Annotated in this window: 91 protein-coding genes and 1 riboswitch (1 of these 92 only partly in view); of the genes, 52 read left to right on the top strand and 39 right to left on the bottom strand. The window is 64.0% G+C overall.

What is annotated here, in order from left to right; all coding sequences use genetic code 11:
- The first annotated feature begins 211 nt into the window (after window positions 1-211).
- Window positions 212-1,252 (top strand): nitronate monooxygenase, encoded by a 1,041-nt coding sequence (locus BGP00_RS03945; protein ID WP_292922243.1) that lies wholly within the window; start codon window positions 212-214, stop codon window positions 1,250-1,252.
- Between the two features lie 9 nt (window positions 1,253-1,261).
- Here BGP00_RS03945 and BGP00_RS03940 read toward each other — a convergent pair whose 3' ends face one another.
- From BGP00_RS03940 to BGP00_RS03910, 7 genes are read right to left on the bottom strand one after another with little or no spacing between them, the layout of a single operon-like run.
- Window positions 1,262-2,296, bottom strand: a complete 1,035-nt coding sequence (locus BGP00_RS03940) for a diguanylate cyclase (RefSeq protein ID WP_168601328.1) — start codon at window positions 2,294-2,296, stop codon at window positions 1,262-1,264.
- Window positions 2,293-3,318 (bottom strand): chemotaxis response regulator protein-glutamate methylesterase, encoded by a 1,026-nt coding sequence (locus tag BGP00_RS03935; protein ID WP_292922246.1) that lies wholly within the window; start codon window positions 3,316-3,318, stop codon window positions 2,293-2,295. The genes BGP00_RS03940 and BGP00_RS03935 overlap by 4 nt, the downstream gene beginning before the upstream one ends.
- The gene (locus BGP00_RS03930; protein WP_292922248.1) at window positions 3,315-5,582 is read right to left on the bottom strand and encodes a hybrid sensor histidine kinase/response regulator; all 2,268 of its coding nucleotides are present in this window, start codon (window positions 5,580-5,582) and stop codon (window positions 3,315-3,317) included. The genes BGP00_RS03935 and BGP00_RS03930 overlap by 4 nt, the downstream gene beginning before the upstream one ends.
- A complete protein-coding gene (locus BGP00_RS03925) occupies window positions 5,579-6,235 on the bottom strand; it encodes a chemotaxis protein CheW (RefSeq protein ID WP_292922250.1) in 657 nt (218 codons plus the stop codon). The genes BGP00_RS03930 and BGP00_RS03925 overlap by 4 nt, the downstream gene beginning before the upstream one ends.
- Window positions 6,235-7,503, bottom strand: a complete 1,269-nt coding sequence (locus BGP00_RS03920; protein ID WP_168601332.1) for a protein-glutamate O-methyltransferase CheR — start codon at window positions 7,501-7,503, stop codon at window positions 6,235-6,237. Before BGP00_RS03920 ends, BGP00_RS03925 begins: the two co-directional genes overlap by 1 nt.
- Window positions 7,500-7,928, bottom strand: a complete 429-nt coding sequence (locus BGP00_RS03915) for a chemotaxis protein CheW (RefSeq protein WP_292922252.1) — start codon at window positions 7,926-7,928, stop codon at window positions 7,500-7,502. The genes BGP00_RS03920 and BGP00_RS03915 overlap by 4 nt, the downstream gene beginning before the upstream one ends.
- A 32-nt stretch (window positions 7,929-7,960) precedes the next feature.
- Entirely contained in the window at window positions 7,961-9,541 is a 1,581-nt protein-coding gene (locus tag BGP00_RS03910) for a methyl-accepting chemotaxis protein (protein WP_292922254.1), read from the bottom strand.
- Between the two features lie 263 nt (window positions 9,542-9,804).
- On the opposite strand from BGP00_RS03910, the gene BGP00_RS03905 reads away from it, so the two are divergent.
- The 5 genes from BGP00_RS03905 (at window position 9,805) to BGP00_RS03885 (ending at window position 15,287) form a co-directional block, all read left to right on the top strand.
- Window positions 9,805-11,712 carry an EAL domain-containing protein gene (locus BGP00_RS03905; RefSeq protein ID WP_292922256.1) on the top strand — a complete coding sequence of 636 codons (1,908 nt, stop codon included), beginning with the start codon at window positions 9,805-9,807 and terminating at the stop codon, window positions 11,710-11,712.
- Between the two features lie 194 nt (window positions 11,713-11,906).
- Window positions 11,907-12,617: a CoA transferase subunit A gene (locus tag BGP00_RS03900; protein WP_292922258.1), complete on the top strand. Its 711-nt coding sequence runs from the start codon at window positions 11,907-11,909 to the stop codon at window positions 12,615-12,617.
- Window positions 12,617-13,261, top strand: a complete 645-nt coding sequence (locus BGP00_RS03895; protein ID WP_292922260.1) for a 3-oxoacid CoA-transferase subunit B — start codon at window positions 12,617-12,619, stop codon at window positions 13,259-13,261. The genes BGP00_RS03900 and BGP00_RS03895 overlap by 1 nt, the downstream gene beginning before the upstream one ends.
- The gene (gene pcaF / locus BGP00_RS03890; protein ID WP_292922262.1) at window positions 13,258-14,460 is read left to right on the top strand and encodes a 3-oxoadipyl-CoA thiolase; all 1,203 of its coding nucleotides are present in this window, start codon (window positions 13,258-13,260) and stop codon (window positions 14,458-14,460) included. Before BGP00_RS03895 ends, pcaF begins: the two co-directional genes overlap by 4 nt.
- A gap of 56 nt (window positions 14,461-14,516) precedes the next feature.
- The gene (locus tag BGP00_RS03885; protein ID WP_292922264.1) at window positions 14,517-15,287 is read left to right on the top strand and encodes an IclR family transcriptional regulator C-terminal domain-containing protein; all 771 of its coding nucleotides are present in this window, start codon (window positions 14,517-14,519) and stop codon (window positions 15,285-15,287) included.
- 55 nt (window positions 15,288-15,342) lie between these two features.
- On the opposite strand, the gene BGP00_RS03880 is transcribed toward BGP00_RS03885, so the two are convergent.
- The 3 genes from BGP00_RS03880 to BGP00_RS03870 form a co-directional block, all read right to left on the bottom strand.
- A complete protein-coding gene (locus BGP00_RS03880) occupies window positions 15,343-16,386 on the bottom strand; it encodes a ParB/RepB/Spo0J family partition protein (RefSeq protein WP_168601340.1) in 1,044 nt (347 codons plus the stop codon).
- A 44-nt stretch (window positions 16,387-16,430) separates the two neighbouring features.
- The gene (locus BGP00_RS03875; RefSeq protein WP_168601341.1) at window positions 16,431-17,633 is read right to left on the bottom strand and encodes an AAA family ATPase; all 1,203 of its coding nucleotides are present in this window, start codon (window positions 17,631-17,633) and stop codon (window positions 16,431-16,433) included.
- A gap of 195 nt (window positions 17,634-17,828) precedes the next feature.
- A complete protein-coding gene (locus tag BGP00_RS03870; RefSeq protein WP_310014739.1) occupies window positions 17,829-18,914 on the bottom strand; it encodes a replication initiation protein in 1,086 nt (361 codons plus the stop codon).
- A gap of 518 nt (window positions 18,915-19,432) precedes the next feature.
- Between BGP00_RS03870 and BGP00_RS03865 the strand changes: the two genes are divergently transcribed.
- Window positions 19,433-19,672 (top strand): hypothetical protein, encoded by a 240-nt coding sequence (locus BGP00_RS03865; protein ID WP_292922267.1) that lies wholly within the window; start codon window positions 19,433-19,435, stop codon window positions 19,670-19,672.
- A 12-nt stretch (window positions 19,673-19,684) separates the two neighbouring features.
- Window positions 19,685-19,960 carry an HU family DNA-binding protein gene (locus BGP00_RS03860; RefSeq protein ID WP_168601342.1) on the top strand — a complete coding sequence of 92 codons (276 nt, stop codon included), beginning with the start codon at window positions 19,685-19,687 and terminating at the stop codon, window positions 19,958-19,960.
- 705 nt (window positions 19,961-20,665) lie between these two features.
- Here BGP00_RS03860 and BGP00_RS03855 read toward each other — a convergent pair.
- From BGP00_RS03855 to BGP00_RS03840, 4 genes are all read right to left on the bottom strand, one after another.
- Window positions 20,666-21,715 carry a LacI family DNA-binding transcriptional regulator gene (locus BGP00_RS03855; RefSeq protein ID WP_292922270.1) on the bottom strand — a complete coding sequence of 350 codons (1,050 nt, stop codon included), beginning with the start codon at window positions 21,713-21,715 and terminating at the stop codon, window positions 20,666-20,668.
- A gap of 58 nt (window positions 21,716-21,773) precedes the next feature.
- Window positions 21,774-22,400 (bottom strand): LysE family translocator, encoded by a 627-nt coding sequence (locus BGP00_RS03850; RefSeq protein ID WP_168601344.1) that lies wholly within the window; start codon window positions 22,398-22,400, stop codon window positions 21,774-21,776.
- A 121-nt stretch (window positions 22,401-22,521) separates the two neighbouring features.
- Window positions 22,522-22,977: a DUF3237 domain-containing protein gene (locus tag BGP00_RS03845; RefSeq protein WP_292922273.1), complete on the bottom strand. Its 456-nt coding sequence runs from the start codon at window positions 22,975-22,977 to the stop codon at window positions 22,522-22,524.
- Window positions 22,961-24,268: a flavin-dependent oxidoreductase gene (locus BGP00_RS03840; protein WP_168601346.1), complete on the bottom strand. Its 1,308-nt coding sequence runs from the start codon at window positions 24,266-24,268 to the stop codon at window positions 22,961-22,963. Before BGP00_RS03840 ends, BGP00_RS03845 begins: the two co-directional genes overlap by 17 nt.
- A 186-nt stretch (window positions 24,269-24,454) precedes the next feature.
- Here BGP00_RS03840 and BGP00_RS03835 point away from each other — a divergent pair, with 186 nt between their 5' ends.
- Both BGP00_RS03835 and BGP00_RS03830 read left to right on the top strand, forming a co-directional pair.
- Window positions 24,455-26,896: a TonB-dependent receptor gene (locus BGP00_RS03835; RefSeq protein WP_292922275.1), complete on the top strand. Its 2,442-nt coding sequence runs from the start codon at window positions 24,455-24,457 to the stop codon at window positions 26,894-26,896.
- Between the two features lie 20 nt (window positions 26,897-26,916).
- Window positions 26,917-27,810, top strand: a complete 894-nt coding sequence (locus tag BGP00_RS03830) for a tyrosine-protein phosphatase (RefSeq protein WP_292922277.1) — start codon at window positions 26,917-26,919, stop codon at window positions 27,808-27,810.
- Window positions 27,811-27,812: 2 nt separating this feature from the next.
- Here the strand turns inward: BGP00_RS03830 and BGP00_RS03825 are convergent, their stop codons facing one another.
- From BGP00_RS03825 to BGP00_RS03815, 3 genes are all read right to left on the bottom strand, one after another.
- Entirely contained in the window at window positions 27,813-29,048 is a 1,236-nt protein-coding gene (locus tag BGP00_RS03825) for a PepSY-associated TM helix domain-containing protein (RefSeq protein ID WP_292922279.1), read from the bottom strand.
- Between the two features lie 3 nt (window positions 29,049-29,051).
- Window positions 29,052-31,175: a TonB-dependent siderophore receptor gene (locus BGP00_RS03820; protein WP_292922281.1), complete on the bottom strand. Its 2,124-nt coding sequence runs from the start codon at window positions 31,173-31,175 to the stop codon at window positions 29,052-29,054.
- A 144-nt stretch (window positions 31,176-31,319) separates the two neighbouring features.
- Window positions 31,320-32,369 (bottom strand): LacI family DNA-binding transcriptional regulator, encoded by a 1,050-nt coding sequence (locus BGP00_RS03815; protein ID WP_292925709.1) that lies wholly within the window; start codon window positions 32,367-32,369, stop codon window positions 31,320-31,322.
- Between the two features lie 466 nt (window positions 32,370-32,835).
- Here BGP00_RS03815 and BGP00_RS03810 point away from each other — a divergent pair, with 466 nt between their 5' ends.
- From BGP00_RS03810 to BGP00_RS03800, 3 genes are all read left to right on the top strand, one after another.
- Window positions 32,836-35,028, top strand: coding sequence for a TonB-dependent receptor (locus BGP00_RS03810; protein WP_292922285.1), 2,193 nt, complete (start codon window positions 32,836-32,838; stop codon window positions 35,026-35,028).
- A 113-nt stretch (window positions 35,029-35,141) separates the two neighbouring features.
- Window positions 35,142-37,355: a glycoside hydrolase family 3 C-terminal domain-containing protein gene (locus tag BGP00_RS03805; protein WP_292922287.1), complete on the top strand. Its 2,214-nt coding sequence runs from the start codon at window positions 35,142-35,144 to the stop codon at window positions 37,353-37,355.
- 4 nt (window positions 37,356-37,359) lie between these two features.
- Window positions 37,360-38,853 carry a carboxylesterase family protein gene (locus BGP00_RS03800; RefSeq protein WP_292925708.1) on the top strand — a complete coding sequence of 498 codons (1,494 nt, stop codon included), beginning with the start codon at window positions 37,360-37,362 and terminating at the stop codon, window positions 38,851-38,853.
- A gap of 40 nt (window positions 38,854-38,893) precedes the next feature.
- On the opposite strand, the gene BGP00_RS03795 is transcribed toward BGP00_RS03800, so the two are convergent.
- Window positions 38,894-39,847: a sugar phosphate isomerase/epimerase gene (locus BGP00_RS03795; protein WP_292922291.1), complete on the bottom strand. Its 954-nt coding sequence runs from the start codon at window positions 39,845-39,847 to the stop codon at window positions 38,894-38,896.
- Between the two features lie 97 nt (window positions 39,848-39,944).
- A complete protein-coding gene (locus tag BGP00_RS03790) occupies window positions 39,945-40,907 on the bottom strand; it encodes a DMT family transporter (protein ID WP_292922293.1) in 963 nt (320 codons plus the stop codon).
- A gap of 117 nt (window positions 40,908-41,024) precedes the next feature.
- Here BGP00_RS03790 and BGP00_RS03785 point away from each other — a divergent pair, with 117 nt between their 5' ends.
- Window positions 41,025-41,498 (top strand): Lrp/AsnC family transcriptional regulator, encoded by a 474-nt coding sequence (locus BGP00_RS03785; protein ID WP_292922295.1) that lies wholly within the window; start codon window positions 41,025-41,027, stop codon window positions 41,496-41,498.
- A gap of 37 nt (window positions 41,499-41,535) precedes the next feature.
- On the opposite strand, the gene BGP00_RS03780 is transcribed toward BGP00_RS03785, so the two are convergent.
- Entirely contained in the window at window positions 41,536-43,155 is a 1,620-nt protein-coding gene (locus BGP00_RS03780; protein WP_292922297.1) for a GMC family oxidoreductase N-terminal domain-containing protein, read from the bottom strand.
- 164 nt (window positions 43,156-43,319) lie between these two features.
- Between BGP00_RS03780 and BGP00_RS03775 the strand changes: the two genes are divergently transcribed.
- Together BGP00_RS03775 and BGP00_RS03770 are read left to right on the top strand one after the other, a co-directional pair.
- Complete coding sequence (locus tag BGP00_RS03775; protein WP_292922299.1) at window positions 43,320-43,700, top strand: DUF6379 domain-containing protein; 381 nt, start codon at window positions 43,320-43,322, stop codon at window positions 43,698-43,700.
- Window positions 43,701-43,719: 19 nt separating this feature from the next.
- Window positions 43,720-44,730 carry a sugar phosphate isomerase/epimerase gene (locus tag BGP00_RS03770; protein WP_292922301.1) on the top strand — a complete coding sequence of 337 codons (1,011 nt, stop codon included), beginning with the start codon at window positions 43,720-43,722 and terminating at the stop codon, window positions 44,728-44,730.
- Between the two features lie 61 nt (window positions 44,731-44,791).
- Here BGP00_RS03770 and BGP00_RS03765 read toward each other — a convergent pair whose 3' ends face one another.
- From BGP00_RS03765 to BGP00_RS03740, 6 genes are all read right to left on the bottom strand, one after another.
- Window positions 44,792-45,445: a TetR/AcrR family transcriptional regulator gene (locus BGP00_RS03765; RefSeq protein ID WP_292922303.1), complete on the bottom strand. Its 654-nt coding sequence runs from the start codon at window positions 45,443-45,445 to the stop codon at window positions 44,792-44,794.
- 54 nt (window positions 45,446-45,499) lie between these two features.
- A complete protein-coding gene (locus BGP00_RS03760; RefSeq protein WP_292922305.1) occupies window positions 45,500-46,714 on the bottom strand; it encodes an MFS transporter in 1,215 nt (404 codons plus the stop codon).
- Between the two features lie 67 nt (window positions 46,715-46,781).
- On the bottom strand, window positions 46,782-47,156 hold the full coding sequence (locus BGP00_RS03755) for a DUF6379 domain-containing protein (RefSeq protein WP_168601361.1): 375 nt from the start codon (window positions 47,154-47,156) through the stop codon (window positions 46,782-46,784).
- Between the two features lie 15 nt (window positions 47,157-47,171).
- Window positions 47,172-48,194, bottom strand: a complete 1,023-nt coding sequence (locus tag BGP00_RS03750; protein WP_168601362.1) for a TIM barrel protein — start codon at window positions 48,192-48,194, stop codon at window positions 47,172-47,174.
- Window positions 48,195-48,391: 197 nt separating this feature from the next.
- Window positions 48,392-49,702, bottom strand: coding sequence for an MFS transporter (locus BGP00_RS03745; protein WP_292922309.1), 1,311 nt, complete (start codon window positions 49,700-49,702; stop codon window positions 48,392-48,394).
- A gap of 33 nt (window positions 49,703-49,735) precedes the next feature.
- Window positions 49,736-50,500, bottom strand: coding sequence for a TIM barrel protein (locus tag BGP00_RS03740; protein WP_292922311.1), 765 nt, complete (start codon window positions 50,498-50,500; stop codon window positions 49,736-49,738).
- 279 nt (window positions 50,501-50,779) lie between these two features.
- Here BGP00_RS03740 and BGP00_RS03735 point away from each other — a divergent pair, with 279 nt between their 5' ends.
- From BGP00_RS03735 to BGP00_RS03710, 6 genes are all read left to right on the top strand, one after another.
- Window positions 50,780-53,086, top strand: coding sequence for a TonB-dependent receptor (locus BGP00_RS03735; protein WP_292922313.1), 2,307 nt, complete (start codon window positions 50,780-50,782; stop codon window positions 53,084-53,086).
- 88 nt (window positions 53,087-53,174) lie between these two features.
- A complete protein-coding gene (locus BGP00_RS03730) occupies window positions 53,175-53,711 on the top strand; it encodes a gluconate 2-dehydrogenase subunit 3 family protein (protein ID WP_292922315.1) in 537 nt (178 codons plus the stop codon).
- A gap of 13 nt (window positions 53,712-53,724) precedes the next feature.
- Window positions 53,725-55,395: a GMC family oxidoreductase gene (locus BGP00_RS03725; protein WP_292922317.1), complete on the top strand. Its 1,671-nt coding sequence runs from the start codon at window positions 53,725-53,727 to the stop codon at window positions 55,393-55,395.
- Window position 55,396: 1 nt separating this feature from the next.
- A complete protein-coding gene (locus tag BGP00_RS03720; RefSeq protein WP_292922319.1) occupies window positions 55,397-56,785 on the top strand; it encodes an MFS transporter in 1,389 nt (462 codons plus the stop codon).
- An 18-nt stretch (window positions 56,786-56,803) separates the two neighbouring features.
- On the top strand, window positions 56,804-57,583 hold the full coding sequence (locus BGP00_RS03715; protein ID WP_292922321.1) for a TIM barrel protein: 780 nt from the start codon (window positions 56,804-56,806) through the stop codon (window positions 57,581-57,583).
- Between the two features lie 186 nt (window positions 57,584-57,769).
- Window positions 57,770-59,149: a malonyl-CoA decarboxylase gene (locus BGP00_RS03710; protein WP_292922323.1), complete on the top strand. Its 1,380-nt coding sequence runs from the start codon at window positions 57,770-57,772 to the stop codon at window positions 59,147-59,149.
- Between the two features lie 3 nt (window positions 59,150-59,152).
- Here BGP00_RS03710 and BGP00_RS03705 read toward each other — a convergent pair whose 3' ends face one another.
- Window positions 59,153-60,670, bottom strand: a complete 1,518-nt coding sequence (locus BGP00_RS03705) for a malonyl-CoA synthase (RefSeq protein WP_292922325.1) — start codon at window positions 60,668-60,670, stop codon at window positions 59,153-59,155.
- A gap of 139 nt (window positions 60,671-60,809) precedes the next feature.
- Between BGP00_RS03705 and BGP00_RS03700 the strand changes: the two genes are divergently transcribed.
- Genes BGP00_RS03700 through madM form a run of 3 tightly spaced genes read left to right on the top strand, consistent with a single transcriptional unit; the run spans window position 60,810 to window position 62,610 of the window.
- Window positions 60,810-61,466 (top strand): GntR family transcriptional regulator, encoded by a 657-nt coding sequence (locus BGP00_RS03700; RefSeq protein ID WP_168601370.1) that lies wholly within the window; start codon window positions 60,810-60,812, stop codon window positions 61,464-61,466.
- A 24-nt stretch (window positions 61,467-61,490) separates the two neighbouring features.
- Window positions 61,491-61,856: a malonate transporter subunit MadL gene (gene madL, locus BGP00_RS03695; protein ID WP_292922328.1), complete on the top strand. Its 366-nt coding sequence runs from the start codon at window positions 61,491-61,493 to the stop codon at window positions 61,854-61,856.
- Window positions 61,849-62,610 (top strand): malonate transporter subunit MadM, encoded by a 762-nt coding sequence (gene madM, locus BGP00_RS03690; protein ID WP_292922330.1) that lies wholly within the window; start codon window positions 61,849-61,851, stop codon window positions 62,608-62,610. The genes madL and madM overlap by 8 nt, the downstream gene beginning before the upstream one ends.
- Here madM and BGP00_RS03685 read toward each other — a convergent pair.
- Both BGP00_RS03685 and BGP00_RS03680 read right to left on the bottom strand, forming a co-directional pair.
- Window positions 62,594-63,757, bottom strand: coding sequence for an MFS transporter (locus BGP00_RS03685; RefSeq protein ID WP_292922332.1), 1,164 nt, complete (start codon window positions 63,755-63,757; stop codon window positions 62,594-62,596). The two genes, madM and BGP00_RS03685, sit on opposite strands and share 17 nt — an antisense overlap.
- 81 nt (window positions 63,758-63,838) lie before the next feature.
- Window positions 63,839-64,432: a TetR/AcrR family transcriptional regulator gene (locus BGP00_RS03680; RefSeq protein WP_168601374.1), complete on the bottom strand. Its 594-nt coding sequence runs from the start codon at window positions 64,430-64,432 to the stop codon at window positions 63,839-63,841.
- 99 nt (window positions 64,433-64,531) lie between these two features.
- Here BGP00_RS03680 and BGP00_RS03675 point away from each other — a divergent pair, with 99 nt between their 5' ends.
- The 12 genes from BGP00_RS03675 to BGP00_RS03620 all read left to right on the top strand — a co-directional run bounded on the left by BGP00_RS03675 (window position 64,532) and on the right by BGP00_RS03620 (window position 76,788).
- Entirely contained in the window at window positions 64,532-65,965 is a 1,434-nt protein-coding gene (locus BGP00_RS03675) for an efflux transporter outer membrane subunit (RefSeq protein ID WP_168601375.1), read from the top strand.
- A 14-nt stretch (window positions 65,966-65,979) separates the two neighbouring features.
- Complete coding sequence (locus BGP00_RS03670; protein WP_246869850.1) at window positions 65,980-67,155, top strand: efflux RND transporter periplasmic adaptor subunit; 1,176 nt, start codon at window positions 65,980-65,982, stop codon at window positions 67,153-67,155.
- Complete coding sequence (locus tag BGP00_RS03665) at window positions 67,152-68,684, top strand: DHA2 family efflux MFS transporter permease subunit (protein ID WP_292921989.1); 1,533 nt, start codon at window positions 67,152-67,154, stop codon at window positions 68,682-68,684. Before BGP00_RS03670 ends, BGP00_RS03665 begins: the two co-directional genes overlap by 4 nt.
- Window positions 68,685-68,759: 75 nt before the next feature.
- Window positions 68,760-68,950: riboswitch (cobalamin riboswitch) on the top strand.
- 171 nt (window positions 68,951-69,121) lie between these two features.
- Entirely contained in the window at window positions 69,122-69,529 is a 408-nt protein-coding gene (locus tag BGP00_RS03660; protein ID WP_292921988.1) for a DUF1636 domain-containing protein, read from the top strand.
- Window positions 69,526-70,557 carry a nicotinate-nucleotide--dimethylbenzimidazole phosphoribosyltransferase gene (cobT, locus tag BGP00_RS03655; RefSeq protein WP_292921987.1) on the top strand — a complete coding sequence of 344 codons (1,032 nt, stop codon included), beginning with the start codon at window positions 69,526-69,528 and terminating at the stop codon, window positions 70,555-70,557. Before BGP00_RS03660 ends, cobT begins: the two co-directional genes overlap by 4 nt.
- A gap of 17 nt (window positions 70,558-70,574) precedes the next feature.
- Complete coding sequence (locus BGP00_RS03650; RefSeq protein ID WP_292921986.1) at window positions 70,575-71,108, top strand: histidine phosphatase family protein; 534 nt, start codon at window positions 70,575-70,577, stop codon at window positions 71,106-71,108.
- On the top strand, window positions 71,105-71,806 hold the full coding sequence (locus BGP00_RS03645) for an adenosylcobinamide-GDP ribazoletransferase (RefSeq protein WP_292921985.1): 702 nt from the start codon (window positions 71,105-71,107) through the stop codon (window positions 71,804-71,806). Before BGP00_RS03650 ends, BGP00_RS03645 begins: the two co-directional genes overlap by 4 nt.
- On the top strand, window positions 71,803-72,756 hold the full coding sequence (locus BGP00_RS03640; protein ID WP_292921984.1) for an aminotransferase class I/II-fold pyridoxal phosphate-dependent enzyme: 954 nt from the start codon (window positions 71,803-71,805) through the stop codon (window positions 72,754-72,756). The genes BGP00_RS03645 and BGP00_RS03640 overlap by 4 nt, the downstream gene beginning before the upstream one ends.
- The gene (gene cbiB / locus BGP00_RS03635) at window positions 72,749-73,660 is read left to right on the top strand and encodes an adenosylcobinamide-phosphate synthase CbiB (protein ID WP_292921983.1); all 912 of its coding nucleotides are present in this window, start codon (window positions 72,749-72,751) and stop codon (window positions 73,658-73,660) included. Before BGP00_RS03640 ends, cbiB begins: the two co-directional genes overlap by 8 nt.
- Entirely contained in the window at window positions 73,648-75,099 is a 1,452-nt protein-coding gene (locus BGP00_RS03630) for a cobyric acid synthase (protein WP_292921982.1), read from the top strand. Before cbiB ends, BGP00_RS03630 begins: the two co-directional genes overlap by 13 nt.
- A gap of 5 nt (window positions 75,100-75,104) precedes the next feature.
- Window positions 75,105-75,605: a bifunctional adenosylcobinamide kinase/adenosylcobinamide-phosphate guanylyltransferase gene (gene cobU, locus BGP00_RS03625; protein WP_292921994.1), complete on the top strand. Its 501-nt coding sequence runs from the start codon at window positions 75,105-75,107 to the stop codon at window positions 75,603-75,605.
- Between the two features lie 40 nt (window positions 75,606-75,645).
- Window positions 75,646-76,788: a CehA/McbA family metallohydrolase gene (locus BGP00_RS03620; protein ID WP_292921981.1), complete on the top strand. Its 1,143-nt coding sequence runs from the start codon at window positions 75,646-75,648 to the stop codon at window positions 76,786-76,788.
- Between the two features lie 44 nt (window positions 76,789-76,832).
- Here the strand turns inward: BGP00_RS03620 and BGP00_RS03615 are convergent, their stop codons facing one another.
- From BGP00_RS03615 to BGP00_RS03600, 4 genes are all read right to left on the bottom strand, one after another.
- Entirely contained in the window at window positions 76,833-79,310 is a 2,478-nt protein-coding gene (locus tag BGP00_RS03615; protein ID WP_292921980.1) for a glycosyl hydrolase 115 family protein, read from the bottom strand.
- A 15-nt stretch (window positions 79,311-79,325) separates the two neighbouring features.
- Window positions 79,326-80,447, bottom strand: coding sequence for a heparan-alpha-glucosaminide N-acetyltransferase domain-containing protein (locus BGP00_RS03610; RefSeq protein ID WP_292921979.1), 1,122 nt, complete (start codon window positions 80,445-80,447; stop codon window positions 79,326-79,328).
- Window positions 80,444-82,744 carry an alpha-N-acetylglucosaminidase gene (locus BGP00_RS03605; protein WP_292921978.1) on the bottom strand — a complete coding sequence of 767 codons (2,301 nt, stop codon included), beginning with the start codon at window positions 82,742-82,744 and terminating at the stop codon, window positions 80,444-80,446. The genes BGP00_RS03610 and BGP00_RS03605 overlap by 4 nt, the downstream gene beginning before the upstream one ends.
- Window positions 82,745-82,856: 112 nt before the next feature.
- The gene (locus tag BGP00_RS03600) at window positions 82,857-85,562 is read right to left on the bottom strand and encodes a TonB-dependent receptor (RefSeq protein ID WP_292921977.1); all 2,706 of its coding nucleotides are present in this window, start codon (window positions 85,560-85,562) and stop codon (window positions 82,857-82,859) included.
- A gap of 501 nt (window positions 85,563-86,063) precedes the next feature.
- On the opposite strand from BGP00_RS03600, the gene BGP00_RS03595 reads away from it, so the two are divergent.
- The 7 genes from BGP00_RS03595 to BGP00_RS03565 all read left to right on the top strand — a co-directional run bounded on the left by BGP00_RS03595 (window position 86,064) and on the right by BGP00_RS03565 (window position 96,719).
- Window positions 86,064-87,089: an SIS domain-containing protein gene (locus tag BGP00_RS03595; RefSeq protein ID WP_292921976.1), complete on the top strand. Its 1,026-nt coding sequence runs from the start codon at window positions 86,064-86,066 to the stop codon at window positions 87,087-87,089.
- The gene (gene nagA / locus BGP00_RS03590) at window positions 87,086-88,225 is read left to right on the top strand and encodes an N-acetylglucosamine-6-phosphate deacetylase (RefSeq protein WP_292921975.1); all 1,140 of its coding nucleotides are present in this window, start codon (window positions 87,086-87,088) and stop codon (window positions 88,223-88,225) included. The genes BGP00_RS03595 and nagA overlap by 4 nt, the downstream gene beginning before the upstream one ends.
- Before the next feature lie 4 nt (window positions 88,226-88,229).
- On the top strand, window positions 88,230-90,740 hold the full coding sequence (gene ptsP / locus BGP00_RS03585; RefSeq protein ID WP_292921974.1) for a phosphoenolpyruvate--protein phosphotransferase: 2,511 nt from the start codon (window positions 88,230-88,232) through the stop codon (window positions 90,738-90,740).
- Window positions 90,740-92,446 carry an N-acetylglucosamine-specific PTS transporter subunit IIBC gene (nagE, locus tag BGP00_RS03580; RefSeq protein WP_292921973.1) on the top strand — a complete coding sequence of 569 codons (1,707 nt, stop codon included), beginning with the start codon at window positions 90,740-90,742 and terminating at the stop codon, window positions 92,444-92,446. The genes ptsP and nagE overlap by 1 nt, the downstream gene beginning before the upstream one ends.
- A 126-nt stretch (window positions 92,447-92,572) precedes the next feature.
- Entirely contained in the window at window positions 92,573-93,331 is a 759-nt protein-coding gene (locus BGP00_RS03575; RefSeq protein ID WP_290009535.1) for a GntR family transcriptional regulator, read from the top strand.
- Between the two features lie 187 nt (window positions 93,332-93,518).
- Window positions 93,519-95,708: a TonB-dependent hemoglobin/transferrin/lactoferrin family receptor gene (locus BGP00_RS03570; RefSeq protein ID WP_292921972.1), complete on the top strand. Its 2,190-nt coding sequence runs from the start codon at window positions 93,519-93,521 to the stop codon at window positions 95,706-95,708.
- A gap of 24 nt (window positions 95,709-95,732) precedes the next feature.
- Window positions 95,733-96,719, top strand: a complete 987-nt coding sequence (locus BGP00_RS03565; protein WP_292921971.1) for a DUF6607 family protein — start codon at window positions 95,733-95,735, stop codon at window positions 96,717-96,719.
- A gap of 42 nt (window positions 96,720-96,761) precedes the next feature.
- Here BGP00_RS03565 and BGP00_RS03560 read toward each other — a convergent pair whose 3' ends face one another.
- The 4 genes from BGP00_RS03560 to BGP00_RS03545 all read right to left on the bottom strand — a co-directional run bounded on the left by BGP00_RS03560 (window position 96,762) and on the right by BGP00_RS03545 (window position 103,727).
- A complete protein-coding gene (locus BGP00_RS03560; protein ID WP_292921970.1) occupies window positions 96,762-98,168 on the bottom strand; it encodes an efflux transporter outer membrane subunit in 1,407 nt (468 codons plus the stop codon).
- An 11-nt stretch (window positions 98,169-98,179) separates the two neighbouring features.
- A complete protein-coding gene (locus tag BGP00_RS03555; RefSeq protein ID WP_292921969.1) occupies window positions 98,180-101,359 on the bottom strand; it encodes a multidrug efflux RND transporter permease subunit in 3,180 nt (1,059 codons plus the stop codon).
- A 19-nt stretch (window positions 101,360-101,378) separates the two neighbouring features.
- Entirely contained in the window at window positions 101,379-102,662 is a 1,284-nt protein-coding gene (locus BGP00_RS03550) for an efflux RND transporter periplasmic adaptor subunit (RefSeq protein ID WP_292921968.1), read from the bottom strand.
- Window positions 102,663-103,100: 438 nt separating this feature from the next.
- Window positions 103,101-103,727 carry a TetR/AcrR family transcriptional regulator gene (locus BGP00_RS03545; RefSeq protein WP_168601397.1) on the bottom strand — a complete coding sequence of 209 codons (627 nt, stop codon included), beginning with the start codon at window positions 103,725-103,727 and terminating at the stop codon, window positions 103,101-103,103.
- 160 nt (window positions 103,728-103,887) lie between these two features.
- On the opposite strand from BGP00_RS03545, the gene rutB reads away from it, so the two are divergent.
- The 4 genes from rutB to rutA are packed head-to-tail and all read left to right on the top strand — an operon-like array spanning window position 103,888 to window position 106,892.
- On the top strand, window positions 103,888-104,628 hold the full coding sequence (gene rutB, locus BGP00_RS03540; RefSeq protein ID WP_292921967.1) for a pyrimidine utilization protein B: 741 nt from the start codon (window positions 103,888-103,890) through the stop codon (window positions 104,626-104,628).
- Window positions 104,628-105,011: a pyrimidine utilization protein C gene (gene rutC / locus BGP00_RS03535; protein ID WP_292921993.1), complete on the top strand. Its 384-nt coding sequence runs from the start codon at window positions 104,628-104,630 to the stop codon at window positions 105,009-105,011. Before rutB ends, rutC begins: the two co-directional genes overlap by 1 nt.
- Window positions 105,011-105,817 carry a pyrimidine utilization protein D gene (gene rutD, locus BGP00_RS03530; RefSeq protein WP_292921966.1) on the top strand — a complete coding sequence of 269 codons (807 nt, stop codon included), beginning with the start codon at window positions 105,011-105,013 and terminating at the stop codon, window positions 105,815-105,817. Before rutC ends, rutD begins: the two co-directional genes overlap by 1 nt.
- 4 nt (window positions 105,818-105,821) lie before the next feature.
- Window positions 105,822-106,892 carry a pyrimidine utilization protein A gene (rutA, locus tag BGP00_RS03525; protein WP_292921965.1) on the top strand — a complete coding sequence of 357 codons (1,071 nt, stop codon included), beginning with the start codon at window positions 105,822-105,824 and terminating at the stop codon, window positions 106,890-106,892.
- Here the strand turns inward: rutA and BGP00_RS03520 are convergent.
- On the bottom strand, window positions 106,883-107,839 hold the full coding sequence (locus BGP00_RS03520; protein ID WP_292921964.1) for a FecR domain-containing protein: 957 nt from the start codon (window positions 107,837-107,839) through the stop codon (window positions 106,883-106,885). The two genes, rutA and BGP00_RS03520, sit on opposite strands and share 10 nt — an antisense overlap.
- A 25-nt stretch (window positions 107,840-107,864) precedes the next feature.
- A complete protein-coding gene (locus BGP00_RS03515; protein ID WP_292921963.1) occupies window positions 107,865-108,473 on the bottom strand; it encodes a sigma-70 family RNA polymerase sigma factor in 609 nt (202 codons plus the stop codon).
- Between the two features lie 189 nt (window positions 108,474-108,662).
- On the opposite strand from BGP00_RS03515, the gene BGP00_RS03510 reads away from it, so the two are divergent.
- The 4 genes from BGP00_RS03510 to BGP00_RS03495 all read left to right on the top strand — a co-directional run.
- A complete protein-coding gene (locus tag BGP00_RS03510) occupies window positions 108,663-112,022 on the top strand; it encodes a TonB-dependent receptor (RefSeq protein WP_292921962.1) in 3,360 nt (1,119 codons plus the stop codon).
- Between the two features lie 76 nt (window positions 112,023-112,098).
- Window positions 112,099-113,565 (top strand): amidohydrolase, encoded by a 1,467-nt coding sequence (locus BGP00_RS03505; protein ID WP_292921961.1) that lies wholly within the window; start codon window positions 112,099-112,101, stop codon window positions 113,563-113,565.
- Window position 113,566: 1 nt separating this feature from the next.
- Window positions 113,567-114,820 (top strand): amidohydrolase family protein, encoded by a 1,254-nt coding sequence (locus tag BGP00_RS03500; protein ID WP_292921960.1) that lies wholly within the window; start codon window positions 113,567-113,569, stop codon window positions 114,818-114,820.
- A gap of 70 nt (window positions 114,821-114,890) precedes the next feature.
- Window positions 114,891-115,343: the 5' portion of an amidohydrolase family protein gene (locus BGP00_RS03495; protein ID WP_292921959.1), read on the top strand. Its footprint extends 1,326 nt past the window's final position; 453 of the gene's 1,779 nt are visible here — the first part of the coding sequence; the start codon lies at window positions 114,891-114,893; the stop codon falls past the right edge of the window.

Genomic DNA, 115,343 nt, shown 5'->3' with positions numbered 1-115,343 from the left:
CAAAGCATGGGAAGTCAATCGAGGAAACGCCATATCAACTCCGAAAAATTTCAGTATTTCGTATGATGGCGGGTAACCCAGACCCATAATTTACATTAACGAGGATTGCTAAAGCCGGTCGATTAATCAAAATATGATTTTATTTGTTATTTCTATTTATCCCTCTCAACGGCCCCTTTACCCCCGCCGCCCACGGGGTCATAATCACGCCATGGACCTGCTCACCCGCCTTGGCCTTTCGATCCCGCTTGTTCAGGCGCCCATGGCGGGCGTTTCCACGCCGGACATGGCCGCGGCGGTGTGCAATGCCGGGGCGCTGGGCTCGATTGGCGTGGGGGCCACCGATGCAGCGGGCGCACGCGCGATGATCCATGCCTTGCGGGCGCAGACCGGGGCGGCGTTCAACGTCAACCTCTTTGTCCATGAGACGCCCAAGCCCGATCCGGCGCGTGAAGCGGAATGGCTCGACACGCTGGCCCCGCTGTTTGCCAAATTTGACGCGCCGGTGCCGCAGCGTTTGCGCATCATCTATCGCAGCTTTGCCGACGATCCCGATATGCTCGCCATGCTGCTGGCCGAGCGGCCCCCGGTGGTCAGCTTTCATTTCGGCCTGCCCGCGCCCAATGTGCTGAGGGCGCTGCGCGAGGCGGGATGTCTGCTGATGGCCAGCGCGACCAATCCTGCCGAGGCGGCGATCATCGAACGCGCCGGGATCGATGTCATCATCGCGCAGGGGATCGAAGCGGGCGGCCATCGCGGCATGTTCGATCCCGATGCGCCCGATGATGGGCTGGGCACTTTTGCCCTCACCCGGCTGCTGGTGCGGCAAACCCGCCTGCCGGTGATCGCGGCGGGGGGCATCATGGATGGCGCGGGGGTGCGCGCCGCGCTCGATCTGGGGGCGGCAGCGGCGCAATTGGGCACAGCCTTCATCGCCTGCCCCGAATCCAGCGCGGATGCCGCCTATCGCGCCGCATTGATGAGCGATGCGGCCCATCACACGCGCTTTACCTCGGCCATTTCGGGGCGCCCGGCGCGTTGTCTGGCCAACCGCTTTTCAACGCTGGATTGCAATGCGCGTCCGGCCGCCTACCCCATCGCCTATGATGCGGGCAAGGCGCTGAATGCGGCGGCCAGGCAGAAGGGCGAGTATGGGTTTGGCGCGCAATGGGCGGGGCAAGGCGCGCCGCTGGCCCGCGCCATGCCGGCGGGCGAATTGGTCGAGGCGATCCGCAGAGAAATGGCGACCTAAGAGTAACGCCTAGCTCTGGCCGCGATCAATCACCGCCCGGTTGCGGCCGGAGCGTTTGGCCTCGTAGAGCGCCTTGTCCGCCGCCTCCATCAGGGCGAGGCGACGGTCCTCGCGGTCGGGCTGGCAGCCTGCGCCGCCTACGCTGATCGTCACCCGGCCCGACACCGGCGAGGAGGAATGGGCCAGATCGAGCGCCTCGACCGCCTCCACCGCGCGCTGGGCCAGCATGGTCAGATGACCCAGCGGCGTGGCGGGCAGCACGACGACAAATTCCTCGCCGCCCAGCCGGACCACGAGATCCTTGGGCCGCCGAAACGCGGCCTGCACCGCCTGCGCCACCTTGCGCAGCACTTCATCCCCGGCCAGATGGCCATAGGTGTCGTTGAATTGCTTGAAATGGTCGATGTCGATGATGAGCAGCGACAAAGGCTGGCGATCACGCGCGGCCTGGCGCCATTCGGTCTCGAAATATTCGTCGAAATAGCGCCGGTTGCTCAGCCCCGTCAGCCCGTCGACATTGGTTAACCTTTGCAGCGCGAAATTGGCCTGCATCAGCTCCTGCTGGCTCTTGCGCAGCGCGCGATAGGCCTCATCGCGCTGAATCTGCGAGAGATAGGCCGCCGAATGATAGCGGATGCGCGCGATCAGCTCGATCCGGTCGGGCAATTTGACCAGATAGTCATTGGCCCCCGCGCGAAAGGCATCACTCTTGACGCTGGCTTCTTCCTTGGTGGACAACACGATGATCGGGGTGTTGCGCGTATGCGGATCGGCGCGATACTGGCGCACCAGATCCAGCCCGTTGACCGAGGGCATCACCAGATCCTGCAGGATCACCGTGGGCTGAACCGCGCGGGCAATCGCCAGAGCATCGAGCGGGTTCGAACAATAGTGAAACTCGATCCCCACCTCATCCAGCAGCGCGCGGCGCACCGCCTCGCCCACCATGATCTGGTCATCGACCAGCAAAACCATGATCGACTGGCTGGGCAACGGCGGTTCGGTTTCGTCGATATCGGGATCGACCGAGACCTGGGGGTTCATTCTGACAATCCTTTCGTCGAAAGCCGCAGGCCGGGAAGCTCGGTCAACCGACGCGCAATCTGTTCGAGGGGGAGCACTTCGCGCGCCGCGTCAAGCTGGAGCGCGGCCTTTGGCATACCATACACCGCGCTGGAAGCCTTATCCTGCGCAATGGTTAAATGACCTTTGTCGCGCAATTCCTTCAATCCACGTGCCCCGTCGGCCCCCATGCCGGTGAGCAACAGGCCGGTGAGCGCGCCCGGCCAGAACTGACCCGCGCTGCGAAAGAAAACATCGATGGAGGGGCGATAGGTGTGATCGGAAGGCTCGCTGGAATAACCAAGTCTTTCCGGTGACTTGAACACCAGATGATCGTCTGTTCCGGCCACCAGCACCTCGCCGGGGCGCACCCGGTCGCCCTCCTGCGCCAGACGCACCGAGAGCGCGGATTGATCGTTCAGCCATTGCGCCAGCCCCTGGGCGAAACGGGCATCGACATGCTGGACAATGACGATCCCGGCGGGAAATCCGGCAGGCAGTTCCTTGAGGATCGCCGCCAATGCCGCAGGGCCGCCCGCCGAGGCGCCAATGGCGATCAACTGGCTGGTGGCGCCGCGTTCGATGCCTTTGGGAGCGGGCGCGCTGCTGCCCGCCTCGATCAAGCGGCCCACCGCGTCGATCTTGGTCAGCAGCGGATGTTTGCCCGCCATCGGCGCGCCATGCAGCAGGGGCGTATCGACCGCATCGAGCGCGCCCTTGCCCATCGCGGCAAAGACCTGCGCGGCATTGCTTTCAATATCCGATGTCACCACCAGTATGGCGCAGGGCGCCTCGGCCATGATGCGGCGTGTGGCCTCCACCCCGTTCATGCGCGGCATCACCAGATCCATCAGGATAATGTCGGGCCGGTCGCGCAGCGCCATCTCCACCGCCTCGACGCCATCGGCGGCGGTCCATGCCACCTGATGCTGGGGTGCCTGCGCCAAAACCCGGCGCAGCGCCTCCACCGCCAGCGGTAAGTCATTGACGATACCAATTCTCATGCCGCGCTCTCCCCGATCAGGTCTATCACGGCATCAATCAGGGCGTCATTCTGGAAACTACCTTTGGTGAGGTAATAATCTGCCCCCACTTCCAGCCCGCGCCGGCGGTCCTCCTCGCGGTCCTTATAGGACAGGATCATCACCGGCATGGCCTTGAGCGCGGGATCATGGCGGATGCGGCGCACCAGTTCGATGCCGTCCATGCGCGGCATGTCAATATCGCTGACCACCAGATCGAAGCCGCCATGGCGCAGCGCGTTCCAGCCATCCATGCCGTCAACCGCGACTTCGACATCATAACCGTGATGATCGAGCAATTTACGCTGCAATTCGCGCACGGTGAAGGAATCGTCCACCACCAGCACCCGCTTGCGCCTCGCCCCGGTCTCAACCCCGATTTCGCGCCCGACCGGGGCCAGGCGGTCCGTCGCCGCCAGCTTTTCCAGCGAGCGCAGCATATCCTCGACATCGACAATCAGCAGCGGCGCGCCATCCTCGGTCAGCGAGGCGGCGCTGATATCCTTGATCTTGCCCAGACGCGGATCGAGCGGTTGCACCACCAGCTCGCGCCCGCCGGTAAAGCCATCGACCACCAGCGCGAACATATGGTCGCCCGCCCCCAGCAGGACCACGCAAAGCTCCTCGGGCGCGCCATCGGGCGGGGCGCAGCCCAGCACCTGATGCGCGCCCACCAGCCCCACCGCATTGCCCTCGATCAGGATATGCTGGCGCCCCTCGACCGTGCGGACCTGATCGGCGGGCACTTTCATCGCGCCCGCAATATGGGCAAAGGGAAAGGCATAAGGCTCGCCGCCGATATCGACCAGCAAGGCGCGCACCACCGAGAGTGTCAGCGGCAATTCCAGCCGGAACCGCGTGCCCTCGCCATGGCGCGAGATGATCCGCACCCGCCCGCGCACCTGGCGGATCATGTCCTGAACGATGTCGAGCCCCACGCCGCGCCCCGAAATCTCGGTAACGTCGCTTTTCATCGTAAAGCCGGGCAGGAACAGGAATTCGAGCAATTCGGCTTCGCTCAACCGCGCCGCCGTATCGGGCGCGGCCAATCCGCGCGCGATGATCGTGCGGCGGATGGCGGACAGGTCGATGCCGCGGCCATCGTCGGAAACGATGATCCGCAAGGCGCCCGCCTGATGGCTGGCCTCGACGCGAATGAACCCTTCGGCAGGCTTGCCCGCCGCGCGGCGCTCCTCGGGGCTTTCCATGCCATGGTCCAGCGCATTGCGCAGCAAATGGCCCAGCGGCGCGTCCAGCTTTTCCAGAATGTCGCGGTCAACCTGCGTGCGCTCGCCCAGAATTTCAAAGCGGACCTGTTTGCCCAATTCGCGCGCAATATCGCGCACCATGCGGGGAAAGCCCCCCATCCCATCGGCAAAGGGCCGCATCCGCACCATAAGCGCCTGATTATACAGACGATGGGCCAGATTGGTCGTGCGGTGGTTCGAGGCTTCGAGTTCGTCGAGCCCGCCCGCCAGTTGCCGCCGACAATCAAACAGCCGCCGCCGCGCTTCTTCCAGCGCCGAAGCTGTCCGCTCATCCAGCAGATCGGCAGGCAGCGCCGCCTGCAAGGCGTCGATGGCCGCCGCCGCCTGATGATGCATCCGCTTGAGCCGCAAAAGCGATTGTTCGAGCGGGGCCAGACGCCGGGTTTCGACCAGCGATTCCCCGGCCATGTCGAGCAGGCGGTTGAGATTTTCCGCGCTGACCCGCAGGGCGCGGTCCCCCTCGCCCGGCTTTTCGGGCAGGAGCCTTTCAGACGCGGGCGCAGGCTGTATTTCGGACGGAATTTCAGGCACGGCGGCCACAATCACCGGCGGTGGCGCAGGTTCCGGCTCGCTCGCCACGGGCGCGGCGGTCAGTGCGGCGGCAAAGCGCTCTGCATCGGCCTGCCAGATATCCTCGTCGAAATTCTCGCCCTCCCCCTGCCCGGCCAGCGCCGAGAGCAGGTCCACGCCGCTGAGCAGCAGGTCGATCTGGGCCGGAGCCAGACGCAGCTGCCCCCCCTGCGCCAGAACGAAAATATCCTCCATCGCATGGGCCACCGTCACCGCCGGATGAACACCCACAATCCGCGCCGCGCCCTTCAGCGAATGGGCCGCCCGCATGCAGCATTCCAGCATGTCGCCCTGAGCCGGGTCCTTTTCCAGCGCCAGCAGGGCGTCGGTCAGGGCCTTGGTCTGCTCCTCGGCCTCGATCCGGAACAGATCGCGCAGCGAGAGCGATGAAGGATCCACATGCTTCATGCCAGAAAGCGCTCCATCGCGGCAAAGACCAGATCCTCATCCAGCCGCCCCACCTGCATCCCCTGCCAACCCAGCAGGCCGCGCGTATAGGCCGAGGCGGAGCGGGCCAGCGTGATCGGCACGGGGCGCAACCGGCGCGTGTCATGGTTGCGCAGATGCTGCACCTCATCAACGGGAAAGGCCAGACGGCGACCCTCATGGCGCACCACCACCAGCCGCCCATGGCCGCCCACAGCCATCGGCCCGATCAGCAACTGCGCAATGGAAACGCAGATCACCAGTTCGCCGCGCACATTGACCAGCCCCAGCAGGCCCGGATGCCCTCGATGCGGCAGCGTATGGACAGGGCGCAGGCGCAGGATCTCGTCCAGCACCAGCGTGGGCAGGGCGAACCATTCCGCGCCCAGCCGAAAAACCATCAGGGATTCCCCGGCGCCATGGCGGGCTTCCTCATCCGCCTTTGCCACCGGCGAGGCATCGTGATCCACCGGCAGATCGCGGTCGAGCAGCATCGCCGCCGCCTGCGAAAAGCGGGGGCAGTTCCGGCAATGGGAATGGCGCGGCAATTCGGGGCAGGACTTATCCCCCTGAATCCCTATCTTTTTCCAGCAGGCGTCAATATCGGGCCGGGCGGCGGAAGAAGGCTGCTCCATCAGTTCCTCCGTCCATCCTGACGGCGCATGCGCTCATCGATCAATCTGGCCCCGGCATGGTCGCCCTCGCGGCGCAGCAGGAGCGCAAGATGGCCCAGCGCCTCGACATTGCCCGGATCGAGATAGAGCACCTTGCGGTAGTAATGGGCCGCCGCCTTGCCCTGTCCCGCCGCATCGCTGATCAGGCCCAGCAGCAGCAAGGCATCGGGCGAGGCACCATTCGCGCGGATATGGGCCTGCGCGCCGCGCTCGGCTTCCTCAACCCGGCCATCGTCGGCCATCCGGCGCAGCGCGGCCAGATCGAGCGTTTCGGCGGGGCGATGTGTGCTTTGGCTCCGCGTGAGTTCGGGGCGCGGGGCGCGGACCTTTTCGATCACGTGCAAAGGCACTGGCCGTTTGGTCGCAGCGGGACGCAATGACGCTCGCGTGGGCGTCGCCACGGTCGCCGCGATGGGCGCGCAGACGGGCTCAACCTCAGGCGCTCGGCGAAAGGCAAAGGACATCGCCATGCCCGCCGATACAAAACCCTCCGCGCGCATCAACCCCGCCTCGGAATGGCCGACAAACAGGGTGCCATCGGGGGCAAGCAACCGGCGGAGCACGGCAATCGCCTGCTTTTGGCGAGGGATATCAAAATAAATCAGCATGTTGCGACAGAAGATAACATCAAATCCGCCCGCCTGCGCCATAAAGCCGGGGGCAAAGATATTGCCCTGGCTGAAGCGGACCGGGGCGCGGACCTCCTCGCGCAGGGTCCAGCCATGGGGGGCCGCATCGAAATAGCGGTCGCGGAAGGCGAGTTCGTGGCCGCGGAAGGAATTGCGGCCATAGCATCCGGCGCGCGCCGTATCGATGGCATGTTGGCTGATATCGACCGCTTCAATGCTGAAACGGTGCGGCTCGATCCCGCTCTCCATCAGCGCCATCGCCATCGTATAGGCTTCCTCGCCGGTCGAGCAGGGCAGGCTGAGCAGGCGCGCGCAGCGCTGGGGATCGGCGCGCAGGCGGGGGCCAAGAACATCGCGCTCCATCGCGCGAAAAGCCTGAGGATTGCGGAAAAACCACGTCTCAGGAACGACCACCGCCTCGACCAGTTGCTGCACCTCGGCGGAGGAGGCCTGCAACAGCCCCCAATAGGCATCGCCGTCGCGCAGGCCTGTTTCGCGGCGGCGCGCATCGACCGCGCGCTCAATCGCGCCCGGCCCGATGGAGGCCGCACTCAGACCCATCACCCGTTCGAGCAGATCGGCAAAGCGGGTGTCGGTCATGGATGGGCCTCAATGCGCAAGGTTCCATCCAGCATCGCCGGCGGCAACAGATCGGGCAGATCGACCCGCTGGATCAGCCCGTCAGGCCCTTTGGCAAAGGGGGCGAAATCCTCCGGTTCCAGCCGCAGCATAGCGGTGGCATGTTCCGCGATCATGCCGAGCAGCGCGTCAGGCACCCCCGGATGGCGCACGATGATGATCCGCGTGGACAACCGCCGCCGCGCCGGACGGCCAAGATCGAGCAGGCACAGGTCGATCACCGGCACAAATTGTCCTCGATATTCAAAACTCTGATCCGTGGGCAGGTCGGCCGTGTCCGGCCCCTGACGGATCGTGCGCAAGGGCGCCAGCGGCACGATCTCGACAATCCGCTCGGCCGCCAGCGCATAACTGCCTTCACCAATGCGGAAATGAAGAAAAAGCATGAGCGGCAAATCCTGTCGTTACGCGCCCCTCGTCATGCCGCCGTCAGCTTGAAACGGGCGATGCTGCCGTGCAGATTGGTCGAGACATGGTTGAGTTCTTCGATGGCCGAGGTCGACTGGCGCAGGGATTCCACGGTCTGCTGGGTCGCTTCGCTCAGTTGCACCAGCGCCTCGCTGATCTGTTCGGCGCCTGTGGCCTGGGTCTGCATCCCTTCGTTCACGCTTTCAAAACGCGGGGCCAAAGCCTGAACCTGCATGATGATTTCGGAGAATTTGTCGCCGATCGCATGAACATCATGCTGACCCCGGCGCACTTCCTCGGAGAATTTGTCCATGCCCATCACGCTGGCCGAAACGGCCGACTGGATATCCTTCACCATCTGTTCGATGTCATAGGTGGCCACGGCCGTCTGATCGGCCAGACGGCGGATTTCCGAGGAGACGACGGCAAAGCCGCGCCCATATTCACCCGCCTTTTCCGCCTCGATCGCGGCATTGAGAGAGAGCAGGTTGGTCTGATCGGCCACCTTGGTGATGGTGGTCACCACCTGATTGATATCGCCCGCTTTTTCGTTCAGCACCGCCAGCTTGGCATTGATCGAATTGGCCGCTTCCATCACCTGCGCCATCGTGTCTTCCATCTCGGCCAGCCCGCTGCGCCCGCCCGAGGCCAGCGCGGCGGCGGCCTCGGAAACGGCGGCCACATCGGTCATGGTGCGCACCAGTTCCTTGGACGTGACGGCAATCTCGCGCGAGGTGGCGCCGATCTGGGTGGTGGTGGCAGCGACTTCGGCGGCGGTGGCCTGCTGCTGTTTCGATGTGGCGGCGATTTCGGTCATCGAGGTGCTGACGCGGATGCCCGAACGCTGCACCTGTCCGACCAGCTCCATCACCTCATCAGCCATGCGGTTGAAGCCGTCGCTCAGATCGCCCAGTTCATCGTCGCGCATGATCGGCATACGCTGGGTAAAATCGCCCTGACGCATCGTGTCCATCAGGCCGGTCAGACGCTTGAGCGGGGGAATGATCGCCGAAAGCAGCAGGTAACCGGCCAACAGGGCCACAGTCAGCGCGATCAGGAAGCCGACCGTCATCGAATTCTGCAAGGACACGATCTGTCCGCCGATCTCGCCGATCCGTTCCACCGCGCGCTTCTGGTTGCCCTGCACCAGCGCGCCGGTATCGTCATAGGCGGCCTTATAGCGAGAGAGCAGGACATCGGCCTGACCCTTGCCGGAATAAGCGTCCTGCTCGGCGCTGCGATAGGCGGCATAGTCGCGCTTGAAGTGGGCAAAAGCCTCGCGGTCGGTTTCCGTAAAAATCGTCGGCTCATAGGCCGCGATCATCGGTTCGACCGACGATGGCGGGCTGCCCGCACGGTTGGCGCCCTTGCTTTGGCCGACAGCCTCGCGCGCCTTGAGGAAATCGGCCACCAGCGCATCCTTGAGCAGAGCGCTCTGGTAAAGCCCGGCCACAGCATCATTGTTCAGCGCAACGGCATGCTCCTCGGTCATCGCCAGACGCGAATGGGCATAGAGGCCAACCAGCAGGATCGTTGTCAAAATCCCCGCAAAACCGGCCAATATCAGGGTGCGAATATTAAACTTGACCATGATCACCCTCTCGAAGCGCAAGCGCGGACCCGGCGCCTGATGCAAATGACTGACTTCGGATGCCTGCCTTCATCTTGCGGCCCGGAAATCTTCCGGGTTTTGTCCCCGGCTAGCCCTATTGGCTAAAACCCCATTTTGGCTAAGATTGTCTTAATGCGGCGCCTGTTGCGTCGAATCCATGGCCTGCGGGAAGGGAATGATTAATCCTAATGACGATATGTTCCCTAGTCCGATGATGAAGAACCGTTGCGAGGGGGGCCCGAGTGATCGATCTCAGGGTTACGACGCTGGAACACATTGCCCGCGGCGACTCGCTCGACCGGGTGATGGACCATTTATGCCGGGCCTTTGAGGCCAATTTTCCCGAAGTCATCTGCTCGGTGCTGATGGTGGACCGGGGCGGTATGCTGCATCCGCTGGCCGCACCCAGCCTGCCTGATGGCTACAGCGCATCGCTCGACAATGTGGCCATCGGGCCCAATGTCGGCTCCTGCGGAACGGCCGCCTATATCCGCGCCCCGGTCGAGGTGCGCGATATTGCCGGCGATCCGCGCTGGGCCAATTTCCGCGATGCCGCGCTGCCGCTGGGGCTGCGGGCATGCTGGTCCTCGCCCATTCTTGATCCTTCCGGCCTGGTGCTGGCCACTTTCGCGCTCTATTTCCACCAAAGCCGGGGGCCGACCGAGCGCGAACGGCAATTGGTCGAAATCTGCATCCATCTTTGCGAACTGGCCATGGCGCGCCATCTGCGCGTGACCGAGCGCGAGCGCAGCGCCAATATGGATGCGCTGACCAACCTGCCCAATCGCCGCAGTTTCGAACAGACGCTGGAACATATCGATTGCGATACGCCCGGTTCCTGGGCGCTGATGCTGGTTGATCTGGACAATCTGAAGACCACCAATGACACGTTCGGCCATGAGGCGGGCGACCGGTTGCTGCAGGAAACGGCGGGGCGACTGGCCAAACTGGCCACGCCTGACCGGGCCTTTCGCATTGGCGGCGATGAATTTGCCATTTTGATCGTCGCGCCCGAGCGGCTTGAGGCTCTGGAGGCTTTTGCCCGCCATGTGCTGACGCATCTGGGCGGAACAATCGATTTCGCCACCTTCTCGATCCTGCCCGAGGCCACGATCGGCTTTGCCGCGCTCAGCGCTCTGGACCGCAGCGCGGACGACACAAGGCGCAATGCCGATCATGCGCTCTATCATGCAAAATCGGTCCATCGCGGCAGTTTTCGCCGCTATTCGCCCGAAATGAGCGATCCGGTGGCCGCCCGTCTCTCCTCGATCTCGGCGGTGCAGGCAGCGATGGCCGAAGGCCGCCTGCGCGCGTGGTATCAGCCCATTGTGCGGCTGGGCGACCGCCGCATCGTCGGGCTGGAGGCCCTTTGCCGGATGGTCACGCCCGAAGGCGCGATCATTCCCGCCAGCGCCTTTGCCGAAGCCACTCTTGCCCCGGGCATCGCCAGCCAATTGACCCGCGTGATGCTGGAAATGGTGGCGGCCGACCTGCGCCTGTGGCGTGACAGCGGCATTCCGCCCATTTCCATGGCGGTCAATGTCACGGCAACCGATCTGCGCGGGGCGCGGCTTTTACCCGTCATCACGCAGGCCTTTGCCGGGGATCGCGATCTGATCGGCCAACTGGTGCTCGAGGTCAATGAAAGCGTCTATTTCGACCGCCACGACCGCCATATGGCCACCGCCATCGACGCGCTGCGCGAACAGGGCATCCGCATCGCGCTGGACGATTTCGGCACCGGCTATGCCTCGCTCACCCATTTGCTCGATTTCCCCTTTGACAGTCTCAAGATCGACAAATCCTTCATCGACCGGCTGACCGTCGACGATCTGAGCAGCACGATCATCGCCGCCTTGCTGGCCATTGCCGACAAACGGGGCGCGACCGTCACCGCCGAGGGGATCGAACATGCCCAGCAGGCCGCAAGATTAAGCGAGATGGGCTGTCCGTTTGGGCAAGGCTATCTCTTTGCCCCCGCCTCCGACCGTTCGGAAACAGCGCGCCTGTTGATCTGCCATGCCGCCAGCGGCCCCGTCAGCGCGCCCATGCCAATGATCGAGGTTCATCGCGGCCAGCCACCTTCCCCCGCCGGTTCTTTTCCCGCCGTCGAGGGCAAAGCGCAAAATAGCGCGGGAACGGCCCGCTAAGGCTTCCTGAAGCCTCCGGGGGTAGGCCCCAGCCCACCCCTCCTTTTGCCTCTCTGCACCTTCCTGGGCGCTTCAGGGAGGCTTTTTGCGCGGCCCGCGATCTTTGGCGGGGTTTGACCGCACGCCTCGAATCGATTATGAAACGATTATTGTTCTATATGTCCGATTATCGTTCAAATTAGAGAGGTAGCAAGGTGTCCGGAAAGATATTCCCCACCCTGGCGGCGGCTTTGGAGGGCCTGCTGTTTGACGGGATGACAATCATGTCGGGGGGCTTTGGCCTCTCGGGCAATCCAGAGAGCCTGATCCCGCAGATCCGCGCCAGCGGCGTGCGCAATCTGACGGTGATTTCGAACAATGCCGGGGCCGATGGCTTTGGTCTGTGGATGCTGCTGGAAAGCCGCCAGATCCGCAAAATGATCTCCTCCTATGTGGGCGAGAACAAATTGTTCGAGCAGCAATACCTGAGCGGCGAGCTGGAACTGGAACTGACGCCGCAGGGCACGCTGGCCGAGCGCATCCGCGCAGGGGGCGCAGGCATCCCCGCCTTCTACACCAAGACTGGAGTCGGCACCGTGGTGGCCGAAGGCAAGCCGACCGAATTCTTCGAGGGCGAGGAATATGTACGCGAGACATGGCTGCGCGCCGATCTATCGATCATCAAGGCATGGCGGGCCGATCCGGCGGGCAATCTGATGTTCAACAAGACCGCGCGCAATTTCAACCCGAACATGGCCACCGCCGGGCGCGTCACTGTGGTCGAGGTCGAGGAGATCGTGCCGGAGGGAACCTTCGATCCCGATTGCATCCATACGCCGGGGATTTTCGTCGATCGCATCGTGCTGTCCACCATCAATGAAAAGCGCATCGAAAAACTGACCACCCGCAAGAAGGAGGCCGAGTAATGGTCTGGACCCGCGATGAAATGGCCGCCCGCGCGGCAAAGGAACTGCGCGACGGCTATTATGTGAACCTTGGCATCGGCATCCCGACGCTGGTGGCCAATTATGTGCCCGAGGGCATTACGGTCACGCTGCAATCGGAAAACGGGATGCTGGGCATCGGCCCCTTCCCCTATGAGGGCGAGGCGGACCCCGACCTCATCAATGCCGGCAAGCAGACCGTGACGGCGCTGCCTACCAGCAGCTTTTTTTCGAGCGCCGACAGTTTCGCGATGATCCGGGGCGGGCATATCGACATGGCCGTGCTGGGCGCGATGGAGGTGGCCGCCAATGGCGATCTGGCCAACTGGACGATTCCGGGCAAGATGGTGAAGGGCATGGGCGGGGCGATGGACCTTGTCGCCGGCGTCAAGCGCATCGTGGTCGTGATGGATCACTGCGCGAAGAACGGTAGTCCCAAGATCCTGCCGCAATGCACCCTGCCGCTGACGGGCCGGGGCGTGGTGGATCTCATCATCACCGATCTGGCCGTGATTGCGGTGGACAAGAAAGCGGGCGGGCTGACGCTGGTCGAATGCGCGCCGGGGGTTTCTGTGGATGATGTGGTGGCCAAGACGGGCGCGCCCTTGAAGGTAAGCGTATCATGAATCAGGCTTTTATCTGTGACGCGATCCGCACGCCCATTGGGCGGCTGAACGGTTCGCTTTCGACCATCCGCGCCGACGATCTTGCCGCGATCCCGCTGCGCGCACTTATGCTGCGCAACATGGGCGTGGATTGGGGCGCGGTGGATGACATCATCCTGGGCTGCGCCAATCAGGCAGGCGAGGACAATCGCAATCTGGCGCGCATGGCCGGGTTGCTCTCGGGTCTGCCCAAGGAAGTGCCGGGCACGACGGTCAACCGCCTGTGCGGATCGGGGTTGAATGCGGTCGGTCTAGCCGCACAGGCGATCCGCAGCGGCGACGCTGACCTTATCATTGCGGGCGGCGCGGAAAGCATGACCCGCGCGCCCTATGTATTGGGCAAGGCGGGCAGCGCCTTTGGCCGCGATCAGAAGATCGAGGACACGACGCTTGGCTGGCGCTTCATCAATCCGGCAATGAAGGCGACATGGGGCGTCGATACGATGCCGCAGACGGCAGAGAATGTCGCCGCCGAATGGGGCGTCAGCCGCGAGGATCAGGATGCCTTTGCCTTGCTCAGCCAGCAGAAATGCGCAGCGGCGCAGGCCAATGGGCGTCTGGCGGCGGAGATCGTACCGGTGGAAATACCGCAGAAAAAGGGCGAACCCCTTGTTTTTGCTCAGGATGAACACCCCCGCGCGACCACTCTGGAGGCTTTGGCCCGATTGAAACCCGTGGTGCGCGCTGATGGCACCATCACGGCGGGCAACGCCAGCGGGTTAAACGATGGCGCCGCAGCGATGATTATCGCCAGCGAACAGGCCGCGCAAAAGCATGGCCTGACCCCACGCGCGCGGGTGGTGGCGATGGCCAGCGCGGGCGTTGCGCCCCGCGTGATGGGCATCGGCCCGGTCGAAGCGGCGCGGCGTCTGTTCACGCGCACCGGGCTGAGCATGGCGGATATGGATATTATCGAATTAAATGAAGCCTTTGCTGCACAAGGCATTGCCACCTTGCGCGATCTGGGCGTCGATATGGGCGATCCGCGCGTCAATCCCAATGGCGGAGCGATTGCTTTGGGCCATCCTCTGGGCATGTCGGGCGCGCGCATCACGATGAGCGCGGTCGAGGAATTGCAGCGCAGCGGCGGGCGCTATGCCCTCGCCTTTATGTGCGTGGGCGTGGGCCAAGGCATTGCCGCGATTGTCGAGCGCGTCTGAACCTCGACAGGTTGGGCGGGGGCTGTCATAGGCCCCTGCCTAAAGGAGAGACGCGCATGAGCCAGTCAGACCCCGATTTCATGCAATCTCTGGCCCGCGGCCTGATGGTCATGGAGGCCTTTGTCGAACTCGGCCCGGATCAGTCCATCGCCAGCCTTGCCCGCTATACCGGCCTGCCGCGCGGAGTGGTCGCGCGTTGCCTGCATACGCTGGTGATGACGGGCTATGTAGCTCAGGATGAACGATCTTTTTCCGTGCGGCCCAAGGTTCTGGGGCTGGCGCGGGCCTATCTGTCGGATCGCTCGCTCTCGGCCATCGCCCAGCCTTTGCTCGAAAATCTGCGCGATAGGCTGGGGGAATCCTGTTCTCTTGGGGTGCTGGACGGGGCCGATGTGCTTTATGTCGCGCGCGCCTCGCGCAGCCGGATCATGGCGATCGGCCTGCATGTCGGCAGCCGCCTTCCCGCGTGGTGCACCTCCATGGGCCGTATTTTGCTCTCCAGCCTGCCGCCGGAGCAGCGCGAGACTCTACTCCCCCCTGCCCCCCTGCCCGCGCGCACGCCCCATACAGTGGGCTCGCTGGAGGATCTGCGGGCGCTGCTCGACGGAATTGCCCGCGATGGGGTGGCCATTGTCGATCAGGAGCTTGAGGTCGGGCTGCGTTCAGTTGCAGTGCCGGTGCGCAATGCCAAGGGTCAGGTGATCGCGGCGCTCAATGTCGGCGTCAATGCGATGGAGCACAGCGTCGAGCATTTGCGTTCGAACATCGCCCCTGCCCTGATGGAAACGGCGCGGATGGTGGGGCTGGCCAGCGCGTCGGGGCTGTAATTTCGAGATTTTCCCCGGAATGGCCTGCCCCTTGGCCATTCCGGGGTTCTATCGCTCAGTCTTCCCAATAACGGTCGAGCAGATCGCGCAGCGCGGTTTCCACCTCTTCCTTGCTGCCCCCATCCTTGGGAAACAGCGTCAGGCTGATGCTCTTGCGATCCTTGCCCTCGATACGCAGCAAGGGCACGCCGGCCCCATTTCGCAAGACAATCTGGTCCGATCCTGACCTCTTGGGGGCTTTGACCAGCGCGGTTTTCTTGCGCGCCTCGGCCTCTCTGTTGGCCACAACCCCAAAAGCGCGGATGATATCCGGCACGGTCGCGGGCAAATCTTCTTCGCCCATCCGGCGCCCTTCCCGAATCCGGCGCGCCTCGGCCAGCACTGCCGCGCGGCAGTCATCTTCCTTGAGCAGCGGCTTGATCGAGCCAATATGCGAGATTTTAAGCTCAAACGGATCGGCAAACGAGCCCAGAATGTCGCTGGGCAGGCGCGCCAGATCGAGATAGCGGCTCAGCCAGGCTTCGGACTGGTTCAAACGCTTGGCCATGTCCTTCTGGCGGCCATTATAATATAGGCCCAGCGCCTGAAGATAATCACGCGCGCGCTCGATATCGCTCAGATCCTCACGCGCACGGTTTTCCAGATCCGAAACGCGGAAAGCCTGCTCGTCGGTCAGATCGCGGATTTCCACCAGATAGCGGATTTCCGGGTGATTGTTGGCGCGCAGCCATTTGACGCACCAATGCCGCCGCGCACCGCAAATGACCTCGTAATCGTAATTCGGGTCATTATGGACGCGGCGCACAATGGCGGGCACTTCCTGCTTGCCCTGCGCCAGAATGCTTTCGATCAGATCCGAACAGCGCGTTTCATTAAGCGCGGCATAATCACGGTTATGGCGGATCCAGATGCGGCAGCGATCAGGATCGACCAGCTCCTGCGGATTGTTGACCACCGAGCCCGAGGCCAGTTCGGCAAGCCGGTTGTTGCGCCCCGAAAGCACCCCCACACCAAGGCGCGAGGGACGGCTGTTTCCATCAGCAGCCGGTTCGACAACCGAGACCAGATCGGCCATGAAGCTCTTGTTTTTCGAGCTCATTTACTCATTCCCTTCACAAATTGCAGGGCTGCAATTTTGGCGCATCACGCCAATCCTTCCTTGCGCAGACGGGCCAGATGGCTGGGCCATGTGCGGCGAATATCCACCTCGATTTCCCCGCAAACCCCATCCAGATAGGTCAGGCAGCGGTCGCGCACCTGCTTGCTGGTCATGGGACCCGAGAGTTCATAAACCGTCATCAGACGCGCCGTGGCATTGTCGATTTCGGCCGAGTCTTTGAGCGGCGTGCGGATCATCGCATTGCCGTAAAGCTGGCGCATCAGTTCGAGCAAACCGCGCTGCATTGACTTGTTTTCATCCACCTTGGACGCAACGAAGCGCAGGAAAGCCAGCTGCGGCGCCAGATCATACTGCTGAAGATCCTGGATCGTTTCATCCAGCATCGCCAGAAATGCCGCGGTCGAGGAAAAGTCCATGACCGTGGGCGGCACCGGCACCACCAGTGCATTGGCCGCGCGGAGCACCGAAAGCGATATCGCACCCAGCGCCGGCGGCGGATCGAGGATCACCACGTCATAGAGATCCTGAACCGACTGAATGCCCTGCGACAGACGGTTGAGCAGAGCCCCCTGCCCGCGCGCCATACGCGCCGCCAGTTCATATTCGGACTGGAACAGACGCAGGTTGGCCGGGATCAGATCGAGCCCATCGAAATGGGTCTTGCGGATCGCATATTCCAGCGTCGCGCGCTCGCCCTCGCGCAGGAAGGGATAGAGCGTATCCTCTTCGCCCAGATCGAGGTCGGGAACATAGCCGAACAGCGTGGTGGCTGACGCCTGGCTGTCGCAGTCGATCAGCAGCACCCGGTAGCCGTGAATCGCCAGATATTGCGCCAGATGGACCGAGAGCGTCGATTTGCCCACGCCGCCCTTGAAATTCTGGACCGCCAGAATCGAACAAGGATCCTCAGGCGCGCGCCAAGGGCGGGTGCCGAAAGTGCCGCGCATGTCGTTGAGCTGGGCCAGTGTATAGCCCAAACGGCGGTTGTTTTCCCCGCGCGGGGGTGCTTCAAGGCGGCCATCGCTCTCCGCCTCGCGAATCGCAGCCGTGGTGCGTCCGACCAGTTCGGCCGCCTTGCCGATCGGAAAGGACGGCTCACGCCTTTCCTCGGCCCGCATATCGCGCGCGGAAGAGCGTAGTTTTTCCAGAACTGAGGAAGAGCGATCAGCCAATGCGGCAACATCGAGCGCTTCTTCCATGCGAACTTCGTCTAGCGCGGAAGCCATGTGTGCTCCTTTCGAAAGTTAAATGGCACCTGCCCGATTTTCACTTTTTCGTCAAGCATCCTGCATAATTCGCAAAGGCGGAAATCTGCGGCTTGTGAAGTGAAAGTGGCGAGGTCCATCCTGACCTCTTGGGGGCGGTTTTGACGCCTTTATGCGCAAATTGCAGGGCTGCAATTGCCCCTTGTCGTGGAGTGCTTAGGGGCGCCCTCGTCGCGCAAGGAAAGCCTCGCAAAATCCGCGCCACGATTTTTCCAGCTTGGCACCGCGCAGCGAGCCGAGGCGATCGCCCATCTGCTGCCGATAGGCATCAGCAATCAGATCCATGTCCCAGCCGCCGCCATAGCGGAGCGCGACATCCCGAAAGGCACCCTCGGCCGTGCCGTAACGCAGCGAACCTTCGGGAAATTTTTCCCAAGGCGTCGCCGGTGCGGCGATAGTCCGCTTGGTCCGGACGGGCGCAGCGACCGGGGCAGCAATTCGCTCAACCTCACCCTCGCGGCGCGCCTTGCGCCCTGCGGAATGGCGCTCCAGTTCATCGACGGTCTGGATCTGGGCCGGGGCGTCCTTGGGGACGAAACGGAACTCGATCTCGGCTACTGCCCTGCCCCGGCGGATCTCTTTCCATTCCAGATTGTAATGGGCCAGTTGGTCGATCTCGGATTGCGCCACGGTCAGCACCTTGCGCCGCAGCTGGGCAAAATCGCCATATTTATCAGGGTCGATGCCCAGCGCCGCACGCAGACCAAGAATATCCACGCGCCAGATCGGCTGACGCCTGTGGAGGCGCAAGGCCCCTTCCTCATAGAGCTTGAGCGCATAGGCTGAACGAAACCCCAGCACGGCCTGACGGTTCATCACCGAATAGGTCTGCGATTCCTGAATGAGGCGACGCGCATCCGGGGTAAAGCGCCACTCGATCCAGCCGGTCTCCTTGTCACCCTCCTCGACCTCTTCCCAAGAGGATTCGATCAGGCTGAAGCGTTTGGTCGCCTTGCGCCCGCGCCAGGACGTATCATCCTCGGCAAACAGGGTGCGGTGCAATTCCTCAAGCATATCAACGATACGCTCGTTGCCCTTGTGGCCGCGCCGGATATCGGCCTTGCGCAATTTATGCGACGTGTCGCGCCACGCATCGCCCCCCGCCGTCAGGATCATCAGCGCCAGCAGACGAGAGGCGGTCAGGCTGAGCGACTGTCCCTTGACGAAGCGGACCTCGACCAGCTTGCCCGGCTTGGCAAATTCATCGCCGCCCTTGCGCGCCAGCGTGGCGGCCACGCGCATGGCGCGCGCGGTCACGGCCGCGCCATTGTCCTCGACGCCATAATCGCCTGCAATGTCCAGTTGCATTTCCTCAGCCATGAATCGGCGCCCTTGTTTTGCCGATTGATGCCTGACCTGACCAGCGGGGTCAAGTCAGGTCAGTTTAGCCCCCAAAAGGACAGGATAGAGTTTCATGGCCGCAAAAGGCGGTGACAATCGGCTTGTCCGATTCGTTTTCGAGAGCAAAGAATGGCGCAAAGGCAACCGAAAATGTATGCTTGCCTCGCAAAAATCACCAATTCCGATCCGCACCCCCAAGAAGACAGGATACCCCATCAGGACAGCCAAGATCCCCCAGGAAGACAGGTTTCCGCCCCCACCAGGACAGGACAACGCCCCCAAGCGGTCAGGAATGACCTGATAAACCATTGAAAAACCTTCGTGAAATCAGACTGAATCAAGAATCTTTAGAATCTGGAATCACCACGCCACCGCAAAAGCGGCGTCGTGCATCTATAAATTTATTTCTTTTCAGATAGATGGCAGCATCCAAGCAAAAAATTGCAGCCCTGCAATTTCGTGCCAAATATCCAGCAGACCCATCAACACACAACCGGCATTTCTGGAGTTTGATCACCTCCCACACCCAGCAATGGCTCAAAATCCCATCAAATGAGCGCAAAACTGTGGATGTATCGCTCAAACAGCCCCAAAAACCCCAAATCTCCGATAGATCCCGACCGCAACACGCATTAGCAGGGGCCATCCATTTCACTTGAAGGACTAAAACCATGAACAATAGCGATCTCGCCGACAAGCTGGCTGCCTCGCAGGGCATCACCAAAGCTGACGCGCGCAAGTATGTGGATGCCGTTTTTGCCGCCATCGCCGATGCTGCCGCAGAAGGCGAAGAAGTTTCGCTCAACGGCTTTGGCAAGTTCAAGGTCAAGGAAAGCGCCGCACGCGAAGGCCGCAATCCGGCCACCGGCGACACGATCCAGATCGCCGCTTCCAAGAAGCTGGGCTTCACCGCTGCCAAGGCGGTCAAGGACAAGCTGAACGGCTAAGCCTGAAAGAGGGCAGGGGGGCATGGCTCCCCTGCCGCTCGACTGTTCCAAAGAAGCTAGGTTTACGGCCAGACTGATCGGATCGCGCACCAACCGCGCCGGCAGGACCGATCGAACTCCCAAAAAGACTGCATTTTCGCCGAGCCGCCAAAACGGCAGCAAATTTCATTGCCGTTCGAAGCGAACAGGCAAAACGTCAATCCAAACGCTCAGCAACTAAGATACAGGCGGAGGAAGGCGGCACTTTCGCTGTGCAGCACCACATTCTCCCAAGCTGAAAGACGAGCCTGCCGGTTTCACCGGCATGAGCAAAATCTCGGGATCGAGTTGAACAAGGAACTGGAGCGACACGGACCCTCATTTCAGCGATGATCCGCAAGTTCAGGAAAGGCTGGTGCCAAATCCGATGGCACGCCGCTCTGCGCCATATTTGCAAAGATGCGTGACCGCTCCCGCCTATCCTGACCTACAGGGGGCTAAATCGCCGCGAGCCGCTCAAAGACATCAACCTCACACAGCCCTACCCGCTCTACGTAAATGCGATCGGGAAAAGGCGGGAGGAATGCAAAGGGATCAGAACAATCCTGAAGAGCGGCGGACTTGTCGTGCTCTTGTCCCGCCGATTTCCCACGCCTGGCCTCTATCTCGATTTTCGAAAGTCAGCGGTCTATCGAAACCCGAGATCACCCCGCCACGCGCACACCTTCAACTGCAGACGGGCGCCACCGATTGGCGAATCTTCAATTCGTAGGCGATGCGCACAGTCCGCCCCTCCAGCCTTTTGTCCTCCAGCGTCGCGGCAATCAGCGTATCGGAGGCCAGACGCGCCATGGCGATCGTGGGCTGGCTGACTGTGGAAATGCGCGGCCATGTCGATTGCGAGATCAGCAGCCCGCCAAAGCCGAAGATCGACAATTGCCCCGGCACGCTCAACCCGCGTTCAAAGGCGGCGGCCAGAACGCCTGCGGCCATTTCGTCATTGGCGGCAAAAATCGCGCTGGGCGGGGAGGGGGCATCGAGCAATTCGCCCCCCGCACTTTGGCCGGAAGTGAAGGTGAAGGCGCCCTGCGCCACCATCAGCGTCGCACCGGGCACCTGCGCCAGCGCTTCGCGTAATCCGTCGAGCCGCCCGGTATGCGCGAAATGCGAGGAAGGCCCGGTGATATAGCCCAGCCGCCGGTGGCCCTGATCCAGCAGATAGGCGCCGATCTCACGCCCCGCCGAACAATTGTCGATCACCAGACACAGGCCGCGCCCCAATTGCGTGCCGGGGTTCATCCGGGCATAGCGAACCTGGCGGGCGTCGAGTTCATCGAGCAACCAGCCCGTATCGCACAGAGGCGGCATCAGCAGCAGTCCGTCGAAACTGACCGCATCGAAACAATCGGCCAGCCAGGCTTTGCCCGCTTCCTCGTTGCTGTTGTCGATATTCTCGGTGACAAGGTGAAAGCCGGCCGTCTGGCAGGACTGGAGCATGCCGGTGATGATGTCGGCAATATAGCTGGGCAGGCGGTTGCCTTCATCAAGCGTCTGGATTTCCGCGCCACTGCTGACCAGCAGGCCCAGAATGGAAGAACGCCCGCCGCGCAATTGCTGCGCAGCGCGATTGGGCTTGAAGTTCAGCTCGGCCATCGCCTGCTCGACCTTCACGCGGTATTCCTCGCCCACCTTGGGATGTTTGTTGAGCACCCGCGAAACGGTCTTGAACGAGACACCCGCGCGATTGGCGATGTCGATGATGGTGGGCCGGGACATGGCGTTTATGTGCAGGATGTTGGCGAGACGAACAAGATGCCGCGCCGAATTTACCGCATTATCGCGCCGAGGATGTCGCCAGTCTGAGGCCAAAGGCCACGAACAGTCCGCCCGTTAGCCGGTCGAGCACCGGCACCGCGCCGGGGCGGCGCAAGAAGCCTGAAAGCGGGACCGTTGCCGCAATCAGCAGCGCAAACCACACAAAGGCGAGCAGCACATGCACCCCGGCCAGAAAGAAAGTATAGGCCGCCACCGACACGCCCGCAGGCACGAATTGCGGCAGGAAGGTGATGTAGAACACGCCCATTTTTGGGTTGAGCAGATTGGTCAGAAAGCCCCGGCGAAAGCTATCCTGTCCTCTTGGGGGCGAAAAATCGCCGTTCATTTCCAGACTTTTGCGCGGGTGGATCAACAGTTTGACGCCCAGCCACAGCAAATAGGCCGCCCCGGCCAGCTTCACCGCCGTATAGGCCATTTGCGAAGCCTGCAGCAGCGCGCCCAGCCCCAGAGAGACCGCTCCGCCCCAGATCAGACAGCCCAGCGCGATCCCGACCGCCGCCATGGCCGCCGGTTTGCGCCCCTCGACGCTGGCCGTGCGCAGGACCATCACGGTGTCCAGCCCCGGCGTAATCGTCAGCAAGGCGGCGGAGGCGACAAAAGCGAGAAACAGGGGAAGATTGGCCATAAGCCGAGGCTAGTGCCGGATCGGGCTGCGATCAATCTTTCTCGTCATCCGGCGCGTGATAGGAAGGGGAGGGCGGGCCCCGGCGGATCATTCCGGCGCCACGCCCTCCTATGGCCTTATTTCAACCGATGCGGAAAATTTCCAGATGTACGGATGGGCCACGCTTGCCGCCGGTCGCCAGAAACAGCGAGCGGTTGACCCAATCATAATCGGGGTGTCCGCTTTCCAGCCGGATAAAGGTGCGCATGTAATAGTCGGCGAAGGGTACATCCTCGCCCCCGGCCGCGCGGGCAGCGACATCGGGGGCCATATGCCGGATACCCTGCGAGATCACCTCGACCACCGCCCCATCGTCGGTTTCAATGGCATAGCGCGCATCGAGCTGGGCCAGACCGCCCGCCTGAACCACCTGCCAATCGGCGCCGATGGGGAGGATACGCCCATTGATCCGCGCCCCCTTGGCCGTTCCGCCCACGATTGGAATGATCCGCCGCGTGCCGCCCGGACATTCACCCATCTCATGCGGGCGCGTCAGGTTGATGGCGAGGGTACAGACCGGCTCAAGCAACGGGGTCATGATCGAGCCTTTCCGCCACGCGCGCGCCCTCAGCAATAATCGGCGGCGCGGCGTTCAGCGCATCGCGGGCGAAACCGGCGGCGGTCTGATAGGCCAGCATGAATTGTTTGCGCTCGGCCTCGGGGATCACATCGTCAATATTGTCAAACGTCCCGCTGCAGCGTTCATCGACCAGATTGAGCAGACCGAACGGCCCGGCCCCGCGATTGCGCAGCGCCAATTGCCCCACCGGCCCGCACAATTCGGCGTCAAACGCGGCCAGAGCCTGCGCATTGACGCCATGCTCGATAAAGCACCGTCCCAAAGTGCGCGCATCGACAATCGCCTGCGACGCGCCATTCGATCCGGTGGGATACATCGGATGGGCCGCATCGCCGATCAGCGCCACCGGCCCATCGACCCAGGTGGGGATCGGATCGCGGTCGATCATCGGGTTTTCATAGGCCACATCCGATTTGGCCAGCAGCGCGGGCAGATCGAGCCAGTCATAGACGAACCCGTCAAAATGATATGAGAAATCAGATAGTTCACATGGGCGGAACCAGCCGGTCTTGGTCCAGTCATGCGTGGCGTCATAGGTCTGTTCGGCGATCCAGTTGATATCGGCCAGACCATCCTCATCCGGCGCCGAGATCGGATAGATCACCACGCGATGCCGATGCGTGCCCAGGCCGACAAAGGATGATCCGGTGCGGATCGGCACACCCCGGGCCGTGCCGCGCCACATCAACGTCCCGCCCCAGCGGATCGGCGGCTGATCGGGGTGCATCTGCGCGCGCACGCTGGAATGGATGCCGTCCGCGCCGATCAGCAGCGCGCCATGTTCATCCACCACCGTGCCATCGGCCAGCGTGACATGGGCTACTACGCTGCCATCGGCCTGTTTGGTGTATCCCGTGACTTTCTGACCGAGCCGCACCGCGTCCTGCCCCAGCCGCTGGGCCACGTGGGCATAGAGCAGCAGGTGGAAACGCCCGCGATGCACCGCATACTGATGCCAGTGATAGCCCGCGCTCTTGCCCCGCGGCTCGCTGTAGATATCCTTGCCGTTGAGGCCCACCAGTGCCCATTCGCGCGCGGCGATGCCGACGGCATCCATCTCGGCCTCGCCAATGCCCAGCGCTTCGAGCTCGCGCACCGCATTGGGCTGCAGATTGATCCCCACGCCCAGTGGCCGCAGCTCGTTCGTGCTTTCAAACAGAGTGCAGGGAACCCCGATCTGGTGCAGCGTAAGCGCCAGTGCCAGCCCGCCGATACCACCGCCGGCGATCAGAACACGATTGTGTGTCATTGCATCCTCAAACTTAGAAAACTTGCGCGGACAGTGCTATTACCCGCAACATTCCTGCGCGGTAAACGAGGGTGACGGGCAAAGCAAAGCATTTGCTCGGTGACATTGAAATGTCATGGAAACGAACAACCCCTGTCATCTCCATCGGCAAAAGGCACCTTACGAATCATAAGGGGGTCTTGTTCGATGTTGTCTTCACGTCTGCTCGCGGCCAGCGCTCTGGCCGCGATTGTCGCCGCTTGTCCGCTGCATGCCGAAACCGCGGCCGCGGCCGATGCCGCAGTCATGGACGATGGTTTGGAAACCATCACCGTCATCGCGCAAAAGCGCAAGGAAGACCTGCAGACAACGCCGATCTCGATTTCGGTGCTGACGGCCACGGGTCTGGAAAACCGCCATGTCACCTCGCTGCTCGATCTTGGCGATGGCGCGATCCCCAGCCTCAAGGTGGCGCCATTCTTTTCGCGTCCGGGCGCGTTGATCGTCAATATTCGCGGCGTGGGCGTTCTGTCGGATTCGAACCAGCCCGCGCGCGATCAGGGCGTGGGCGTCTATGTTGACGGTGTGTATCAGGGCCGCGCGCAAGGTCTGGGTACCGCGCTGTTTGACGTTGAAAACATTGAAGTTCTGAAAGGTCCGCAGGGCACTCTGTTCGGCCGCAACACCGAAGGCGGCGCTGTCAATATCGTGACCAAGAAGCCCAGCGGCAAGCTGAAGATGAACGCCACGGCGGGCATGGGCAACTATGGCAGCAACAAGGCCGAGATCCACCTCGACCTGCCCGAATTTGCCAATATTTCGCTGAAAATCGACGCGGTGAAGGCGCATCGCGATCCGTTCGTGAAAAACCCGCTGCAGGGCCAGATGGGTTTCAACGCCTATGACAAGCGCGGTTTCCACGTCGAAGCGCTGTGGAAGCCCGCCGCCAATTTCACCGCCGATTTGTCCTATGACAATTCGCATGACGAGACGAGCACGCTTTATCAGCAGCAGATCTCGGCGGGCACCGGCCTTCCGGCGGCCAGCAGCGGCAGCGCCGCCGTCCCGGCCAACCTCACCGCCGCTCTGTTCAAGCTGGAGCCGCATCGCGCCTCGGTGGCGGCCGTCGGTGTGCCGCAGCAGCCCAGCGTGGGACAGGCCGAAGGCTTCCGCCTTGGTCTGGAATGGCAGGTTGCCCAGCATCTCAGCCTGCGTTCGATCAGCGCCTATCGCGACATGACGCAGACTCAATATGACAATGGCTCGGCCAGCACCTCGATGCAGCAGGGCTATACCTCGACCGCCACCTTCGCCAATTTCGCCTTTGGCCGCTACAGTCTCGCGCCGTTCCGCCAGAATCAGGTCAGCGAGGAAATTCAGGCGGTTGGTGAATTGCCGCGCCTGAAATATCAGGCCGGGGCGCTTTATTATGTCGAGCGTGTGCAGGACAGCGCGCAGGCCTTCAACACCGTGCAGTTCACCGATGCGGCGGGCAGCGCCTATACCGTGCTGCCGCTGGACTACAGCAAGCAGTTGATCCAGCGCGCCAGCCATGTAAAAACCACCAGCACCGGCGTCTATGGTCAGGCGACCTATACGCCGCCCGTTCTGAATGATGTTGCGCATTTGACGGTGGGCGCGCGCTGGACCAATGACAAGAAGAACGGCAGCCTGTTCCTGGTCAATGGCGCCGCGCCGATTGTTCCGATCAATGGTGTGAACGTGCAAGCGCCTGTGCTGCTCAATGCTTCGTGGTCGCGGGTTGATCCGATGGTCAATCTGGCCATTGACGCCGCGCGCGACGTTCACCTCTATGGCAAGTGGAGCACCGGCTATCGTTCAGGCGGCGCCAATTCGCGCTCGCTGGCCTATCGCCAGTTCAATCCTGAAACGGTTTCGATGTTTGAAATCGGAGCCAAGACCGAATTTTTCGATCATCGCGCGCGTTTCAACGTGGCTGCCTATACCGGCTCGTACAAAAATATTCAGCTTGATTTCAGTGGTTTGTATGAGGATGTCGTCACTGACCCGGTCACCGGCGTAAGAACGCGCGTGGCCACCACCCGCACCACCACCGATACCGTCAACGCGCCCGGCACCGGCCATATCAAGGGCGTCGAGGCCGAACTGACGCTGGCTCCGGTCAAGGGCCTGACGCTCAGCGCCTCCTATGCCTATAATCATGTGTCGATCCCGGCCACGGTCAACCCGTTCCCGCAGACGGGCGGCGTGTTCATCACCGTGCCGGTGCCGATCTATCAGGTTTACACCCCCGAACATTCGGCCAGCGGTTCGCTCGATTATGAAATGCTGTTGGGCGGCGGCGATACCAAGCTGCGCTTCCACCTCGATGGCAATTATGACTCGGGTTATTACGCCAATTACACCGACTCGAACTATGACACGCAAACCCGCGCCGTCCGCTTTGCTCAGCCCAAGGGCGATGCGGGTCTGGTGTTCAACGGACGCATCGCTCTGGCCGACATCGAGGCGGCCAATACCGGCGCCAAGGTGACGATCGCACTCTGGGCGCGCAATCTCTTCAATGAACAGCACCTGTTCTACAAATCGGGCACCGCCCAGGCCGGTGTCAGCGGTTTCTTCAACGATCCGCGCACCTTTGGCGGCGAAATCAACGTCAAGTTCTGATGAAAACGGAGGGAATGGCCATGCGCAACCGCGCTTCTTTCGCTTTGCTGGGCGCTTTGGCGCTGGCTTTTCCCTCCCATCCTGCGCTTCAGGCGTGGCCCGTTGCGGCCGCGTCTGTTGCCGCGCCTGCGGGCATCGCGCCCTCGCGCGTGGTGCCTTTGCAGGGCGGACGCAATTTCCGCGATCTGGGCGGCTATCGCACGGGTGATGGACGGATGGTCAAATGGGGTCTGCTCTATCGCTCGGGTTCGATGACCGGGCTGACCGCCGATGATTACGCCTCGCTGGAAAAGCGCGGCATTCGCGTGGTCTGCGATCTGCGCTCCACCGCCGAGCGGCAGGCCGAGCCGGTGAACTGGCCCCACGCGCTGCCTCGCGTGCTGGCCGACGATTATGTGATGGATAACGGGCAATTCCTGCCCAAGGGCGATCCGCGCAACTTCACCGCCGATCAGGTGCGCGGCGCGATGGCGTCTTCCTATCCGCGCCTGCTCACGCAATTCAACAGCCAGTATCGACGCATGTTTGGCGAATTGTTGGCGGGCCATGCGCCGCTGGCCTTTAACTGCTCGGCGGGCAAGGATCGCACCGGCATTGGCGCGGCGTTGATCCTGACGGCGCTTGGCGTGCCGCGTGAGACGGTGATCGGCGATTATATGCTGTCGAACCAGACGCTTGACCCCGCTAAACTGATGGGCGGCAAGGCTATGGCCAACAGCCCCTTTGCTGCGTTGCCGCCCGAAGCGCTCAAGCTGTTGGTGGGCGTGGACCGTTCCTATATCGAGGCGGCCTTTGCCGTGATCGACGCGCATCAGGGTGGCGCCATGGGCTATCTGCGGGACGAACTGGGCCTTGGCGGCGGAGAAATCCAGCGCCTGCGCGGCCTCTATCTGACCCGCCGGTTAAGCAGCTGATTTTACGAAGATGGGCTGCGCGCCTTGCGCCCAATCCTGCCGCTGCGCTTTTTCATCCATATGACAATGCCGGTGATGCACAGCATCGTCACCATCGCCCCGATCATGCTGACCGCGATGCGCCAAGCCGTGCCGCCGACATGGGCGGTGTGCAGCGCCTCAACCCATGTGGTGAAAGTGTTGGCGCCGTGCCGCCCGGTCGGGATGCGCGTGGCGCGCAAGGCCCCGCTGTCGCCGTCAAAGCCGACGAAGCTGCCCCCGCCATGGCGTGAAATATCGGCGCTGGAGGTGAAGCCATAGACATAGGCCCCGGTTGCGGGAATATACCAGAGATAGCGCTCTCCATCGCCGCGCAGCGCCAGATGGAAGCGCGAGGCTTCGGCGCGGGCCAGTTCCTCGCCATGCAGGAGCGCCTGATCGAAAGACAGGCGCGGCCTCCAGCGCGGCGCGGGCAGCAGCGCCGATTGATAGACCGCCCCATCATCCACTCCGCCCAGCGCCTGCACCACCGGACCATAGACCTGCGGCAGGTTGAACGAGACGCTGGACACTGCAAAGACCAGCAGCAGGGGCCAGATCCACAATCCGCCCGCGCGGTGGAGGTCGAAATTCAGCTTATAGCTTGAGGCCCCCCATCGCACCGCCCATGCCGGGGCCCAGCGGGAAAACCAGCCCTGCCGCGCAGGCGCCTTGGCCACCACGGGCAGCGTGAGATAGAAGCCGACAAAACAATCCAGCACCCAGACCAGCGCCGCCAGCCCAAAGGCCAGCAGACCCCATTGCCCCAGCGCCAGACTGTAATGCAGGCGATAGGTAAAGGGCATCAGGTTCTTGAACCCTTGCGTAATATTGCCCCATTGGCGGCGGCCCAGCTCCGCTCCCGTATAGGGATCGATGAAAAGATCGTCCCATTCGGGCGCATCGGCGCGGTTCAGGCCGGTCTTAGGATCGGGCCATGTCAGATAGAGGCGCAGCGAATGGCCTTCCTCGACCGCCATGGGCACATAATCGATCCGCGCGCCCGGATAGCGCGCCAGCACGCGCCGCCGCAATTCCAGCGTGGAAAGCGGCGTCGCGCCGGGCGAGGGCGGGGCGGCCAGTTGCAGATCGGGCGCGGCGGCAACTTCCAGTTCGTCGATCCATGACAGGAAAATGCCGGTAAACCCCGCCACCGCCAGAAACAGCGCTAGCGTCAGCCCAGCCCAGCGATGCGCCACGACCCAGAATTGCCGCCCCATGGTTTAGAACGCCACCGAGATCGTGCCCGAAACGCTGCGCGGGGCGGCGTAAAAGCCCTGACCCCATTTCAGGCTGCCCAGATAGTGAGCATCGCCCACATTGCGCAGGTTGACGCTGGCGCGGACATGGGGTGCGACCTGCGCGCTGGCCATCAGATCGACCACGGCATAGGCATTTTGCGTGATGACCACCGGCGTGGTGACCCCGCCATAGGCCACCACGGCGCTGTCAGTGGTGCGGATGGCGTTTTGCCAACGCAATTGCCCGCCGAATTTCAAATCGTTAAAACTCGGGATGCTGTAGGTGCTGGCCAGTTTCAGCGATTTTGTCGGCAGATAGGTGCGCGTGGGGGCGCCGTTTTGGTCATGCACCTCAAGGCCCGTATAGCCGCCGCTGATAGACCATTGCGGGGTGATCATGCCGGTGACTTCCAGTTCAAACCCGCGCGCAGTCGTGTCCACGCCCCGGTAATAGGTGGTGCCCACCCGGCCCGCATCGCCTACGCCAAACACGCCCGCCGCCTCGGCCAATCCGGTCTGGCGCGCGCGGAAAATCGCGGCGCTGGCATAGAGGCGTTTGTCGAACCATTCGCTCTTGATGCCCGCCTCAAGGCCGGTGCCCTTGGCGGGACTTAGACGCGCGTTGGTGACATCCACTTCCTTTTGCGGATTAAAGATGTCGGTATAGCTGGCATAGAGCGAGATATGGCGGTTCACGTCATAGACCGCGCCGACATAGGGGCTGAGCGCGGAATTGCGGCGGGTTTGATCGACACCGTAATTATAGCCCGACGAGCGCAGCCAGATCGCGCTGGCCCCGAACACGCCTTTCAGCCGGTCGGTGATATTGGCATGGACCGCGCCATAGACGCGGGTGAGCGTGTCGCGGCTGTCCTCGGACAGGACCTCGGCGGCATAGGTGCCCTCAGCGGGATAAATGCCGTTGACGGCCCAGTCCGTGACCGAGGCATAGGAAGGATAGGACAGCGTCGATTGCGAATATTCGCGGCCGTGCATTGTGGCATGGGACACCCCCAGCGACACCTGATGCTCGCGCCCGAAGAGTTTGACCGGGCCGGAAGCCTGACCGTCAAAGAGATTTTGTTCATAGGGCGAGCGGTAGATGCCCGGCCAACCGCTGATGCCAAGCCCGGTTGCGGCATCGGGATAGCCAAAGGCATAGAGCAGTTTTGCCTGCGAATCCCGCTTGTTATAGGTATAGCGCCCGCGCGCCTGCCAGCCATTGCGGCCCTTCCATTCCAGCTCGGCAAAGCCGGTCTGGTCGGTGACGTTCCAATAGGTCCATGGCGCGGAGGGACTGGCCGAGACGTCATAGGACACTCGCGCGCCATTGGTATAAAGCAGCGGCAGCGAGCCCCACAGCACGCCGCGCGCGTTATTCTCTTGCCGCGTATAGCCGGTGTTGATCGTCAGTTCGGGCGTCAGGTCATAAGAAAGCAGGGCGCCGTAAACATTGCGGTTCACATGGTTGTAGCGCAGATAGGAATCGCGCTGATCGTGGGCATAGATCAGGCGGATGGCCAGTTTGCCATCCTTGGTCAGCGCGCCCGAGACATCGCCGTCGACGCGCCACTGGTTCCAGCTTCCGCCCTGAACATTGGCTTTGACGTGGAAATCCTTGGTCGGGCGTTTGCGGACATAATTGATCGTGGCTGAAGGATTGCCCACGCCGGTCATCAGCGCATTGGCGCCGCGAATGGCCTCGACGCGCTCGTAAAGGATCGTGTCGGTTTCGCCATAGGCCGCGCCCCAGCGCAGCGGCAGACCGATGCCGTCGATCTGGAAATTGGTCACGTCAAACCCGCGCGAAGTATATTCGGTGCGGTCGGTTTCGACGCGCTCGACATTGATGCCGACGGCTTGGGCCAGCAGGTCGTTGACATTGGTGAGGGCGAAATCCTCGATGCGCTGGCGGTCGATCACGGTGACCGACTGCGGCGTTTCGCGCAGCGTCAGGGAAAGGCCGGTGGCCGAAGGGGTTTCTCGCTGGGCGCTGCCGGTGACGATGATCGAGTTGGCATCTTCGGCCGCGTTTTCTGCGGCAAGGGCAGGGGCGACAAACGCACCGAGGGCGGCGGAGGACAGCAGGGCGAGACGCAGGGGCATGGCAACCTTTCGGGGAGACTATCTGTTGCCGAGACTCGCTATTGCAACTCACTCGCAATTTCAAGTTCAATTATGTAGACGCAGAAAATCCCGCCCCAACCGCGGCGCGCTTAAAAATGGCATGGAAAATCAAACGGTGCGGGTTCAGGCAGGCGCCGGACCCACCGAATCGCGCTCGATCAGCTCGAAATCCAGCTCAAGCTGGCGCGCGCCATCCTCGCGGTCGATCATCATCAGCGCGGCGGCTTCGGCCATCCCCTCAATGGGTTGAAACACCGTGGTCAGATAGGGCCATGTCGTGCGCGCCACCCAACTGTCGTCAAAACCGCAGATCGAGACATCACGCGGCACAGACAGGCCCAGTTGGCTGCACGCTACCATCACGCCTGCGGCCGAATCGTCATTGGTGGCGAAAATGGCGGTGGGTCTGTCGGCCGCGCCGAGCAGTTCGCGGCCCGCATGCATACCCCCTTCAAAGGCAAATCCGCCCACCGCTTCGGTAATGACGATGGCCGGGTCGATCTGATGCAGCCTTTCGACAAAGCCTTTGCGGCGGGTGTGGGCCGCGCCATGCTGCGGCGGCCCGTTGACCAGACCGATGCGGCGGTGGCCTTGTTGATGAAACAGGTCGGCAATGCGCGCGGCGGCGGCGGCATCGTCAATAGTGACCGACAGCGAGCGCTTGGCATCAAGGAAAGGCGCAAGGCGGGCATAGCGCGCGCCGTAAGTCTCCAGCAGGTCGAGCACACGCGGATCGTCGCTGATCGGGGGCGTCAGAACGAAACCGTCGCAGCGCGCATTGCGGAAAATCGCCTCCAGCGCGGATCGCAGCGTTGGCGTATCGGCGCTGGTGTCGATGGAATCGATGCGCAGGTGATATTGCCGCGCGACACAGGCACGATAGGCGCCCGCCAGCACCTTCATCGTGTAATTGGGGCTGGGATTGTCGAACAGCACGCTGATGGTGAAACTGCGCGCGCCCGCCAGCGAGCGCGCCGCCGTATCGGGCACATAGTTGAGCGCGGCAATCGCGGCCTCCACCCTGCCGCGCAACTCGGCCGAGACATGGGGCTCGTTGTTGATGACGCGCGACACGCTTTTGATCGCAACGCCGGCCGCCTTGGCCACATCGGCCATGGTGGCGTGCGGGGTGGCATGGGGGCGCGGGGCGGTGTCGATTTTGGTTTGAGTCATCATGCCTTGTTCCCGGATCCGACAGGCCGCCGCCGAGGGGGCGAGAGCGCCGGTCCGGTCCTGTTGCGTCGATTTTGTTGTGGGGGCGCTGTCCTGATTGTCAAGCATGGGCGGGCAGGATTCGTCCTTGCCCGATGCTGCATTTGCGCTGTGCGGATGCAACACGCAATCGATCACAAAAGTTAGGGTGAATAGCAATGCGCAAAGCACCTCGTTTCCGGGCGGGGTGAGGGATGAAAATGCGATATTTGGTTAAAGGCATGAAAAAATACGTATAAAAAACAATGAAATATTGTAAATGAAAATTATCCCTGTGCCCACGATGCCACACCAAAATCCTATTGTCGGAGCCTGCTTGACAGCGATGTCTTATTGAGGGACCAAGATAGACGAAACGACATGAGATCGTTTTCAAACATGGAGAGGGGCTATGAAGAAAAACGTCTTTGCAGGCGTTGCGTCAGCTATGGCTTTGGCCGCGGCAACGCAGGCTTATGCACAAACCACCCAGGTCACCGCCGATGGCGACATTATCGTGACCGCCACCCGCACCGAAACGCTTTTGTCCAAAACGCCCATCGCCATGACCGCCGTCAGCGGCGATCAACTGGTGCAAAAGGGCATCACCAACACCACGCAGCTGGCTGACTCTGTGCCCAACGTGTCGATCGTGCGCGGCAACGGTCTGCAGATCACCATCCGCGGCGTGACCAGCACCGACGGCACCGAAAAGGGCGACCCTTCGGCCGCCTTCCTTGCCGACGGCATCTATCTGGCCCGTCCTCAGGCGCAGGAAGTCAGCTTCTTTGACGTCGAGCGCGTCGAAGTGCTGCGCGGGCCGCAGGGCACGCTCTATGGCCGCAACACCACGGCGGGCGTGGTCAATGTCATCACCGCCTCGCCCAAGCAGAAGTTCGGCGCCTCGGCCGACGCGTCCTATGAAAGCTTCAACCACGTCAACGGCACGGCCACGCTCAACGTGCCCGTCACCGACACTTTCGCCCTGCGCGCCGCCGTCAACTATGACCGTCGCGACACCTATGTGAACAAGGCTTCGAACGACAAGTTCAACTGGGGCCCCTTCAAGAATGTGTTCGCCGGCCGCCTCTCGGCCCTGTGGCAGGCGACGCCCAATCTCAAGGTGCTGGTCAAGGGCGACTATTCGCTCGACGACGGCTATGGCGTCAATTCGGTGCCGATCACCAACTTCTTTTCCGGCAATGTCGGCAGCCCCTCGGCGGGGGTGATGGCTTCGCCCACCTATAACATCAACGCCTCCTCGGGCGCGCTGCGCACCAGCAACCTTGCCGAACAGTGGCAGGGCAAGAACCATAACAAGGGCGCGGGCGTGATGGGCCAGGTGGACTGGAACGTCTCGGATTCGCTGACCGCGACCTATCTGGGCTCCTATCGCACGATGGACCGCTTCACCCTCGGCTCGCTGGCGTCGGCCACCAATCCGGCGGCGGGCAATCGCACCACTTTCGTCGGCCACTACTGGCAGACCAGCCACGAAGCACGTCTGGCCTTCAAGAAAGGCCCGGTCTTCCTGCAGGCGGGCGGCTATTACTTCAAGGAACAGTCGGGCATCGCCTTCTTCATCCTCGACTTCTTTGGCCCCAACAGCCAGTTCGGCTTCCCACAGGATCCGACCAAGGCCGTGACCAAGGGCGCCTTTGCGCAGGGTTCGTATAATTTCACCGACAACCTGAAGCTGACTGCGGGCGTTCGCTATTCCAGCGACGACAAGAGCCGCGTGGGCGCCACCGTCAATGACAACCTGCTGACCGGCGTGCGCACCACGTTCCAGACCAACAACGCAAGCCGCAATTTCAGCAAGACCACCTGGCGCGTGGGTGTGGACTATGACCTGCCCGGCATCGGCCTGCTCTATGCCAACGTGGCCACCGGCTACAAGGCGGGCGGTTTCAACGACGGTTGCGAAATCGGCACCGGCACGGGCTGCGCCCTGCCTGCCTCGGCGCTGTATTATCAGCCCGAAACGCTGACCGCCTATGAAGCCGGTTTCAAGGTCCACACGCCCGACAATGTGCTGCGCTTCAACGGCAACTATTTCCACTATGATTACAACGGTCTGCAGGTGTCGTCGGTGCAGAATGTCTGCGGCGGTCCTTGTCAGGTGACGGCCAATGCCGCGACCGCCAAGGTCGACGGCGTGGAACTCGAAGCCGTGGTGCGCCCGGCCAAGAACCACACGATCGACGCGATGGTGACCTTCCTCGATGCGCGCTATGGCACCTACACGCCGCCAATCAACGGGGCGAACACCAATTTCGCGGGCCTGCAGCTCAACCGCAGCCCCAAGTCGGTGGTCGCGCTGGGTTATACCTATAACCAGCCGCTTTCGAATGGCGGCGAAGTGGTGCTCAACGCCCGGACCCGTGTTTCGGCCAGCTATGCGCTGACCGATGTGGGTAATGGCGCCTTCTTCCGTCAGCCGGGCTACAGCAAGACTGACATCACGGTGACCTACAATTCGCCCGACAAGAAGTATTACGTTGGGGCCTTTGCCAAAAACCTTGAAAACCGCATCGTGCTGACCGGGGCCACCGGCCAGACCGCTTCGTCCTCCTTTGCCGGCACGGCGGTGTTTGAGGATCCGCGCACTTTTGGTGTTCGTGCGGGGGTGAAATTCTAATATAAATCTAATACTTATCTGTTGCTGAACAGCCGCAAGCCACTTAATCCGGCTTGCGGCTGTTCTTGAGAAAAAATTCAATTACCGATCCACAGGAGTGGCAGGAGAAGACCATGAAAATCCAGTTTCAATGTCTCGCAGGCGTGGCCATCATCGCGATGGGATCGGCCATGGCCCATGCTGCTGCTCCCACGGCCGCCGATGTGGCGGCGGCCGATGCGCGCGCGGGGGTCACGGTCAAGGCGATGAAGGCCGAGGAAAAGACCATCCTGACCCATGGCATCATGCCGCTGCCGCTGATGCCCAACGCGCCCAAGCCGCCCGCCGAGGCGATTCCGGGTGCGGGCTATATCGCGGGCGTACCGCGTCTGGGCGTTCCGGCGCTCAAGGAAACCGATGCCTCGCTGGGCGTGGCCTATGTGGGCGGGATCCGCAAGGATGGCTCGACCGCGCTGCCATCGGGTCTGGCGCAGGCGGCCTCGTGGAACCCGGCGCTGCTGGAACAGGGCGGGGCGATGATCGGGTCCGAGGCGCGCGCCAAGGGCTTCAACGTGCTGCTGGCGGGCGGCGTCAATCTGACCCGCGATCCGCGCAACGGGCGCACGTTTGAATATCTTTCCGAAGATCCGCTGCTTTCGGGCATGCTGGTGGGCGCCGCGATCCGGGGCATCCAGTCGAACGGCATCATTTCGACCATCAAGCATTTCGCGCTGAACGGTCAGGAAACCGGCCGCAAATTTGTCGATATCCAGATCACCGATGCCAATGCGCGCGAGAGCGATCTGCTGGCTTTCAAGATCGGCATCGAACAGGGCCAGCCCCTGTCGGTGATGTGCGCCTATAACCGCGTCAACGGCGCGAACGCCTGCGACAATGACTATCTGCTCAACACGGTGCTGAAGATGGACTGGCGCTGGAAGGGCTTTGTCATGTCCGACTGGGGCGCGGTGCCGACGCTGGACACCGCGATCCACGGGCTGGATCAGCAGTCGGGCGCCGAACTCGACCCCAAGGTGTTTTTCACCGACGATCTGGCCGCCAAGGCCAAGGCCGATCCGAAATGGGCCGCGCGTCTCGATGACATGAACCGCCGCGTGCTGACCGCGATCTATGCCACCAACCTGGATAAGAATGACGCCAAGCCCGGCGTGAAGATCGACTTTGCCAAGAATGGCGAAGTGGCGCTCGAAGCCGCCAAGCAGGGCATCGTGCTGCTGAAAAACAACGGCAACCTGCTGCCGCTGGCCAAGACGGCCAAGCGTATTGCGGTGATCGGCGGTTATGCCGCTTCGGGCGTGCTGTCGGGCGGCGGATCGAGCCAGACTGACCCTGAAGGCGGCCCCAAGGCGTCGATCCCGCTGGGCGGCGATGGTCCGTGGGCAACCTTCTTCAGCCAGCATTATCATGGCGTTGCCCCCTTTGCCGCGATCAAGGCGCAGGCCAAGGACGCCAATGTCACCTATCGTGACGGCACGATCATCGCCGATGCGGTGGATCAGGCCAAGAAGGCCGATGTCGCCATCATCTTTGCCACCAAATGGTCGACCGAAGGGCAGGACCATGCCGATTTCAGCCTGCCCAATGGTCAGGACGCGCTGATCGCGGCGGTGGTTGCGGCCAATCCGCGCACGATCGTCGTGCTGGAAACCGGCAATCCGGTGGCCATGCCCTGGCTGGACAAGGTGCCCGCCGTGGTCGAGGCTTGGTATGGCGGCAGCCGCGGCGGCGATGCGATCGCCAGCGTCCTGTTTGGCGACACCAACCCCTCGGGCCGCCTGCCGATCACCTTCCCGGCCAGCGCTTCGCAATTGCCGCGTCCGGTGGTCGATGGCTATTGGGATATGGAAACCGACTTCATGGGCAATCCGCCCACGCCCGACACCAAACTGCTGGCCAATTACAATATCGAAGGCTCTGACGTGGGCTATCGCTGGTTCGCGCGCAAGGGCGAAAAACCGCTGTTCCCCTTCGGTTATGGCCTGAGCTACACCAGCTTTGCCGCCGATGGGCTGAGCGTGAAGGGCCTGACCGCCAGCTTTACGGTCAAGAACACCGGTGCGCGCGAAGGCGCCTATGTCGCCCAGCTTTACCTGACGCAGCGCGGCGACGAGGCCAAGCAGCGTCTGGCCGGTTTCGCCCGCGTCGAACTGAAGGCAGGTGAGGCCAAGCCCGTCACGCTGACCATCGACCCGCGCATTCTGGCCGACTGGACGGCCAAGGGTTGGAGCATCAAGGGCGGCCAGTACAGCTTTGCCCTTGGTCAGGACGCCGAGCATCTGGGCACGCCGGTCGCCACCAAAGTTGCCGCCAAGACGTGGAAGGATTGATCCCATGCGCAAATTTGTTTTGCTGGCCGCTGCGCTGATGGCTTCTGCCTCGGCCCATGCCGAAAACGTGACCGTGACAGGCGGCGCGGTGTCGGGCGTGGAGGCGCAGGGCGTCACCGCCTTCAAGGGCATCCCCTATGCCGCCGCGCCCACCGGGGCCAACCGCTGGCGCGCGCCCCAGCCTGTCGTGGCATGGCAGGGCGTGCGCGACGGCAGCGCTTTTGGCCATGACTGCGCCCAGGCGCCGTTCCCGCCCGACGCCGCACCCATCACCACCACGCCCGCCGAGGACTGCCTCTACCTCAACGTGTGGAAACCCGCCTCGGCCAAGGCCGGGGACAAGTTGCCGGTGATGGTGTGGATCCATGGCGGCGGCTTTGTGAATGGCGGTTCGTCGCCGGGCGTCTATTCGGGGCAGAATTTCGCGCGCGATGGCGTGGTTTTCGTCAGCCTCAATTATCGCCTTGGCCGCTTTGGCTTCTTTGCCCATCCGGCTCTGGCCGCCGAGGGGCTGGGGGGCAATTTCGGCTTCCTGGACCAGATCGCGGCTCTGAAATGGGTGCAGGCCAATGTCGCCAAATTCGGCGGAGACGCTTCGCGCGTCACGGTGTTTGGCGAAAGCGCGGGCGGGATGAGCATGCATATGCTGCTCCAATCCCCGCTGGCGCGCGGGCTGTTCAGCCAGATCGTGATCGAGAGCGGGGGCGGGCGCAACGGCACCTTGCCCCAGCCGACGATGGCCAAGGCCGCGCTGGTGGGTTCCGAATTCGCCCCCGGCCTGACCGCCGCGCAATTGCGCGCTCTGCCCGAGGCGCAGGTGACGGGCAATCTGTCGATGTCGAGCATGGGCCAGAAGGGCTATTCCGGCCCGATGGTCGATGGGCGCACAATCCTTGGCGCGCCTGATGATGCGATTGCGGCGGGTCTGACCGCCGATGTGCCGGTGATCGTGGGCGCCAATTCGGCCGATGGCTTTGCCTTTGGCACGGATAAGGACAAGGTCTTTGCCCAGTTCGGGGCGGACGCCGATGCCGCGCGCAAGGTCTATGATCCTGATGGCACCAAGCCTGCGGGCCATATCGCCATGGGCATCAGCGCGGACAAGATGTTCATCGAACCCTCGCGCCATGTTGCCCGGTTGATGGCGGCGCGGGGCCAGAAGGTCTGGCTCTATCGCTTTGGCTATGCCGTGCCCAAAATGGCGCAGGCCATTGGCGGCGCGGCCCATGCCAGCGAGCTGCCCTATGTGTTCGACACAGTCCCCGCGCGCAAGGGCGATGCGCCCTTGGCCGAGGAACAGCCGGTGGCCAGTCTGACGCATCGCTATTGGGTGAATTTCGCCAAGACCGGCAAGCCCGATGCCGCAGGCGTTCCGGCTTGGCCGCAGGCAACCGCCACCACGACCACCGTGCAATGGATCGACGGGAAAGGCGCAAGCCACACCGAAGATCCCTATACCGCGCGGCTGGATTTCACCGCCAGCAAGATCGGCGGGTAAGATCAAGGGGCGCCGGGTCAGACCGGCGCCCCTTTTCACATCAACGGAAACCGTTCTTTTTCAGGAAATCCGCGCTGCCCTTGATGGCAACCATCAGATCGTCGGCGCGGTCCTGTTCGACAAAGAAGTGCTCGACGCCGGTGGCCTCGGCGGTCTTGATGATGCCCTTCATGTCCAGATTGCCATCGCCCAGATAGGTCAGATATTTGAACAATTCGATCCACTGGGTCGAATCGCCGCCGTCATGGTCGAAGCGGTGGATGCCCTTCATGTCCTTCAGATGGACCATCTTGTATCGGCCCTTGTATCGGGTCAGATATTCCTTGGGATCGCCGCCCCCGGCAAAGTTCCAATAGACGTCGAGTTCGAGGAACACCGTCTTGGGATCGGTGGCATCCAGCATGGTGCGCAGCGGGATCTTGCCATCGATCGGCATCAGGCCATAGCCATGGTTGTGATAGCCAAAGCGCACGCCGTGGCGCGCGGCATCGGCGCCGATTTTGTTGAAGACATCGGCGGCGCGTTTGTAATCGTCAAATGTCTTGCGCATGTCGGCGGGCAGCGAAGGCAGCGTCACATAGGTCGAGCCCAGCGCATGGGCCGCTTCGGCCAGTCTGCCCATGCCATCGCGCAGGGTGAAAATATCGGTGTGGAGCGAGGGAACCTTCAGCCCGTGGCGCTGCATGATGGTTTTGACCTGCGCAGCGGTATGGCCAAAGAAACCGCTGCCCGAAAAGCCGAGGCTGGGGGTGACGGCGGCCCAGCTAGCCTTGCCGCGATCGTCGCTGAAATCATAGGGACCGTACATTTCCAGTTCGCGGTAACCAAGCCCGGCCAGCATCGCGATGGTCTTTTCAAAATCCTGCGAGAGCATCTTGGCCACGGTCCAGAGCTGGATGCCGAAGGCGCGGCCCTTGGGCGCGGCCAAGGCGGGCGAAGCGGCGCTGAGCGTAGCCAAAGCGCCCGCACTTGCGAGGAAATTGCGTCTGTCCATGATTTCAGGTCCTCTGCTTGGTATCGTTTTCAAGTTCGCGCAAAGTCTCCCAAGGCCCCCTTTCGGTCAAGGCCGCATTCGTATCTTGAGCGGGATTTTATGCGCCCTCCCGCCCGTCCCCTCGGCCCCGGTGCGCGGCCAGACAGGCCGTGATGCTGGCCACCAGCAGGCCAAAGGTGCCCACTTCAGCCATGGTCGGCCAGCGCGCTTCCCACAGGAAGCCATAGAGCAGCGCAAAGAGCGTTTCGAACAGGATCATCTGGCCGACAAGGGTGAGGGGCAGCAGGCGGCTCATGCGGTTCCACAGCGCATTGCCCGCGATCGAGGCCAGCAGCGCCACCCCGCCCGACACGATCAGGAACCGGGTCCAATCCGCGCCATCGTGATGCGCCACGCCCATCATCAACGCCAGTGGCACAAGGCAAAGCGCCTGCGCCCCCGTCATCACCCCGATCAGCAGGTTCCAGTCCTGCGCGCCGATCGTGTGCAGCCGCACCAGCCAGCGCGCATTGCCCACCGCATAGGCGGTCCATGAAATCAGCGCTCCGGTGGCGCAGGCCATGCCGATCAACTGATTGAACGAATGGCTGGCCATGGCCTGGCCAACCGCCTGCCACCCGATGCACAGACCTCCGCCCGCGCAGAGCAGCAGCGAGGGCATCAGCCGGATCAGCGGCACCGCATCATGATCGCGGCTGCCGATGATCGTCACGGCCACGGGCAGAAAGCCGATGATGAGCGAGGTCATCGCGATCCCGCCCATTTGGACGGCGGCGGACAGCAGGAAATAATAGACTGTATTGCCCGCCAGCGAGAGCCAGACCAGCGCGATCAGCCCCGATCCGCCGATATGATCCACAAGGCGGCGCAGGCGGGGCGCGACCGCAATCAGCGCGATCAGCCCATAGGCGATATAGCGCCCGATGGTGAGCTCAAGCGGGCGAAACATCCCCGCCAGTTCCGGCGCCAGAAACACCAGCCCCCACAGCGCCCCCGCGCCGATGCCGCAGCCGATGCCCAGCAGCGACACGCCGCGGCGCGAGGGAAGGGTGCGGACCATCTGCATAGGACTTGTTCTCGCCAAAAGGGATGGTGCGGGTTATATCATCGCCGCGCCGGTTTGTTGGCGCAAATTTGGGCCATAAAATGCAACAAAAAATCACGCTGAGGCTCGCCGATGGCTAAATCACCCCGTCTGCTCGATGCTTTCGATCTGGCCATCCTGCGCATTGTTCAGCAGGACAGCAAACGCCCCCAGCGCGAGATTGCCGAGGCGGTGAACCTGTCGGCGGCGGCCGTGCAAAGGCGGATTGCCGCGATGGAGGAGGCGGGCGTGATCGCCGCCAATGTGGCGCTGATCGCGCCCGATGCGGTGGCGCTGCCGATTACGGCGATTGTCGAGGTGCAATTGCGCGATGAACGCGCGGCCACGGTGGACGCGGCCAAAGCGTTGTTTTGCGCGGCGCCCGAGGTGCAGCAATGCTACTATGTCACCGGCGGCATCAGCTTTGTGCTGGTCATCATCAGCCCGGATATGCGCGCCTATGACACGCTGACGCGGCGGCTGTTTTCGGAAAGCGACCTGTTTGAAAGGTTTCGCACGCTGGTGGCGCTGGACCGGGTCAAGACCGGGATGAGCCTGCCGATCTGACACCGCACCGGGGTTTGCCCCCGATGCGGCGCCTTGATTACCGCGCGTCCTGAAGGATCAGTTCGGCCGCCCGCGCGGCCACGGCCATGGCCGGACCATTGGTGTTGCCCGAAACCGGCGAGGGCATGATCGAGCAATCGACCACGCGCAGCCCGTCCACCCCATGCACCCGGCAGCGCGCATCGGTGACCGAAGTGGCGCGGTCGGTGCCCATGCCGCAGGTGCCCATGCCATGCAGGCCCGGTTCGGCCATGGCGCGCACGGCGTCGATCAATTCGGCCTCGCTCTGGATATGGCTGCCCGGCACGCGCTCGTCGCCCACATAGGCCGAGAGCGCCTCGGCCCCGGCAAAGCGGCGCAGCAAGTGGAACAGTTCGATGGCCTTTTCCTGATCGAAGGGATCGGACCAGATCGCCGGATCGACCAGCGGTGAAACGCGGAAATCGGGCGAAGTCACCGTGATATGCCCCCGGCTGCGCGGGCGCAGATGATAGGCCGAGAAGGTGATGCCGGGGCGATTGCTGATCGGGCTGCCGGGCTTTTCGGTCATTTCCTGCACCGTACGCATGGCAAAGGCGGCGGCGGCGAGCTGGAAATCGGGCCATTCGGGCGCGGTGCCCTTCGACGGCACCAGCACCGTGATCGGCAGGCCCACGCGCGCCAGCGGGCCGCTGCGCGTCAGGAAATAGCGCAAGGCGTTGGCATAGAGGCGCGGCGCGACATATTCGCGGTTGGTGCCGGGATTGTTGTGCAGGTCATAGGAGATGCCCATCTTCTGATGGTCGAACAGGTTGCGCCCCACCATCGCCAGATCGGCCTGCACCGCAACGCCCAGACGCTGAAGCTCCGCCCCCGGACCCACGCCCGAGAGTTGCAGCATCTGGGGCGAGCCATAGACGCCCGCCGACAGGATCACCTCGCCGCGAGCATGGATGGTGACTTCGGCGCCATCGCGCTCGACAATCACGCCCTTCGCGCGGCCATTTTCGATGGTGATGCGCTTGACCGGATTGTTGGTCAGCACCGTCAGATTGGAACGGCTGCGGATGGGCGCGACGAACGCCTCATAGCTGGAGGCGCGTTGTCCGGTGCGGCTGACGGTATATTGGGTGCGGCCCGCCGCCGGGGCGCCCGGCGCGGTGATGTCATCGCTCCATGGCGCGCCGATCGAGGCGGCGGCCTGGGCGATGGCGTCGAACACGGGCGATTTGTAGGTCGACGGGGTGATCTGCAATTCGCCGTCGCGGCCGCGCCCTGCATGAGCGCCGGGCGCGCGATAGGACTCGATGCTCTTGATGCAGCGCGCCATTTCGTCCCAGCCCCAGCCGGTCAGCCCGCGCGCGGCCCAGTCATTGTAATCCCCCGGCTGACCGGGCAGATACCATGTGCCGTTGATAGCCGAAGAGCCGCCAAGGCCACGGCCATAGGCCTGCATTTCCTTGCGGCGGCCGGGCTGCTGAACCACGGGATAGGAGCGGAAATAATCCGGCTTGCCCATGATTTTGACAAAGCCGCCCGCCATTTTGATGAAGGGATGCTGGTTGTCGCCGCCCTCTTCGATCAGCAGAACCTGATGGCGCGGATCGGCGCTGAGGCGGTTGGCCAGCACGCAGCCTGCCGAGCCTGCGCCCACGATGATATAGTCGAAACTGGCCATTTTTCCCCGCCCGAATCCCACAAATGATAATAGAACCTCTATTCGCTTTCTTTCAGCACGACCCTTGACCCCCTGTCAAGCATCAATTAGAAGTGTAATTCCAATTATTCAAATCCGCCCCTCATCAGGGCCGTTGAAATCCAGCGATAAAGGGAGAGTGCGCTATGCTGCCTGTTGAACGAATCATCGGCGAGGAGGGCCTGTCGGCCACTCCGCGCGGGGCAAGACTGGCGATGCGCCTGCCCTGGTATCGCTCCTTGCCGTTCTCGACGGTCGAAGTGGCAGGCGTGACGCTGGATGGCGCCCCGGTCGATCTGGCCGATGCCGTTGTCGAATTCGACGACATCAGCTTTCCGCTGGCCGAGATGGGCGAGCAGACCAATGCGTTCTGGTTTGTGCGCGACAGCGCGTTTCTGGTCCTGCCGGGTGTCAATCTGGCGGCCGACAGCGAGCATGACGTCTCGCTGCTGCTGCATGTGAACCCGCCCTATATTCCGGGCATGAAGCGCGTGAACCCGCAAACCGCCACGCTGCGCGTCAACTGATCCGACAGGAGTTGCCACAATGACTGCCGCCAATGGCCCGCAGATGGGCGTTACCCTCTATTCCTTCACCAACGAATGGCTGACCCGCCAGTTCGAACTGGACACGCTGCTGCGCGAGGTGGCCAAGCGCGATCTGGGGCCGAACATCGAGATCATCGGTTTTCAGAGCTTCAAGGAATTTCCCGATGTTTCGGACGATTTCGCCGCCTATTTCAAGGATCTGATCGCGGAAACCGGCCTGAACCCGGTGTCCTGCGCGATCAATTCGGACCGCTTCATGAAACCGGGCCAGCAGCCCATCGACGATGCGGATCTGGTCGAATATCACAAGCGCCAATTGCGCAGTGCCAAGAAACTGGGCTTCAAGCTGGCGCGCGGACAATTCGCGCTCCCTGCGCATCTGCTGCCCGAACTGGCGCCTTTCTGCGAGGATATCGACATGCAGATGGGGGTTGAGGTCCATGCCCCGATGTGGGCGCGCCACCCGGCGGTGCTCGAATATCGCGAGATGTATGAAAAGCTCAATTCGCCCGCCTTGGGCTGGATTCCCGATTTCGGCGGCACGGCCCGCGCCATTCCGCCCAGCCTGCTGGACGCCGCGCGCGCCATCGGCACGCCCGAGGCGCTGATCGATATCACCAAGGAAATCTGGGCCGAAGATGGCCCTTCCTATGTGAAGGCGGGCAAGCTGCGCGAGATCGCCGCAGCCAAGGGCTACGAGCAGGCGCATCTTCAGGCCTGCACGCTCTCCTTCTTCATCCTGTCGAACAATGATCCCAAGAGCTGGGCCGAGATGGTGGACCGCACGATCCATATCCACGGCAAGTTTTACGGCGTGAGCGACGAGGGCGTCGAAGAAGCAATTCCCTATGAGGAGATCCTGCCGCTGTTTCGCGATGGCGGTTTCACCGGCACGATCGTTTCGGAATGGGAAGGCCACGCCTATTGCACCACCGATGCCTTTGAGCAGGTGCGCCGCCATCAGGCGATGTGCCGCCGCATTCTGGCCGAGGCGCCGGTTGCGGCCTGAGACCGGGTTCGCCGGACAATCGAAGGGGCGGCGGGGGCATCACCCGCCGCCCTTTTTCGTGTCAGGCCGAACGCAGATAGGCGGTGCACATGCGCGCCAGCTCGCCCTTCAGACTGTCCCAGTCCTGCGTCGGGCTTGATTCACTGGTCGAACCCAGGCTGAGCCGCCGGGCCAGCGTGGCAAAGATGATCTGATAGGCCGAATGGGCGCGCAATTCGGGGTCATCTCCGCCGATTTCCGCGCGATATTCCAGAAAGGCCCGCATCGAGGCGGCCACAGCATCATCGGCGGCCTGTTTGCCAAGGCCGGAAATCTGGACATCCTGCTGCGCGCGCAACATGGCCAGGCGCAGCAGCGGCGCATGAAGACGCAGCACCTCTGCATAATCGGCGATGTAGTTTTCGACAAATTCGCCGATGTTCCGGCAATGGCGCAACAGCCGTTCGAGCATGGCGTCCTCGGCATCGCGCAGGTCCTGCATCGCCTGGACCAGCACCGCGCGCACCAGCGCATCCTTGCCCTCGAAACGCAGATAGATCGAGCCGATGGAAACCTGCCCCCGGCTGCTCACTTCCTGAAGCGTGAAGTCCTCATTGCCGCGCTCCAGCATCAATTCGCGCGCGGTGGCCTGCATCCGCTCCAGCGAGGCCTTGCTGCGGCCCTGCAAAGGCGCGCGGCTGAGGGGCAGGGGAGGGGCGGGGGTTTCTTCGGACATCAAGGGCAACCTGCGTGGGACCGGCGGAAACCATGGCCCATAACCCCAATCGCCCTAGGCGCCAAACGGCTTTTGAAGCGCCGGTTTGCCGATCTGCATCGCCAGCAGGCCGCAGATGACAGCGCCGGCCAAGGCCGCCCCGCCTCCGGCCAGAAAGGCCATCTGCATCGAGCCCAGAGCCTGCGCTGCAAAGCCGACGATGATGGGCGAAATGGCCTGCCCCAGAAAGAAGGCGCTGGTCCAGATGCCCATGCCGCGCCCACGGTGAGCAAACGAGAATTTGGACTGCGCCCATGCGATCAGCGCCGGAACCGCCATCCCCGCGCCCATCTGCTGAACGATCAGCGCGGCCTGCATCGAGAGCACATTGTGCGCCATGCCGATCCCGGCCAGTCCCAGCCCCAGCATCGCCAGAAAGCCGCCAATCTGCACCGCATTGCCATAGCGCGACAGGATGCGGAACAGTACCGATCCGGCCAGAATGAAGAAGCTCGGCACGAAGGTGGCCTTGCTGATCGCCATCGGGTCGCTCAGGCCCACCTCGTGCCAGGCGATGCTGCCATTTACGATGAACACGTAATAGAGCACCGAGGCAAACAGCGTCAGCGCCCCCACGGCCAGCGCCGCGCCCATCGGGAAGGCTTCGGCAGGCTGGCTGGCGACGGGATTTTCCGGCTTGGGCACTTTGGGTTCAAAGAGGAAGAAATACATCGAGACGAAGATGGGAAAGGCGACCAGATAGACGAGGAAGCCCCCGTTCCACCGCACCGCCGCCACGGCTGCCACCAGAATGAACACCAGAGGCTGAAAGAACGGCCCGACCAGACCTTGCAGCATCAGCCAGTTGCGCCGCCCGTCATCATCCCAATAATCGGCGATCAGCGTGTTGACGATGGTCAGGATGCCTGCCTCGCACACGCCTAGCAGGATGCGTGAGGCGATGATGGCGTCCAGATTTTCCATCAGGAAAGGTGCCGCGCCCACCACGCCATAGGCCAGCGTGCAGGCCAGCAGCAGCGGCCGCCGCCCATAGCGATCCGCCAGCGCCCCGGCAAAGGGCGCCAGCAGCGCGATGGCATAGCCCGGCGCCGTCACCATCGCGGGCACCCGGATCGCCGCATCGGGCAGATCCTTGAAATGGGCGATGATGGCCGCCACCACCGGAAACATCGCGATAATGGCAAAGACCGGCAGAAAGCCCGCCACGATCATCGTGAAACCCTGCGGCTTCAGGGTCAGGCCGCGATAGAATTGGCGCAAATAGAGCATCAGGCTTGCCTCATCCGGTCTTTGAAAGAAAAAGGCGGCGGTGATCGCCTCACCGCCGCCCCATGGCTCATGCGGCCATCGCGAGTTGCTTGGTGTCCTTTGTGGTGGGCACAAAGGGCAGATAGGAGACGCGCATCCGCACGGCGAAAGTGATGGCATGGTTGCCCGCAGGCAATCCGCCGTTCAGCGCGATGATCCGCGCCTTTTCGCCGAAATTCCAGCGGTTGTCATAGACCGTTTCCATTTTGTCGAGCGTATAGGTCCGGCCGCGCACGCAGAAACGGATCGCCTCACGCGGGATGGCCTCGCCATCGACCGAGACGATGATGTCCTCGATCATGGAAAGGCCAAGGCCGCGATAATAGGGCAGGCGGCCAAGGAAGGAAAAGCCGCCATCTTCGCGCTGAAGGCTGCCTTCGACGATCATTTTGTTGTCCATCATGGGCTTGGGTTCCTTTCAGGCCGCGACAGTGGTGTTGAGGGAAGGCTCGACGCTCTCGCCCAGCAGGCGGGCCAGCATCACCTGCTGGCGGCGGACCTGTTCGACCGAATCCGGCTCCTGCGCATCCTCGATCCAGCGGTTGCCCTCATATTCAGAGCAGATATAGCCCTGATAATTGCCCTGTTTCAGCACACGCACGATCTCGTCATAGGGGATCGAGGGTTCGACATAATCCTCGTCCATCTGATAGAACTTGCCGTGGATATTGTGGATGCGCGGCATGTAATCGAGCATCCGTTTCGGCTCAAACGCGGCATTGTGGCGCAGCGTTTCGGCCATGGCGATGGCAGGGCCGGTACCGCCCATCTGCGCAACGTTCAGGATCACATATTCGGACAGCACGCGGTCCTCATAGGCTTTCTCGATATAGTCCGCGATCGCCTTGGGCACGCCGATCCGCATGAACTTCTCCTTCCACACGGGCGGAAACTTGAAGAGGAACATGCCCATGTCGGGCAGGAAGCCCAGCGCGTCCGAGCCCGATTTTTCAAAGGCTTCGGCGTGGCGGATGATCCAGGGATGGTCGAAATGCAGCGGTGCATGGACCTCGATCAGGATCTTGATGCCCTTTTCCTGCGCATAATCCGCAGCGGCCACCAGCACCGCCGGATCAATCGACACCAGCGCGCGGATGAATTTCATGCCCAGACGCGCGCCAAAGTCGATGTCGTTCTTCACGCTGGCGACCTGCTCGTCAAAGGGCATTTCGCGGCCCTTGTAACGCTTGTAATCCAGCATGAAATCATGGCTGACCGGGGTGCAGTCATATTTGGCGATCAGCCGGTGCCAATTGTCGACATCCTCCTGCGCCACGCCGCATTCGGGCCAGCCCCAGAAGGTCTGCTCGCCGATGATCTCGATGCCCTTTGCGCCCAGCGCCGCGCTGGTGCGGATACAGTCCTCAAGGCTCATTTTGCCCTGAAAGGTCTCGTTCTGATAGGAATAGAGGCTGACGCCCCTTAGAATTGCGCTGCTCACAGCAACCTCCGTCTGTTCCATCGTTTCGTTGGAGCGGGTAGGCTGAAGCGATGCGATCATGGCCGGCGGGCGGTCATGACGGCATTCTCTCTCCCCTGGGGCTTTTGCGCCCTATTTAGAATCATTATTCCTATATTCGCCGGGGGCCGTCAAGCCCATTATCGATGCGCCCGCCAGCGCCATCCCGAGATGGCGTTTCATGCTTCCTTCTCCCTTGCGCCCATCGGCCAGAACAGCGTGACGATGGTTTGCAGGCCCAGCAGCGCCACCGCTCCGCCGTAATAGGCATAGCGGATCGCAGCCTGCGCCTCGGCGCTGACCGCGCCGGGCTGGTAATGCACATGGCCCAGCAAATAGGCGAAGGCCGCCGTGCCGATCGCCATGCCCACCTTGGTCGACAGGCTGATGCCTGAGGCCAGCAGCCCTTCGCGCCGGACCCCGAAATGCGCCTGATGATAGTCCACCGTTTCGGCAATCATCGTGAAGGCCGCCGTGATCGTGATCGAGGTGGCAAGGCAGGCGAGCATATAGAGCGCCAGAAAAGCCCCCACATGCGCCTCGGCCAGAGGCAGCAGGGCAAACAGCACCATCGCGGCGGCCAATACGGCCGCGCTGCCCGCCCGCAGGCCCGTGCGCGCCAGAATGGGCGGCGCGACAAAGGAGGAAAGCAGCAGCATCCCCGACACGGCGGGCAGCATCACCGAAATCATCCATGGGCGGTGCAGCACATCGATGGCAAAATAGGCCGTGGCCGACATCATCATGCCAAAGCGCACGAAATAGAGCAGGCAAAAGCCGAAACAGACCAGCCACGCCCGGTTGCGCAGCATCTGGCCAATCGCGGGCAGGATGGCGAAGGAGGGGCTGGCGTGATCCTCATGCCGTTCGCGGCAATTGCGGAACAGGGCGATGGTGGCGACAAGCCCGATCCCGGCAAACAGCATCGCCACCGCCTGAAACCCGCGCGCCTCGTCGCCCCCGCCGAAAATCCCGACCAGCGGCATGGTCGCCGCCGTGCCCAGCACCACCGAGATCGAGGTCCCCACCGAACGCATCCCGCTCAGCTTGAGCCTTTGGGCGGTGTCGCGCGTCATCATCGGCATCAGCGCGGTATAGGGGATCGCCTGTAGCGACATCAGGATGCCCAGCGCCTTGAAGGTGACGAAGGCATAGATGACCTGCGCGTTTTGCGAGCCGGAGGGCACATGAAACAGCAGCACCGCGACAATCGCATAGGGCAGGGCGGCAAACAGGAACCAGGGCCGCGTGCGCCCCCACCGGCTGCGCGTCCTGTCCACGCCCAGCCCGACGGCCATGTCGATCACCGCATCCAGCATCCGCGCGATCAGAAACACCGTGCCCACCGATGTGGCGGGCAGGTGGACGACATTGGTGTAATAATAGAGCAGAAACCCGCTCGCCATATTATAGACGAGGCTGGTTCCCATATCGCCCATGCCGTAGCTGATCCGCTCGGTCATGGTTGGTTGGTCTGTGATATTGGCCACCGGCACCTCTCCCCTGGTTTCGGTGATGGGGGATCAGACCCCCAGAGCTTCCCGGCTTTTTGCCAGTGAAGCCTCGATGGGCATTGTCGGCCGGTATTCCAGCCCGATATCGCCCTGATAGCCCAGCCGTTTGAGCGTCGCGATCACTTCGGTCCAGTCGATCGTGCCGGTGCCCGGCTCGTTGCGGCCCGGATAATCGGCCACCTGCACATGATGGACCAGATGCATCCGCCCCTTCAGCACTTCTGCCATATCCTCGCCCATCACGCGCGAATGATAGACGTCATAGAGCAGGCGCAGGTTGGGGCTGCCGACCGCCTCGATCAGATCAAGGCCGAGCGTGGTGCTGACCAGATACATGCCGGGGTGGTCGATCCGGTCATTGAGCGGTTCGAGCAGCAGGATGACGCCCGCATCTTGCGCCATGGCGGCGATGGTTTTGAGCGCCGTGACGGCCTGTTCGAAATGCTCCTGCGCGCTGACGCCTTCGCGGATGAAGCCCGAGGCGACAATCATCGGGGGCGAGCCGATGACTTTGCAGCCCTCGATGCTTTCGCGCACGGCGGCGAAGAGTTCCTCATGCTGGGCCGGATCGACGATACTGCGGCGCGGATCGACGCAGATGCCGGTCAGGCTCACGCCGGTTTCGGCCAGTGCCGCGCCGATCTCGGCCATCGGCTTGTCGCGCCAGAGATGGAATTCGGCTCTGGCGAATCCGGCCTTGGCGGCGGCGCGAAGGCGGTCGGCCAGATCCCCGGAATCGGAAAAATGCCATTCGATACATGGGGATAGGTTCATGGTTCTCTCCACTGTACGGGGCCGCTTGAATGCGGTTTATAATTAGAATGATGATTATTGTTATAGAGGTTGCGCTACCATTGCAACCGGCTTTGACGTCCGGCCCTGGCCATTCACGGCATTTATGAAAATGCATCCAGAGAAATTAGAATTATTATTCTTGACAGCCCGTCGGGATGGATCATAACCATAATTCTAATTTAGTGATTCATCGGACAGGCCGCCCATCCGGCCTCCGGCATCAAGAAATCACAGATTACAAAAGAGGGAGGATTACCAATGACCTACAGGAAGATTGTGCCCATTCTGCTGGCGGGCGGGGCTTTGATGAGCGTGACCCCGGCCCTTGCACAAAACCAAAACGCCCAGGCCCGGAAATCCGCCGAACCCGACGCGCGCGAAATCATCGTCACCGCGCAAAACCGCAAGGAAAACGTCCAGAACGTTCCCATCGCCATCTCGGTCGTCACCGGCGCCGCGCTGGCCGCGCAGGGCGTGACCGATTTCACCTCGGTCCAGAAGGTTTCGCCCGCGCTCAACATCACCAGCGACACCAACAACACCCGCGTCACCGTGCGCGGCGTCGGCTCGCTGACCAACAATGAGGCGCAGGATCAGTCGATTGCCGTCAATATCGACGGCGAATATCTGAACCGCCCGACCATCCTGAACGCTGCCATTTTCGACATTGACCGTGTCGAAGTGCTGCGCGGCCCGCAGGGGACGCTCTATGGCCGCAACTCCACCGGCGGCGCGGTCAATTTCATCACCCGCAAGCCGGGCGACCACACCGGTTTCAACGGCTCGGTCTCCTATGGCAATTTCAATTCGGTGCTGGTCGACGGCGGCGCGGATCTCGTGCTGGGCGAAGGCGCGGCGGTGCGCGTGGCGGGCTTTTATCGCAGCCATGACGGGTATAATTATCACCCAAACACGCCCTTCAGCCCGACCTCGGCCTTCACCCCTTCAACCGCCAATCGGTCGGACACCGACAACACCGGCGGAGGCCGCATCAGCCTGCGTCTGAAGCCGGTCAACGGCCTGACGATGGACGGTGCGGTCGAGCATGTCGAACAGAACATCATCCCGGCCGCCCAGATGTGGACCGACATGACCGCGGCGGGCAACAATCCGGGCACCAGCACCACTTCCTGCGGCAATGGCTGGACCGTGGCGGCGACGCGTACGGGCGGGGTCTCGTGCGTTCCGGCCAATATCAACGTTCTGGCCGGCAAGGACCGCTCGACCTACAATTCGCCGCTGATCGGCGTGGGCAGCCTGCACCAGATTTCGACCGCCGTGCGCGGGCGGCTGGCCTATGACATGGGCTTTGCCACGCTGACCTATACGGGCGGCTATCGCACCACCAAGAACACCGGGGGCAATTCGCTATCGCCCGCTTTCTATTTCACCAATTTCGGCGGGACGGTGAAAACGAACAGCCACGAACTGCGCCTCAACGGCCTGACGCATGGCGTGCAATGGCAGGGCGGCGTGTTCTATTTCTATGAACAGTTGGGCACCAATGGCGGGCTCTATTCCCCCTTCATCGGCGCCACCGGTTCCTATGTGAACTATTTCCGCCACCCCACCAACACCAAGAGCGTTTCGGCCTTTGGCCAGGCCGAAGTGCCCTTGACCGATACGCTGACCGCCGTGGTGGGCGGGCGCTATACGCAGGATGACCGCGACGCGGCCTTCACCAATTACGCCTTCGCCTTTGGCAGCGGCCCCATCGAGCTGACCAACCAGCCCTCGAGCACCACGCCGCTCAAATATTCGGGCAGCAAGTTCACCTGGCTGGCGGGGCTGAATTACAAGCCCAATGCCGCCACGCTGATCTATGGCAAGGTTTCGACCGGCTATAAGGCGGGCGGTTTTGACGGCGCGGGCACGGCGTTCCGCCCGGAAACCAACACGGCCTATGAAGGCGGTGCCAAGCTGAGGCTGGGCCGCCATATCCTGAATTTTGCCGGTTTCTATTATGATTACAAGGATCTGCAAAATGACGTGCTGATCAATCCGGCCATCGGCGCCCAGACGTTCAACGCGGGCAAGGCGCAGATCTATGGGTTGGAAGTGGAAACCACGCTGCGCCTGAGCGATGATGACACGATCACCGGCTCGGCCAATCTGATGCATGCCAAATACACCGATTTCACCGCCAGCGTGGCCTCCTATGATATTGGTGCAAGTTCGGCCACGCCGCTGACCACCAATCTCAAGGGCAATCGCCTGCCGCAATCGCCCAATGTGGTGATTACGCTGGGCTATGATCACATCTTCCGTCTGGGGGCGGCGGGGACGCTGACCTTCTCGGCCTTCAGCCGGTACAAGGGCGACTATTACCTCGATTTCTACAACTATGCCTCCTCGCGTCAGGATGCGCGCACCCAGACCGACCTGAGCCTGGAATATAAGCCGCAAAGCAAGCGGTTCAGCGTTCAGGCCTTTGTCCGCAATCTCGAGGATTACCGCTCGCTGGCCTATGCCGGCAACACGGTGGTGCCGGGCGTGGCCAATATCTACAATTTCCAATTCACCCCGCCGCGCACCTATGGCGTCCGGCTGGGCGTGGATTTCTGATCTGAAACATAGGCTTATGGCCTGAATTCTTGGGGTGGCTCCATCGCATGGGGCCACCTCTATTGTTCTAATCCGGAGCATCCCCCTTATGCCCAAGATCGAAAGCCCGATGGCGCGCCGGGAATTCATGGCCGGAATGGCGCTGCTGATGGCGGTGGCGCCGGTGGCCGCCGCCGGCGCGAAACTGGCGCCCAGTCCCTATCAGCCTTTGCTGCGCGAAGTGGCGCAACTGGTGATCCCGCGCAGCACGACGCCGGGCGCAGGCGAGGTGGGCGTGGGGGTCTTCGTCCTGCTGGCGCTGGACCATGGGCTGGAGGGGACCAAGGGGTTTGACCATGCGGCATGGCTGAAAACGGCGCTGGGCGCGGGTTTTCTGGCTCAGCCCTTGCCCAAACGCCGCGCCGCGCTGGCCGCGCTCGATGCACGCGCCTTTGCCGGAGACGCGGCGGCCAAGCCGTGGCTTGCGATCAAGCGCCTCATTCTGCTGGGCTATTACACGTCCGAAACCGGCGGCTCGAAAGAGCTGCAATATGTTCATGTGCCGGGCCGATGGGACCCGGACCTGCCGCTCAAACCCGGTGACCGCGCCTTTTCCAGCGACTGGTCGGCGGTGGATTTCGGTTAAGGAGGGCGAGGCGATGGATTTCGATGCAATCGTGGTGGGCTCGGGCATCACCGGGGGCTGGGCGGCCAAGGAACTGACCGAGGCGGGCCTTAAAGTGCTGATGATCGAGCGCGGGCGCGAGATCCGGCATCAGCAGGATTACACCACCGAAATGAAGATGCCATGGGACATGCCCTTTCGCGGTCATGGCGACAGCGACCTGTATGACCGCGACTATGCGGTCCAGCGTCTGAACCGCCATTTCACCGAATTTACCCAACCCAATTTCGTCAATGACGCGCAAAACCCCTATCAGACCGGCGAAGACACGCGCTTCACATGGTTCCGCTCCTATCAACTGGGCGGGCGGTCGCTGACCTGGGGGCGGCAATGCTATCGCTGGTCGGACTATGACTTTGGCGCCAATGCGCGCGATGGCCATGGCACCGACTGGCCGATCCGCTATGCCGACATCGCGCCGTGGTATGACAAGGTGGAGAGCTTCATCGGCGTGTCGGGCGCCAAAGAAGGCCTGAAGCAATTGCCCGATGGCCAGTTTCAGCCGCCGATGGGATTGAACGCGGTCGAAACCCATGTCCGCGCGGAAATTGCCAAGCGCTGGCCCGAACGCTGCCTGACCGTGGGGCGCACCGCGAATATGACCGAGGGCAAGCCGGAAGAAGGGCGCGCGCCCTGCCAATATCGCTCGCTCTGCGCGCGGGGTTGTTCCTATGGCGCCTATTTCTCGACGCAATCCTCCACCCTGCCCGCAGCGATGAAGACCGGCAATCTGACCGTCATCACCGATGCCGTGGTCGAGGCGCTGGATTATGATCCGGCGACCAAGCGCGTGACCGGCGTGCGATACATCGACGCAAAGAAACAGCGCCAGACCGCCAGCGCGCGGATTGTGTTCCTCAATGCGGGCGCGTTCAACTCGGTCCACATCTTGCTTAATTCCGCGCCCGGCGGTCTGGCCAACAGCAGCGGCACCTTGGGCACCCATATCATGGACCATGCCAACACGCTCTCGGCCGCCGCACTGATGCCCGGCTTTGAAACCCACACCAGTTTCGGCAACCGGCCCACCGGGGTCGTCATCCCGCGCTATCGCAACATGGACCAGATGGACGGCATCGGCCACACGCGCGGCTTTTCCTTTCAGGGGGGCGCGCTGCAAAGCACATGGACCCAGGGCAACCGCATGGCGGGCATCGGCGCGGACTATAAGGAAAAGCTGCGCCACCCCGGCCCGTGGCGGATGGTGCTGGTGGGCTTTGCCGATTGCGTGCCGCGCGCGACCAATCGCCTGACGCTGGATCGGAACAAAACCGACGCCAACGGCCTGCCGCAACTCAAGGTCGATTTCGCCTTTGGCAAAGAGGAACATGCAGCCCTGGCGCAGGCCAAGGCCGAGGCGGCCGAAATGCTGACGGCGGCGGGCGGCAAGGTCATCATGGGCTTTGACCATCCGGGGCCGGGCGGCACCGCGATCCACGAAATGGGCGGCGCGCGGATGGGCCATGATCCCAAGACCAGCGTGCTGAACCAATGGAGCCAGTCGCATGACATCGCCAATCTCTTCGTCACCGATGGCGCGCAGATGGCGTCGAGCGCGTGTCAAAATCCTTCGCTTACCTATATGGCGCTGACCGCGCGGGCGGCCCATGCGGCGGTGGGCATGCTGCGCGAGGGGCGGATTTAAGATGCGCAATCCGGCCGACCTTTCGCCCCGGCAAAAAACGCTGGCGCTGATTACGCTGGTTATCGCGCTGGTGCTGGAGATCGTCGATATGACGATCGTCAACACCGCGCTGCCCTCGATCAAGGCCAGCCTTGGCGCCGATGCGCGGGCCTCGCAATGGATCGTGGCGGGCTATTCGCTGGCCTTTGCGCTCCTGCTGATGGCGGGGGGGCGGTTGGGCGATTCCTATGGCTATCGGCGGATGTTCGTGGTGGGAGTGATCGGCTTCACGCTTTCCTCGGCGGCCTGCGGCATGGCGACGACCGGCACGGGTCTTGTCGCCGCGCGGCTGATGCAGGGGGCGACCGGCGCGATCATGGCGCCGCAATCCATGGCGATGGTGCAGGTGCTGTTCAGCCCGCTCGAACGCGTGTCGCGCATGGCGATGTTTGGCATCATCGGCGGGCTAGCCGCGATTGCAGGGCCGATTTTGGGCGGGATGCTGATCGAGGCCAATCTGTTTGACCTTGGCTGGCGGGCGGTGTTTCTCATCAATCTGCCGGTGGGGATCGGGGCGGTCATCGCCGGGCTGATGCTGTTGCCGGAAGCGCGTTCGGGGCGGCCTGCGGGTTATGATTTTGTCGGCATGGGCCTGTTCGCTCTGGCGATGGCGGCTTTGTTCTGGCCGCTGATCGGGGCGGGCGAGGCGGGGCGCGGGGCGCTCCATTTCCTGACCCTGCTGGCGGCTGCTCCGCTGGGCTGGGCGGCGTGGCGCCATGTCGCGCGGCGCGTCCGGGCGGGGGATTCGGCCCTGTTCGACCCGGCGCTTTTCACCATTCCGACCTTTCGCAAAGGGCTGGCGCTGTCGGTGGTTTTTGCCGCGGCGGGGGCCGGTTTCCTGCTGGTTTTCGCCTTCGCGCTTCAGGCCGAGCGGGGGCAGAGCCCGCTCTTCACCGGGCTTTTGCATATGCCCTATGGCTTTGGCGCGATGTTCGGCATCGGGGTGATGAGCCGCAATTTCCTGCCCCGGCTTGGCCGCTGGGTGCTGGTGATCGGGGCGGGGCTGATGCTGCCGGCCTGCACGGCGGTGCTTTATGGCGCGACCTTGGCGCAATGGCCGTGGGCGGTGATCGGCGCGCTGCTGGTGCTGTCGGGCGCGGGCATGGGCATGACCAGCGGCTGCATCGGCCCCATTGTCGTCTCGCGGGTTGAGCGCGACCATGCGGGGGCGGCCAGCGCCTTGCTGAAAACCAGCCAGCAATTGGGCAGCGCGTTGGGTGTGGCGCTGGTGGGCAGCCTTTATTTCGCATGGGGTCATGCGTTTCCCGCGCTGGCGGCGGCGGGGGCGATTGATGCGATGCTGGCGATCTGTGTGGTTCTGGCGCTGCGGCTTCCTGCGCGCCTGTTCTGATATTGGAAAGGTTTTTCTATGGCTTACGAAATCTCCGTCAATCTTGAATATATGTTCCACGAAGCGGGCGAGCGGCTGGAGGATCGCATTGCCGCCGCCTCCGCCGCCGGTTTTGCCAAGGCCGAGATGTTCACCACCGCCGGGCGCGATCTGGCCTCGCTGGGGCGGGCGCTGGGCGATCATGGGGTGGCGCTGATCTCGGTGCTGGCCGACCCGCGCACACGGTTGATCGAGCGCGATACCCATGCCGCTTTCCGCGACCTGTTTCGCCGCGCCGCAGAAGATGCGCTGGCGCTGGGCTGCAACCGCGTGGTGGTGGGTTCCGGGCCGGGCGTGCCCTATATGAAGCGGGCGATGCAATTGGACATCGTTGCCGAGGGGGTCGCGGGCATCGTGCCCATCGCGCAGGAACTGGGCGTGGTGGCCATGCTGGAGCCGGTCAACACCCGCGTCGATCATCCCGGTGTGCTGTTCAGCCAGACGATTGACGCGGTGAACGTCATCAAGGCGGTCAATTCGCCCCATGTGCGTCTGCTCTATGATCTCTATCACTCGGTGGTCGAGGGGGAGAATCCCGCCGAGCAAGTGGCGCAGCATATCGGCCTGATTGAACACGCCCAGATTGCCGACGCGCCGGGCCGGGGCGAGCCGGGGTCGGGCGCGATTGACTGGGCCGCGATGCTGGGCCTGCTGCGCGCGGCCGGTTATGCGGGCGCGATCGGGGTGGAATGCAACCCCACCGTGCCTTCCACAGCGGCCGCGCTGGAATATATCCGGGAACTAGCGGCCGCGATCTGATTTGTAGATCAAGGACGGGGAGAGGCGCTCATCGGGCGGGCATTCGTCCGCGATGGGCGCCTCTTTTCATGTCCGGGCGGTTTGCAGCGATATACGTAAAATACGCTTTGTCTTTTTCATGTATACGCTTTGGCAAATTGCGATACATTGCGCACACCCAATGCGACTCTTGCCAAAGGTCCGTCCATGACAGTCCCTATCTCGTCTGCCCATGATCGCGCCCGCCCCGCGAAAGACCTGCTCGAAACGCTGTTTCGCCGCCTGCGCAAACTGGCGCGGACCACGGGGCAACCCTCGGCCGCGCCATCCGATCCCGACGCGCTGATCGCCCAATGTCAGGCGCTGCTTGACGAGCGGAGCCAATCCTCGGGCGTCCATCTGGCGGGCGAGATCCTCGCCGCCTATGCCGCGCTGGAGGAGGCGGACAAGCACCGTTTCCTGAACGCTATGGCGCAGGGTTTCGCGCCCGATGCCGATGCCATTCGGGGCGCGATGGCCGCCTATGACGCGGACCCTTCGCCGCTGCATATGGCGGCCATCTCCCGCGCGGCCGAGGCCCCGCGTCAGGAAGTGCTGCGCCGCCTCAATCAGGCGCCGATGGCCACGGGCGCGCTGGTCAACATGCGCGCCGATCTGTTGCGCTTTCTGAAGACTGATCCCGCCTTGCGCGTGCTGGATCAGGATCTGGCCCATCTGCTGCGCTCATGGTTCAACCGGGGCTTTCTGGTGATGCGGCGGATCGACTGGTCGAGTCCCGCCGATCTGCTCGAACGGATCATCCGCTATGAGGCGGTGCATTCCATCGCCACATGGGACGAATTGCGCGCGCGGCTGCTGCCTTCGGACCGGCGCTGTTATGGCTTTTTCCATCCGGCGTTGGGCGATGAACCGCTGATATTTGTCGAAGTGGCGCTGTGTGAGGAAGTGCCGTCCTCGATCCAGTCGCTGCTGGCGCAGGGGCGCGACGAGCTTGACCCGGTGCGGGCCAAGGTGGCGGTCTTCTATTCGATCTCCAATTGTCAGGCGGGCCTTGCGGGCATTTCCTTCGGCCAGTTCCTGATCAAGCAGGTGGTCGAGGATCTGGGCGCGGAATATCCGGGGCTGGAAACCTATGTCACGCTCTCGCCCATTCCCGGCTTTGCCCGCTGGCTGAAAAAGGCGGCCGAGCAGGGCGACGAGGCCGCACAGGCGGCGCTGGAGGTTGCGCCGATGCGCGAATGGCATGTGCATGATACGCGCCGCGCGGATCTGATGCGGCTGGGCGCGCGCTATCTGGTGGGCGAACGCGATGGGGAAGGGCGCCTGCTCGACCCGGTGGCGCGGTTCCATGTCGGCAATGGCGCGCGGGTGGAACGCCTGTGTTGGATGGCAGACACCAGCGCGCGCGGCATGGCGCAATCGCACGCGCTGATGGTCAATTATCTGTATGATCTCAAAACGGTGGAGAGCAACCACAACGCCTATGCCCGCCATCGCGTGGTCAATGCGGGCGCGGCGATCAACGGGCTGTTGGCCCCGCCGCGCAAATTATGGCGCGCGGCCGGGCCCAAGGTCATGGCCGGATAAGGCCTACTTGGCGAACAGGTCGGCGTAGGTTTCGCGCAGGGCCTTCTTCTGGATCTTGCCCATCGTGTTGCGCGGCAGTTCGGGCAGGAAGATCACCCGGCGCGGTTGCTTGAACCGCGCCAGATCGCCCGCGATGGCACCCAGCACGGCGGCCTCGTCCAGCGCGCCGTCGCGCGCCTGCACCACGGCCACCACGCCTTCGCCCATATCCTTGTGCGGGATGCCGATGACGGCGCTTTCGGCGATGCCGGGGATCGCGTCTATCAGCGCTTCGACCTCGGCCGGATAGACGTTGAAACCGCCGCAGATGATGAGATCCTTGGCCCGGCCCACGATCGAGACATAGCCGCGATCATCAATCACGCCCAGATCGCCGGTGATGAAAAAGCCGTTTTCGCGCAGTTCCTCGGCGGTCTTTTCCGGCAATTGCCAATAGCCCTTGAACACGTTGGGCCCGCGCACCTCGATCACGCCCACTTCGCCCTGGGGCAGGCTCTCGCCGGTTTCGGGATCGGCGATGCGCAGTTCGACGCCCGGCAGGGGGAAGCCCACGCTGCCCGGCACCCGGTCGCCCTCATAGGGGTTCGAGGTGTTCATATTGGTCTCGGTCATGCCATAGCGTTCGAGGATGGCATGGCCGGTGCGGGCGGAAAATTCCTTGTGCGTTTCGGCCGAAAGCGGGGCCGAACCCGACACGAACAGGCGCATATGGGCCACCAGTTCGCGGGTAAAATCCGCCTCGTTCAGCAAGCGCGAATAGAAGGTGGGCACGCCCATCAGCACGGTGGCCTGCGGCATCAGGCGGATCAGTTCGCGCACATCGAATTTGGGGCAAAGGATGATCGCGCTGCCCGCCGTGATGGTGATATTGGTGGCGACAAACAGGCCATGCGTGTGGAAAATCGGCAAGGCGTGAAGCAGGACATCGCTTTCGGTAAAGCGCCAGTAATCCTTGAGCGTGGCCGAATTGGAGGCCAGATTGCCCTGTGTCAGCATCGCGCCCTTGGATCGGCCCGTGGTGCCGGATGTGTAAAGGATCGCGGCCAGGTCATCCATCGCCACCGGGTGGATCTCGGCCTGCGCGCTCTGCGCATCGGCGCCGGCGGGCAGGCTGCCTTCGCCCGATTGGCCCAGCGTGAGGCGCGCGCCAATGCCAAGGTCGGCGCAGAGCGCGGCCATCGCAGCCTCATCCTCGGGGCGATGGATGAACAGGGCGGGCGTGGCGTCCGAGAGGAAGAAGCGGACCTCGGCAGCGGTATACGCCGTGTTGAGCGGCAGATAGACTGCCCCGATCCGCAAGGATGCCAGATAGGTCAGCAGCGCATCGGCGCTTTTTTCCACCTGAACCGCGATACGGTCGCCCGGTTTGACGCCGGAGGCGCGGAACAGGTTGGCCATCTGGCCGCTGCGCGCAACGGCTTGGGCATAGGAGATCGTGCCGCCATCGGGCAGGATCAGAAAGGGCGCATCGGGCGCGGCGATGCTGCGGTTGAGGAAGATCGAGAAGAGGTCTTGCGCCATGATGTGTCCCTTGAACCGATTTTGGGAATCCGTGAACGCACGCCCATACAACATGGTTGATTGCGGTTCTAGTGTATGCAAGAAGCGGATATGAGAAAAATATCGCATACACGCGACGCGAGTGGGATTGGGATGGATCATGTCTGAGGAAACGCCCAATCTGCTGCTTTCCGAACGCATCCGCATCGCGCTGGCCGATGAGATCACCACCGGGCAACTGGCGCCGGGCAGCGCGCTGGACGAACAGCAGATCGGGGACCGCTTCGGCGCCTCGCGCACGCCGGTGCGTGAGGCCATCCGGCAATTGTCCGCCGTGGGCCTGGTCGAAATGCGGCCCCGGCGCGGCGCGGTCGTCTCGGGCGTCAGCACCCAGCGCATCATCGACATGTTCGAAATGAGCGCCGAGATCGAGGCCATGTGCGTGCGTCTGGCCACCTATCGCATGAACCCGGTGGAGCGCAGCCATCTGGCCCAGCTCCACGAGGATTCCGAGGCGATGGTCGCGGCGGGCGATATTGACGCCTATGACCGGATGAACTGGGATTTCCACCAGACGATCTATGAAGGCACCCATAATGCCTTCATCGCCGAACAGGCGCTGGGCCTGCGCGATCGTATGGCGGCCTTTCGGCGCACGCAATTGCGCGGGGGCGGCCGCCCGGCCAAATCGCGGACCGAACATGGCGAATTGCTGGCCGCGATCATGCGCGGCGATGGCGAGGAGGCGGCGCGCTGCATGCGCTCGCATATGTTCAACGCCTCGCTGGCGCTGGAACGATTTACCGCCGGACGTTGAAAACAGCCGGGGAGAGGGACGCAAATGGCAATCTATGGAACTGCGCTGCTCGCGCTCTGCACGCTGATCGGCGTGGCGCTGGGCGAGGCTTTGGGCATGGCGCTGCATGTAAAGGCCAATGTCGGCGGGGTGGGCATTGCGATGATGCTGCTGATCGCCGCGCGGCTTTGGCTGGCGCGGACGGGGCGGCTGACGCCGGGGCTGAAGCTGGGGGTCGAGTTCTGGGCGCTGATGTATATTCCCATCGTTGTCGCCATGGCCGCGCAGCAAAATGTGCTGGCCGCGCTGGAGGGCGGACCGATGGCGGTGCTGACCGGGATTGTCGTGGTGGCGATCTGCTTTGGTCTTGTGGCCGTCCTTAGCCGCGCCACCGGAGCCCATCATGATTGAGATCGCCCACAAGGTCATTGCCGATCAGTCGCTGGTGCTCGCCTTTGCGGCGGTGGGCGCGCTGATGTGGATCAGCGCGATGCTCTCGCGCCTGCTGTTTGCCGGGCGTATCCATGCCAGCGCGATTGCCATCATGGCGGCGCTGGCGTTGGCCTGGTATGGCGGGATCATCACCGGGGGCAAGAAGGGGCTGGCCGATGTGCCCGCCTTTGCCGGATTGCTGCTGATGGGCGGGGCGATGCTGCGCGACTTTGCCATTGTCGCCACCGCCTTTGAGGTCGACCCTATCGAGGCGCGTAAGGCGGGCCTGCTGGGGGCCTTTGCGCTGCTGCTCGGCACGGTGGTGCCCTTTGCCGTGGGGGCAGGCATCGCGTGGAGCTTTGGCTATCGCGACGCCGTTTCGCTGGCCACGCTGGGGGCGGGGGCCGTCACCTATATCGTCGGCCCGGTGACGGGGGCGGCACTGGGCGCGTCCTCGCCGGTGATGGCGCTCTCCATCGCCACGGGTGTTCTCAAGGCCGTGCTGGTGATGGCCACCACGCCGATGGCTGCGCGCTTCATGGGCCTGAACAATCCGCGCAGCGCAATGATCTTCGGCGGCCTTGCCGGAACGGTCAGCGGCGTGGCGGGCGGGCTTGCCGCCACCGACGAGAAGCTGGTGCCCTATGGCGCGCTGACGGCCACATTCCATACCGGGCTGGGCTGTCTGCTTGCGCCCTCGGTGCTGTTCCTGATCCTTAAAGCGCTGGTTTAGGCCGCAGCATTAAAAGCGCCACCATCCCCAGCGCCAACCCCGCACCGATCGCCGCGCCGCCAAAGGGCGCGGCATAGGTCGCGTGCTGGGCCAATGCGCCCGCCAGCGGCCCGGTCAGGCACAGCGCCACGTCGATGAACAGCGCGAAGGTGCTAAGCGCCGTGCCCCGGCTCTGTTCGGGCACGCGCTCGATCACCGGCACGCCCAGCGCCGGAAACACCATCGCAAAGCCAAAGCCCGTCACCGCCGCCCCGGCAATCGCCAGATGCGCGCTGGGCGCGGAGGCCATGATCGCAAGGCCTGCGAGTTCGATCGCAATGAACACCGCCGAGACCGACAGGCCCCCATGGCGCGCCACGCTGCGCACGAACAGCAGGCGCGAGGCGATGAAGGCGCAGCCAAAAGCGGTCAGCGCCATCCACGCATCACCCCAGCCAAAGGCGTTGAAATAGAGCGTGACGAAAGAGGTGATCACCCCAAAGCCCACCGTCGCCATGGCCAGCGCCGCGCCAAAGGGCAAAACCGCGCCAAACACCGTGCGCATCGGCCAGCGCTGGGCCGCAGGCACGCGCGCGGCCGGTTGCGGCCAGACGAAAGCGAGTCCCCCCGCGCCCAGCAGCAACAGCGCCAAGCCCAGTGCGGTCACTCCGCCCAGCTCGAAAATCCACACGCCCGCCGGGGCGCCGCCCGCAATCGCGGCATAGGTGGCGATCCCGTTCCACGAGATCATCCGCGCCGATTGATGAGCGCCCAGCCGCATGATGCCCCACGCCATCGCGCTGGTGCTGACCAGACTTTCGCTGAAACCCAGCAGGATGCGCGAGGCCATCATCACCGCCATCGCCGCCATGGGCGCGGTGATCCACAGCGCGGCAATCGTCGTCGCGCCCGCGCCAAGGCAGCAGACAAAGCCCAGCACGATGGCCCTGCGCGGCCCCGAACGGTCGATCATCGGCCCCACCACGATGCGGCTGAGCACCGTGGCGACATATTGTGCGGAAATCAGAAATCCGGCCATCACCGGACCAAAGCCCAGCTTCAGCGCCCATCCCGGCAGCACCGCCAGCGGCAGGCCGACCGCAAAATAGGCAAGCGCGGTGCATCCCGCGCAGAGGAAGATACTGCGCGCTGGGGAATCTTGGGTCATCATCTCCGTTCCGGTCGGGCCTCTCCAATTTAACCGGACGGTACACGAAACCGGACGATAATCATCGCCCAAATGACACCGCTAGCCATAGGCGCGCAGGAAAGCATCCACCGCGTCCGCCACCATGGTCTTGGTGTCCAGTTCGGGCTCTACGCCAAACAGCATCGGCACAAGGATGCCGCCCTCCAGCAAGCCCTTGAGATGCATGGCAACCTTATGGGGGTCACCTTTGGACAGGTTGCCCCGCTCCATGGCGGCGGCGATATAGTTGGCAATATCGCACCAGCCCTGTTTGGGACCGAGGCGGTAAAGCGTGGCTCCCAATTTGCTGCCATTGGCGCTTTCGGCGATGGCTGTACGCACGATGGACATCGCCTGATTGCTGGTGATCAGGCGCACATAGGCCTCACCAAAGCGCATGAGGACCTTGCGGACATCGGTTTCCTCCGGGTCCAACCGATCGATCATGGCGTTGCCCTGCTCCTGCATGGCGTCGATCATCGCCGAGGCAAACAGTTCCTCCTTTGATGAGAAGTAACTGTAAAGAGTAGCTTTTGAACCGCCAACACGCGCGGAGATCTGTGCCATGCTGGCCCGACCGAAACCGACTTCGCGAAACAGGCTTTTGGCCGCTTCCAGAATGCATTGGCGGCGAGAATCAGTCTTCTGCCGCATGTGTCCCTCTCTTTTCTAGACTGACCTGTACAGTTTTCTCTTGACGAAGCAAGCAAAATCGATAACTAAACCGTTCAGTATGGTTTTAAAGGTGAGCAAATGAGTCGCTTCCTCCCCCCGGCGTGGCACCCCACAGCAGCCCTGACCCTTTTGGCGGGCAGCCTGCTGGCCACGCCCGCCTTGGGCGCCACCCCCCTCCCATCCCCGGCGCCCAAGGCACCCACAATGCTCGCCTCCAGCCAGAGCCTGTCCGATACCCAGGGACAATGGCCCGTCGATGGCTGGTGGCGAGCCTATGGGGACGAGCAGCTCTCGACGCTGATTGCCGAGGGATTGCAGGGCGCGACAGATCTGCGCGTGGCGCAGGCGCGCTATGCCGCCGCGGCCGCCACGGTGGGCGATGCGCGCGGCGCGCTGTTGCCGCGCCTGTCAGGCAATGCCGATGGCGGCTTGGCCAAGCAGAGCTACAATTACCTCTTCCCCGCCGCCTTTGCCCCCAAGGGCTGGCGCGAGACGGGTCAGGCTTCGCTCAACCTCAATTGGGAAATCGACTTCTGGGGCAAGAACCGCGCCGCGCTGCGCGCCGCCAAGGCGGATCGTTCGGCGGCGGAGGCCGAGGCGGCGGCCTCACGTCTGGCGGTTTCGACCGGGATTGCCACGGCCTATGCCGATCTGGCCGCGTCCTATGCCGAACAGGATGCGGCGCAGGAGGCTGCCAAGATCCGCGCCCAGACGCTGGCGCTGATCGAGCAGCGCCGCGATCAGGGGTTGGAAAACGAGGGTGCCGTGGCCCGCGCCCGCGCCAATCTGGCCAGCGCGCAGGGCGATTTGGCCGCCATTGACGAACAGATCGCGCTGGGCCGTCACCGCCTTGCCGCGCTGATCGGGGCAGGGCCGGATCGCGGCCTGTCGATTGCGCGCCCCGCCGTGGCCCATCTGGCCAGCCCCGGTCTGCCCGAGAATATCCCGGCGCAATTGCTGGGCCGCCGCCCCGATATGGTCGCCGCGCGGGCCCATGCCGAGGCCGCCGGGGAACGCATCAAGGTGGCCCGCGCCGCCTTCTATCCCAATATCAACCTCTCGGCGCTGATCGGCCTGCAGTCTTTGGGCCTGTCCAATCTGGTCAAATCGGGTTCGGAATATGGCTCGGTCGGCCCGGCGGTCACCCTGCCGATTTTTGACGGCGGGCGTCTGACGGCGCGCAAGCATGGCGCCGAGGCCGATTATGCGTTGGCCGTTGCCCAATATGACGGCACGCTGGTCCATGCGCTTCAGGAAATTGCCGATGCGGCCACCAGCCGGCAGGAACTGACCCGCCGCCTGTCGAGCGCGCAGGCTGCGCAGGCCGCCGCCCAGTCGGCCTGGGATGTTGCCAACAACCGCTATCGCGGCGGTCTGGCCACGGTGCTCGATGTGCTGGTGGCCGAGGATTCATTGATTGCCGCCCGCCGTGCCACGGCTGCCCTCCAAACACGTGCTTTCGCCCTCGATGTCGCGCTGGTGCGCGCGCTGGGCGGCGGCTTTCAGGCCTGAAGGAGTTTCACGCCATGACCTCCAAGACTTCGACCATTGCCCGTATCCGTGACCATGACGTGGAGCCCGAGATGGAAACGCAAGACGCGCAGGATGCCGCCAACAAGGCAAAGCGCAAGCAGATGTTCATCCGTCTGGGCGTGGGCATTGCCGCCGTGGCGCTGGCCTATGGCGCGTATGATGTGCTGTTCGCGTCGAACCATGTCGAAACCGACAATGCCTATGTCGGCGCCGATGTGGCGCAGATCACCACGCAGGTGACGGCCCCCGTACGCGAAGTGCTGGTGTCCGACACGCAGGCGGTGAAAAAGGGCGATGTGCTGGTGCGCCTGGACGATACCGATGCACGGATCGCTCTGGCCAAGGCCGAGGCCAATCTGGCGCTGACCGAGCGGCGGGTGAAGGGTCTGTCGGCCACCGACCTTGGCCTTGGCGCCCAGATTGCCGCGCGCGCCGCCGATGAAACCCGCGCCGCCGCCAGCCTGACCGCTGCCCGCGCCGATCTGGAAAAGGCCAGCGTGGATATGAAGCGCCGCGAGGCTCTGGCCGCCTCCGGCTCGGTTTCGGGCGAGGAACTGACCGTGGCGCGCAGCGCTCTGGCCACCGCGACTGCCAATCTGCGCGCCGCCGAGGCCGCCGTGGCGCTGGCCGGGGCCAACCGCGAGGCCGCCAATGGCACGCGTGAGGCCAACCGGGTGCTGATCGAAAACACCACGCCGGAAACCAACCCCGAAGTGCTTGCCGCCCGCGCGACGCGCGATCAGGCCAGGGTCGATCTGGAACGCACGATTATCCGCGCGCCCTTCGACGGCATTGTCGCGCGTCGCTCGGTCCAGGTGGGCCAGCGCGCCGAGCCGGGCAAGAGCCTGATGTCGGTGGTGCCGGTGAATGCGGCCTATGTCGATGCCAATTACAAGGAAGTCCAGCTCTCCAAGGTGCGCCCCGGCCAGAATGTGACGCTGACCAGCGATCTCTACGGCTCTTCGGTCACTTATCATGGCAAGGTCGTGGGCTTTTCGGGCGGCACGGGCGCGGCCTTTGCCGTGGTTCCGGCGCAGAACGCCACGGGCAACTGGATCAAGGTGGTTCAGCGCCTGCCCGTGCGCGTGGCGCTTGATCCCAAAGAGCTGGCCGCGCATCCCTTGCGCGTGGGCCTGTCGATGACGGCCGATATTGACGTGTCGAAATGATCGCGGTCACCTCTCCTGACCGGCCCCTGGAGGGGGCGCAATTATGGCTGGTGGTGCTGGCCATTGCGCTGGGCAATTTTCTGGTGGTGCTCGACACCACCATTGCCAATGTTTCGGTGCCCACCATCGCCGGATCGCTGGGCGTTTCGGCCTCGCAGGGCAGCTGGGTGATCACCTCCTATGCCGTGGCCGAGGCTATCACGGTGCCGCTGACCGGCTGGCTTTCCGCCCGGTTCGGGGCGCAGCGGGTTTTCATCTTCTGTTATCTGGCGTTTGCGGGCCTGTCGGCGCTTTGCGGCATGTCCACCTCGCTGGGGATGCTGGTGGCCTGCCGGGTGGCGCTGGGCCTGTGCGGGGGGCCGATCATGCCTCTGGCGCAGACCTTGATGATGCGTCTCCTGCCGCCGGAAAAGCAGGTGCTGGGCACGGTGATCTGGGCGATGACCACGCTGATCGGGCCTATTGTCGGGCCGGTGCTGGGCGGGACTTTGTGCGACAATGTGGGCTGGCCCTCGATCTTCTTCATCGGCGTGCCGGTGGCCACGGCGGGCGGTCTGCTGCTGATCGCGCTGCTGCGCGGGCGCAAGGACGAGATCGTCAAGGCCCCCATCGACATGGTGGGCCTTGGCCTGCTGATCGTTTGGGTCGGCGCGCTTCAGATCCTGCTGGATGAAGGGCGCAACCATGACTGGTTCGCCTCGGTCGAAATTCAGGCGCTGGCGGTGATTGCGGCGATCGGCTTTGCCTGTTTCCTGATCTGGGAACTGACCGAAAAGAACCCGATCGTCGATCTGCGCATCTTTCGCCATCGCGGCTTTACGGCCTCGGCGCTGACCTATTCGGTGGGCTTTGGCGCCTTCTTTGCCACGGTCGTGATCCTGCCTTTGTGGTTGCAGCAGAACCTTGGCTATACCGCCACCTGGGCGGGCTATGCCACCGGGGTGATGGGGGTGTTCGCCGTCTTGTCCGCGCCCATCGTCGGCCAATTGGCGGCCAAGATGGACCCGCGCAAGATCATCTTCACCGGCATCATGGGCCTCGCGGGTCTTGCCGCATGGCGCACCAGTTTCAACAGCGACGTCACCTTCTGGCAGGCGGCTCTGCCCACCTTGATGACCGGGCCTTTCATGGTGATGTTCTTCATCCCCACCATCGGCCTTGCCATGGCCAGCGTCGATCCAGGCGAGGAAGCCAATGCGGCGGGCGTGTCCAATTTCATGCGCACCGTGGCGGGGGCCTTTGCCACCTCGCTGGTGCAGACGGGCTGGGAAAACGAGGCCACCCGCGCGCAAAGCGCGATTGCCGGGGCCATGCCGCAGGGGCAGGCCACCATCGACGGCATGGTCGATGGCGGACAGAGCAACGAAGGCGCCATCGCCTCGCTGACCCAATTGGTTCAGGGGCAGAGCGTGATGGTGGCAACGGTCCATATATTCGCGATCATCGCGGTCTGTTTTGTGGCCGCCGCCATGATCGTCTGGCTCGTGCCAAAGCCCAAGGGGCCGATCGACACCGCCGCCGCGCATTGATGCAAAAAGGGGTCGGAGATTTCCGGCCCCTTTTCAATTTGAGCTTGGCTTGACCTTTGCCCCCGCGCCCGATACCCACGGCCCCAAGCGACAGGTTCCCCGCGAGGGGATCAAAAGGGAACACGGGTTCAAGACCCGGGCTGCCCCTGCAACTGTGAGCGGATAGCCATCGGCCCGATGCCATTGAGGGGGGAACCCTTTGAGAAGGCGGCCGAACCGGCATGGACCCGCGAGCCAGGAGACCTGCCTGACGCCGTCGTTTTTCGCTCCGACAGGGTGTGCGGCGCGGACGGGGTTTTCCTCGATAGCGACATTGTGGCTCTGCCGGAGGGGTTCCGGGCGGGATGCTTCGGCATGTCGCCTTGGGCGCATCGGGCGGGGCGTGAACGTCTGGTCGAGGGAAGAGCCATGCCCGAATATATTGCGGATTTCCGGTAATGCTGCGCGCGGTGGATCAAGGGCCATGCGTGGTGGTCTGTTCGACATGCCGGGTTTCGGCCGATGTGCGCGAGGATGAGCAGAGGCGGCGCGGCGGCGCCTTGCTGGCCGATGCCTTGCGCGCGGCGCAAGAGGATGATCCGGCCCTGGCCGGGGTCGGGGTGGAGGAAATGCCTTGCCTGTTCGCGTGTCAGCGGCACTGCGTGGTGCAGATCCGCGCGCCGGGGCGGATCGGCTATGTGCTGGGCGATTTCGCGGCCGATGGCGAGGCCGCCCGCGCGATCCTCGATTATGCCGCGCTTCATGCGGCCAGCGAGCATGGGCAGGTGCCCTATCGCCAATGGCCCGCAGGCGTGAAGGGCCATTTCATCACCCGCACCCCGCCTGAAGGATTTGTCGTCGCATGACCCTGTTTGCCAGCCCGACGGATTTCCTCGCCGCGCTTTCGTCCCTGCCCGCCGCCGATGCCGGGGCGATAGCCGCTGCCGCCGCGCGTCAGGCGCAATTGACCAAGCCCGCCGGATCGCTCGGCCGTCTGGAGGAAATCGCCCTGTTCATGGCCGGGTGGAGCGGGCGCGAAATCCCCGCGCTCGATCACCTGCAAGGCATTGTCTTTGCCGGCAATCACGGCATCGCGGCGCGTGGCGTCAGCGCCTATCCGCCCGAGGTGACGGCCCAGATGGTGGGCAATTTCCGTCAGGGCGGCGCGGCGATCAATGCTCTGGCGCGGGCCTGCGGGGCGCATCTGACGATTGTGCCGCTTGATCTCCACCGCCCGACGCAGGACATCACGCAGGCCCCGGCGATGAGCGAGGAGGAATGCCTGGCCGCCCTGAACGCGGGGGCATGCGCGGTCGATCCGCGGGCCGACCTGCTGTTTGTGGGCGAGATGGGGATCGGCAACACCACCCCCGCCGCCGCGCTTTGCGCACAGGCTTTTGGCGGGGGCGGGGCCGAATGGGCCGGGCGCGGCACGGGGTTGGATGCGCCGGGCGTCGCGCGCAAGGTGGCTGTGGTGGATGAGGCTCTGGCGCTGCATGGTGCCGACATCCGCGATCCGTTCGAGGCGCTGCGCCGGTTGGGCGGGCGTGAGATCGCGGCGATGGCGGGGGCCATTGTGGCCGCGCGGGCAATGCGGATTCCGGTGCTGCTCGATGGCTTTATCGCTTGCGCCTCGATCGCCCCCATCGCTGCGGCGGAGCCCGACATCACCGCCCATTGCATGGCGGCCCATTGCTCGGCCGAAGGGGGCCATGCCCGCCTGCTGGCCCATCTCGGCCTCGATCCGCTGCTGCATCTGGCCATGCGTCTGGGCGAGGGCAGCGGGGCGGCGGTGGCCGCACAACTGGTGCGCAGCGCTCTGGCGGCCCATGCCGACATGGCGACCTTTGCGCAGGCCCAAGTAGCCGGACCCCAATTGGCCGGGGCGCTGTGAAGGCGCGGGCGCTCCACTTGATCCGCCACGGCGCGGTTGAGGGGGCAGGGCGCCTCCATGGCCATCGCGATGTGGCGCCAACGCCGGAGGGTCTGATCGCCTGCCGCGCCCGAGCGCGGGGATTGGCGGTGGCTTGCCTCATTGCCTCGGACCTGTCCCGCGCGCGGATGGCGGGCGAAGAGATCGCGCAGGATAGCGGGCTGGCGCTCACCATCGACCCCCGCTGGCGCGAGTTGAATTTCGGCGCGTGGGAGGGCTGCGCTCCGGCCGAACTGGGCGGGGCCATTGCGCCGTTCTGGGATGATCCGCAGGCCAATCCTCCCCCAGGCGGCGAAAGCTGGGGCGATATGCAGGGCCGCATCGCGCAGGCCCTGCTGGTGATCGAGGAGGACGCGCTGGTCATCACCCATGCCGGGCCGATGCGCGCGGCGCTGGGCCTGCTGCTGGGCCTGACCTATCGCCAGACCTGGGCTTTTCATTTGCCCTATGCCGCGCGGATCAGCCTGCGCCTGTGGGGCGACGGGGCGCAGGTGACGGAATTGATCGCGTGAAACATCTGATCCTCGCGCTGCAATTCATGACGCGCCTGCCGCTGCCCGCGATGGAGGCGGACCGGGCGGATTACGCCAAAGCGATGCGCTGGTTTCCCGCCGCCGGGCTGGTGGTGGGGGGCTGCGTGGCGGGCGCAGTCTGGGCGCTGGGGCGGGTCGATCCGTGGCTGGGCGCGCTGGGCGGCCTCGCGGCTTGGGTGGGCATGACGGGCGCGCTCCATCTCGACGGGTTGGGCGATATGGCCGATGCGGCGGGCGCGGCGCATAAGGATCCTGCGCGGTTGAAGGCCGTTCTGGCCGACCCCCATATCGGCAGTTTTGGCGTGGTGGCCATCGTCATGCAATTGCTGGCCAAGCTGGTGCTGCTCCATGATGTTGGCGATGTGCTCTGGCTGGTGCCGGTCGCTGGGGCCGCGCGGGTCGGGCCTTTGGTCTGGACGCTGATCCTGCCCCCGCTGCATGAAGGGTTGGGCACGCTGTTTCGCGATGGCGTGGGCTGGCAGCATGTGGCGGTCTGGGGCGGTTTGCTGGCTCTTGCCTTGCCCTTTGCGCCTTGGCTGGTGATGGCTGTTCCGGCCATCGCTCTATGGGCGCTTTGGATCAGGCGGCGGATCGGCGGCATTTCGGGCGATGGCCATGGCGCGGGGATCGAGCTGGTCGAAGCCGCGCTGCTGCTCGCCATGGTCTGCGCGCGATGATCGGCGGTTTTACCCATCACGGCGGCGCATTGGCGGCGGCGGCGCGGCATTTCGGTGGCGAGGATTGGCTCGACCTGTCTACCGGGATCAACCCCGCGCCATGGCCCGGCACTATTGAGGCCGACTGGCAACGCCTGCCCGAACGTGAGGCTTTGACCGCGCTGGAGGCGGCGGCGGCGGCGCATTTTGGCGTCTCGCCCGAATATTGCTGCGCCGTGCCGGGCAGCGAGATGGCGCTGCGCCTGATCGGGCAATGGATCGGAGCGGGTTCCTATCGCTGGCCTGCCTATCGCACCCATGCGGCGGCCTTTCCCGATGGCGAGGCGGGCGATGGGCCGGGCGGTGCGCGGGCGTTCTTGCTTGCCAATCCAAACAATCCCGATGGGCGGATCACCCCGACGCGGGATCTGCATGCATGGCATGATGATCTGGCCGCGCGCGATGGCTGGCTGGTGGTGGACGAGGCCTTTGCCGATGCCACGCCGGAGGTTTCGGTGGCGGGGCGGGTTGGCGCGTGGCCCCGGCTGATCGTGCTGCGCTCCTTTGGCAAATTCTTTGGCCTTGCCGGTTTGCGCCTCGGCTTTGTGCTGGGAGCGGGGCCGGTGGTGGCGATGCTGCGCTCCATTCTGGGTGACTGGCCGCTGGGGGCGGCGGCCTTGGCGGCGGGCGTGGCGGCCTATCGCGATGCGCCATGGATCGCGCAGGCGCGCCGCGATCTGGCGGCGCGGGCGGGGCGGATGGCTGAATTGCTGGCGGCTCATGGGTTCAAGGTGCTGGGCGAATGTCCGCATTTCCGCCTGATTGATGGTGCGCAGGACTTGTTTGACCGATTGGCGCAGCATCGCATTTTGACCCGCCCGTTTGATTATAACCCGCACTGGCTGCGTCTGGGCATCCCGGCGGCGCAGGAGGATTGGGTGAGATTGGCCGGAGCTTTACGTCATGGCTGATCCTGTGGCCCTGACGGCCATGGCGCTGGAGGCGGCACTGGGCTGGCCGGGATGGCTCTATCGCCGGGTGGGCCATCCGGTGGGCTTGTTTGCGCGGATCATCAACGCGGCGGAGCGCATCGGCAATCGCGGCGGCGCTGCGGCGCGGCGCGTGGCGGGCGTGTTCACGGTGGCGCTGCTGCTGATCGTGGCGGGGGGCGGGGGCTGGGCCTTGCAATATGCCGCCCTGTCGTTGGGGCCTATGGGATGGCTGCTGGTGGCGGCGATGGCATGGCCCGCGCTGGCGATGCGCAGTCTGGACGATCATGTCCGCGCGGTCTGGCGAGCGGGCGATCTGGGCACGGCGCGGCGGGCGGTGGGGATGATCGTCGGGCGCGATACGGCGGATCTGGACGAAGATGGCGTGGCGCGCGCCGCCATCGAAAGTCTGGCCGAGAGCTTTTGCGATGGGGTGCTGGCCCCGCTGTTCTGGTTGTTGGTGCTGGGCCTGCCGGGGGCGTGGGCCTATAAGGCATTGAATACGGCCGACAGTATGATCGGTCACCCGGAGCCGGACTTGCGTGATTTCGGCTGGGCGGCGGCGCGTGCCGATGATCTGGCCAATTGGATCCCGGCGCGATTGTCCGGCGCGGCGCTGTGTCTGATGGGCGGCGGATGGCGGATCATGTGGCGCGATTGCCGCCGCCATGCCTCGCCCAACGCGGGGTGGCCGGAGGCAGCGATGGCGGGGGCGCTGGGCGTGCGTCTGGCCGGGCCGATCAGCTATGACGGCGTCTTGCGCGACAAGGCCTGGATCGGCGATGGGCCGCCTGCGCGCTGGGAGGATCTGGGGCGGGCCTTGGCGATTTATCGGCGGGCCTGCGTGATGGTGTTTGTGGTCGTGGGGGCGTTATGGCTGCGATAATGTTGCAGGGCACGGGTTCGGATGTCGGCAAATCGGTGCTGGTGGCCGGGATCTGCCGCGCGCTGGCCAATCGGGGCCTGCGCGTCATGCCCTTCAAGCCGCAGAATATGTCGAACAATGCCGCCGTCACCGTCGATGGCGGCGAGATCGGGCGGGCGCAGGCGCTGCAGGCGGTGGCCGCGCGGGCGGCGTTGCATACCGATATGAACCCGGTGCTGCTCAAACCTCAGGCCGACCGTACATCGCAACTGGTGGTGCATGGGCGAGTGCGCGGCACGCTGGGTTCGGGCAATTTCCGCGAGGGGCGGCGGGGGCTGCTGCCCGAAGTGCTGGAGAGTTTTGCGCGGTTAAAGGGCCAATGCGATATCGTGGTGGTCGAGGGCGCGGGATCGCCCGCCGAAATCAACCTGCGCGAGGGCGACATTGCCAATATGGGTTTTGCCCGCGCGGCAGGCGTGCCGGTGGTGCTGGTGGGCGATATTGACCGGGGCGGGGTGATTGCCTCGGTGGTGGGCACGCGGGCGGTGATTGATCCGCAGGATGCCGCGATGATCCATGGCTTTATCATCAACAAGTTTCGCGGCGATCCCGCTTTGTTTGCCGATGGTTATACCGCCATTGAGCAGCGCTCCGGTTGGCGCGGCTTCGGGCTGGTGCCTTGGCTGGCCGATGTGGTGCGCCTGCCCAGTGAGGATGCGGTGGTGCTGGAAAAGGGGCGGCGGATTGCGGGCGACCGGCTGATCGTGGCCTGTCCTATCCTGCCGCGCATTGCCAATTTCGACGATCTCGATCCGCTGAAGATGGAGAGCGGGGTCGAGGTGGTGATGATCCCGCCCGGCACGCCGATCCCGGCAGAGGCGGGGCTGATCGTGCTGCCCGGATCGAAGGCGACTTTGGCCGATCTGGCCGCGATCCGGGCGCAGGGCTGGGACATTGATATTCTGGCCCACCATCGGCGCGGCGGCGCGGTGCTGGGTATTTGCGGTGGTTATCAGATGCTTGGGCGCAGCATTGCCGATCCTTTGGGCATTGAGGGTGCGCCCGGCGAGGCGGCAGGGCTGGGCCTGCTCGATGTGGCCACGGTGCTGGGCGAGAGCAAGATGCTGCGCGAGGTGCGGGGCGAGGCGCTGGGCGCGGGTTTTGCCGGATATGAGATGCATATGGGGCAAACCAGCGGCGCGGCGCGGAGTTTTGCCCGATTTGACGATGGGCAGGAGGATGGCGCGGTCAGCGCCGATGGGCTGGTGATGGGCACCTATTGCCACGGGCTGCTTGGCTCGACGGCGCTGCGCGGGGCTTTGCTGGCGCGGTTGGGGGCGGCGTCGGATGGGGGCGATTATGCCGCCGGGGTCGATGCGGCGCTTGATGCCGTGGCCGCGGCGCTGGAGGAGCATCTGGATATGGACGGGCTCATCGCTTTAGCGCGGGGGGCGGCGTGAAGTCGATGTTGATTCTGGGCGGCGCGCGCTCGGGCAAGAGCCGCTTTGGGCAGGCTCGAATTGAGAGTTTTGCGGGCGATTTGACCTATATCGCCACGGCGCAGGCGTTCGACCCGGAAATGGCCGACAGGATCGCGCAGCATCAGGCCGACCGGGGGCCGCGCTGGCGCACGGTCGAAGCCGCGCTGGACCTGCCCGAGGCAATTGCTGCGGCGCAGCATGGGGCGGTGTTGGTCGATTGCCTGACGCTCTGGATGTCGAACCTGATCCTGGCGGAGCGGGATTGCGATGCGGCGGGCGAGGCCTTGTGCGCAGCAGTGGCCGATTGCCGCGTGCCGATTGCGCTGATCGCCAATGAGGTGGGCTTGGGCATCGTGCCCGACAATGCGCTGGCGCGGCGCTTTCGCGATGCGGCCGGATGGCTCAACCAGCGCCTTGCGAAAACGGTGGATGAAGTCGTATTTGTAGCCGCCGGATTGCCGTTATTCCTCAAGTCCGGCGCATGATTGTGGCATAAGGATTCCCGCATTGTCTTCGGGAGTTTTTGTGAGAAAATTGAATATCATGCTGGGCGCGATGCTGCTGGCTTCCACCGCTCATGCACAGGGTGTTTCGGCGCCGCTCGAACCGGGCGTTTGGATGAAGGGCGACCTTCATCTCCATTCGCGCCACAGCAAGGATACGACCAACAATTCCGTCGGCAAGATCATCCATTTTGCCGAGGACGAGGGTTTCGACTTTCTGGGCATCACCGATCATGACAACCATGTCGATGGCGACACCGCGCATCATACATGGGCCGATCCGGAATGGCGCTCGGATCGGATCGTGCTGCTCTATGCCGCCGAATGGACGACCGAGCGCGGGCATGTGAATGTCTTTTCCTCGCATCCCTATGACCAGAAACTTTTGCGCAGCATGAGCGATGCGCGCGATGTCAAACTGATCCCCCTGCGCAAGAGGCTGGGCGTGCATATGTCGGCCAACCATCCGACGAACAAGGACCACTATGGCTTTTCCTTCGACATGGTGGATTCGATCGAGGTCTGGAACAGTTCGAACTGGGCCAAGAACCCGCCCGCCTTGCTGGTGTGGGACGACATGCTCAAATCCGGGCGGATGATTGCGGGGCGCGGAGGCAGCGATTCTCACCATGGCTGGCCCGACAAGCCGGAGGATCGCGGGCCGCTCAGCGGCGAGCGCATGGCCAATTATGTCGGCACGCCCACCACCTGGGTCTATGCGGCCAAGCGCGACCGGCAGGGCGTGGTCGATGCGCTGACCCATGGCCATGGCTCGATCAGCGCCAATCCGCGCGATCCGCGTGTCGAATTCTATGCCGATCTGGATGGCGATGGAAAGATCGACGCGATGATGGGCGACAATCTGCGCGCCGACGGCAAGCCGGTGACATTCCGCATCCGCCTGTCCAATGCGACGATTCCATGGGCGCAATATCAGGTCCGCGTTGTGCGCAATGGCGAGACTTTCACCACTTTGCCGGTCAATGCCAGCGATCCGGAAGCCACTTTCACCGACACGCCGCCCTTGGGCAAACGCAGCTATTACCGATTGGAAGTGACCGGGCCGCAGGCCGATTATCCGGCTGTGCCGATGGCGGCGGGCCGGAGCGACACAATGGTGGCGCTCTCGAACCCGGTGTATTTCAATTACGATCCGTCGTTCTGATGGCGGTTTTGCGGGCCGGATACGCCATCCGGCCCGCCGACCAATCACGGCGCGGCGGTGAAAATCAGCCGGTCGAGCGCGATGCCGCCGCTGCGCGCGGTAACGGCAATGCGATGCGCGCCGAGGGTAAGCGCGGCAGGCACCGCCACTTTCAACTGATTGCTCAAAACGCCCTCGACCCAGCCCGCACTGCCCACCTGACGCGGGACGGTGATGGCGATGGGGGCGCCGCCGTCGATGGTGACCTCCAGCTTCAATTCGCGCGCGTCTCCGTCCGGAAACATGGGCAGGATGCCCAGCGCGACGCCGGTTTGCCCCTGCGCCAGCGTGAAGCCGGCCGACCACGGGGCGCCTTGCGCATCGGCGATCATCACGCCGCGCCCGCGCCCCATGCCTTCCACCTTGCGCCAGCCCTTGGCGGGCACATCCTCGGCCTCCAGCACCGGCGATGACGGCGCCGTTGTCGCGTCTACGCGGGCAAAGAAGCGGTCGGGCGCGCTGCGCAGCGAGGCGGCGGGCGTGACCAATGGGCGCGGGCGATAGATGCGCCATTGCGGATCGGCCGGTTCGGCGGGCATGATGTTGCGCCATTTGCCGCCCGCGATACCATTGTTATAGCGCTCGGTGATCGCGGTGATTTCCTCATCCGCCCATGCCATTGCGCCGCCTGCGGAATAGGCTTCGGCGGGCGTCACCTCGATCATTTCGTCATAATATTCGGCCGCGAAATAGCGGATATTGGCGGCCGACGCCGCCCGGATCGGAAATTCGACCAGTTCGAACCACGCATCCTGCCGGTCGGCAGGAACCTGCGCGGCCATGGCCTTGGCCTGCGCCGCCAGAGCGCGCCAGCGGCGCAGGCGGTCATGCGCCTCGGGCACGGAAAAATCGGAAAGGTGGCGGTCCTCAGCCTTGGCGGGCCATTCGAGATGTTCGGGGCGGCGGGCAAAGTTCAGGCGGAAATATTCATCCATCAGCGCGGCGGCCTTCGCGCCCAATTCCGCCCCGAAAGCCTCGCCCAGCCAGCTCTTCAGGTATTCCTGCTGGCTTTCGCCCCGGTGCTTCTCCACGTCCCATGCCATGTCGAGGAAATGACTCGTGCCGATCTCGGCGGGCTTGATGTCGCCCACATTGACGATCCAGATGTTGCGCGCGCCCTTGTCATAGGCGCGCGTCATTTCCTCGCGGACCAGCGCGGGCGGGGTGGTGGAAAGCCAGAGATAGGAGAGCGGATAGCCCAGATAGGACAGATGGTAATAGACGCCCGCGCCGCCCGAACGATGGGCCTCGGCCTTGCTGGGGAATTGGCGGATATAGCCGAAATTGTCATCGGGCCAGACGATGGAGACATTCTCCGGCACCTTCAGGCCCGAGCGGTAGATGTCGAGCACCTCCTTGTAGGGCACGAAAATCTGCCCCGCCTTTTCCGCCCCGCCTGCCACATGCTTGTCGAGCAAGGCGCGTTGGTCCTTGATGATCCGGTCGAGCAGCGCGACCTTTTCGGCCATCGTGCTGGTGCCCACCATGCCGGTGTCGTGCAGACCGCGCATGCCGATGGTCCACAGGTTTTCATAGGCCCCGTTCTTTTGCACCCGCTCCTCCCAATAGAGGCGGATCTTTTCGGGATTGGCGGCATAGTTGAAGGCTTCGGGCGCATCCTTCCATTCGCCCACATTGTTGCGCAGCATCACCTCGGAATGAGACGAGCCCATGATGATGCCGTAATCATCGGCGAGTTTCGCATTGGCGGGGTCGGAATTGAAAGCCGCCGTGGTCTTGTGCATCGCGGGCCAGAGCGTGTTGGCTTTCAGCCGCAGCATCAGTTCAAAGATGCGGGCATAGGTCTTGGGGCCGATATTCTTGTATTCCGGGTCGAAAGACTGCGCCGCCCAAGGGAACAGGCCCCAATCCTCGTCATTCACGAAGATGCCGCGATAGCGCACCGAGGGCGGGCCGAAATGATGCAGGCCTGGTGCGGCATAGAGCGCATCGTGATGGCGCGGGGCCAGATCGGCCCACCAGCTCCACGGATTGACGCCCATCGCGCGCGAGACTTCATAGGCGCCAAAGGCCGTGCCGCGCCGGTCGCTGCCCACCACCACCAACGCGCGGGGCACGCCGGGCAGGGGGTTTTTGACCGAGAGGATCAGGAAACTTTCCCATTTGCCCGCCAGCGCTTCGGGCTTGATCGTGCCCTTTTTGATTATGGCATCGATGATCGGGCTTTGCCCCAGCGTGCCGATGATGATCGCCGCGGGGGCAGGCGCGGCTTCGGAGAGCAGGCGCGGGGTCTGCCCCGTCACCTGCGCCATGTCGCGGGCGAGATCCTGCGCGGCATGGCGCACGGCCATCGTCTCGCCCGGCGCGACGATGATGGGGGCGATGCGGCCATGATCGGCCAGCGCGAAGGCGTCCTTCGTCGGGGCAAAGCGGATGATCCCGTCATCCCCGGCATAGGCATGGCCCGAAAGGCTGGTCGCGCATAGGGCGGCGGCCAGCAGGGCGGTTTTGGCAAATTTCATGATACTCTCCCGGCCTTATGCTTTCAGGATCAAGCCTTTGCGGTCCATCCACCAGCCCACGGCCCAGCACACCATCGTATAGGCCAGCGCGCAGAGCAGCGAGCCTAAGGCGCCCGGAGCCACGGCCTGAAACAGGCGGATGCCGACCCAATCGTAAACCCCGTCCTCGCCCAGCGGCACCATGTTGAGCACCGTGACGAACATTTCGGAAAACAGATAGATCGCCAGCGGATTGCGCCCCAGAATGGTGAAGAAGCGGACGCCCCCCTGCTTGCCGCGCAATTCGATGATCCAGATCGTCCAGCCCAGCAGCAGCAGATCAAGCCCCGTGGTCAGCAGGACAAAGGGGCTGGTCCACAGCTTCTTGGCGATGGGGAACCAGGGCTCCCACGCATGGGCGGCGGCCATACAGGCAAGGCCCGCCACCAGCATCACGCGCAAGGCATCGCGCAGATCGCCGCCCCGCTGGACCAGCAATCCGGCCAGATAGCCCGCGAGCACATTGACCACCGCAGGCAGCGTGCCGAGGAAACCTTCGGGATCAAACCCGCCATCCTTTTTATACAGATGCCCCGGTGAGAGCAGCCACATGTCAAACCGGGTCCCCGCGTTGCCCATCTTTCCATAGACATCGCCCGGCACGCCGAAATGCAGCAATATGGCCCAATAGCCCAGCAAGAGCGCCACGCAGGCCCCCAGCACCACCCGCCAGTCCGCCCAGCGCACGATGACGCCCGCCAAAACATAGCACAAAGCCAGCCTTTGCAGCACGCCCGGCACGCGGGTCTGCGCAAAGGGGATCAGATCCCAGCCAGCATCGCCATGCCGCACAAAGGGAAACCAGTACATCAGGAAGCCCAGCGCAAAGATGATCGCCCCGCGCCGCAGCAGACGCGCCAGATAGGGCGCGGCGGGCAGTGGCCTGCGCATGGCAAAGCTCATCGCATTGCCCATGGCAAAGAGGAAGGTGGGAAAGATCAGATCGGCCAGCGTGAAGCCGATCCATTTGGCATGGATCAGCTGCTCATAGGCCCGCGCGCCGGGGCCCGCCGTGTTGACCAGGATCATCAGAAAGATCGTGCCCCCGCGAAATACATCAAGCGAGACGAAGCGCTGGGCCTTAACGGGTTCACTCACGGCAATTCTTTCAGCATTTGCGCGGCGGCGCGGACGGGATCGGTGGGCGCGGCATGGGCGTAATCCTTGCCATTGGCCACCCATTGTTCTTCCCAGGCGCGGATGCGGGCGATGGCGGCGGCTTCATCCAGAGGCCGATGCGCCAGAGCGGCGGCGCGTGCATCCTCCAGCATCATTTGCCAGCGCGGCAGATAATAGTCGGCATAAAGTCCCGACCATGCCCGCGAGGCATAATCGGACAGATGGCCCGTCCCGCCCCAGATGGTGACGATGGCCTTGGCTTGCGTCGCGTAATCGGCTTTTTCCTGCGGCGTGTCGCCATAGGCGCGGGCGTCTTTCACCCAGGAGGCAAGCGTTTCCTGCTGATTGGCGGCCAGCGTGTCGATCTTGCGGGCCAGATCGGAGATTTGCGCGCGCGCTTTGTCGCCGCCCGCCACATCGCCCGCCTTATAGGCGGCCAGCGCGGCCTTGAGCCGGTCATCCAGCCTCATGCTGGCATAATGGCGGGTGAGATCGACAATATCCTTGGCGAACAGGGCCGAAGGATGCGCTGGCGCGGCGGCCAGCATCGCCTCGATGCCCCGGCGCAGCGCCGCAGGATCGCCCGGCGCGGCGGGATAATCCGCGCCGCTCAGGCTGGGGCGTTTGAAGAAGAGATAGGCACCCGCCATCTGGTTCCACCAGCGCGGGGTCCAGTAGCGGGTCTGATAGGCGCCCGAAATCGCCCCCTGCCATGCCGAAACCAGCGCGGGCGAGGTGCTGCCATAGCGCGCGGCGGTATAGGTTTTGAGCCATTCCCCCAGATCACGCTTTGGCCCCCATGCCAGATCATGGGCATAGGCATAGACGATGCTGTTCGAATGCAGCCCTTCGGGAAACAGGCCAAAGCCCGCCATATGGCCCTTGCCCGGATGGTTCAGCGCGGCGGCCATGTCGGTTTTATAGAAGCCAAGATCGCCATAGGCCGGGTTGCTGCCGCCATAATTATGGACATAGCCGTAAACCCATTGCTTGCCGTAAAAGGCCTGCGTCTGCTGCCAGATGCCGGGATAGCGGTCATTGCCGATGTCGAGCACCAGCATCTTTTCATCCGGCACCTTTGACAGGAAAGCGCGCACCGCATCGGGCGTCCAGAACGCCTTGTCCGCGCCGAACAGCCAGCCCTGCATCACCCATGTCGCGTTGGGCGCGGCGGCGGTGATCGAGTGATAGAGCTTCTCGCCATAAGCGGCCAGACGCGCATCGCGCACCGCAGGCGGCAGGGCGGCGACCTTTTCGGCCTGGGTATTGGCGGCGGCGGTGTTGGCGATGGCATCGCCATATTGCGCGTTGGCCGCATCCGATCCGTCCTCGGCAATCGGGGGGACCATTTCGTTGAACGCATCGGCAAGGTAATAATCGCCCGCACCATAAGTGGCGTTGTAAATCTCGATGAAACGCTTGGCCAGACGGGCGAAAAGCGGATCGGACGGGTCGAGCCAATAGGTCGGCGGGAAACCTTCCCAACTGCGCATTGTGTAGATCCGCGCCTTGGGATGGGCCTTGGCAAACCCTTCCGGCACATAGCCGGCAAAGGCGGGCAGCACCGGCTTCATGCCAAGGCTGCGCATCCGGGCGAGGATCCGGATCTGAAGCTGATGCTTCTTTTCGATCCAGCCGGGCGAGAGCGGCGCGCGATAGCCCGCGATATTGCCCATCCGTTGCCACGGCAAAAAGGGCGCGGCGGACAGGCTTTGGCCGATGGCGGCCTCATCCATGCCTTCCTCGCGCCAGAGCGCGCGCCAGACATATTCCTGCCCCTCCATGGCCAGCGGCGTATCGACGCCATGCGCTGCCATCCAGTCGATCTCGCTGCTCCACCGGGCCCAGTTCCACCATGGCGTGGTATAGCCATAGGTGCAGGTGTTGAGATAGGCGCGCAGGTCGAAGGGGGAGGAAACTTCGCCGCTGTCGAAATTGTCGGCGCGCGACAGGGGCGCGGCGCGGCGGCCTTCCCAGCTTAAATGCAGCTTGCCCTTGGCCTCCAGCGCCTGCGCCACGCCATGCACCAGCGCGATGGGCGAGGAGCCGCTGGCCGCAATCGCGCCATGGCGGATGCGCACGCGATAGGTGGGATGGGCGGCGGGGCGGATGGACAGATCAACCCGCTGCGCGCGAACCCCCATGCGCGCGATGGCGGCCCGCGCGGCGGCCACTTCGGGGCTGTCGGCAGCCTGAGCCGCGCCGCCTAACGCCAGCGCCACGGCAAGGCTGGACATCAGCAAAGGGTGCAGGCGCAAAGGTTGCAGGATCGACATACGGGGGTTTTCTTCCGTGCAGGCGGGCAGGACAAGCGGGCAAACACAAAAAATCCGGCGAGGGGGCGAGCGACGGATCGCCCTCCCCCCGCCGGACAGTCAGGGTAGGTTCTTAGAACTTGTAGGAAGCCGAGGCATAGAAACTGCGGCCGTTGAAGCTGCTTTCCTGCCACACCGAGGTGCCGGTGTAGGTCGCCTTTTCGCGGCTGTTGTTCAGGTTGATGACGCCTGCGGTAAAGCTGAGATGCGCGTCGGGCGTATAACCGGCGCTCAGGTCAACCTGGGTGCGGGCCAGAACGGTGTGGCCTTCGCGGGCAAAGAAGCTGTCCGCGCTGTTCTGGTCATAGGCGCTGCGATAGTTGAGCGAGGCGCGCAAGCTGAAGTAGCGGTTTTCCCAATAGGGCGTCACGTTCCACGTCACCTTCGACAGGTTGCGGACCGTATAGCCCGTGCCCACCGCCAGCTTTTGCGGGATCACGCGGGTATAGTTGGCGATCAGGCCGAAACCCTTGACCGGCAGCATCTTGTCGAACGAGTGGTTCAGGCTGATTTCATAGCCCTTGATCTTGATCGTGCTGGGATCGTTGAGCGATTGGGTGATGTCATAGGCATTGCCCGCAGCATCGGCGCAATCGCCCGCCGTATTCTTGGCCAGCGCCGTGCCGTTGAACGAGGAGGGGCAGATCAGCGACGTATAAGTGCCGTTCTTGATCCATTTGTAGAAGCCGTTGATGGCAATCGCGCTGGAGCGCTCATAATACCATTCCACGCCCAGATCGACCTGATTGGCAGTCAGCGCCTTCAGGTCCGCCTGACCCAGATCGACAGTGTAGACCTTTTGGCCGCCCACGTTCGAAACCGAGGAGGTCTGCGCCATCGAGGTGTTGCTGTCCATGATCGGACGCACCAGCACCTTGGCGGCGGCGAAACGCACCTGCACCGACTTGGCCGGTTCCAGTACGAGGTTCATGCTGGGCAGCAGATTGCCGTATTTCTGGTTCAGGTTGTAATCGCCGATCTTGGCCTGAACTTCCTGATAGCTGTCGCTGCGCGGGCCGGTCACGTTGCCCTGCACCTTTTGCGTGGTGTATTCATAGCGCAGGCCGATATTGCCGCGCAGCGGCATCCCGGCGATTTCCGTCTCGATCGTGGCCTGACCATAGACCGAGGGCATATAGCGGTCGACGTGATACGAGGCTTCGGGCGCATAGATTTCCGGCACCACTATGCCGGCGGCGGCCAACGCCTTGTCATAGGCGCCAAGATCGGGCGCAACCCATGCCGTGGGGATGCCCGACATGCCGTTCAGGAAGCCGCTCACCTGATAATTATAGGTAGCCATCGCCGGGAAGATGCTGCTCGACGGGGCGGGCTGGGCCGAACCCAGCGCGATCAGGTCGTGGCGCGAAACGAAGCGGTTGAACGTTTCGTGGCGGAACTTGACGCCCGCGGCCAGCTTGCTGATCGGGCCGAAGGAGACGTCCTTGTAGAGATCGGCCTGACCCGACCATTCGGTCGTGCGCATGTTGCGCGTGGCGCCATTGGGATATTCGTTGCGGTTGAGCAGCGAAGGCGCATAGGTCGCGGTCGAATTCAGCGCCGAGGAAGTGTTGAAGCTGATCGCCTCGGGGTTCGAAATATCCAGCGTGGCGCTGGCGATATTGATGCCCAGAATGGCGGCCGCTTCGCGCTGATACGATGTGCCCTTGGAATAATTGGCAATCGCGCGCCCGCTCCAGCCATTGTCGCCCTTCCACTTGGCCGACAACGTGTAAAGCTGGGTCGTCAGGTTGCGGTCTTCGTGCTGACGGTTGTTTTCCATGGTGAAATTGGTGGCCGTCACATTGGTGGCCGCACCATTGGATGCCGAATTGACGGTGATGCGCGAGGTGTCGAACAGGAACACCTGCTGGTTCAGGTCATAGGTGGTCTTGTCCTTGGCATAGATCGCGTTGAAGCCCACCTCGATGCGGTCGGACGGGCGCCATTGCAGACCGCCGCTGGCCATCAGGCGTTCGGTTTCGCGGTCGATGCGGCGATAGCGCGGGCGGCGCGGGGTCAGGATGCTGTTGCCGCCGATGGTCTGGTTGGTCCAGCGGTCCATCCACATATAGTCGGCGCGGTCATTCAGCTTCTGATAGCCAAGGTTGACATAGACGCCCAGCGTGCCGTCAAGGAACTGGTCGATATAGCTGACGCCGACCTTGGGCGTAATCTTGCCGCCCGCATATTGCGAATTCTGCGCCTTGGCCGACACGACCAGCTGACGCTTGTGGTAATCGAGCGGCTTGGTGGTTTCGATGTTCACCGTGCCCGACAGGCCGCCCGCATCCATATCGGCGGTGGGCGATTTGATGACCTGAATGGCGCTGGCCAGTTCGGTCTGGATGATGTCGAAGCGGAAACCGTCGGTGAAGTCGGCGCTCTTGATGGTCTGGCCGTTGATCGTGGTCATCGCATATTGGGGGCCAAGGCCGCGAATGCTGATCGTGGCGCCGCGACCGTTGATGTTCGACATCTGGACGCCGGAAATGCGCTGGATCGATTCGGTGATGTTTTCGGCCGGGAACTTGCCGATGTCTTCGGAGGAAATGCCGTCCGAAACGCGCGTGTCCTTGCGCTTGGTGTCCAGGGCCGACTTGAGGCTGGCGCGGAAACCGGTGACGACAATGCCGTCCGAGGCGTCAGCAGCGGGCGCTGCGGTTTGCGCATGGGCCGCGCCCGCCACGATCAGCGCCGATGCGCCGCAGGTGGAAAGCATTGTCAGTCTGGCAGCACGTGAAAGCGGCGAAACAAGCGAAGCACGCAAGATCGTCATAAAACCCCCTCAAGAAATTGAGCTGAACCCTGTATCCTCCCGGAGGTGGCGCATCCTGTGCGCCATCTGCCCCGTTCGCTGACCAGAAATCCGCCGGAAGGACGAGTCTGTCAAGTCATTTCAATGACACATTTGTTCAAATTGGTATTGCAAATATGTGACGATTGGCGTGGAAGTGACATGATTGGCCTGTCCAAAAAGGGTCGCATTTCCGGGTAAAGTAATGATTAGGCGTCGGTTTTATTGGGGGGCTCTGTGGGTCCCCCAGGTTTGCGCAGCTCGGTCAAAACTGCGGATGATACGTCAAATTGCGAATGCGGATGAAAGCTGTTGCAATGATGACCGCCTTAAAATAATACCAATTAAATATCACTTGCCGACATATTGGCATGACAGACACGCCTCCATCGCGAGGCGGCGCAAGGCAGGACCCCATTCGTGACACCTTCACTTGATGACCGACCACTTGACGGCAAACGCCCCCCTCTCGCCTCGACCCTGATGTATGCGGAGGCCGCCGAGGCGGGCGCCGCCGTGGCGCGCTTTGTCGCGGGCAATCGCGCCGAGCTGGCCCGGCTGGCCGCGCATCTGGCGCAATGCCCGCCCGCCTTTGTCATCACCTGCGCGCGTGGTTCGTCCGATCATGCCGCCACCTATGCCAAATATCTGATCGAGACGCGCCTTGGCCTGCCCACGGCCTCGGCGGCTTTCTCGACCGTTTCGGTCTATGACGCCCCGGTGGTCCACCCGGCGGGCGGCGCGGCCCTTTGCCTTGCCATCTCGCAGTCGGGTCGCAGTCCGGACATGCTGGCCACGGTCGAGCGCCAGCAGGCATCGGGCGCGACTGTGGTCGCGCTGGTCAATGACGAGACTTCTCCTTTGGCCCAGATGGCCGATTTCACCCTGCCGCTTTATGCCGGGGCCGAACGCTCGGTGGCGGCCACGAAATCCTATATCACCTCGCTGGCGGGCATTGCCGCGCTGGTGGCGGCCTGGACGGGCGATGCGGCGCTGGCCCGCGATGTCAAGGGCCTGCCCGCGCTGCTCGATGCGTCTTTCGCGCTCGACTGGACCCCGCTGATCAGCGGCCTGCTCGATGCCTCGAACCTGTTCATTCTGGGGCGCGGCTATGGTCTGGCCATTGCCCAAGAGGCCGCGCTCAAGCTCAAGGAAACCTCGGCCCTGCACGGCGAGGCCTTTTCCGCTGCCGAGGTGCGCCATGGCCCGATGGCGGTGGTGCGCGAAGGTTTCCCGGTGCTGGCCTTTGCGGGCGGCGACGCCACAGGGGACGATGTGCGCACAATCGCGGGCGAATTTGCCGCGCGCGGGGCGCATGTCTGGCTGGCCGATGCGCAGGCGCAGGCGCCCGATGGTGTGACCCATCTGCCCGCCTTGGCCGCGCGCGATGAACTGGCGCCGATCTTGATGATTGCCAGCTTCTATCGCATGGCTAACACCTTGTCGCAGGCGCGGGGCCATGATCCCGATCAGCCCCCCTATCTTGCCAAGGTGACGCGCACGCGATGAACACGGTTGATGTCCTTAACGGCCAGGCCCTGATTGCGGGGCAGTGGCGTTCATCAGTCCGCCTAACGATGGATGGCGGGCAAATCGTGTCCGTCGATGATGCGGGCGATGCCGATGCGGTGCTCGACCTGCACGGCGGCTATCTGCTGCCCGGCTTTGTCGATACGCAGGTCAATGGCGGCGGCGGGGTATTGTTCAACGATTGCCCGACGGTTGATGGCGTGGCCGCGATTGCGGCGGCTCATGCCCGCTTTGGCACGACCGCGCTGCTGCCCACGCTGATCAGCGATTCGGTCGAGGCGGTGGCTGCCGCGCTCGATGCGGTGGACGATGCCATTGCGCAGGGCGTTCCCGGCATCGTCGGCGTGCATATCGAAGGCCCCTTCATCAACCCCGCGCGCAAGGGCATTCACAGCGCGGCGCGCCTGCGCCGCCTTGACGATGCCGCGATGGCGCTGCTCACCCGCCCGCGCCGGGGCGTGGTGATGCTGACCATCGCGCCTGAACTGGCCGCGCCCGAACAGATCGTCACGCTGTCCCGCGCGGGCGTCATCATCAGCGCGGGCCATACCGACGCCACCTATGAAGAAGCCATCGCCGGTTTCGACCATGGCGTGCGCGGCGTCACACATCTCTATAATGCTATGACGCCTTTGCAGCATCGCGCGCCCGGCATGGTGGGCGCGGCTTTTGATCGTGATGATGTCTATTGCGGGCTGATCGTGGATGGCGTCCATGTGGCCACGCCTGCGGTGCGTCTGGCCTGCCGGGTCAAGGGGCCGGAGCGGCTGATGCTGGTGACCGATGCGATGCCGGGCGTGGGCAACGGGGGGCAGCCCTTCATGCTCGATGGTCGCCCGATCTATGTGCGCGACGGCATGTGTACCGATGCGGCCGGAACGCTGGCAGGATCGGGGCTGGATATGGCTACGGCTCTGCGCAACACGCTGACCATGACGGACCTGCCGATGGAGCAGGTCTCGCAGATGGCCTCGGCCACGCCTGCGGCTTTCCTCGGACAGGAAGACCGGATCGGCCGGATTGCGCCGGGCATGGCTGCGGATTTCGTGGCGCTCGATGCCCGTCTGGGCGTGGCGCAGACGTGGATTGGCGGCATCTGCCGCTTTGCAGGATAAAGCGATGGTTCTGGATCTGCGCGCGCCGATGGACGGCTGGATCAGCCCCTTGGCCGAAGTGCCCGATGATGCCTTTGCCGGCGGGTTGCTGGGGCCGGGGCTGGCGATCGATCCGCTGGCCGATACGGTTTGCGCGCCTGCTGCGGGCGAGGTGCTGGCGGTTCATGCGGCGGGTCATGCGGTGACGCTGCGCCTTGCGCCGGGGCTGGATGTGTTGCTGCATTTTGGGCTGGAAACGGTGCGGCTGGGGGGCGAAGGTTTCGCGCCCTTGGTGCGTGTGGGCCAGCGCGTTGCGGCGGGCGATCCGTTGCTGCGGGTTGATCCGGGCGCGGTGGTGGGCCGGGCCAAAAGCCTTGTCATGCCGATCATCCTGATCGAGGCCGAGGGCTGGCAATGGCAACCGGCGATCTCGCAAGGGCTGGTTGCCAAGGGCGATGTGCTGGGCCGGATTACCGGCGCGGGCGTGGCGGAATCGGGCGCGGAAGCGAGTGGCGAGGCTTTGTCCCGCACCCTGCGCGTGCCTCTGGCCCATGGGCTTCATGCCCGACCCAGCGCACGTCTGGCCGCCCGCGCGCGTGAATTTGCCGCCAGGGTGCAGGTGGAAAAGGGCGAGGCGTCCGCCGCGATCACCAGCCCCAGCGCGATGCTGCGGCTGGGCGTGGGCCATGGCGATACGATTCGCCTGCTGGCGCATGGAAGCGAAGCGCGCGAGGCGCTCGACGCCCTGAGCGAAATGATCGCGGGCGGGATGGGTGAATTTCTGGCGGTTTCCGAAACGCTTGCTGCGCCGGTCATCGCGCCTCTGGCCGTCGCTGTATCGGCGCCGCAACCGGGCGACCGGCTAAGCGGTGTGACGGCCGCGACCGGCATGGCGGTGGGCCATGTCTGGCGCCCGCGCCGCGCCGAACCCGAATTGGCCGCGATCAGCAAGGGTGAGGCCGCCGAACGGGCCTTGCTCGACGAGGCCCTTGCCAGTCTGCGCGCGGCCCTGACTGCCCAGAGCGAGGCGGGCACGCCTCAGCAAAAGGCGATTTTGAGCGCGCATCTCGCGCTGCTCGATGATGAGGAACTGGTCGGCGAGGCGAAAGCCGCCATCGCCGCCGGGGCCAGCGCCGCGATGGGCTGGCGCAAGACATTGTGGGCGCAGGCCGAGGCTTTGCGGCAATTGCCCGATCCGCGCTTTGCCGAAAGGGCGGGCGATCTGCTCGATCTGGAACTGCGCCTGCAATGGCAATTGTGCGGCGAAGAGCCTGAGGCGCCCTTGCCCCCGCATGGCGCGATTCTCGTGGCCGAGGATCTGATGCCCAGCGAGGTGGCTACGCTTGATCTTTCCCGCGTGGTCGGTCTGGCTACGGCGCGCGGCGGGCCGACGTCGCATGTCGCCATCATCGCGGCGAGCCGGGGCCTGCCCGCGCTGGTGGCGCTGGGGGAAGGGCTGATGCTGGTGAGCGAAGGCACGCCTCTGGTGCTGGATGCCGATGGCTGCGCGCTGGAAATCGCGCCTGAGGCGCATCGGTTGGTGAGCGTTCGTGCGATGATCGAGGCGCGCGCTGCTCGGCGCGCCGCCGCCTTGGCCAGCGCGCATGAGGAAGGCCGCACCCGTGACGGTACCCGCATCGAGGTTTTCGCCAATCTGGGCAAACTGTCCGAGGCCGCCCCTGCGGTGGCGGGCGGGGCCGAGGGCTGCGGATTGCTGCGCACCGAATTCCTGTTTCTCGACCGGCAAAGCGCGCCCGATGAGGATGAGCAGACCGCGCAATATGTTGCCATCGCCGATGCGCTGGAGGGGCGGCCGCTCATTATCCGCCTGCTCGACATTGGCGGCGACAAGCCCGCGCCCTATCTGCCGATTGCCCCCGAGGAGAACCCGGCGATGGGCCTTCGCGGCCTGCGCGTGGGTCTGGCACGGCCCGATGTCTTGGTCACGCAATTGCGCGCGATCCTGCGCGCGGCACAAGGGCGGCGGGTGAAGATCATGGCCCCGATGGTGGCCCGCGTTTGCGAACTGCGCGAATTGCAGGGCGTGGCGGCGGCGCAGGCGGCCTTGCTGGGCGTGGATTTGCCCGAGATCGGCGTGATGGTGGAAACGCCCGCCGCCGCCGTGATGGCCGATGCGCTGGCGGCGCAATGCGCTTTCCTGTCGATCGGGACCAATGACCTGACCCAATATGCGCTGGCCATGGATCGCGGCAATCCGGCGGTGGCGGCGGGGTTGGATGGGCTGGACCCCTCGGTCCTGCGCCTGATCGCCCAGACCTGCGCCGGGGGCGCGCGGCATGGCAAATGGGTGGGCGTGTGCGGGGGGCTGGCCTCAGACCCTCTGGCGGTGCCGATCCTGATCGGGCTGGGCGTGGGCGAATTGTCCGCCGCGCCCGCGATGGTGGCGGAAATCAAGGCGTTGGTGCGCAGCGTCGATGTGGCCGATTGCCGCAGCTTGGCCGCCCGCGTGCTGGAGGCCGACGGCGCGGCGCAGGTGCGCGCTCTGGCGGCGGAATTTATCGGAGGGCTGGCGTGATGACATCTGCATTCCATGGCGCCGCGCAGGGGCTGCAACGTCTTGGCCGCGCGCTGATGCTGCCGATTGCGGTGCTGCCGGTGGCGGCTTTGCTGCTGCGCATGGGCCAGCCTGATCTGTTGAACCTGCCCTTTGTCAGCGCGGCGGGCGATGCGATGTTCGCCAATCTGGGCCTGCTTTTCGCCATTGGCGTGGCGACCGGCTTTGCCCGCGACGGCAATGGCGCGGCCCCTCTGGCCGGGGTCGTATGCTTTCTGGTTGCCAGCGAGGGCGCCAAGGCCTTGCTCAAAGTTCCTGCCGATGTGGTCGCGGGCGTGGCCGAGGCGGCGCGCGGGGCGGTAACGGGCGCATGGCGTCAGGGCCAGATCGGCCGCGTGGCGGTGCCTTTGGGCATTGTCTCGGGCATGATCGGGGGCCTTGGCTATAATCGCTTTTCCGGCTTCCGCCCGCCCGATTTCCTCGCCTTTTTCGGCGGCAAGCGCTTTGTGCCGATCATCGCGGGCGCTTGCGGCGTGCTGCTGGCCGCGCTGGTGGGGTTCAGCCATGATGCGATCAATGCGGGCGTCGATGGCGCCTCGCGCGCGGCCCTGAACAGCGGAGCGTTTGGGCTGTTCGCCTATGGCTTGCTCAACCGCCTGCTGCTGGTGACGGGGCTGCACCATATTCTGAACAATATCGCGTGGTTCGTGCTGGGCGATTATCATGGGGTGACGGGCGATCTGCGGCGGTTTTTCGCGGGCGATCCGGGGGCTGGCGCGTTTATGAGCGGCTTTTTCCCGGTGATGATGTTCGGCCTGCCCGCCGCCTGCCTTGCCATGTATCGCAGCGCGCGGCCTGAAAAGCGGCGCGAGACGGGCGGGATGCTGGCCAGCCTCGCGGCGACCTCCTTCCTGACCGGCGTGACTGAGCCGATCGAGTTCAGCTTCATGTTCCTCGCGCCTGCGCTTTTCGCGCTGCACGCGGTGCTGACCGGGGCAGCGATGGCGCTGATGTCCTTGCTCCATGTCCATCTGGGCTTTGGCTTTTCGGCGGGTCTGTTCGACTATGTGCTGAACTTTTCCAAGGCGACGCGGCCGCTGGTGCTGATCCCGGTGGGGCTGGCCTATTTCGCGATCTATTATGCGGTGTTTCGCTTTGCGATTGTCCGGCTCGACCTGAAAACGCCGGGGCGCGAAGAGGACAGCGGCGAGGCGGCCGAGGTTTCGACCGAGCAAGGCCGGGGCGCGGCTTTTGTCGCGGCGCTGGGCGGGGCGGACAATCTGGTCGAGGTGGGCGCCTGCACCACGCGGTTGCGCTTGGTCGTGGCGCGGCAGGAGGCGGTGGATGAGGCCGCGCTCAAGGCGCTGGGCGCGCGCGGGCTGATCCGGCCTTCGGCGCAGGGGCTTCAGGTCGTGCTCGGCCCGCAGGCCGACAGTGTGGCCAGCGAGATGCAGGCTGCGATGCGGGGCGGGTCGGTGGTTCGCGCGGCGGCTCCGGTTGGGGAAGCTCTGGCGGCCTTGTCGCCGCAATCCTTGCCCGCGCCGGTGCGCGCCGCCTTGGGGCCGGTCGCATCCCTCCATGTCGGGCCGAGCCGTCTGGTCGTTCAAACCGAGACTCCCCCTGATCTGGAGGCGCTGGCGGCCCATGGTCTGCGTGGGGGCGTGCAACTGGGCGGGCAATGGCATCTGCTCTTTGCGCCCGAAACCATTTCCGCCTGGCACAGATAAACAACCGACAGGCGTTTGCAGGAGGGGGCTCGGCAAGACATATTAAAGTCTTGCCGAGCCCCATTCCTTTTTGGATAAGACAGATAGCAGACCGCGCAGGCCCGAATGTCCGGGCAAGGGAGTATTATGGCCTTTATCGATCAGGTCGGTGTTCTGGATGAAGATGAGTCCGGGCCGCGCTATCTGCGGCTGCAAAAGCTGTTGCGCAATGCCATCGACAGCCGCCGCCTGCCGGTGGGCAGCGCTTTGCCCAGCGAGCGCGAATTGGGCGAGGTCTATGCCCTTTCACGCGTGACGATCCGCAAGGCAATCGACAAGCTGGTCGATGAGGGCCTGCTGGAGCGGCGCAAGGGGGCGGGCACCTTTGTCGGCGGCGCGGCCCCGGCGCAATCGGGCCGCGTGGAAAAGAGCATTTCCAAACTCTCCTCCTTTTCCGAAGACATGCTCTCACGCGGGCGCAAGCCGTCGAGCCGCTGGCTGGACCGCAGCGAAGGGGCGGTGACGCCCGATGAGGCGCTCTCGCTGGGCCTCTCACCCGGATCGCCGGTCTATCGGTTTCAGCGCATCCGCTATGCCGATGGCGAGACGATGGCGCTGGAGCATGTCGCGGTTCCCGCATGGGGCCTGCCCTCGGCCGAGGCGGTGGAGGAATCGCTCTATGACGCCCTCGACCTGCGCGGCTTGCGCCCGGTGCGCGTGTTGCAGCGGGTGCGCGCCATCGGCTTTTCCGCCGAACATGCGGCGTTGCTGGGGGTGGAGGAGGGCGACCCCTGCCTGTTCATCGACCGCCGCGCCTTTTTGCCCGATGGGCGGGTGATCGAGGTGGCGCAATGCTATTATCGCGGCGATGCCTATGATCTGGTTGCGGAATTGAGCCAGAGCTGAACTTTGGGCGTTTTGTCCATAGATTGAGAATAATTCGCAAAAACTTGCGGCAGACTGCTCTCGCCGCTTGACCTTATGCGTCCGCGCTCCTTAAAAGCTACTGCGAATCAGTCGCATTTAAAGGGGCCGTGTCATTTCCTTCCTTCCCTCCCGCTTTTGCCTGTCCGGGCGCCACCCCGCCCGCGCCATGCTGCTGGCTTCGGCCTGTCTTGCCGCACCGGCCCCCGCCATGGCGCAGGACGGCGACCCGCTGGTCACGCTCAATCCGATGAATGCCATCACCGTCACCGCCACCCGCCGCCCCACCACCATCGGCGAAGTTCCCGCCACTGTCTCGGTCATCAGCGCGCGGCAGATTGCCGATCAGATGGCCGCCGACATCAAGGACCTGATCCGCTTTGAACCGGGTGTTTCGGTGCATCGCGCCCCGGCCCGCTTTGGCGCGGCCAGCGGCACCACCGGGCGCGACGGCAATGCCGGTTTCAACATTCGCGGGCTTGAAGGCAACCGGGTGCTGATGCAGGTGGATGGCGTGCGCGTGCCCGATGGGTTTGAGTTCGGCGCGCAGGCCGCCGGGCGCGGCGATTATGTCGATCTGGGCCTGGTCAAATCGGTCGAGATCCTGCGCGGCCCGGCCTCGGCGCTCTATGGCAGCGATGGTCTGGCGGGCGCCGTCAGCTTCATCACCAGCGACCCGGAGGATTTCCTCAAAGGGGGTCGCAAGATCGCCGGTCTGGCCCGCGTCGCCTATGATTCCGCCGACAACAAGGCCACAGAAACCGGCATTCTAGCGGGGCAATCGGGCGCATGGTCGGCGCTGGTCGCCTATACCCGCCGCGACGGGCATGAGCAGAAGAACAAGGGCAGCAATTACGCCGCCAATTCCACCCGCACCGCCGCCAATCCGCAGGACACCCAATCCAACGCGGTGCTGGCCAAGCTGGTCTTTGCGCCCTCGGCGGGACACCGCCTGCGCTTGACGCTCGATCATCTCGATAACCACACCTATACCAACGGGCTTTCGGGCATTGCGCCCACGGCCTCGTCTTCGACCAGCGTGATCGGCCTGATCGGGCGCGACACGGTGCGGCGCGACCGGGTCAGCCTTGATTGGCGCTGGCAGGGGGCGGGCGCGATCGAGATGGCGCAGATCACCGGATGGTATCAGAAATCGGACAACCGGGAATATTCGGCTGAAGATCGCTATACCGCTGTCGACCGCACGCGGCTGAACACTTTTGCCAATCGCGTGCTGGGCCTCTCGGCGGAATTGCATTCCAGCCTGAACACCGGGCCGCTTTCGCACGCGCTGGTCTATGGCGCGGATGCCAGTTTCACCCGGCAGGAAGGGGTGCGCGACGGCACTGTACCTCCCACCAACGAGACCTTCCCCACCCGCGCCTTTCCGCCCACCGATTTCACGCTGGCGGGCTTCTATCTAGGCGATGAGATCGCCGTGGGGGGCAAGGTGCTGACGCTTTATCCGGTGCTGCGTTTCGACCATTACAAGCTGAGCCCCAAATCGGATGGTCTGACCTCGAATTTCACCGGGCAGGGGCAGAGCGGATCGCGCATCTCGCCCAAGATCGGGGCGCGATTGAAACTGGGGCTGGTCAGCCTCTTCGGCAATTACGCGCAAGGCTTCAAGGCTCCCGCCCCCACGCAGGTCAACCAGTTCTTCGAGAATCTTGCCTTTGGCTATACCTCGGTTCCCAACCCCAATCTGAAGCCGGAAACCAGCGAGACTTTCGAGGGCGGCATCCGCATCGCCCAAGGCGGCATCAGCGCCGGGATCACCGGCTTTACCGGGCGATACCGCGATTTCATCAGCCAGCAGGTGGTGAGCGGGGCCTTCACCCCGGCCAACCCGGCGGTCTATCAATTCATCAACCTCAACCGCGTGCGCATTTCGGGCGCCGAGGGGCAGGTCATGCTGCGCGCCAAAAGCGGGCTCTCCGGGCGCATGGCCATCTCCTATGCCAAGGGCACCGTCACCGGCACCGATGGCGCAAGGACTCCGCTATCCACCATCGACCCGCTCAAGCTCATCATGGGGCTGGGCTATGACGCGCCGGGGAGCCGCTTTGGCGGGCAGATCATCATGACCCATTCGGCGCAAAAGGAAATGTCGGCCACCAATGCCGCCGATTGCGGCAACAGCCTGTGCTATCGCCCCGGTGCTTTCACCATCCTCGACGCCACCGCCTATGTCCGCCTCGGACAGGCGCTGATGCTGCGCGCGGGCGTGTTCAACCTGACCAACGCCAAATACGCATGGTGGAGCGATGTGCGCGGCCTCTCGGCCAGTTCCTCCGTCACCGATGCCTATACCCAGCCGGGGCGCAATGCCTCCGTTTCGCTGACCGCGCGTTTCTGATCTCCACGCTTAAGGACAATTCCCATGAAGAAAGCCCTTCTTGCTTCCCTCCTGCTGGGTCTGGCCATGACCCCGGCAGCGCCCGCCATGGCCGACGGCCCCGTCGCCCCGCGTTCAGCACAGGCCGATGCCCAGGCCTTTGCCGCTGATCGTGCCGCGATTTTGGCCATGGCGGGCGATTACAAAGTGACCTTTGACCTTCGCGAGACGACAAGCTGGCGCGCCGATTATACGCCGATCCCGTCAAAACTGTCGGGCGGGCATGAGGTGGTGCGCGTGATCGAGGACACCGGCCCGCATATCGTCCTGCAGCACCTCTTGGTGGTCAGGGACGAGGGCAGCAGGACCATGGTCATCAAGCATTGGCGGCAGGATTGGAATTACCAGCCGGAAAATGTCCTGACCTATGCGGGCAAGGGGGAATGGAAGCTGGAAGCCATCCCGGCCGCAATGCGCGCGGGCCGCTGGTCGCAGACCGTGTGGCAGACCGACGATTCCCCGCGCTATGGCGGATGGGGGCAATGGAGCGACGAGGGCGGGGTGCGCCGCTGGCGTTCAAGCTGGACGCTGCGCCCGCTGGCCCGGCGTGATGCGGTGCGCCATCCGGCCTATGACCGCTATCTGGCCATCAACCGCCATTCGCCCACGCCCACCGGCTGGATCCATTGGCAGGACAATATGAAGGAAGGCCCCGACCCGGCAGGCTCGGGCAAGATCGTGCCCTTTGTGCAGGAATCGGGCCTCAACACCTATGTCCGCGATGGGAAATTCGATGTGGCGGCGGCGGAAAGCTATTGGGCCGCGACCAAGGATTACTGGGCCGCGGTGCGCGGGGCGTGGGATCAGACCATCGCCCGCCACCAGGGCGTGAAAGTGGCCGAAGTGGCCGAGACCGGATCGGCGGGCGCGGAAAGGCTGATGGGGCTGGCGGACGAGGTGAGGGCCGGAAAAATCAGCACCGACAAGGCGATTGCCGCCGCCCGCGCGGTGATTGCCGAGGTCGCCGGTTGAGGCGAAAGGGCGGGGGAGAGGCGATACCCCCGCCCTTTTTGCTCAGGTCGTCTGCCAGCCTCCGGCCAGAGCGCGGAACACATCCACCTCGGCAAAGGCGTTGGCGCGGCGGGCCGCCACCAGATCGGCCTCGGCCCCGGCCAATGTGCGCTGCGCATCCAGCACGGTCAGGAAATCGACCTGACCTTCGCGCTGGCGGGCGAGGCTGATGCGCGACGCGCGCAGGGCTTCATCCCTTGCGCGCTGCAGCGTATCGGCCCGTTGCCGCGCCGAGGAGAGATTGGACAGCGCCCGCTCGGTTTCCTCCAGCGCCACCAGCACCGCGCCGTCAAATTGCGCCAGCGAGGCCTTGGATTCGGCCTTGGCCGCCGCGATCCGCGCCCGCGCCGCCACGATATTGGGGATGCTCCAGCTGACCAGCGGCCCCAGCGACCAGCGCGAGGCCGAGGAACTGGTCACATCCATCCCGCCCAGCGCGCTGGCCCCGGCCGAGGCGCCAAGAGTGATGCGCGGGAAGAGATCGGCCGTGGCCACGCCGATCCGCGCCGTATCGGCGGCAAGCCGCCTTTCAGCCGCCCGCACATCGGGCCGCCGGGCCAGCAATGCCGCGCCATCGCCCACCGGGATCGGTTGCTTCAGCATGGGCGTGGCGATCACCCCGCGCAGCGCGGCGGGCAGATCGCCCGGATTGCGCCCGGTCAGCGTGGCAAGGCGCAGCAAGGCGGCCTGCCGATCGGCCTGCAATTGCGGGATGGTGGCGGCCTGCTGGTCGCGCAGGGCCGTGACGCGGATGAGGTCCAGCCGGTCCGAGCGCCCCACATCGACCCGCGCCCCGGTGATGCGGATCGAGCGGTCGAGCAGATCCACCGTTTCCTGCGCCACCTTTTCACGCTCGGCGCTGGTGGCGGCATCCAGATAGGCGCGCACCGTGTCGGACACCACCGCAAGGCGCACGGCATCTTCATCGGCTTGCGCTGCGGCGGCATCGCCCTTGGCCGCCTCTATCCCCCGACGCAGGCGACCAAAGGCATCCACCTCATAGGACAGCGCAAGGCCCCCATCATAGGCCCAACGCTCGCGCGACTGGCCCGGAATGGTCTGGATCGAGGAAATCCGCTGGCGATTGGCCGAGGCGGTCAGTGTGGTTTCGGGCAGCAGGATCGGCGCGCGTGCGCCGGTCAGGCTGGCGCGGGCCGCCTCCACCCGCGCGGCGGCCACGCGGATGTCGGTGTTGGCGGCCAGAGCATCGCGGACCAGAGCGTCGAGCACCGGATCGCCATACATGGTCCACCACTGATCGGCGGCAGGGGCTTCGGCAAAACCTGTGGCCTGCGCGCCCATAAAGGGCGCCTTGGCCGAGGCATTGGCCACCGGGGCATGATAATTCGGCCCGACGGCGCAACCGGCCAGCAGGCTGGTGGCCAAGAGGAGGGGAATGATGCGTGTCATCGCAAGTTTCCTCATTCGGCCGGTTGCAGCGCGCCGCCATGGCCCCGGCGACGCCAGGCCAGACGCAGCGCCAGTTTCCGGCACAGCACATAGAAGGTGGGGGTGAAGAGCAGGCCAAAGCCGGTGACGCCCGCCATGCCGAAGAACACCGCCGTGCCCAGCGCCTGACGCAGTTCCGCCCCTGCGCCGGTGGCGATCACCAGAGGCACCGCGCCAAGGATGAAGGCAAGGCTGGTCATCAGGATCGGGCGCAGGCGGGTTTGCGAGGCATAGACCGCGGCATCGACCGGATCCATCCCACGCTCATCCTCGGCCTGCTTGGCAAATTCCACCACAAGGATGGCGTTCTTCGCCGCCAGAGCGATCAGCACCACGAGGCCGATTTGCGTGAGGATATTATTATCCATCCCCCGCAGATTGACCCCCAGCATGGCCGCAAGCAGACACATGGGTACGATCAGGATGATCGAGAGCGGCAGCGTCAGGCTTTCATACTGGGCCGCCAGCACGAGGAAGACGAAGAGCACGGCCATGCCAAAGACCATCGCGGCGGTGTTGCCCGCATGGGCCTGTTGATAGGCAATGTCGGTCCATTCGCCGCCATAGCCGGGCGCCAGCGTCGTGTCGGCCAGCTTTTCCATCGTGGCCAGCGACTGGCCGGTGGAGAAGCCCGGCGCGGTGTCGCCGTCGATTTCCACCGCCGGTTGCAGGTTATAGCGCACCACGCGATAGGGCCCGGTCTTGTCCTCGAAATTGGCGACTGCGCCGATCGGCACCATTTCGCCGGTGTTCGAGCGGGTTTTCAGGTTGGCGATATCGGCCACGGTCGAGCGGTGGTCCGGGTCGGCCTGCGCGGTCACGCGATAGGTGCGGCCCAAAAGGTTGAAGTCATTGACGAAGGCCGAGCCGAGATAGACCTCGAGCGCCTCGAAGATCCGTTCGGGCGGCACGCCCAGCAGATCGGCCTTGCGACGGTCGATATCGGCATAGACGCGCGGCGTGTTGACATCGAACAGGGTATAGACCTGCTTGAGGCCCGCCTCCGCATTGGCCTTGGCGATCAGCGCCCAGGCCTGCGCATTGAGCGCATCATAGCCGCGCCCTTCGCGGTCCTGCAGCATGAAGCGATAGCCGCCCGCCGCGCCAAGGCCCTGAATGACCGGGGGCGGCACAAGGATGATGCGCGCCTTGTCATAACCGGCCATGGCTTTGTTGGCCTGATCCATGATGCCCTGATAGGTCGCGCCCAATGCCTTGCGTTCGGCAAAGCTCTTGAAGGGGAAATAGATCGCGCCCGAATTGGGAGCAGAGGTGCGCGAGGGACCGTGGAAGCCCGCAAACATCACCGCCCCGCGAATGCCCTGAATGGGCAGGATGCGGGCCGCCACATCGCGCACCACGCCATCGGTGCGCTCCAGCGAGGCGCCCGAGGGCAATTGCACGATGGCCAGGAAATAGCCCTGATCCTGCGCCGGGATAAAGCCCGAGGGCGTGATCAGGAACAGGCCCGCCGTGGCCGCGATCAGGGCGGCATAGGCCCCCATCATGCGCTTGGGCATGCCCAGCAACCGGCGCGTCAGGCGGGCATAGGCCGCGCTCATCCGGTCGAAACCGGCGTTGAAACGGTCCGCGCCGGTTTGCAGCATCCGCCGCCAGCGCGACATATGCACATGGGCGGCATCCACATGGCCGCGCAGCAAAAGCGCCGCCATGGCAGGCGAAAGCGTCAGGCTGAGCAGCAGCGAGATGACCGTGGCGGTCGAGATGGTGACGGCGAACTGCTTGTAGAACTGGCCCGACAGGCCGGTGATGAAGAGCGTGGGGACAAACACGGCGCAGAGCACCAGCACGATGGCGACCAGCGCGGTGGCCACCTCGTCCATCGAGGTGCGCGCCGCCTCCAGCGGGCTCATGCCCAGCGCCATGTTGCGTTCGACATTTTCCACCACGACGATGGCGTCATCGACCACAATGCCGATGGCTAGCACCAGCCCGAAAAGCGAGAGGTTGTTGAGCGAATAGCCCACTGCCGAGAGCATCACCGCCGTGCCGATCAACGAGACGGGGATGGCCAGCACCGGAATGATCGCCGCGCGCCAGCTTTGCAGGAAGATGAGGATCACCAGCACCACCAGCACCACCGCTTCGAACAGCGTGTGATAGACGGCATCAATCGACTGGCTAATGAATTCGGTGGGGTTGTAGATGGTGGAATATTCCAGCCCCTTGGGGAAGGTTTTGGAAATCGTGTCCATCTCGGACTTGATGCGCGCGGCCGCGGCCAGAGCGTTCGAGCCGGGGCGCTGCATCACCGCGATCACCACGGTGGGCTTGTTCGAAAGATAGGTGTTGATGCCGTAATCCTGCGCACCCAGTTCGACACGCGCCACATCGCGCACGCGGACCTGATGGCCGGCGGCGTCGGTGCGGATGACCACATCGTAGAATTGCTGGGGATCGGTCAGGCGGCCTTGCGTTTCCACGCCAAGCTGAAATGCCTCGCCCTTGGAATAGGGCGGCTGGCCCAGAGCGCCGGAGGAGACCTGCACGTTTTGAGCGCGCAGGGCCGCGACGATCTCGCCCGCCGTCAGATTGAGCGCGGCCGCGCGGGCCGGGTCGATCCAGACGCGCATCGCATAATCGCGCCCGCCGAACAGCTGCACATCGCCCACGCCGTCCAGCCGGGCCAGACGGTCGCGCACCTGCGTCAGCGCATAGTTCGAGATATAGTCGCGCGGCAGGCTGCCATCGGGTGATTGCAGATTGACCACCATCAGGAAGTCCGGGCTGGTCTTGCGCGTGACGACGCCCAGCCGCTGAACCTCTTGGGGCAGGCGCGGCACGGCAATCGCCACGCGGTTCTGCACCAGCACCTGCGCGGCATCCAGATCCGTGCCGATCTTGAAGGTGGCCGTGATCGTCACCTTGCCGTCGCCGGTCGACTGGCTGCTCATATAGAGCATGTTGTCGACGCCGTTGATTTCCTGCTCGATGGGCGTGGCGACGGTGGCCGCCACGGTTTCGGCCGAGGCGCCGGGATATTGGGCCGAAACGGTGACCGTGGGCGGCACCACTTCGGGATATTGCGAGACGGGCAGGCCGACAAAGGCCAGCGCGCCCACCACGGTGATAAGCACCGCCAGCACCGCCGCGAAGATCGGGCGGTCTATGAAGAAACGGGAAAAGCGCATGGGGGGATGCCCTTTGGGTTTAACGCGCCAGCGTCGCTTGCGCGGCGGCGGGGGTGTTGATCGCGGTGGGTGCGGCGGCGGGCGCCTGCGCGGAGATGGCGGCGGGGCGGGTGTTTACCTTGGCGCCGGGCATCGCGGCCTGAAGATTGGTGACGACCACGCGGTCATTGGGGGCAAGGCCCGAACGGATCACGCGCAGCCCGCGCACCACCGGACCCAGCGTGACGGGCTTGGCCGCCAGCGTGCCGTCGGGGCCGACCACCAGCACGGTCTTGCGCGCCTGATCGGACTGGATCGCCTCATCGGGAACCAGGAGCGCCTGCACCGTGCCGCCATGGCTCAGCCGCATCGCGCCGAACATGCCGGGGGTCAGGAACAGGCCGGGATTGGCCATCACCGCGCGGCCCCGGATCGTGCCCGAATGCGGATCAAGGCCATTGTCGGTGAAGTCCAATTGGCCCTGATGGCGATAGTCGGCCTCGTCCTGAAGCTTGATTTCGACTTTGGTGCTGGTGTTGCCGTTCGCCCGGTCGCGCTGGGCTTTCAGGTAAAGCGCTTCGGAGGAATCGAAGGTGAAATAGATGGGGTCGAGCGCGTTGATCGTGGTCAGCAGCGTGGCATTGGCCCCTTCGCCCGCGGCCACCAGATTGCCGACATCGACGCGGCGGTCGGAAATGCGGCCCGCGATGGGCGCGCGGACCTGGGTGAATTCCATGTCCAGCGCGCGGGCCTGCTGGCGCGCCTCGGCGGCGGCAAGGGCGGCCTGCGCGGCCTGAAGCCGGGCCTTCAGCCCATCGAGTTCGCCCGCCGAAATCGCCTCATCGCCCGACAGACGCGAGGCGCGGGCCAGATCGTTGCGGGCCAGCGCCAGCGTGCTGCGCGCCGAGGCGACATTGGCCGCCGCCTCGGCCAGAGCGGCGCGATAGGGGCGCTGGTCGATGGTGAAAAGGAGCTGACCCCTTTGCACGATATCGCCATCGCGGAAATGGCGCGCGGTGATCTGGCCGCCCACGCGCGGGCGCAGTTCGACGCTCTGGCTGGGGGCGAAGCGGCCGACGTAATCATCCCATTGAGTTACCGGGGCGACCATCGGCGTGGCCACGCCAAGGGTGGGGATGGGCATCACGGCGGCGGTGGCGCTGTCGTGATGCAGCGCTCTCCAGCCAAAGCCGCCCGCCAGCGCCAGCGCCAGCGTGGCCCAGGTGATGCGGCGAAAGAGGGGGGATCGGCCCGTGTCGCGCGCGGCGTCGCGCTGAATGTCGCGCTCATAGGCATTGTCGAGGTGAGAGGTCAGCATGTCCATTGGATCGGCTCCGGGCAGGCAGGAAAAACGCGCAAGGGACGGCTGCGCCGCGCGCCATCAGGGCACGGCAACGGACCTTCCCCGGCGCGCCGGGTAGAAACGGATGGCGGGCGTGATGCCCGCACAGGGATGGGATAAAACCGGCCCCGTCCGCGACGCGCGGGGGGGGGTGGGGGGATTGCGCCCCGGACGGGAACCGGTCTGGGCAAACGGCGTTGGGGTAAACGCCGCGCCTGAGGTCGGACGCGCTGTTCAGGCGCCCGTTGAAAGAGACGAACCGGGCAGGGACGGACGGTCCTGCACTTGGTGGACGGGGGGGTAGTCGGCCCGTGCTCTTTCAATACCAAACGGTATAAAATAGGACGGCGCGGCCGTCAACCGTATTTTTATACCGACCGGTATTTTTTATTTATATTATTGAAAAGACGTAAATTTATCTTAACGCCCCGGCCAGATTGCCAGAGTCGTCGTCACCAGCCGTTCCAGCTCGGCCGGGGTGGCGCCCGAGCGGGCCTGCACCGTCATGCCCTGAAGGATCGCGGTCAGATAGTGGGCCATGGCGGCCGGATCGACGCCCTCGGGGAAATCGCCCTCGTCACGGGCGCGTTCGAAACGCTCGATGATCGCGTGGTCGGTGGCCAGACGCAGCGAGGTAATCTCGTCGCGAATCGAGTCGGCGTAATTGGTGCAGGCCACCGCGCTCACCACGCTCAGGCATCCGCGCGGATCATTGCCGGTCTGCATCGCCAGCGCGCCGCGCAGGAAAGCCTCGGCCACGCCCTTGGCCGTGGGCGCGGTCAGCCCGGCGCGCACATAGGCCAGCTTTTCCTTTTCATACAGGTCAAGCGCCTTGCGAAACAGGGCTTCCTTATTGCCGAAACAGGCGTAAAGGCTGGGCTTGGTGATGCCCATCGCCTCGGTCAATTCCGTCATCGAGGCGCCTTCATAGCCCCGCGCCCAAAACACCTTGAGCGCGGCGGTCAGCGCGGCATCGGGACAGAACTGTCGCGGGCGGCCCCGATGGGTGGAATGGGGCGCCACAATGGTGTCAGGATCGAATTTCATACCAGGCAGTATATAAGAGTTTTGTGACATGGTCCATAGCACTTGCCGCGATCTGTCGCAGGAATCCTGACAATCACCCATTTTGCTGCGGTGCAGCATGGGGCTTGCGCCGATGCCATCTTTCTGGGAAACTTCACGAATCGCGTGAGGAGAACCGGTTATGACGGTGATCATCGACCCAACGCCCGGCCCGGCCGCGCCCGGCGGCAAGAGCGCCATTCTGCCCGCGCGGCCCGAGGCGATGCGCCTTGATCCGGCCCGCACGGCGGTGGTCGTCATCGACATGCAGAACGCCTATGCCTCGTCCGGCGGCTATGTCGATCTGGCCGGGTTTGACATTGCCGGGGCGGCGGGCGTCATCGGCCGCATCGCGCAAGTGCTGGACACCGCGCGCGGGGCCGGGGTTCAGGTGGTCTTTCTGCAAAACGGCTGGGATGGCGATTATGTCGAGGCGGGCGGGCCGGGATCGCCCAACTGGCATAAATCCAATGCGCTCAAGACGATGCGCGCCAGACCCGAATTGCGGGGCAAGCTGTTGGCGCGCGGGGGCTGGGATTATGAGCTGGTCGATGCGTTGGCGCCGCAGCCGGGCGACATTCGCGTTCACAAGACCCGCTACAGCGCCTTTTTCAACTCACAACTCGACAGCGTGCTGCGTTCGCGCGGGATCAAAACCATCGTCTTTGTCGGCATCGCCAGCAATGTCTGCGTCGAGTCGACCCTGCGCGATGCCTTCCATCTGGAATATTTCAGCGTGATGCTGGAGGATGCCACCCATCATCTGGGCCCGGATTTCGTTCATCAGGCCACGATCTACAATGTCGAGAAATTCTTCGGCTGGGTCAGCACGGTGGGCGATTTCTGCGGCAGCTTGGGGCAATTGCCCAAGGGAGGGGAATGATGCCTTTCGAACCGATCAACCCGCCGCAATTTCCCGCCCCCATCGCGCCCTATTCCGCAGGCGCGAAGGCGGGCAACACAGTCTATGTCTCGGGCGTGCTGGCGCTGGGCGAGGGGGGCATGGTGCTGCACGTGGGCGATGCGGCGGCGCAGACGCGCCATATTCTGGACGTGATCGCCATCACGCTGGAGGCGGCGGGCGCGACCATGGCGGATGTGGCGATGAACCATATCTTTCTGAAAAACCTTAATGATTATGCCGCCTTCAATCAGGTTTACGCCCAATACTTTCCCGGCGACAAGCCAGCGCGCTATTGCATCCGGGCCGATCTGGTCAAACCGGATTGTCTGGTCGAAATTGCCAGCGTGGCGCATATCGGCTGATGCCGGGCGGGGCGGACCTCTATTATGAAGAACACGGGCGGTCCGACGCGCCGCCCTTGATCCTGTCGAGCGGGCTGGGCGGATCGGCATCCTATTGGCGGCCGAATCTGGCCGCGCTCTCCCGTCATTTCCGCGTGATCGTCTATGACCATCGCGGCACGGGACGCAGCGACAGGGCCTTGCCCGAGCGCGTGACCCTGGCCGATCTGGGGGCGGATATGCTGGCCTTGATGGATCGGCTGGGCATCGCGCGGGCCGGGATGATCGGCCACGCTATCGGCGGGATGGCGGCGCTGGAGGCCGCGCGGGCCGCGCCGGACAGGGTGGATCGCATCGTCATCATCAACGGCTGGGCGCGGCTCGATCCGCAGACGGCGCGCTGTTTCGATGTGCGTCTCACACTTTTGCGTAAGGCCGGCGCGCGGGCCTATCTGGAGGCGCAGCCTTTGTTCCTCTTCCCGCCCGACTGGCTGAGCGAGCATGACGCGGCCTTGCGCGAGGAGAGCGAGCATCATCTGGCCCAATGGCCGGGCGATGCGGCAATGGAAAAGCGCATTGCGGCGGCGCGCAGCTTTGACGCCGCGCCATGGCTGTTTCACGTCGCCTCGCCGGTCCTGGCCATCAGCGCGGCCGATGATCTGCTGGTGCCATGGCGCAATTCTCAGGCCCTTGCCCAAGCGCTGCCCCACGCCGTCCATCGCCATTTCGACTGGGGCGGCCATGCGCTCAATGTCACCGCATCCGATCGGTTCAACCGCGACATCCTCGACTGGCTGACCAGCGGGGCCACGCCATTTAGGAGCTAGCCCCATGCAAGTCGGTGTCTTTGTTCCCATCAACAACAATGGCTGGCTGATCAGCGAGAACGCGCCGCAATACCACCCCAGCTTTGACCTCAACAAACAGATCGCGCAAAGCGCCGAGAAATACGGGCTGGATTTCCTGCTCTCGATGATCAAGCTGCGCGGGTTCGGCGGCAAGACGCAGTTCTGGGAATATGGGCTGGAGAGCTTCACGCTGATGGCGGGGCTGGCGGCGGTCACGGAAAAGATCAAGATCTACGCCACCTGCCCCACGCTGGTCATCCCGCCCGCCTTTGCCGCGCGCATGTGCAGCACCATCGACAGCATCAGCCATGGGCGCTTTGGCCTCAACCTGATCACCGGCTGGCAGCCGCCCGAATATACCCAGATGGGCGTGTGGCCGGGCGATGAGCATTTCCGCAACCGCTATCAGATGCTCGACGAATATGCCCATATCCTGCGCGAATTATGGGCAAACGGTGTGTCCGATTTCAAGGGCGACTATTACCGGATGGAGGATTGCCGCGTCCGGCCCCAGCCGCAGGGCGATATGAAGATCATCTGCGCCGGGTCATCGGATGCGGGCCTCGCCTTTTCGGCCAAATGGGCCGATTACGCTTTCTGCCTTGGCAAGGGCGTCAACACGCCCACGGCCTTTTCCTTCAACAATGACCGTCTGGCCAAGGCGCTGGAGGCAACCGGCCGCGATGTTCAGGTCTTTGTGCTGGTGATGATCATCGCCGCCGAGACGGATGAAGAAGCGATGGCCAAGTGGAAGAGTTATAATGACGGCGTTGATCTGGACGCCATCGCCTGGCTGGCCGAACAGGGGGCCAAGGACAAGGTCAACACCGACACCAATGTCCGCCAACTGGCCGCCCCCGAAGGCGCGGTGAATATCAATATGGGTACGCTGGTCGGTTCCTATGCCAGCGTAGCGGAGATGCTGGATGAAATGGCGCTGGTGCCCAATACGGGCGGGGTGCTGCTGACTTTCGATGATTTTGTCGAAGGGGTGGAGGCTTTTGGCACCCGTATCCAGCCGCTGATGAAAAGCCGGGGGCAGGTTCAGGTCTGATCCTCGCCGCGCGATTTGCGGATCAGCATGACCGAGCCGTCGCTGCCGGTGATTGCGTCAATGCCCAGCGATTCGTGGATCGTGGCGATGAAATCATCCGAATTGCGCGCCGAAAACATGCCGCCCACGCGGATATTGGCGATACGCGGGTCGCTGATCACCATAGGCGCGCGCCGATAGCGGTTGAACTCTTCGACCGCCTGGGCCAGCGTTTCGCCCTGCAGATAGATTTCGCCCTGCTGCCATGCGGTTTTCTGCGCCAGCTCGCCCTTGGGCAGGGGCACCACCGAAATCGCCGCGGCGCGCATCATCGCGCTCGATCCCGATGACACTTCGGTCAAGGTCCGGCCGTGGTCGAGCACCGCTACCTTGCCGTCCAGCACCGTCAGCTCGGTCAGATCGGGGCGGACGCGCAGGTTCATATCGGTGCCCGTGGTTTCGACATCGCCATCGCGCGCGGAAATCAGGAAAGGGCGCGAGGCATCGCGGGCGATCCTGAAATGGGCCTCGCCCCGCACGAAGTGGACCTGACGGATCTCGCGTTCAAAGGCCACGTCGATGGCACTGTCGGTGTTGAGGCGCACTTTGCTGCCATCGGGCAACTGGATCAACCGGGTCTCGCCCACGGCGGTGCTGTATCGCGCAGGTCCGGCATAGCGCCAGATCGCCCCGCCCGCCGCCGCCACCAGCCCGACACCCGCAGCCATGGCGGCAAAGCGGCGGCGGCTCGGATTGGCGGGCGCCTCATCCCCGTCGGCGGCCATATCATCGTTGGCCCCGACGCCATGGACTACGGCGTCATTGTCGGCGCGCGTGGGCGCGCGCAGGGTGCCGGCCATCTCCCAGCTTGCCTCGGCCTTGGCAAAGGCCACGCCATGCGCCGGGTCCTGTTCGACCCAGCGATAGGCTTCGTTCCAGGCCTGCGGCGTATCGCTCTCGCGCGCCATGTGAAAAAGACGCGCCGCTTCCTGCTCAATCGCCTGTCTTTGCCGACCTTGTGGGGGCCGACCTTGCGGGGTCTGGCCCTGCGTGGATTGACCGGGCGGGGGCGGGATTGTCAAAACGCGCATCCTCAAAATGGCCGATGGCCTGCATGACTTTCAATGTGGCTTTGGCGATATGTTTGTCGACGGTAAAGACGGACAGGCCCATCTGTTCTGCTATCTCCCTGACCGGCATATCATGGACCCGGCGCAGCAAGAATGCCTGACGGCATTGCGGAGGCAGCGTGTCGACAATCGCGGCCAGTTTGCGCAGGTGATCGCGCGCCTGAAGCATGCGTTCGGCCGAAAGCGTGTCGGCCACCAGATCGAGATCGGCGATTTCTTCGAGCGTGACGATCTTTTGCCGTCGCGCCTGATCGATCAGCAGGTTGCGCGCGATCTGAAACAGATAGGAGCGCCCGTTGACCACCCGCGCGAAATCGGCCGTGGCATAGGCGCGGGCCAGCACTTCGGCCACGACATCCTCGACATCCTGCCGTTGATGCATCACCCGGCGCATCCGGCTGCGCAAGGCGGCCTCATGCACGAGTATGGTGCTTTTGAACCAGTCAAGGCGAAGGCGAACCGGATCCGTCACGAAGATTATGCCCCTGCATGGCGACCCGAATATCGCGCGGGCGCCAACTTCATCGAAGAGTTCGCCGCATTGCCATACGCAAAAAACGCAGCCTAAGCACAAATCGTCATAAGTAAATTATCAGTGGCAGAAATTTCAGCGCCGCTCGTTCCCACCTCTTGCAACATATTTGAAACACGGGGAATGTGAGTGGGCCTTTCAAGACATCAGCTAAATTGCGCGAGCGTTCTGGCGCTGGGCATCGTGATTTCCGCACCGGCCGCAGCGCATGCCGCCGCCCAGACCACCGCCGTCGATTTTCATATCGCGCGCCAGTCGCTGCCCGCCGCCATGGCCGAATTCTCGCGCCAGTCGGGGGTCCAGATCCTCTTTCCCTATGACCAGTTCAAAGGCATCATCACCAACCCGGTCGAAGGCCGGATGACGCCCGAACGCGCGGTGGCCGCGCTGATCAGCGGCACCGGCGTCACGGCCAGCCCGGTCGGCGCGCGTTCGATCGCGCTGCGGCTCGCCGTGCGTGCCCATGCGCCCGAATTCAGGCCCATCGCCCTGACCACCCAGAGCGCGGGTTTTGACGCAGGAGCGCCCGGCGCCGCCCCCGCACCGGCCCCGGCCGCCGATCCCGCCTCGGCCATCACCGTCGTGGGCAGCCAGATCAAGGGGGCCAAGATCAACGAGGCCGTGCCCGTCACGGTGATGGATCTGGACCAGATCAAGGCGACGGGCGCGGTTTCGGGCGATGATCTGCTGCGCTCTATCCCCCAGATGGGCGACGTTTCGTTCAACAGCACCTCAGGCCAGACCAGCAGCAATTTCGCACGCGGCGACGTCGGCTCGATCAATCTGCGCAATCTGGGCGTGGGCAGCACGCTGGTGCTGCTCAACGGCCGCCGCATGGTGGCGCATCCCGGCAGCCAGGCCGACGAAAACCTGGCCCCGGTCATCACCTATAACTCGAACACGATCCCCGTTGCCGGGCTGCAGCGGGTCGAGGTGCTGCGCGACGGCGCCGCCGCGCTTTACGGCGCGGATGCGGTGGCGGGCGTGGTCAACACCGTGACGCGCGGCAATGTCGAGGGCGGCTATGTCGATCTGCAATATGGCGGGGCGCAGGGCACCCATCTGCGCGATCTTCAGGTCAGCGGCCTGCTGGGCCATAATTTCGCCGAGGGGCGGGGCAATTTCTCGCTCAACTTCTCCTATGTCGACCGCACCGCTCTGGAGGCGCGCGATCAGGATTTCACCGCTTCGGCCGACAAGCGCGCGCTGTTTGCGGGCACCGGCTTTGCCGGGCTGAACTCGCTCGATCTGCGCAGCACGCTGAGCAATTACGGCGATTTTGCCGCCATCGGCCGCACCAGCGCGATCACCAGCAATGGTTCGGCCGTCACCAGCGCCTCGGGCACATTCCATATCCAGCCCACCACCAATTCGGGCTGCAAGGTGACGCTGGCCAACGGCGTCTGCGTGGACACGGGCACGCGCGCCACCTCGGGCGCGGATCGCAATCTGCGCTGGGACGGCAATGCCAACAACAATATCTCGGTCTCGCCCGCCGTGCGCCGCCTGAACCTGTTCGGCACATGGCATTATGACCTCAACGACGCCATCACCGCCTTTGGCGAGTTGGGCTATTACATGGCCCGTTCGAGCAGCGTGCAGGACAGCGTCTTTTCGATCAGCTCGATCCCGATGGCGGTGCCCGCCTCCAATTACTGGAATCCGTTTGGCGCGACCACGCTGCCGGGCGGCGCGGCCAATCCCAACCGAATCGCCGGGCTGAACATCGGCGCGGCGGGCCTGCCGGTGACGATTTCCTCGATCCGCCTGACCGATCTGGGGCCGACCTATGATCTGGTGGACAACAGCCAGTTCCGCGCTCTGGCGGGGCTGCGCGGCCAATGGCATGGGTTCGACTGGGAATCGGCGCTGCTTTATTCTGAAGCCACCGTTATCGACAAGCAGAACGGGGTAAGCGCCACCGCGCTCCAGAACCAGCTCGCGCTCTCCACCCCCGATGCCTATAATCCCTTTGGCACATCGGCGAACACGCAGGCCGCCGTGGACGCGATCAAGGTGGTGTCGGTCCGCCGCGACCGCACCACGCTGGCCTCGGCCGATTTCAAGGCTTCGCGCAAGGATCTGTTCCATCTGCCGGGCGGCGATGTGGGCGTGGCCTTTGGCGGCGAAGTGCGCCGCGACACCCAGCTCGACGACCGCGACGCGCGCGTCGACGGCACGATCACCTGGACCAACACCGTCACCGGCGTGACCCAGCCCAGCGACCTTTACGGCGTCAGCCCCACGCCCGACACGCGCGGCAGCCGCGTCGTGGCGGCGACCTATGCCGAATTCGCCATCCCGCTGATCTCGCCCGACATGCATGTGCCGCTGGTGCGCAGCCTCGATCTTCAGGCGGCGGGGCGCTATGAACATTACAGCGATTTCGGCAGCGTGGCCAAGCCCAAGTTCGCCGCCTCGTGGGATGTGGTGGACGGGCTGCGCCTGCGCGGTTCGTGGGCGCAGGGGTTCAAGGCGCCCAACCTTGAAGTGATGAATGCCTCCATCGTCACGCGCGGCAACACGCGGGTCGATTATGTCCGCTGCGAGGCGGATCTGCGCGCCGGGCGCATCACCTCCTTTGCCAATTGCGCGCAATCCTATGTCGCCACGGCCCAGCGTTCGGGCAACCCCAACCTGAAGCCCGAGGAATCGACGAGCTGGTCGCTGGGCGCGGTGCTGGAGCCCAAATTCCTGCCGCCGAGCTGGGGCCGGTTGACGCTGACGGTCGATTACTGGGCGGTCAAGCAGAAGGGAATCGTGGGTGTGTTCGGCGAGGGCAATGCGCTGATCCTCGATTATCTGCTGCGCCAGCAGGGATCGAGCAATCCCAATGTCATCCGTCTGGCGCCTACGGCCGATGACGTTGCGCTCTATGCCAACACCGGTCTGGCCGCGGCCGGACAGGTGCAATATGTGAAGGACCAGTATGTCAACCTTCAGCCGCAGGATGTGCGCGGGCTGGACATCAGCCTGACATGGCGTCTGCGCGGCACCCGCTTTGGCGATTTCACGCTGACGGGCAATGGTGCGCATCTGATCCGCTTTTATCGCGCCCCTTCGCCCCAGATCCAGCAATTGCTGGACGCGCGAGCCACGGGCTTGATTAACGCGGGCACGATCATCACCGGCGGCGGCTCGCTGCTGGGTCAGGACGGGCGCCCGGCGTGGAAGGCGCAAGGCTCGCTGACATGGAAGCTCAAGGGCATCACCGTGGGCGGTTCGGTGCAATATACCGGCGCGGTATGGGATACGAGCGCGGTGGATGCCTCGGGCAATTACTGGCGCGTGAAGGCCCAGACCACCGGCAATCTCTATGCCCAGTATGAATTCGACAAGGGCGCGCTGAAAGGCACCAGCATCCGCTTTGGCGCGCGCAACATCACCGATGAAAAGCCGCCTCTGGCCATCAGCGCCTTTGGCTATATGGGCGCGCTTTATCAGGGCTATGGCCGCTATCTCTATGGCGGCATCCGGCGCGAATTCTGATGCCCCACGGGCGGCGCGGGCGACACCCCATCCCATCCCGCGCCGCCCACCCTCTGCCTCCAACCGGAGATATTCCGTGACGATCAGACAATCCCGCATCCCGCATGGCGGCTGGGCGCTGGCGCTAGGCGTCGGCCTGCTCGGCCTGGCGGCTTCCGCCACCGGCGCCGCGCCCGTAAAGCCCGCGCCCCCCGCTGCCCCGGCCGCCGCGCCGCCCATCGCTCCAGTGGCGGCCCCGGCCCCGCCGCCCCCCGCCTATCCCAGCACCTATCGCCCGGCCCGATCCGCGCCCTTTGCCATTGTGGGCGCCAATGTGTTCGACGGGGCGGGCCATCTCTTCGAGGGCGGCACAGTTCTGGTCGAGGATGGCAAGATCCGCGCGGCGGGCCGGGATATTGCCGTTCCCGCCGGATGGCAGGTGATCGACGGGCGCGGCAAATGGGTGACGCCGGGCGTCATTGATTCCCATTCGCATATGGGCGTCTTTGCCGCGCCGGGGGTTCAGGGCCATGCCGACGGCAATGAGAATGTCGACCCCAACACCGCGCAGGTCTGGGCCGAGCATTCGCTCTGGCCGCAGGACCCCTCGTTCGACCGCGCGCGCGAAGGGGGCGTGACCTCGCTGCTGATCCTGCCGGGTTCGGCCAATCTGTTTGGCGGGCGCAGCGTCTCGGTCAAGAATGTGCCTTCGGCCACGATGCAGGGGATGAAGATCCCCGATGCGCCCTATGGGCTGAAAATCGCCTGCGGTGAAAATCCCAAGGGCCGCTATGGCAGCCGGGGCCGCTCGCCCGCGACACGGATGGGCAATATGGCCGGTTTCCGCAAGGCATGGATCGAGGCCACTGACTATCGCAACCGCTGGCGCGCCTATCGCGCGAAACAGGCCAATGGGCAGGGAAGCGAGGCGCCCAAACGCGATCTGGCGCTGGAATCGCAGGCAGGCGTGCTCGATGGCCAGATCATGCTGGAAAACCACTGCTACCGCGCCGATGAAATGGCGCTGATGGTCGATATGGGCAAGGAGTTCGGATACCGCACAACCGCCTTTCACCATGCGGTCGAGGCCTACAAGATCCGTGACATCCTGGCCCGCGAAGGCATTTGCGTGGCCACATGGGCCCAGCGCTGGGGCTTCAAGATGGAGGCCTATGACGCGGTGGAGGAAAATGCCGCGCTGCTGCATCAGGCGGGCGTCTGCGTGGCGATCCATTCGGACGAGGCCGAACTGGCCCAGCGGCTGAATGTTGAAGCCGCCGTGGCGCTGGCTGCCGGGCGGCGCCACGGCATTCAGATCAGCCAGGCCGAGGCGGTCAGCTGGTTCACCTCGAATGCCGCCCGCGTGATGGGCATTGCCGAGCGCACCGGTTCGCTGGCGCCGGGCAAGGATGGCGATGTGGTGATCTGGAGCGCCAACCCTTTCAGCATTTATGCTCTGGCCGAAAAGGTCTTTATCGATGGCGTCCTGCAATATGACCGGCACGATCCGCGCTATCAGCATCAATCCGATTTCGAGAGAGGGCAGGTGGTCCATGCGCAATAAGATGCTTTGGCTGACTGCCCTGCTGGCATCGCCTGCTTCGGCCCAGAGCGTGCCGGTGGCCTTTGTCCATGCCCGCGTGCTGGCGGGCGAGGGGCGCGTGGTGGAGGATGCCACGCTGGTGCTGCGCGATGGATTGATTGCCGAACTGGCCCCAGCCGCAGCGCCGCCCGCCGGGGCGCGGGTGGTGGACGCCACCGGCAAGACAATTACCGCGGGCCTTGTCGCCGCCGACACCACGCTGGGGCTGGTCGAGGTTTCCTCGGTTTCGGGCACCAATGATGCGCATCCCTCCTCGGCGGATCTGAGTGTCGGGGCCGATGTGCAATTCGCGCTCAACCCGGATTCAACCGCGCTGGGCGTGGCGCGGGCGGGGGGCGTGACCTCGGCCATCACCCTGCCCGATGGGGCGCGGGGTGAGGCTGGCGGGCATCATCTGATGTCGGGTCTGGCCGCCGCGATCACGCTGGGCGACGGGGGCGCCATTTTGCGGCGCGGGCGGATCGCCGCCGTGCTCGAACTGGGCGAGGCGGGGGCCAAGGTCGGGGGCGGATCGCGCGCCTCGGATCTGGTGCTGCTGCGCGAGGCGCTTGATGATGCGCGCCTCTATGCCCGCAACCGCCGCGCCTATGAAAGCGGCAATCTGCGCGCTCTCTCGCTCTCTCATGCCGATCTGGAGGCGATCCAGCCGGTCCTGACAGGTCAGGTGCCGCTGGTGGTGGGCGCGCACAGCCGGGCCGATATCCTTCAGGCGCTTGATCTGGCGGGCGAATTCAAATTGCGCATCATCATTCGCGGGGGCGAGGAGGCATGGCGCGTGGCCGACCGTCTGGCGCGGGCGCGGGTGGGCGTGATCCTCAATCCCACCGACAATCTGCCCAAGAGTTTCGAGGTGCTGGGCGCAAGGTCGGACAGCGCGGCGATCCTGCGCAAGGCGGGGGTGGCCGTGGCCATCATCGGCAATGACAGCACGCACCGCGTGGGCGAAATGCGGTTTAACGCCGGAATGGCGGTGGCGCGGGGGCTGAATTATGCCGATGCCCTTGATGCGATCACGCTGACGCCCGCCCGCCTGTTCGGCCTTGATGCCCAGATCGGCAGCATCGCGCGCGGCAAGCAGGCCGATATCGTGGTGTGGGATGGCGATCCTTTCGAACCGCTGACGCAGGCCACGCAGGTCTTCATCCGGGGCGCCGCGATCACCGCCGAGTCGCGTCCGGAGGCTTTGGCGCGGCAATACGCCAAATACCATCAGTGAGCGCGCGCCGCGTCGCTTGGCAAGGCGAAAACAGGCACTATCCCTTTGGGGATATTCGAGGAATGATGTGATGCAAAAGATGTTTCTGGCCCTGCTGGGCGGCGCGGCCCTGATCCCGGCCCCTGTGATGGCCAATTCCGGGGCCAATTCTGGGGTTGTTCCGGCCATTGCCTTCATCGACGCCACCGTGTTCGACGGCACGGGCGCGGCCCCGGTGCGGGAAACCGTGCTGGTGCAGAACGGGCGGATCGTCGCGGTGGGGGCAAAGCTCAAGCTGCCCGCGGGCACGCGCAAGGTGGCCGCGCAGGGCAAGGCGCTGCTCCCCGGCTTCTTCGACGTTCACACCCATTGGACGCCGGGCGGATTGCCCGACACCACGCCCCAGATCGCCACCGCCTATGTCCAGTCGGGCATCACCACGGTCAATGATTTCCACCAGCAGCCCGAATCCTATGCCCCGCGCCGCGCGTGGCTGGCGCAACTGGCGGCCCCCCATGTCAATTTCGCCGCCCGCATCAGCACG

Source organism: Novosphingobium sp. 63-713, from assembly GCF_001898925.1.
GTDB lineage: Bacteria > Pseudomonadota > Alphaproteobacteria > Sphingomonadales > Sphingomonadaceae > Novosphingobium.
Note: the sequence above shows the minus strand (reverse complement) of the source record. Positions and strands in the feature narration are given on the sequence as shown.

What these genes read in the sequence shown, in the direction of transcription:
- BGP00_RS03705 (WP_292922325.1), bottom strand. Translation starts at nt 60,670, where the DNA reads ATGGCGCAAGACCTCTTCTCGATCTTCCTCAACCGCAGCATCGCCGCG.
- BGP00_RS03565 (WP_292921971.1), top strand. Translation starts at nt 95,733, where the DNA reads ATGAAGAAAGCCCTTCTTGCTTCCCTCCTGCTGGGTCTGGCCATGACC.
- BGP00_RS03545 (WP_168601397.1), bottom strand. Translation starts at nt 103,727, where the DNA reads ATGAAATTCGATCCTGACACCATTGTGGCGCCCCATTCCACCCATCGG.
- BGP00_RS03700 (WP_168601370.1), top strand. Translation starts at nt 60,810, where the DNA reads ATGTCTGAGGAAACGCCCAATCTGCTGCTTTCCGAACGCATCCGCATC.
- BGP00_RS03520 (WP_292921964.1), bottom strand. Translation starts at nt 107,839, where the DNA reads ATGGCGCGCGAGAGCGATACGCCGCAGGCCTGGAACGAAGCCTATCGC.
- cobU (WP_292921994.1), top strand. Translation starts at nt 75,105, where the DNA reads ATGTTGATTCTGGGCGGCGCGCGCTCGGGCAAGAGCCGCTTTGGGCAG.
- BGP00_RS03785 (WP_292922295.1), top strand. Translation starts at nt 41,025, where the DNA reads ATGGCTAAATCACCCCGTCTGCTCGATGCTTTCGATCTGGCCATCCTG.
- BGP00_RS03835 (WP_292922275.1), top strand. Translation starts at nt 24,455, where the DNA reads ATGTTGTCTTCACGTCTGCTCGCGGCCAGCGCTCTGGCCGCGATTGTC.
- BGP00_RS03725 (WP_292922317.1), top strand. Translation starts at nt 53,725, where the DNA reads ATGGATTTCGATGCAATCGTGGTGGGCTCGGGCATCACCGGGGGCTGG.
- BGP00_RS03740 (WP_292922311.1), bottom strand. Translation starts at nt 50,500, where the DNA reads ATGAACCTATCCCCATGTATCGAATGGCATTTTTCCGATTCCGGGGAT.
- rutB (WP_292921967.1), top strand. Translation starts at nt 103,888, where the DNA reads ATGACGGTGATCATCGACCCAACGCCCGGCCCGGCCGCGCCCGGCGGC.
- BGP00_RS03910 (WP_292922254.1), bottom strand. Translation starts at nt 9,541, where the DNA reads ATGGTCAAGTTTAATATTCGCACCCTGATATTGGCCGGTTTTGCGGGG.
- BGP00_RS03550 (WP_292921968.1), bottom strand. Translation starts at nt 102,662, where the DNA reads ATGGACATGCTGACCTCTCACCTCGACAATGCCTATGAGCGCGACATT.
- BGP00_RS03720 (WP_292922319.1), top strand. Translation starts at nt 55,397, where the DNA reads ATGCGCAATCCGGCCGACCTTTCGCCCCGGCAAAAAACGCTGGCGCTG.
- BGP00_RS03860 (WP_168601342.1), top strand. Translation starts at nt 19,685, where the DNA reads ATGAACAATAGCGATCTCGCCGACAAGCTGGCTGCCTCGCAGGGCATC.
- BGP00_RS03790 (WP_292922293.1), bottom strand. Translation starts at nt 40,907, where the DNA reads ATGGTCCGCACCCTTCCCTCGCGCCGCGGCGTGTCGCTGCTGGGCATC.
- BGP00_RS03680 (WP_168601374.1), bottom strand. Translation starts at nt 64,432, where the DNA reads ATGCGGCAGAAGACTGATTCTCGCCGCCAATGCATTCTGGAAGCGGCC.
- BGP00_RS03575 (WP_290009535.1), top strand. Translation starts at nt 92,573, where the DNA reads ATGGCCTTTATCGATCAGGTCGGTGTTCTGGATGAAGATGAGTCCGGG.
- BGP00_RS03630 (WP_292921982.1), top strand. Translation starts at nt 73,648, where the DNA reads ATGGCTGCGATAATGTTGCAGGGCACGGGTTCGGATGTCGGCAAATCG.
- BGP00_RS03865 (WP_292922267.1), top strand. Translation starts at nt 19,433, where the DNA reads ATGGCAGCATCCAAGCAAAAAATTGCAGCCCTGCAATTTCGTGCCAAA.
- BGP00_RS03880 (WP_168601340.1), bottom strand. Translation starts at nt 16,386, where the DNA reads ATGAGCTCGAAAAACAAGAGCTTCATGGCCGATCTGGTCTCGGTTGTC.
- BGP00_RS03830 (WP_292922277.1), top strand. Translation starts at nt 26,917, where the DNA reads ATGCGCAACCGCGCTTCTTTCGCTTTGCTGGGCGCTTTGGCGCTGGCT.
- BGP00_RS03775 (WP_292922299.1), top strand. Translation starts at nt 43,320, where the DNA reads ATGCTGCCTGTTGAACGAATCATCGGCGAGGAGGGCCTGTCGGCCACT.
- rutA (WP_292921965.1), top strand. Translation starts at nt 105,822, where the DNA reads ATGCAAGTCGGTGTCTTTGTTCCCATCAACAACAATGGCTGGCTGATC.
- BGP00_RS03780 (WP_292922297.1), bottom strand. Translation starts at nt 43,155, where the DNA reads ATGGCCAGTTTCGACTATATCATCGTGGGCGCAGGCTCGGCAGGCTGC.
- BGP00_RS03595 (WP_292921976.1), top strand. Translation starts at nt 86,064, where the DNA reads ATGTATGCGGAGGCCGCCGAGGCGGGCGCCGCCGTGGCGCGCTTTGTC.
- BGP00_RS03845 (WP_292922273.1), bottom strand. Translation starts at nt 22,977, where the DNA reads ATGACCCCGTTGCTTGAGCCGGTCTGTACCCTCGCCATCAACCTGACG.
- BGP00_RS03935 (WP_292922246.1), bottom strand. Translation starts at nt 3,318, where the DNA reads ATGAGAATTGGTATCGTCAATGACTTACCGCTGGCGGTGGAGGCGCTG.
- BGP00_RS03500 (WP_292921960.1), top strand. Translation starts at nt 113,567, where the DNA reads ATGCTTTGGCTGACTGCCCTGCTGGCATCGCCTGCTTCGGCCCAGAGC.
- BGP00_RS03660 (WP_292921988.1), top strand. Translation starts at nt 69,122, where the DNA reads ATGCTGCGCGCGGTGGATCAAGGGCCATGCGTGGTGGTCTGTTCGACA.
- BGP00_RS03795 (WP_292922291.1), bottom strand. Translation starts at nt 39,847, where the DNA reads ATGGACAGACGCAATTTCCTCGCAAGTGCGGGCGCTTTGGCTACGCTC.
- BGP00_RS03885 (WP_292922264.1), top strand. Translation starts at nt 14,517, where the DNA reads ATGAGCCAGTCAGACCCCGATTTCATGCAATCTCTGGCCCGCGGCCTG.
- BGP00_RS03685 (WP_292922332.1), bottom strand. Translation starts at nt 63,757, where the DNA reads ATGACCCAAGATTCCCCAGCGCGCAGTATCTTCCTCTGCGCGGGATGC.
- BGP00_RS03810 (WP_292922285.1), top strand. Translation starts at nt 32,836, where the DNA reads ATGGCTTTGGCCGCGGCAACGCAGGCTTATGCACAAACCACCCAGGTC.
- BGP00_RS03805 (WP_292922287.1), top strand. Translation starts at nt 35,142, where the DNA reads ATGAAAATCCAGTTTCAATGTCTCGCAGGCGTGGCCATCATCGCGATG.
- BGP00_RS03715 (WP_292922321.1), top strand. Translation starts at nt 56,804, where the DNA reads ATGGCTTACGAAATCTCCGTCAATCTTGAATATATGTTCCACGAAGCG.
- BGP00_RS03605 (WP_292921978.1), bottom strand. Translation starts at nt 82,744, where the DNA reads ATGTCGATCCTGCAACCTTTGCGCCTGCACCCTTTGCTGATGTCCAGC.
- BGP00_RS03665 (WP_292921989.1), top strand. Translation starts at nt 67,152, where the DNA reads ATGATCGCGGTCACCTCTCCTGACCGGCCCCTGGAGGGGGCGCAATTA.
- BGP00_RS03800 (WP_292925708.1), top strand. Translation starts at nt 37,360, where the DNA reads ATGCGCAAATTTGTTTTGCTGGCCGCTGCGCTGATGGCTTCTGCCTCG.
- BGP00_RS03670 (WP_246869850.1), top strand. Translation starts at nt 65,980, where the DNA reads ATGACCTCCAAGACTTCGACCATTGCCCGTATCCGTGACCATGACGTG.
- rutC (WP_292921993.1), top strand. Translation starts at nt 104,628, where the DNA reads ATGCCTTTCGAACCGATCAACCCGCCGCAATTTCCCGCCCCCATCGCG.
- BGP00_RS03675 (WP_168601375.1), top strand. Translation starts at nt 64,532, where the DNA reads ATGAGTCGCTTCCTCCCCCCGGCGTGGCACCCCACAGCAGCCCTGACC.
- pcaF (WP_292922262.1), top strand. Translation starts at nt 13,258, where the DNA reads ATGAATCAGGCTTTTATCTGTGACGCGATCCGCACGCCCATTGGGCGG.
- BGP00_RS03925 (WP_292922250.1), bottom strand. Translation starts at nt 6,235, where the DNA reads ATGGAGCAGCCTTCTTCCGCCGCCCGGCCCGATATTGACGCCTGCTGG.
- ptsP (WP_292921974.1), top strand. Translation starts at nt 88,230, where the DNA reads ATGGTTCTGGATCTGCGCGCGCCGATGGACGGCTGGATCAGCCCCTTG.
- BGP00_RS03940 (WP_168601328.1), bottom strand. Translation starts at nt 2,296, where the DNA reads ATGAACCCCCAGGTCTCGGTCGATCCCGATATCGACGAAACCGAACCG.
- BGP00_RS03840 (WP_168601346.1), bottom strand. Translation starts at nt 24,268, where the DNA reads ATGACACACAATCGTGTTCTGATCGCCGGCGGTGGTATCGGCGGGCTG.
- cobT (WP_292921987.1), top strand. Translation starts at nt 69,526, where the DNA reads ATGACCCTGTTTGCCAGCCCGACGGATTTCCTCGCCGCGCTTTCGTCC.
- BGP00_RS03820 (WP_292922281.1), bottom strand. Translation starts at nt 31,175, where the DNA reads ATGCCCCTGCGTCTCGCCCTGCTGTCCTCCGCCGCCCTCGGTGCGTTT.
- BGP00_RS03755 (WP_168601361.1), bottom strand. Translation starts at nt 47,156, where the DNA reads ATGATGGACAACAAAATGATCGTCGAAGGCAGCCTTCAGCGCGAAGAT.
- BGP00_RS03640 (WP_292921984.1), top strand. Translation starts at nt 71,803, where the DNA reads ATGATCGGCGGTTTTACCCATCACGGCGGCGCATTGGCGGCGGCGGCG.
- BGP00_RS03735 (WP_292922313.1), top strand. Translation starts at nt 50,780, where the DNA reads ATGACCTACAGGAAGATTGTGCCCATTCTGCTGGCGGGCGGGGCTTTG.
- BGP00_RS03710 (WP_292922323.1), top strand. Translation starts at nt 57,770, where the DNA reads ATGACAGTCCCTATCTCGTCTGCCCATGATCGCGCCCGCCCCGCGAAA.
- BGP00_RS03850 (WP_168601344.1), bottom strand. Translation starts at nt 22,400, where the DNA reads ATGGCCAATCTTCCCCTGTTTCTCGCTTTTGTCGCCTCCGCCGCCTTG.
- BGP00_RS03770 (WP_292922301.1), top strand. Translation starts at nt 43,720, where the DNA reads ATGACTGCCGCCAATGGCCCGCAGATGGGCGTTACCCTCTATTCCTTC.
- BGP00_RS03920 (WP_168601332.1), bottom strand. Translation starts at nt 7,503, where the DNA reads ATGACCGACACCCGCTTTGCCGATCTGCTCGAACGGGTGATGGGTCTG.
- BGP00_RS03895 (WP_292922260.1), top strand. Translation starts at nt 12,617, where the DNA reads ATGGTCTGGACCCGCGATGAAATGGCCGCCCGCGCGGCAAAGGAACTG.
- nagE (WP_292921973.1), top strand. Translation starts at nt 90,740, where the DNA reads ATGACATCTGCATTCCATGGCGCCGCGCAGGGGCTGCAACGTCTTGGC.
- BGP00_RS03875 (WP_168601341.1), bottom strand. Translation starts at nt 17,633, where the DNA reads ATGGCTTCCGCGCTAGACGAAGTTCGCATGGAAGAAGCGCTCGATGTT.
- madL (WP_292922328.1), top strand. Translation starts at nt 61,491, where the DNA reads ATGGCAATCTATGGAACTGCGCTGCTCGCGCTCTGCACGCTGATCGGC.
- cbiB (WP_292921983.1), top strand. Translation starts at nt 72,749, where the DNA reads ATGGCTGATCCTGTGGCCCTGACGGCCATGGCGCTGGAGGCGGCACTG.
- BGP00_RS03570 (WP_292921972.1), top strand. Translation starts at nt 93,519, where the DNA reads ATGCTGCTGGCTTCGGCCTGTCTTGCCGCACCGGCCCCCGCCATGGCG.
- madM (WP_292922330.1), top strand. Translation starts at nt 61,849, where the DNA reads ATGATTGAGATCGCCCACAAGGTCATTGCCGATCAGTCGCTGGTGCTC.
- BGP00_RS03945 (WP_292922243.1), top strand. Translation starts at nt 212, where the DNA reads ATGGACCTGCTCACCCGCCTTGGCCTTTCGATCCCGCTTGTTCAGGCG.
- BGP00_RS03760 (WP_292922305.1), bottom strand. Translation starts at nt 46,714, where the DNA reads ATGCTCTATTTGCGCCAATTCTATCGCGGCCTGACCCTGAAGCCGCAG.
- BGP00_RS03555 (WP_292921969.1), bottom strand. Translation starts at nt 101,359, where the DNA reads ATGCGCTTTTCCCGTTTCTTCATAGACCGCCCGATCTTCGCGGCGGTG.
- BGP00_RS03615 (WP_292921980.1), bottom strand. Translation starts at nt 79,310, where the DNA reads ATGAAATTTGCCAAAACCGCCCTGCTGGCCGCCGCCCTATGCGCGACC.
- BGP00_RS03600 (WP_292921977.1), bottom strand. Translation starts at nt 85,562, where the DNA reads ATGACGATCTTGCGTGCTTCGCTTGTTTCGCCGCTTTCACGTGCTGCC.
- BGP00_RS03930 (WP_292922248.1), bottom strand. Translation starts at nt 5,582, where the DNA reads ATGAAGCATGTGGATCCTTCATCGCTCTCGCTGCGCGATCTGTTCCGG.
- BGP00_RS03855 (WP_292922270.1), bottom strand. Translation starts at nt 21,715, where the DNA reads ATGTCCCGGCCCACCATCATCGACATCGCCAATCGCGCGGGTGTCTCG.
- BGP00_RS03815 (WP_292925709.1), bottom strand. Translation starts at nt 32,369, where the DNA reads ATGACTCAAACCAAAATCGACACCGCCCCGCGCCCCCATGCCACCCCG.
- rutD (WP_292921966.1), top strand. Translation starts at nt 105,011, where the DNA reads ATGCCGGGCGGGGCGGACCTCTATTATGAAGAACACGGGCGGTCCGAC.
- BGP00_RS03825 (WP_292922279.1), bottom strand. Translation starts at nt 29,048, where the DNA reads ATGGGGCGGCAATTCTGGGTCGTGGCGCATCGCTGGGCTGGGCTGACG.
- BGP00_RS03560 (WP_292921970.1), bottom strand. Translation starts at nt 98,168, where the DNA reads ATGACACGCATCATTCCCCTCCTCTTGGCCACCAGCCTGCTGGCCGGT.
- BGP00_RS03730 (WP_292922315.1), top strand. Translation starts at nt 53,175, where the DNA reads ATGCCCAAGATCGAAAGCCCGATGGCGCGCCGGGAATTCATGGCCGGA.
- BGP00_RS03765 (WP_292922303.1), bottom strand. Translation starts at nt 45,445, where the DNA reads ATGTCCGAAGAAACCCCCGCCCCTCCCCTGCCCCTCAGCCGCGCGCCT.
- nagA (WP_292921975.1), top strand. Translation starts at nt 87,086, where the DNA reads ATGAACACGGTTGATGTCCTTAACGGCCAGGCCCTGATTGCGGGGCAG.
- BGP00_RS03915 (WP_292922252.1), bottom strand. Translation starts at nt 7,928, where the DNA reads ATGCTTTTTCTTCATTTCCGCATTGGTGAAGGCAGTTATGCGCTGGCG.
- BGP00_RS03870 (WP_310014739.1), bottom strand. Translation starts at nt 18,914, where the DNA reads ATGCGCGTGGCCGCCACGCTGGCGCGCAAGGGCGGCGATGAATTTGCC.